At 68.5% G+C, this 112,853-nt stretch carries 104 protein-coding genes and 3 pseudogenes (2 of these 107 cut by a window edge); 58 read left to right on the forward strand and 49 right to left on the reverse strand.

Translation table 11 applies throughout. The features are described 5' to 3' along the window. A protein-coding gene (gene gstA / locus R0D99_RS00280; protein WP_317749438.1) for a glutathione transferase GstA crosses the window boundary here: on the forward strand, positions 1–497 show its 3' portion. 109 nt of this gene lie to the left of the window's left edge; only the last 497 of its 606 coding nucleotides appear in the window; the start codon falls outside the window, past its left edge; the stop codon is at positions 495–497. Between the two features lie 39 nt (positions 498–536). Here gstA and R0D99_RS00285 read toward each other — a convergent pair whose 3' ends face one another. Continuing rightward, the gene (locus R0D99_RS00285) at positions 537–1,565 is read right to left on the reverse strand and encodes a TRAP transporter substrate-binding protein (protein WP_317749439.1); all 1,029 of its coding nucleotides are present in this window, start codon (positions 1,563–1,565) and stop codon (positions 537–539) included. Between the two features lie 116 nt (positions 1,566–1,681). Further along, positions 1,682–2,908, reverse strand: coding sequence for a YbfB/YjiJ family MFS transporter (locus tag R0D99_RS00290; RefSeq protein ID WP_317749440.1), 1,227 nt, complete (start codon positions 2,906–2,908; stop codon positions 1,682–1,684). A 537-nt stretch (positions 2,909–3,445) separates the two neighbouring features. Between R0D99_RS00290 and R0D99_RS00295 the strand changes: the two genes are divergently transcribed. The 3 genes from R0D99_RS00295 (at position 3,446) to R0D99_RS00305 (ending at position 7,364) form a co-directional block, all read left to right on the forward strand. Beyond that, positions 3,446–4,945, forward strand: coding sequence for a hypothetical protein (locus R0D99_RS00295; RefSeq protein ID WP_317749441.1), 1,500 nt, complete (start codon positions 3,446–3,448; stop codon positions 4,943–4,945). 110 nt (positions 4,946–5,055) lie between these two features. Next, positions 5,056–6,180, forward strand: coding sequence for an alkene reductase (locus R0D99_RS00300; RefSeq protein ID WP_317749442.1), 1,125 nt, complete (start codon positions 5,056–5,058; stop codon positions 6,178–6,180). A 311-nt stretch (positions 6,181–6,491) separates the two neighbouring features. Beyond that, positions 6,492–7,364 carry an alpha/beta hydrolase gene (locus R0D99_RS00305; RefSeq protein ID WP_317749443.1) on the forward strand — a complete coding sequence of 291 codons (873 nt, stop codon included), beginning with the start codon at positions 6,492–6,494 and terminating at the stop codon, positions 7,362–7,364. Positions 7,365–7,368: 4 nt separating this feature from the next. Here the strand turns inward: R0D99_RS00305 and fghA are convergent, their stop codons facing one another. From fghA to R0D99_RS00325, 4 genes are all read right to left on the reverse strand, one after another. Then, on the reverse strand, positions 7,369–8,199 hold the full coding sequence (gene fghA, locus R0D99_RS00310) for an S-formylglutathione hydrolase (RefSeq protein ID WP_317749444.1): 831 nt from the start codon (positions 8,197–8,199) through the stop codon (positions 7,369–7,371). 85 nt (positions 8,200–8,284) lie between these two features. Next, positions 8,285–8,857 carry an S-(hydroxymethyl)glutathione synthase gene (gene gfa / locus R0D99_RS00315; RefSeq protein WP_317749445.1) on the reverse strand — a complete coding sequence of 191 codons (573 nt, stop codon included), beginning with the start codon at positions 8,855–8,857 and terminating at the stop codon, positions 8,285–8,287. Positions 8,858–9,021: 164 nt separating this feature from the next. Then, the gene (locus R0D99_RS00320) at positions 9,022–10,131 is read right to left on the reverse strand and encodes an S-(hydroxymethyl)glutathione dehydrogenase/class III alcohol dehydrogenase (RefSeq protein ID WP_317749446.1); all 1,110 of its coding nucleotides are present in this window, start codon (positions 10,129–10,131) and stop codon (positions 9,022–9,024) included. An 18-nt stretch (positions 10,132–10,149) separates the two neighbouring features. After that, positions 10,150–10,449, reverse strand: a complete 300-nt coding sequence (locus R0D99_RS00325; protein ID WP_317749447.1) for a metal-sensing transcriptional repressor — start codon at positions 10,447–10,449, stop codon at positions 10,150–10,152. Positions 10,450–10,653: 204 nt separating this feature from the next. On the opposite strand from R0D99_RS00325, the gene R0D99_RS00330 reads away from it, so the two are divergent. Beyond that, complete coding sequence (locus R0D99_RS00330; RefSeq protein WP_317749448.1) at positions 10,654–11,865, forward strand: IPTL-CTERM sorting domain-containing protein; 1,212 nt, start codon at positions 10,654–10,656, stop codon at positions 11,863–11,865. Between the two features lie 570 nt (positions 11,866–12,435). Further along, positions 12,436–13,464 carry a carbohydrate porin gene (locus tag R0D99_RS00335; RefSeq protein ID WP_317749449.1) on the forward strand — a complete coding sequence of 343 codons (1,029 nt, stop codon included), beginning with the start codon at positions 12,436–12,438 and terminating at the stop codon, positions 13,462–13,464. A 50-nt stretch (positions 13,465–13,514) separates the two neighbouring features. Here R0D99_RS00335 and R0D99_RS00340 read toward each other — a convergent pair whose 3' ends face one another. The 4 genes from R0D99_RS00340 to R0D99_RS00355 are packed head-to-tail and all read right to left on the reverse strand — an operon-like array spanning position 13,515 to position 19,794. Further along, positions 13,515–14,219, reverse strand: a complete 705-nt coding sequence (locus R0D99_RS00340) for a hypothetical protein (RefSeq protein ID WP_317749450.1) — start codon at positions 14,217–14,219, stop codon at positions 13,515–13,517. 30 nt (positions 14,220–14,249) lie between these two features. Beyond that, the gene (locus R0D99_RS00345) at positions 14,250–17,333 is read right to left on the reverse strand and encodes a CusA/CzcA family heavy metal efflux RND transporter (RefSeq protein WP_317749451.1); all 3,084 of its coding nucleotides are present in this window, start codon (positions 17,331–17,333) and stop codon (positions 14,250–14,252) included. Beyond that, the gene (locus R0D99_RS00350) at positions 17,330–18,562 is read right to left on the reverse strand and encodes an efflux RND transporter periplasmic adaptor subunit (protein ID WP_317749452.1); all 1,233 of its coding nucleotides are present in this window, start codon (positions 18,560–18,562) and stop codon (positions 17,330–17,332) included. The genes R0D99_RS00345 and R0D99_RS00350 overlap by 4 nt, the downstream gene beginning before the upstream one ends. 5 nt (positions 18,563–18,567) lie before the next feature. Further along, positions 18,568–19,794 carry a TolC family protein gene (locus R0D99_RS00355; protein WP_317749453.1) on the reverse strand — a complete coding sequence of 409 codons (1,227 nt, stop codon included), beginning with the start codon at positions 19,792–19,794 and terminating at the stop codon, positions 18,568–18,570. A 121-nt stretch (positions 19,795–19,915) separates the two neighbouring features. Here R0D99_RS00355 and R0D99_RS00360 point away from each other — a divergent pair, with 121 nt between their 5' ends. After that, positions 19,916–20,635, forward strand: a complete 720-nt coding sequence (locus R0D99_RS00360) for a response regulator transcription factor (RefSeq protein ID WP_317749454.1) — start codon at positions 19,916–19,918, stop codon at positions 20,633–20,635. 5 nt (positions 20,636–20,640) lie between these two features. Next, positions 20,641–22,047: a sensor histidine kinase gene (locus R0D99_RS00365; RefSeq protein ID WP_317749455.1), complete on the forward strand. Its 1,407-nt coding sequence runs from the start codon at positions 20,641–20,643 to the stop codon at positions 22,045–22,047. On the opposite strand, the gene R0D99_RS00370 is transcribed toward R0D99_RS00365, so the two are convergent. Then, positions 22,048–22,632, reverse strand: a complete 585-nt coding sequence (locus R0D99_RS00370) for a hemerythrin domain-containing protein (protein ID WP_317749456.1) — start codon at positions 22,630–22,632, stop codon at positions 22,048–22,050. Positions 22,633–22,701: 69 nt separating this feature from the next. Then, positions 22,702–25,047 (reverse strand): heavy metal translocating P-type ATPase, encoded by a 2,346-nt coding sequence (locus tag R0D99_RS00375; protein WP_317749457.1) that lies wholly within the window; start codon positions 25,045–25,047, stop codon positions 22,702–22,704. Positions 25,048–25,283: 236 nt separating this feature from the next. Between R0D99_RS00375 and R0D99_RS00380 the strand changes: the two genes are divergently transcribed. From R0D99_RS00380 to R0D99_RS00425, 10 genes are all read left to right on the forward strand, one after another. Next, entirely contained in the window at positions 25,284–25,811 is a 528-nt protein-coding gene (locus R0D99_RS00380) for a hypothetical protein (protein WP_317749458.1), read from the forward strand. 190 nt (positions 25,812–26,001) lie between these two features. After that, the gene (locus R0D99_RS00385) at positions 26,002–26,172 is read left to right on the forward strand and encodes a heavy-metal-associated domain-containing protein (protein ID WP_317749459.1); all 171 of its coding nucleotides are present in this window, start codon (positions 26,002–26,004) and stop codon (positions 26,170–26,172) included. 8 nt (positions 26,173–26,180) lie between these two features. After that, a complete protein-coding gene (cueR, locus tag R0D99_RS00390) occupies positions 26,181–26,603 on the forward strand; it encodes a Cu(I)-responsive transcriptional regulator (RefSeq protein ID WP_317749460.1) in 423 nt (140 codons plus the stop codon). A 175-nt stretch (positions 26,604–26,778) separates the two neighbouring features. Beyond that, complete coding sequence (locus R0D99_RS00395) at positions 26,779–27,333, forward strand: Spy/CpxP family protein refolding chaperone (protein ID WP_317749461.1); 555 nt, start codon at positions 26,779–26,781, stop codon at positions 27,331–27,333. A 207-nt stretch (positions 27,334–27,540) separates the two neighbouring features. After that, positions 27,541–28,407 carry a DUF2189 domain-containing protein gene (locus tag R0D99_RS00400; RefSeq protein ID WP_317749462.1) on the forward strand — a complete coding sequence of 289 codons (867 nt, stop codon included), beginning with the start codon at positions 27,541–27,543 and terminating at the stop codon, positions 28,405–28,407. Further along, positions 28,407–28,616 (forward strand): DUF2788 domain-containing protein, encoded by a 210-nt coding sequence (locus tag R0D99_RS00405; protein ID WP_317749463.1) that lies wholly within the window; start codon positions 28,407–28,409, stop codon positions 28,614–28,616. The genes R0D99_RS00400 and R0D99_RS00405 overlap by 1 nt, the downstream gene beginning before the upstream one ends. 408 nt (positions 28,617–29,024) lie before the next feature. Further along, the gene (gene minC, locus R0D99_RS00410; RefSeq protein WP_317749464.1) at positions 29,025–29,798 is read left to right on the forward strand and encodes a septum site-determining protein MinC; all 774 of its coding nucleotides are present in this window, start codon (positions 29,025–29,027) and stop codon (positions 29,796–29,798) included. 62 nt (positions 29,799–29,860) lie between these two features. Beyond that, positions 29,861–30,673 carry a septum site-determining protein MinD gene (minD, locus tag R0D99_RS00415; protein ID WP_317749465.1) on the forward strand — a complete coding sequence of 271 codons (813 nt, stop codon included), beginning with the start codon at positions 29,861–29,863 and terminating at the stop codon, positions 30,671–30,673. Between the two features lie 5 nt (positions 30,674–30,678). Continuing rightward, positions 30,679–30,948 (forward strand): cell division topological specificity factor MinE, encoded by a 270-nt coding sequence (gene minE, locus R0D99_RS00420; RefSeq protein WP_317749466.1) that lies wholly within the window; start codon positions 30,679–30,681, stop codon positions 30,946–30,948. A gap of 103 nt (positions 30,949–31,051) precedes the next feature. Then, the gene (locus tag R0D99_RS00425; RefSeq protein WP_317749467.1) at positions 31,052–31,807 is read left to right on the forward strand and encodes a DUF4124 domain-containing protein; all 756 of its coding nucleotides are present in this window, start codon (positions 31,052–31,054) and stop codon (positions 31,805–31,807) included. A 301-nt stretch (positions 31,808–32,108) separates the two neighbouring features. On the opposite strand, the gene R0D99_RS00430 is transcribed toward R0D99_RS00425, so the two are convergent. Continuing rightward, positions 32,109–32,447 (reverse strand): hypothetical protein, encoded by a 339-nt coding sequence (locus R0D99_RS00430; RefSeq protein ID WP_317749468.1) that lies wholly within the window; start codon positions 32,445–32,447, stop codon positions 32,109–32,111. Between the two features lie 527 nt (positions 32,448–32,974). Between R0D99_RS00430 and infA the strand changes: the two genes are divergently transcribed. Both infA and R0D99_RS00440 read left to right on the forward strand, forming a co-directional pair. Continuing rightward, positions 32,975–33,241, forward strand: coding sequence for a translation initiation factor IF-1 (gene infA / locus R0D99_RS00435; RefSeq protein WP_317749469.1), 267 nt, complete (start codon positions 32,975–32,977; stop codon positions 33,239–33,241). Positions 33,242–33,306: 65 nt separating this feature from the next. Further along, complete coding sequence (locus tag R0D99_RS00440) at positions 33,307–33,969, forward strand: hypothetical protein (RefSeq protein ID WP_317749470.1); 663 nt, start codon at positions 33,307–33,309, stop codon at positions 33,967–33,969. A 217-nt stretch (positions 33,970–34,186) separates the two neighbouring features. On the opposite strand, the gene R0D99_RS00445 is transcribed toward R0D99_RS00440, so the two are convergent. From R0D99_RS00445 to R0D99_RS00455, 3 genes are all read right to left on the reverse strand, one after another. Further along, positions 34,187–35,278 carry a 3-deoxy-7-phosphoheptulonate synthase gene (locus R0D99_RS00445; protein ID WP_317749471.1) on the reverse strand — a complete coding sequence of 364 codons (1,092 nt, stop codon included), beginning with the start codon at positions 35,276–35,278 and terminating at the stop codon, positions 34,187–34,189. Between the two features lie 69 nt (positions 35,279–35,347). After that, a complete protein-coding gene (locus R0D99_RS00450) occupies positions 35,348–35,581 on the reverse strand; it encodes an ATP-binding protein (protein WP_317749472.1) in 234 nt (77 codons plus the stop codon). 27 nt (positions 35,582–35,608) lie between these two features. Beyond that, the gene (locus R0D99_RS00455; protein ID WP_317749473.1) at positions 35,609–36,196 is read right to left on the reverse strand and encodes an NnrU family protein; all 588 of its coding nucleotides are present in this window, start codon (positions 36,194–36,196) and stop codon (positions 35,609–35,611) included. Between the two features lie 74 nt (positions 36,197–36,270). Between R0D99_RS00455 and rocF the strand changes: the two genes are divergently transcribed. Together rocF and R0D99_RS00465 are read left to right on the forward strand one after the other, a co-directional pair. Then, positions 36,271–37,215 (forward strand): arginase, encoded by a 945-nt coding sequence (rocF, locus tag R0D99_RS00460; protein WP_317749474.1) that lies wholly within the window; start codon positions 36,271–36,273, stop codon positions 37,213–37,215. Positions 37,216–37,236: 21 nt separating this feature from the next. Continuing rightward, entirely contained in the window at positions 37,237–37,893 is a 657-nt protein-coding gene (locus R0D99_RS00465; RefSeq protein ID WP_317749475.1) for a hypothetical protein, read from the forward strand. A 15-nt stretch (positions 37,894–37,908) separates the two neighbouring features. Here the strand turns inward: R0D99_RS00465 and R0D99_RS00470 are convergent, their stop codons facing one another. Next, entirely contained in the window at positions 37,909–38,385 is a 477-nt protein-coding gene (locus R0D99_RS00470) for a winged helix-turn-helix transcriptional regulator (protein ID WP_317749476.1), read from the reverse strand. 121 nt (positions 38,386–38,506) lie between these two features. Here R0D99_RS00470 and putA point away from each other — a divergent pair, with 121 nt between their 5' ends. Continuing rightward, positions 38,507–42,451 carry a trifunctional transcriptional regulator/proline dehydrogenase/L-glutamate gamma-semialdehyde dehydrogenase gene (gene putA / locus R0D99_RS00475; RefSeq protein WP_317749477.1) on the forward strand — a complete coding sequence of 1,315 codons (3,945 nt, stop codon included), beginning with the start codon at positions 38,507–38,509 and terminating at the stop codon, positions 42,449–42,451. A 223-nt stretch (positions 42,452–42,674) separates the two neighbouring features. On the opposite strand, the gene R0D99_RS00480 is transcribed toward putA, so the two are convergent. Then, positions 42,675–43,361 (reverse strand): MarC family protein, encoded by a 687-nt coding sequence (locus R0D99_RS00480; protein ID WP_317749478.1) that lies wholly within the window; start codon positions 43,359–43,361, stop codon positions 42,675–42,677. A gap of 87 nt (positions 43,362–43,448) precedes the next feature. On the opposite strand from R0D99_RS00480, the pseudogene R0D99_RS00485 reads away from it, so the two are divergent. Continuing rightward, a pseudogene (locus R0D99_RS00485) lies at positions 43,449–44,616 on the forward strand (aminotransferase class V-fold PLP-dependent enzyme). A 22-nt stretch (positions 44,617–44,638) separates the two neighbouring features. After that, complete coding sequence (gene cutA / locus R0D99_RS00490) at positions 44,639–44,962, forward strand: divalent-cation tolerance protein CutA (RefSeq protein WP_317749479.1); 324 nt, start codon at positions 44,639–44,641, stop codon at positions 44,960–44,962. Between the two features lie 22 nt (positions 44,963–44,984). Here the strand turns inward: cutA and R0D99_RS00495 are convergent, their stop codons facing one another. From R0D99_RS00495 to R0D99_RS00505, 3 genes are read right to left on the reverse strand one after another with little or no spacing between them, the layout of a single operon-like run. After that, the gene (locus R0D99_RS00495) at positions 44,985–45,710 is read right to left on the reverse strand and encodes an LrgB family protein (RefSeq protein ID WP_317749480.1); all 726 of its coding nucleotides are present in this window, start codon (positions 45,708–45,710) and stop codon (positions 44,985–44,987) included. Then, the gene (locus R0D99_RS00500) at positions 45,703–46,071 is read right to left on the reverse strand and encodes a CidA/LrgA family protein (protein ID WP_317749481.1); all 369 of its coding nucleotides are present in this window, start codon (positions 46,069–46,071) and stop codon (positions 45,703–45,705) included. The genes R0D99_RS00495 and R0D99_RS00500 overlap by 8 nt, the downstream gene beginning before the upstream one ends. 9 nt (positions 46,072–46,080) lie before the next feature. Next, positions 46,081–47,583 (reverse strand): FAD-linked oxidase C-terminal domain-containing protein, encoded by a 1,503-nt coding sequence (locus R0D99_RS00505; RefSeq protein ID WP_317749482.1) that lies wholly within the window; start codon positions 47,581–47,583, stop codon positions 46,081–46,083. A gap of 155 nt (positions 47,584–47,738) precedes the next feature. On the opposite strand from R0D99_RS00505, the gene R0D99_RS00510 reads away from it, so the two are divergent. After that, positions 47,739–48,176, forward strand: a complete 438-nt coding sequence (locus tag R0D99_RS00510) for a hypothetical protein (RefSeq protein ID WP_317749483.1) — start codon at positions 47,739–47,741, stop codon at positions 48,174–48,176. Between the two features lie 262 nt (positions 48,177–48,438). Here the strand turns inward: R0D99_RS00510 and R0D99_RS00515 are convergent, their stop codons facing one another. The 3 genes from R0D99_RS00515 to R0D99_RS00525 all read right to left on the reverse strand — a co-directional run bounded on the left by R0D99_RS00515 (position 48,439) and on the right by R0D99_RS00525 (position 51,837). Then, entirely contained in the window at positions 48,439–48,864 is a 426-nt protein-coding gene (locus R0D99_RS00515) for a barstar family protein (RefSeq protein WP_317751159.1), read from the reverse strand. Positions 48,865–48,944: 80 nt separating this feature from the next. Next, on the reverse strand, positions 48,945–49,373 hold the full coding sequence (locus R0D99_RS00520; protein ID WP_317751160.1) for a ribonuclease domain-containing protein: 429 nt from the start codon (positions 49,371–49,373) through the stop codon (positions 48,945–48,947). Positions 49,374–49,530: 157 nt separating this feature from the next. Continuing rightward, entirely contained in the window at positions 49,531–51,837 is a 2,307-nt protein-coding gene (locus tag R0D99_RS00525) for an NADP-dependent malic enzyme (RefSeq protein ID WP_317749484.1), read from the reverse strand. Between the two features lie 176 nt (positions 51,838–52,013). Here R0D99_RS00525 and R0D99_RS00530 point away from each other — a divergent pair, with 176 nt between their 5' ends. Both R0D99_RS00530 and R0D99_RS00535 read left to right on the forward strand, forming a co-directional pair. Then, on the forward strand, positions 52,014–52,511 hold the full coding sequence (locus tag R0D99_RS00530) for a hypothetical protein (RefSeq protein WP_317749485.1): 498 nt from the start codon (positions 52,014–52,016) through the stop codon (positions 52,509–52,511). 266 nt (positions 52,512–52,777) lie between these two features. After that, positions 52,778–53,329, forward strand: a complete 552-nt coding sequence (locus tag R0D99_RS00535) for a ferritin-like domain-containing protein (RefSeq protein WP_317749486.1) — start codon at positions 52,778–52,780, stop codon at positions 53,327–53,329. Between the two features lie 307 nt (positions 53,330–53,636). Here the strand turns inward: R0D99_RS00535 and R0D99_RS00540 are convergent, their stop codons facing one another. Next, positions 53,637–54,260: a glutathione S-transferase N-terminal domain-containing protein gene (locus tag R0D99_RS00540; protein ID WP_317751161.1), complete on the reverse strand. Its 624-nt coding sequence runs from the start codon at positions 54,258–54,260 to the stop codon at positions 53,637–53,639. 102 nt (positions 54,261–54,362) lie between these two features. Here R0D99_RS00540 and purB point away from each other — a divergent pair, with 102 nt between their 5' ends. From purB to R0D99_RS00560, 4 genes are all read left to right on the forward strand, one after another. Next, entirely contained in the window at positions 54,363–55,766 is a 1,404-nt protein-coding gene (gene purB / locus R0D99_RS00545) for an adenylosuccinate lyase (RefSeq protein ID WP_317749487.1), read from the forward strand. A gap of 144 nt (positions 55,767–55,910) precedes the next feature. Continuing rightward, positions 55,911–56,678, forward strand: coding sequence for an MBL fold metallo-hydrolase (locus R0D99_RS00550; RefSeq protein WP_317749488.1), 768 nt, complete (start codon positions 55,911–55,913; stop codon positions 56,676–56,678). Positions 56,679–56,809: 131 nt separating this feature from the next. Further along, the gene (locus R0D99_RS00555) at positions 56,810–57,322 is read left to right on the forward strand and encodes a TIGR00645 family protein (protein ID WP_317749489.1); all 513 of its coding nucleotides are present in this window, start codon (positions 56,810–56,812) and stop codon (positions 57,320–57,322) included. A gap of 36 nt (positions 57,323–57,358) precedes the next feature. Beyond that, positions 57,359–57,922, forward strand: a complete 564-nt coding sequence (locus tag R0D99_RS00560) for a YaeQ family protein (RefSeq protein ID WP_317749490.1) — start codon at positions 57,359–57,361, stop codon at positions 57,920–57,922. 129 nt (positions 57,923–58,051) lie between these two features. Here the strand turns inward: R0D99_RS00560 and R0D99_RS00565 are convergent, their stop codons facing one another. From R0D99_RS00565 to R0D99_RS00605, 9 genes are all read right to left on the reverse strand, one after another. Then, entirely contained in the window at positions 58,052–58,729 is a 678-nt protein-coding gene (locus tag R0D99_RS00565; protein WP_317749491.1) for an N-acetyltransferase, read from the reverse strand. 493 nt (positions 58,730–59,222) lie between these two features. Further along, positions 59,223–59,528, reverse strand: coding sequence for a DUF2007 domain-containing protein (locus tag R0D99_RS00570; protein WP_317749492.1), 306 nt, complete (start codon positions 59,526–59,528; stop codon positions 59,223–59,225). 102 nt (positions 59,529–59,630) lie between these two features. Next, entirely contained in the window at positions 59,631–59,792 is a 162-nt protein-coding gene (locus R0D99_RS00575) for a hypothetical protein (protein WP_317749493.1), read from the reverse strand. Between the two features lie 93 nt (positions 59,793–59,885). Further along, a complete protein-coding gene (locus R0D99_RS00580; RefSeq protein WP_416366011.1) occupies positions 59,886–61,166 on the reverse strand; it encodes an MFS transporter in 1,281 nt (426 codons plus the stop codon). A 70-nt stretch (positions 61,167–61,236) separates the two neighbouring features. Further along, on the reverse strand, positions 61,237–62,172 hold the full coding sequence (locus tag R0D99_RS00585) for a tripartite tricarboxylate transporter substrate binding protein (protein WP_317751164.1): 936 nt from the start codon (positions 62,170–62,172) through the stop codon (positions 61,237–61,239). 113 nt (positions 62,173–62,285) lie between these two features. Further along, entirely contained in the window at positions 62,286–62,762 is a 477-nt protein-coding gene (locus tag R0D99_RS00590) for a peptidylprolyl isomerase (protein ID WP_317749494.1), read from the reverse strand. Between the two features lie 7 nt (positions 62,763–62,769). Continuing rightward, positions 62,770–63,198, reverse strand: coding sequence for a type II toxin-antitoxin system VapC family toxin (locus tag R0D99_RS00595; protein WP_317749495.1), 429 nt, complete (start codon positions 63,196–63,198; stop codon positions 62,770–62,772). 6 nt (positions 63,199–63,204) lie between these two features. Beyond that, on the reverse strand, positions 63,205–63,501 hold the full coding sequence (locus R0D99_RS00600) for a prevent-host-death protein (RefSeq protein ID WP_317749496.1): 297 nt from the start codon (positions 63,499–63,501) through the stop codon (positions 63,205–63,207). A 36-nt stretch (positions 63,502–63,537) separates the two neighbouring features. Next, positions 63,538–66,513: a DNA topoisomerase III gene (locus R0D99_RS00605; protein WP_317749497.1), complete on the reverse strand. Its 2,976-nt coding sequence runs from the start codon at positions 66,511–66,513 to the stop codon at positions 63,538–63,540. A gap of 80 nt (positions 66,514–66,593) precedes the next feature. On the opposite strand from R0D99_RS00605, the gene R0D99_RS00610 reads away from it, so the two are divergent. From R0D99_RS00610 to R0D99_RS00620, 3 genes are all read left to right on the forward strand, one after another. Continuing rightward, positions 66,594–67,130 (forward strand): SET domain-containing protein, encoded by a 537-nt coding sequence (locus R0D99_RS00610; RefSeq protein WP_317749498.1) that lies wholly within the window; start codon positions 66,594–66,596, stop codon positions 67,128–67,130. Between the two features lie 10 nt (positions 67,131–67,140). Further along, the gene (locus tag R0D99_RS00615; protein ID WP_317749499.1) at positions 67,141–68,670 is read left to right on the forward strand and encodes a biotin--[acetyl-CoA-carboxylase] ligase; all 1,530 of its coding nucleotides are present in this window, start codon (positions 67,141–67,143) and stop codon (positions 68,668–68,670) included. 62 nt (positions 68,671–68,732) lie between these two features. Further along, positions 68,733–69,392, forward strand: coding sequence for a glutathione S-transferase family protein (locus R0D99_RS00620; protein WP_317749500.1), 660 nt, complete (start codon positions 68,733–68,735; stop codon positions 69,390–69,392). A 39-nt stretch (positions 69,393–69,431) separates the two neighbouring features. On the opposite strand, the gene R0D99_RS00625 is transcribed toward R0D99_RS00620, so the two are convergent. From R0D99_RS00625 to R0D99_RS00635, 3 genes are all read right to left on the reverse strand, one after another. Continuing rightward, positions 69,432–70,883 (reverse strand): sensor histidine kinase, encoded by a 1,452-nt coding sequence (locus R0D99_RS00625; protein WP_317749501.1) that lies wholly within the window; start codon positions 70,881–70,883, stop codon positions 69,432–69,434. Positions 70,884–71,101: 218 nt separating this feature from the next. Beyond that, positions 71,102–71,779, reverse strand: coding sequence for a response regulator transcription factor (locus R0D99_RS00630; protein ID WP_317749502.1), 678 nt, complete (start codon positions 71,777–71,779; stop codon positions 71,102–71,104). Between the two features lie 168 nt (positions 71,780–71,947). Continuing rightward, the gene (locus R0D99_RS00635) at positions 71,948–72,430 is read right to left on the reverse strand and encodes a MarR family winged helix-turn-helix transcriptional regulator (RefSeq protein ID WP_317749503.1); all 483 of its coding nucleotides are present in this window, start codon (positions 72,428–72,430) and stop codon (positions 71,948–71,950) included. Positions 72,431–72,576: 146 nt separating this feature from the next. Here R0D99_RS00635 and recA point away from each other — a divergent pair, with 146 nt between their 5' ends. From recA to R0D99_RS00650, 3 genes are all read left to right on the forward strand, one after another. Continuing rightward, positions 72,577–73,626, forward strand: coding sequence for a recombinase RecA (gene recA / locus R0D99_RS00640; protein WP_317749504.1), 1,050 nt, complete (start codon positions 72,577–72,579; stop codon positions 73,624–73,626). 554 nt (positions 73,627–74,180) lie between these two features. Next, positions 74,181–74,654 (forward strand): recombination regulator RecX, encoded by a 474-nt coding sequence (gene recX / locus R0D99_RS00645; RefSeq protein WP_317749505.1) that lies wholly within the window; start codon positions 74,181–74,183, stop codon positions 74,652–74,654. Beyond that, positions 74,617–74,841, forward strand: coding sequence for a hypothetical protein (locus R0D99_RS00650; RefSeq protein ID WP_317749506.1), 225 nt, complete (start codon positions 74,617–74,619; stop codon positions 74,839–74,841). Before recX ends, R0D99_RS00650 begins: the two co-directional genes overlap by 38 nt. Positions 74,842–74,883: 42 nt before the next feature. On the opposite strand, the gene argC is transcribed toward R0D99_RS00650, so the two are convergent. Next, a complete protein-coding gene (argC, locus tag R0D99_RS00655) occupies positions 74,884–75,795 on the reverse strand; it encodes an N-acetyl-gamma-glutamyl-phosphate reductase (RefSeq protein WP_317749507.1) in 912 nt (303 codons plus the stop codon). A gap of 182 nt (positions 75,796–75,977) precedes the next feature. On the opposite strand from argC, the gene sucC reads away from it, so the two are divergent. The 10 genes and pseudogenes from sucC to R0D99_RS00710 all read left to right on the forward strand — a co-directional run bounded on the left by sucC (position 75,978) and on the right by R0D99_RS00710 (position 86,083). Continuing rightward, complete coding sequence (gene sucC / locus R0D99_RS00660; protein ID WP_317749508.1) at positions 75,978–77,138, forward strand: ADP-forming succinate--CoA ligase subunit beta; 1,161 nt, start codon at positions 75,978–75,980, stop codon at positions 77,136–77,138. Positions 77,139–77,150: 12 nt separating this feature from the next. After that, complete coding sequence (gene sucD / locus R0D99_RS00665) at positions 77,151–78,044, forward strand: succinate--CoA ligase subunit alpha (RefSeq protein WP_317749509.1); 894 nt, start codon at positions 77,151–77,153, stop codon at positions 78,042–78,044. 124 nt (positions 78,045–78,168) lie between these two features. Next, entirely contained in the window at positions 78,169–78,855 is a 687-nt protein-coding gene (locus tag R0D99_RS00670; RefSeq protein ID WP_317749510.1) for a TerC family protein, read from the forward strand. A gap of 29 nt (positions 78,856–78,884) precedes the next feature. Beyond that, complete coding sequence (locus tag R0D99_RS00675; protein WP_317749511.1) at positions 78,885–79,646, forward strand: Stp1/IreP family PP2C-type Ser/Thr phosphatase; 762 nt, start codon at positions 78,885–78,887, stop codon at positions 79,644–79,646. Between the two features lie 112 nt (positions 79,647–79,758). Continuing rightward, positions 79,759–80,408: pseudogene (locus R0D99_RS00680) on the forward strand (FHA domain-containing protein). 12 nt (positions 80,409–80,420) lie between these two features. After that, positions 80,421–82,700 carry an adenylate/guanylate cyclase domain-containing protein gene (locus R0D99_RS00690; RefSeq protein ID WP_317749514.1) on the forward strand — a complete coding sequence of 760 codons (2,280 nt, stop codon included), beginning with the start codon at positions 80,421–80,423 and terminating at the stop codon, positions 82,698–82,700. Between the two features lie 310 nt (positions 82,701–83,010). After that, entirely contained in the window at positions 83,011–83,583 is a 573-nt protein-coding gene (locus R0D99_RS00695) for a pilin (protein WP_317749515.1), read from the forward strand. An 89-nt stretch (positions 83,584–83,672) separates the two neighbouring features. After that, a complete protein-coding gene (locus R0D99_RS00700) occupies positions 83,673–84,431 on the forward strand; it encodes a hypothetical protein (protein WP_317749516.1) in 759 nt (252 codons plus the stop codon). An 88-nt stretch (positions 84,432–84,519) separates the two neighbouring features. Continuing rightward, positions 84,520–85,587: an O-antigen ligase family protein gene (locus R0D99_RS00705; RefSeq protein WP_317749517.1), complete on the forward strand. Its 1,068-nt coding sequence runs from the start codon at positions 84,520–84,522 to the stop codon at positions 85,585–85,587. A gap of 7 nt (positions 85,588–85,594) precedes the next feature. Then, positions 85,595–86,083: a Wzy polymerase domain-containing protein gene (locus tag R0D99_RS00710; RefSeq protein ID WP_317749518.1), complete on the forward strand. Its 489-nt coding sequence runs from the start codon at positions 85,595–85,597 to the stop codon at positions 86,081–86,083. Positions 86,084–86,333: 250 nt separating this feature from the next. Here R0D99_RS00710 and moaC read toward each other — a convergent pair whose 3' ends face one another. Next, positions 86,334–86,843 (reverse strand): cyclic pyranopterin monophosphate synthase MoaC, encoded by a 510-nt coding sequence (gene moaC, locus R0D99_RS00715; RefSeq protein ID WP_317749519.1) that lies wholly within the window; start codon positions 86,841–86,843, stop codon positions 86,334–86,336. Between the two features lie 180 nt (positions 86,844–87,023). Here moaC and R0D99_RS00720 point away from each other — a divergent pair, with 180 nt between their 5' ends. Beyond that, on the forward strand, positions 87,024–88,595 hold the full coding sequence (locus R0D99_RS00720; RefSeq protein WP_317749520.1) for a M48 family metalloprotease: 1,572 nt from the start codon (positions 87,024–87,026) through the stop codon (positions 88,593–88,595). 24 nt (positions 88,596–88,619) lie between these two features. On the opposite strand, the gene R0D99_RS00725 is transcribed toward R0D99_RS00720, so the two are convergent. From R0D99_RS00725 to gap, 6 genes and pseudogenes are all read right to left on the reverse strand, one after another. Beyond that, the gene (locus R0D99_RS00725) at positions 88,620–88,958 is read right to left on the reverse strand and encodes a phage holin family protein (RefSeq protein ID WP_317749521.1); all 339 of its coding nucleotides are present in this window, start codon (positions 88,956–88,958) and stop codon (positions 88,620–88,622) included. 1,016 nt (positions 88,959–89,974) lie between these two features. After that, positions 89,975–90,536: pseudogene (locus R0D99_RS00730) on the reverse strand (TerC family protein); the annotation flags it as partial. A gap of 453 nt (positions 90,537–90,989) precedes the next feature. Continuing rightward, entirely contained in the window at positions 90,990–91,445 is a 456-nt protein-coding gene (locus tag R0D99_RS00735) for a DUF3717 domain-containing protein (protein WP_317749522.1), read from the reverse strand. Between the two features lie 161 nt (positions 91,446–91,606). Continuing rightward, positions 91,607–92,149 (reverse strand): M23 family metallopeptidase, encoded by a 543-nt coding sequence (locus R0D99_RS00740; RefSeq protein WP_317749523.1) that lies wholly within the window; start codon positions 92,147–92,149, stop codon positions 91,607–91,609. 278 nt (positions 92,150–92,427) lie between these two features. Beyond that, complete coding sequence (locus R0D99_RS00745) at positions 92,428–93,465, reverse strand: L,D-transpeptidase (RefSeq protein WP_317749524.1); 1,038 nt, start codon at positions 93,463–93,465, stop codon at positions 92,428–92,430. Between the two features lie 169 nt (positions 93,466–93,634). Continuing rightward, complete coding sequence (gene gap, locus R0D99_RS00750) at positions 93,635–94,636, reverse strand: type I glyceraldehyde-3-phosphate dehydrogenase (protein ID WP_317749525.1); 1,002 nt, start codon at positions 94,634–94,636, stop codon at positions 93,635–93,637. Between the two features lie 94 nt (positions 94,637–94,730). Between gap and R0D99_RS00755 the strand changes: the two genes are divergently transcribed. Beyond that, entirely contained in the window at positions 94,731–95,138 is a 408-nt protein-coding gene (locus R0D99_RS00755) for a PIN domain-containing protein (RefSeq protein WP_317749526.1), read from the forward strand. Further along, on the forward strand, positions 95,131–95,397 hold the full coding sequence (locus R0D99_RS00760) for a hypothetical protein (RefSeq protein ID WP_317749527.1): 267 nt from the start codon (positions 95,131–95,133) through the stop codon (positions 95,395–95,397). Before R0D99_RS00755 ends, R0D99_RS00760 begins: the two co-directional genes overlap by 8 nt. Before the next feature lie 25 nt (positions 95,398–95,422). On the opposite strand, the gene R0D99_RS00765 is transcribed toward R0D99_RS00760, so the two are convergent. Next, the gene (locus tag R0D99_RS00765) at positions 95,423–97,573 is read right to left on the reverse strand and encodes a transketolase (RefSeq protein WP_317749528.1); all 2,151 of its coding nucleotides are present in this window, start codon (positions 97,571–97,573) and stop codon (positions 95,423–95,425) included. Positions 97,574–97,723: 150 nt separating this feature from the next. Between R0D99_RS00765 and R0D99_RS00770 the strand changes: the two genes are divergently transcribed. Next, positions 97,724–98,524, forward strand: coding sequence for a nucleotidyltransferase family protein (locus tag R0D99_RS00770; protein WP_317749529.1), 801 nt, complete (start codon positions 97,724–97,726; stop codon positions 98,522–98,524). A 31-nt stretch (positions 98,525–98,555) separates the two neighbouring features. Here R0D99_RS00770 and R0D99_RS00775 read toward each other — a convergent pair whose 3' ends face one another. After that, a complete protein-coding gene (locus tag R0D99_RS00775) occupies positions 98,556–99,404 on the reverse strand; it encodes a phosphate/phosphite/phosphonate ABC transporter substrate-binding protein (RefSeq protein ID WP_317749530.1) in 849 nt (282 codons plus the stop codon). A gap of 200 nt (positions 99,405–99,604) precedes the next feature. Between R0D99_RS00775 and R0D99_RS00780 the strand changes: the two genes are divergently transcribed. The 5 genes from R0D99_RS00780 (at position 99,605) to R0D99_RS00800 (ending at position 107,671) form a co-directional block, all read left to right on the forward strand. Continuing rightward, positions 99,605–101,020, forward strand: coding sequence for an aminopeptidase P N-terminal domain-containing protein (locus tag R0D99_RS00780; RefSeq protein WP_317749531.1), 1,416 nt, complete (start codon positions 99,605–99,607; stop codon positions 101,018–101,020). A gap of 126 nt (positions 101,021–101,146) precedes the next feature. After that, positions 101,147–102,178 carry a c-type cytochrome gene (locus R0D99_RS00785; protein ID WP_317749532.1) on the forward strand — a complete coding sequence of 344 codons (1,032 nt, stop codon included), beginning with the start codon at positions 101,147–101,149 and terminating at the stop codon, positions 102,176–102,178. Positions 102,179–102,201: 23 nt separating this feature from the next. Beyond that, a complete protein-coding gene (locus R0D99_RS00790) occupies positions 102,202–102,783 on the forward strand; it encodes an MOSC domain-containing protein (RefSeq protein ID WP_317749533.1) in 582 nt (193 codons plus the stop codon). 278 nt (positions 102,784–103,061) lie between these two features. Next, positions 103,062–104,021, forward strand: coding sequence for an IS5 family transposase (locus R0D99_RS00795; RefSeq protein WP_317749534.1), 960 nt, complete (start codon positions 103,062–103,064; stop codon positions 104,019–104,021). A gap of 287 nt (positions 104,022–104,308) precedes the next feature. After that, positions 104,309–107,671, forward strand: a complete 3,363-nt coding sequence (locus R0D99_RS00800) for a DUF11 domain-containing protein (protein WP_317749535.1) — start codon at positions 104,309–104,311, stop codon at positions 107,669–107,671. 116 nt (positions 107,672–107,787) lie between these two features. On the opposite strand, the gene R0D99_RS00805 is transcribed toward R0D99_RS00800, so the two are convergent. Both R0D99_RS00805 and glnE read right to left on the reverse strand, forming a co-directional pair. Then, positions 107,788–108,468, reverse strand: coding sequence for a hypothetical protein (locus R0D99_RS00805; protein ID WP_317749536.1), 681 nt, complete (start codon positions 108,466–108,468; stop codon positions 107,788–107,790). A 60-nt stretch (positions 108,469–108,528) separates the two neighbouring features. Further along, a complete protein-coding gene (glnE, locus tag R0D99_RS00810; protein WP_317749537.1) occupies positions 108,529–111,333 on the reverse strand; it encodes a bifunctional [glutamate--ammonia ligase]-adenylyl-L-tyrosine phosphorylase/[glutamate--ammonia-ligase] adenylyltransferase in 2,805 nt (934 codons plus the stop codon). 133 nt (positions 111,334–111,466) lie between these two features. On the opposite strand from glnE, the gene R0D99_RS00815 reads away from it, so the two are divergent. Beyond that, a protein-coding gene (locus R0D99_RS00815) for a YhdP family protein (RefSeq protein ID WP_317749538.1) crosses the window boundary here: on the forward strand, positions 111,467–112,853 show its 5' end (the start). It continues 2,705 nt past the right edge of the window; 1,387 of the gene's 4,092 nt are visible here — the first part of the coding sequence; it begins with the start codon at positions 111,467–111,469; its stop codon lies off the right edge, out of view.

Here is a 112,853-nt window from a genome sequence, read left to right on the forward strand (position 1 = left end):
TGCCCGACGGCTCGGACTACTACCAGGTCAACCCGCTGGGCTACGTGCCCTATCTGGTGCTGGACGACGGCACCGCGCTGCGCGAAGGCCCGGCCATCGTGCAGTACATCGCCGACCAGGTGCCCGACAAGAAGCTGGCCCCGCCCAACGGCACCCTGGCGCGCTATCAGTTGCAGAGCTGGCTGAACTTCATCGGCACCGAATTGCACAAGGGCTTTTCGCCGCTGTTCAACCCCGCCATGCCCGACGAGGCCAAGGCGCTCAGCAAGGAACGCCTGCTGGGCCGCCTGAAGTGGCTGGAAGGCGAGCTGGCCGGCAAGACCTACCTGATGGGCGACGACTTCACGGTGGCCGACGGCTACCTGTTTGTCGTCACCAACTGGGCCAAGCCGATGGGCATCGACCTGTCGCCCTACCCCAACCTGGTGGCCTACCGCGGCCGCGTGGCGGCCCGCCCGGCGGTGCAGGCGGCGATCAAGCACGAGGGCCTGCTGTAAAGCCGCGTGCCCGGTGGCCGGCGCCGGCCACCGGGCGTTTTATTGACCCGCGTAGTAAGGGATGAACAGCCGGTTGGCCTGGTGGCCGACGGTGCCGATCCATTCGCGCGTGAAGCGCTCGCCAAAGCGCTTCAGGTACGGCGCCAGGTGCAGCGGCGTCGGGTTGACCTGGATCTGGTTGCGCTGCAGTTCGGCCATGGCGTCGGCCGACACCTTCTCGCTCAACTGCCAGCCGCTGTCTTCGGCGGCCTGCGCGGCGCCCAGCACGGCCTTTTTCGTTGCCTCGTCCAGCGCGTTGAAGGCCTTGGTGCTGACGAAGGTCAGGTTCTTGGGGAACCACGCGCGCACTTCATAAAAGTACTTGAAGCGCTGCCACACCTTCATGTCCACGCCGGTGGCGCTGGAGGTGATCATCGAATCGATGTTGCCGTCGGCCAGCGCCTTCACCAGCGGCGGGCCCACCGGCAGGTCGACCGGCGTGGCGCCCATCAGTTCGGCAATGCGCACGGTGGTGGGGTTGTAGGTGCGCATCTTCATGCCGCGCATGTCCTCGATGCCGCGGATCGGCTGCACCGAATACAGCCCCTGCGCCGGCCACGGCACGGCAAACAGCAGCTTCAGGCCTTTTTCGGCCATCTGCTCGTCCAGCATCGCGCGTTGGTGCTTCCACAGCCGCCGCGCGTCGGCGTGCGAGCCGACCATGAACGGCACGCTGTCCACGCCCGCCACCGGAAACTCCTTTGACAGCGCGCTGCCCAGCACGTTGCCGCCTTCGACCTTGCCGTCGCCCACCGCCTTTCGGATGTCGGCCATGGCGAACGGCTGGCCCAGCTCGCCCACCTTCACCGCCAGCTTGCCCTGGCTGGCCTTGGTCAGGTCGGCGGCAAACTGCGCCAGATGCTGCGTCATGAACACGTTGGCCGCGTAGCCAGGCGCCAGCGTCCAGGCGGTCTGGGCCTGCGCCGCCGGCAGGGCGGACAGCGACAGCAGCGCGCCGGCCAGCCCCAGGCGCAAGGCGCGCCGCCGGTTGACCTGTGGACACAGAGCAGATGAAGTGGGCGCGGACATGAAGCTTTGGGTACGTAGTTTGTTGCATATGCTACAGCCAGTTGCACGCTTTTCGGTGCACCGCCGTCAAACGCTACTACGCAAGTACGCTGCCGCGCGGGTGCCCAGGCGCCCCTTCAATCGTCGCCGCCCGCCAGCGGCCGCTGCCGCCACGCCAGCAATGCGCCCAGCCACAGCGCCGCCGCCGAATACAGCAGCCCGCGCGCCAGCCCGCCCGGGCCGTCGGCGATCCAGCCGACCACGGTGGGGCCGACGATCTGCCCCGCCGCAAACACGATGGTGAACGCGCTGATGCCCGCCGCCCACTGCACCGGCGGCAGGTTGTGCCGCACGAAGGCGGTGGTCGACGCCACCACCGACAGGAACACCGCGCCAAACAGCAGGCCCGACGCCAGCACCAGCGGCCAGGCGCCCGTCAGCGCCGGCACCAGCGTGGCCACGCCCAGCAGCGCGTTCAGCAGCGCCAGCGCGCCGCCGCCGCGCGCGCGGTCCAGCAGGCGCGACCAGATGCGCGCCGACGCCACCACCGCCAGCCCCAGCAGCGTGTAGAAGGTGGTGATGGCCGCCGCGCCCTCGCCCTGCTCGCGCAGCAGCGCAATCACGAACGTCATGTAGCCGATGTAGCCCACGCCAAACATCAGGTAACCCGCCAGCGCCCAGCCCATGCGCGCCAGCGGCACCCGTTGACGAACGTTTTGGGCTGCTGGCGCTTGCCCAGACTGCGCAGACAGCTCCTGTTTTTGCAGCGTCAGCGCCGGCCGCGCCAGCACCGCCGTCGCCGCAAGGCAGGCCAGGGCCAGCGCCCACCACGCCCAGGCCCAGCCGTGCGGCACGTTCGCCGCCGCCTGCAGCAGCGCCGGCACCGCCAGCGCCGACAGCACGATGCCCCAGCCCGTGCCGCCGTAGTACAGCCCCAGCAGCAGGCCCGCCTGCGCCGGCGACTGCGCGCCCAGCCGCGCCGCCAACAGCCCGCCCGCCACAAACACCCACGCGCTGGCCACCCCCGCCAGCAGCCGCTGCACCAGCAGCGCGCCAGCGTCGGTCAGAAAGCCGCACGCGCCCATGAACACGCTGGCCGCCAGCGCCCCGCCCAGCAACACGCGCGCCACGCCCAGGCGCCGCAGCAGCGCCGGCGTGCTCAGCGCGCCGATCAGGTAGCCGGCCGCGTTGGCCGTGTTCATGGCCCCGGCCAGCGTGTAGCTCCAGCCCAGGTCGTCCCGCATCACCGGCAGCAGCAGCCCATAGGCAAAGCGCGTGATGCCCAGCGACACGGCGGCGCCGAGCGACAAGGCCAGCGCCAGCCACAGCAGGCGTTTGGTCGAAAAGGGCGCGGTGGACGACATGGAAATTTCTGAGAAATCTTAAGCGTTTGGTATTCAATTCCCGCCAAAAAGCGGAAAATTAAGGCGACAGGGAAGCGAAAGCAGAACATGCGCTCGTTCATTCGAAAAGGTACGTTTAAGGTACGTTTAATTCGTGTGCCCACGTGCAACTGCAGTTTGGCAGATTCGCCGAACCGGGTCGCCCGCTGCATGGCATGGCGCACGCCTCGGCTCCGGGCTTGTCCTGTGCCAACCCCCGTGCGTTGCCCCTCCGCCGACGGATCGCCAACCCGCCATCGCGCGCGGTGTGGCTGCGGTCCGATGGCTCGATCGCCCACCCTTGGCATTGGCGGTCGCCTTGGCCACCTCCAGCAAGCCGCAGCGCCATCGCCTCAAGCGCGCTACCCACACATCCACCGACCGACCGATGAGGTCGCGCCAGTTGGCGCATCCGAAGGGTGGCTCGGTCATTTGTCCACCCAGCCCTGTTGCATTCGGCTGATCGGCACTCTGCGCCCCATTGGCCGGCCTCGTTGACCCAAAATGCACCGAAAGCCCATGAAAACGCACACCCTGCCCCATCAAACCCGCGCCATCGCCCTGGCCGTGACCCTTGGCCTGGCCACCCTCGGCACCGCCAACGCCGCCACGATTTCGCTGACCCAAAACGGCCAGTATTTCAACGGCTGGTCGCTCAGCAACATCCTGCCCGACCCGGGCTTGCTCAATATTGACCCCGCAGGTGGCGGCTACAACTGCTTCTCGGGTCCACAAGACCTGCCGACCGGCACCGTGATCAAAGGAACGCTCGGCCCATTGAACTATCAGGTGACGGCGCTGACCCCGGCCACGCCGCCCGCCGACAACCAGTGGCAGATCTGCAACTGGTACTGGGGCAGCTACATCCCCAGCGGCAACAACACCACCGGCCAGCCGGGGTCGGTCAACTACAACAAGGGCACCTACGACATCGTGGCCGACCGCCCGTTCGTGCCGGGCACGCTGATGGCGTTCCAGGACATGGACGCCGTGGAGAGCGCGCTGCTGACCTTCAAGGACTGCCAGGGCAATGTGGTGGATCCGGTGGCGTTCGACACGCTGGTGCTGTCGTCGCTCTACACCTCCACCACTGCGCCCATTGCCAGCTCGCAATACGTCGGCGGCAGCACACCCGCGTGGAAATTCCAGTCCCAGTCGCCGTCGGGCGTGCCCAACGTCAGCATCGGGCTGCTGATGAATGCGCCCCACATCTGCTCCATCCATCTGGTGGGCCCAACCATCGGCGGCAGCGGCGGCACCGCGTTCTTCTTCGCCGCGCCGCAGGCCACCACGCTGACCGTCAACACCACCATCACCGGCGGGCCGGCCGGCTTCAGCGCCGCAGTGCCCGTCGGCGCCACCTGCACCGTGGGCGATGCGAAGGTGGACATCAGCGGCATGCTCAGCCCGCAGCCGCCGCAGCCGACCACCGCCTCCGCCAGCACGCCTGGCCAGGTGGTGTTTTCCAACATCCCCATAGGCGCCCAATGCACCGTCAAGGCCGTCGGCTACCCCGACGCGCCCGCACCCTACGCCTGGGGCGCGGCGCCGGCCGATGCCGTGGTCACCCTCGGCGCCACGGCCGCCAGCAACACGGCCACGCTGACGCGCGCGCTGTCCTTCGCCGCCGTCTATCCCCAGCCGGACAAGGGCATATTCCAACCCAACCAGGCCAGCACACCGGTGGTCAACGTGACCGCCAACGACTTCGTCAACGGCGCGCCAGCCGCGCTCGGCACTGGCGGCAACGCCACGGTGAGCCCGGTCGGCAGTTGGCCGGCTGGCTTCACGCTCGATCCGCAGACCGGCGCGGTCAACGTCGCCCCATCCGCGCCCGCCACGCCGCAGGTGCTGAGCTACGAACTGTGCGATCGCCTCGTGCCCGCCCATTGCACGCGCACGACCGTGACCCTCACGCCCGCCGTCACCGCCGTGCCGGCACTCGGCCCCTGGAGCTTGCTGGGGCTGTTGGGCCTGCTGGCCGCCACCGGCGCGCTGCGGCGCCAGCGCCGCAGCTGATTGCCGTCAACAAGCGCTTTTTTTGCCGTCCTCCAGCACGGGTGCGACCGCACCCGCCGAGGACGCCTGGCGCACAATGTGTGGCATCTGCTTTAGCTTGTTTCTGCACCATGTCCACTCTGTTTTCATCCACCCGCGTCGGCGCCATCGAAGTCGCCAACCGCGTCGTCATGGCCCCGCTCACGCGCAACCGCGCGCCCGAAGGCATTCCCACCGCGCTGATGGCCGAGTACTACGCCCAGCGCGCCGACCCGGTGACGGGCGCCGGCCTGATCGTGAGCGAAGCCACCGCCATCAGCCCGCAGGCTCAGGGCTATGCGGACGTGCCGGGCCTGTACGGCACCGAGCAGCTCGACGGCTGGAAGAAAGTCACCCAGGCCGTGCACGCGCAGGGCGGCAAGATCGTCTGCCAGCTGTGGCACGTGGGCCGCGTGTCGCACCACCTGCTGCAGCCGCACAACGCCGACCCGGTGGCGCCGTCGCCCATCCGCGCCGAAACCAAGACCTACCTCATCGACAAGGACGGCAGCGGCCACTTCGTGCCCACCAGCCTGCCGCGCGCGCTGCACCGGCATGAGATTCCGCCCATCGTGCACGACTACGCCGCCGCCGCGCGCAACGCCGTCAAGTCGGCCGGCTTTGACGGCGTCGAAATCCACGGCGCCAACGGCTACCTGCTGGACCAGTTTCTGAAAACCGGCGCCAACCAGCGCACCGACGACTACGGCGGCAGCATCAGGAACCGCGCCCGGCTGATGCTGGAAGTCACGCGCGCCGTGGTCGACGCCGTGGGCCACGACCGCGTGGGCATCCGCCTGTCGCCCGTCACGCCCGCCAACGACATCGTCGACGCCGACCCGCAGCCGCTGTTCGACTACCTGCTGCGCCAGCTGGCGCCGCTGGGCCTGGCCTACGTGCACGTCATCGAAGGCGCCACCGGCGGCCCGCGCGAGGTCGAAGGCCGCCCGTTCGACTACGCCAAGGCCAAGCAGGCCTACCGCGACGCCGGCGGGCGCGGCGCGTGGATGGTGAACAACGGCTACGACCCGCGGCTGGCCGAAGACGCCATCGAAAGCGGCCGCGCCGACCTGGTCGCCTTCGGCAAGGCCTTCATCTGCATGCCCGACCTGACCGAACGCATCCGCCGCGGCGGCCCGTTCCAGGGGCTGGACAAGGCCACCATGTACGGCGGCGGCGCCAAGGGCTATACCGACTACCCGGCGCTGGCCGACTGAAGCTCCTGTTTTGATAGCTGCTTGCCCTTGTCCAGCAAGCGCTAGCAGCGTTTTTTGATAGACCCTGCATCACCTGTTTGCCAGGTACAGATTCAACAGCCGGACGCAGAGGACGCAAAAATTTCGCAGAGCACGCAGAAAAAACCAAAAAAATCTTTTGGCTGTTTCTTTTGCGTCCTCTGCGAATCCTTTGCGTCCTCTGCGTCCGGTATTGGGATTTCGGTTTCCGGCTGTCTCCGGGAATCTCCGACTGTCCACACTCCGCGCGTTGCGGTTTCATCGTCGCTTGCTGATTCCACCCAGGCCCGCCCATGACCCGCATCCTCCGCTTTGCCGCTTTCACCCTCGCGCCGCTGGCGCTGGCCGCCCTGGTGGCCGGCTGCGCCGCGCCGACGCCCGCACCGAAGGCCGCCGCCGCGCCGGTCGGTGAAATCAAGGGCACGGCCTGGGCGCACACGCCGCAGTCGCTGGCCGCCAGCGTGCAGAACGCCGCCGTGGTGCTGCCCGCGCAGGCCACGGGCGGCACCGTCTACTCCGGAAAGTGGAGCGCCATCCCCGCGTCCACCAAGGGGCCCGTGCCGGTGGTTCTATTCCTGCACGGCTCGTCGGGGCTGGGCTTGAAAGCGATTGGCGACTGGCAGCAGTGGCTGGCCGCGCAGGGCATCGCCAGCGTGGCGCCCGACTCGTTTGCGCTGCCCGACCACGTGACCTACAAGTCGCCCATCGACAAGGCCAGCTACGAGCGCATCCACGCCCTGCGTGCCAGCGAAATCGCGCCGGCGCTGGCGGCGATCCAGGCCGCGCCGTGGGCCGACCGCACGCGCCTGGTGCTGGCCGGCACCAGCGAAGGCGCGGTGCCTGTCGCCCGCTACACGGGCAAGGAATTCGCCGCGCGCCTGCTGTTTGCCTGGAGCTGCGAGCCGAACTACTTCGTCACCGAGCCGCGCAACGCCTTTGAGCCCGACAAGCCGGTGCTCAACGTCATCAGCAGCGTCGACCCGTTCTTCTCGCCCAGCAACACCTGGCTGGGCAACGCGCAGGCCAAGGGCTCGTGCGCCGACGCGCTGAAGGACCACAAGAACGCCGTGATCGCCCTCATCCCCGGCGCGCCGCACACGCTGCTGACGCTGCCGCCGGTGCAGGCGGTGACGGGCGGCTTTCTGCGCAGCGTGCTGGCGCGCTGAGGCGTCAGCGCAGCGCCTTCGCGTGGTGCGCGAAGTGGTCGCCGATGAAGCTGGCGATGAAGTAGTAGCTGTGATCGTAGCCCGGCTGCAGGCGCAGCGTGAGCGGGTGGCCGGCTTTTTCGCAGGCGGCCTTGAGCAGCTCGGGCTTGAGCTGGCCCGCCAGAAACTCGTCGCCCTCGCCCTGATCGACCAGCAGCGGCAAGCGCTCCTTGGCCGATGCGATCAGCTCCACGGTGTCGTGCGGCTTCCACGCCGCCACGTCGTCGCCCAGGTAGGCCTTGAACGCCTTCTGGCCCCAGGGCACCTGGGTGGGCGCGACGATGGGGGAGAACGCGCTCACGCTTTGATAGCGGCCGGGGTGGCGCAGCGCTAGCGTCAGTGCGCCGTGGCCGCCCATGCTGTGGCCAAAGATGCCGCGCGCCCGCGTGGCGGGAAAGTGCTGCTCGATCAGCGCGGGCAGTTCTTGCACCACATAGTCTTCCATGCGGAAATGCGGCGCCCAGGGCTGCTGCGTGGCGTTCAGGTAAAAGCCCGCGCCCTGGCCCAGGTCGTAGGCGTCGTCGTTGGCCACGCCTTCGCCGCGCGGGCTGGTGTCGGGCGCGACGATGATGAGGTTGTGCTCGGCGCCGAAGGGTTGCGCGCCGGCCTTGGTGATGAAGTTCTGCTCGGTGCAGGTCAGGCCCGACAGCCAGTACACCACCGGGCACTTTTCGCCCGCCAGCGCTTTCGGCGGCAGGTAGACGCCGACTTTCATGTCGGTGCCGGTGCTGCGGCTGGCGTGCTGCCACACTTCCTGGCGGCCGCCGAAACTGGCGTGGTGTTCGATGCGCTGCATGGATCGACTCCTTTCGATAGCTATAAAAAAAGAAGCTGCCGGCGCTTGCACATCAAGCGCTGGCAGCCGGTTTTTACCTGAACAATCAGGCGACGTAAGTGCCCTTGGCCTTGGCCGCGTGGGTGGCCAGGGCGTCCATCAGCGGCGGGTTCAGGCAGTCGTAGGTTTCCAGCCCCTTGGCCTTCAGGCCGGCGCGCACGTTGTCCATCTGGCTGGCGGGCGTGCCGCCTTCGATGCACGACGAGACGAACGCGGCAAAGCCGGCCGGCGCCCAGCCGTCATCGCTGGACAGTTCGGTGTGGATGAAGTCCAGCCCGTAGAACGGGTGGCCCGTATTTTCGATGCGGCCGAACATGTGCGTGCCGCAGGCGCTGCAGGCGTGGCGCTGGATGGCGGCGGACGCGTCGACCACCTTCAGCTTCTCGCCGTGCGCCGTCACCGTGACCTTGTCGCGCGGCACCACACCGACCACCGACAGGTGGGCGCCGGCGGGCTTCCAGCACTTGGTGCAGCCGCAGGCGTGGTTGTGCGCCACCTGGCTGTCCACGCGCACTTCGACCTGATCGCTGGCGCAGCGGCACTTGAGCGTGCCGCCGGCAAAGCCGTCCTTGGCGGGCTTGAGGCCGTTGTCGATGCTGGGATGAAGCGAAACGCCCATTTTTTGTCTCCTCGTCGAACCGCGCGGATCGGCCGCGCACCGTAATTCCGTTCGTGTCTTCAAAAGGCCGCGGAGCAGGCCACGCGCGGCAGCCGCGGAAGGGCTTGGCCCGCCCGCTGGCTGCGTCCCCCTTCAGGGGGAAGGCGCGCCAGCGCCACAGGGGGTCAGTAATGAACTACGCTGCGAATCGACTTGCCCGCGTGCATCAGGTCGAACGCTTCGTTGATGTCGGTCAGCGGCATGGTGTGGGTGACGAAGGGCTCCAGCTGAATCTTGCCCGCCATCGCGTCCTCGACCATGCCCGGCAGTTCGCTGCGCCCCTTCACGCCGCCAAAGGCCGTGCCCAGCCAGCGGCGGCCGGTCACCAACTGGAACGGACGCGTGCTGATTTCCTGCCCCGCGCCGGCCACGCCGATGATCACGCTCTGGCCCCAGCCGCGGTGCGCGCATTCCAGCGCGGCGCGCATGACCTGCACGTTGCCGATGCACTCGAAGCTGTGGTCCACGCCCCAGCCCGTCATGTCGACGATGACCTGCTGGATCGGCTTGTCGTGGTCCTTGGGGTTGACGCAGTCGGTGGCGCCAAAGGTCTTGGCCAGATCGAACTTGCCCGGGTTGGTGTCGATGGCGATGATGCGGCCCGCTTGCGCCATCTTGGCGCCCTGGATCACGGCCAGGCCGATACCCCCCAGGCCAAACACCGCCACGCTGTCGCCCGGCTGCACCTTGGCGGTGTTCTTGACCGCACCCAGGCCCGTGGTCACGCCGCAGCCCAGCAGGCACACCTGCTCGGGGTTGGCCTGGGGGTTGACCTTGGCCAGCGACACCTCGGCCACCACCGTGTATTCGCTGAACGTGCTGCAGCCCATGTAGTGGTAGATCGGCTGCCCGTTGTACGAAAAGCGCGTGGTGCCGTCGGGCATGACGCCCTTGCCCTGCGTGGCGCGCACCGCCGTGCACAGGTTGGTCTTGCCGCTCTTGCAGAACAGGCACTGGCCGCATTCGGCGGTGTAGAGCGGAATGACGTGGTCGCCCGGCTTGACGCTGGTCACGCCTTCGCCCACTTCGACCACGATGCCAGCGCCTTCGTGGCCCAGCACGGCAGGGAAGATGCCCTCGGGATCGTCGCCCGACAGGGTGAAGGCGTCGGTGTGGCAGACGCCGGTGTGGGTGATGCGGACCAGCACCTCGCCGGCCTTGGGCGGTGCCACGTCGATCTCGACGATCTGCAGGGGTTTGCCGGCTTCAAAGGCCACGGCGGCGCGGGATTTCATGGGGTCTCCTTTCGAGGCTTATTTCAGGTAGGTCTTGACGATGGACACCGTCTCGTCGATGGCGGCGTGCACGCGCGCATGCTCGGAATCGGGCGCGTCCGAGCCATCGCAATCCGCGTGGCCGAAGCTTTCGTACAGATGCCCTTCCAGCACGTCGGCCATCAGCCCGTTGACCGCGCCACGCATGGCCGCCAGTTGCTGCAGCACCGGGCCGCAGTCGGCGCCTTCCGCAATGGTGCGCTCCAGCGCCTCGGCCTGGCCACGGATGCGGCGCAGACGGGTGATGGCGCGTTTCTTGTCTTCGGGGGAATGGGGCATGGTGCTAGAGCCTTGATACTAAGGGGGAGTTTAAATCGCCCGGCGTTTGCTGGTCAATCCGTGTAAATCAACTCGCCACCCACAACCTAAACGAGCCTGCCACCGCGCGCAAGGATCACAGCCAGCACGCGACGGGTTAACCCTTGGCAACACCCCTACCACTTTCGGCTACATTTTGGCCAACATACTTATAGGGGTTACAGCATGACACGAGGCCGCGATATGAAGTGGGCGGGATGGGCTCTGGCGTTGGTGTGGGGCATGGGACACGGGTTTCACGCATCTGCAGCGACCGTGACGACGCCAGCGGGCACGATCACGGGCGCCAACGATGCTGCCGTGACGGATGCCTGGTATCGCACCAACGTTCGCAGCGGTGGCACCACCGGCATCACGGCTGACTACCCGCGCAGCGGAAACGGTTCGGCCTATCTGTACGGCATCGGCACGGGCAGTCCGAGCCCGGACAAGGCGGACTGGAAATACGTCAGCTCGGCCCCCACCGGCTTCGGCCCGCTCAGCCAGCTGACGGCCCTGAGCTACGACTGGTACCGCGACGGCAGCAGCACCGTACCGGACCACTTCCATCCTTCCGTGCGCATCACCCTGCAGGACGCGACAGATCCCGCCATCCGTCGCCGGTTGATTTTCGAACTGGCCTACAACCCGGCCGTCGCGCCTGTCGCCACCAACGCCTGGGTGACCCAGCCCGTGACCGACGCGTCCGTGGTCTGGAACACGGGCAACTCGTACCCCACCTTGGGCGCGTGCAAGGCCGCCACCGCGGCCACCGATTGCGATGGCGTGCTCGGCAGCGACCTGGTCATCGGACTGGAGTTCGGCATCGGATCAGGTTGGGCAAGAACGGCCACCGAGTTCTTCAAAGGCGCGGTCGACAACGTCGTGCTGACCATGAACGGCCAGGAAGTGCTCAACGCCAATTTCGAGCTGCCGCCGCAGGCCACGGTAGCCTGCGCGCCGCCCACGCTGTCCGACGCCACGGCCGAAGTGTCCACGTGCACGGTGACGTTGACGGCTGCGGCGTCCGCGGGCGGCCTGCCGGTCACCCTCACGCCTCCCACCGCTGACGCACGCTTCACGACGACCTGTGCATCGCCGATCACCATCGCCGAAGGCCAGACCACCGCCACATGCACCATCACATCTGTCGCCAATACCGCCGTGGGCGACGGCGACGCCGTGGTGACCCTGGCCCTGGCGGAAGGGACTGGGTACGTGCTGGGCACACCCTCGTCGGCCACCGTGACAATCCAGGACAAGTCGGTGGCAACGCCGACGCCGACCGAACCTCGCACGCCGGTTTCAGTGCCGACGCTGTCTGAATTCGGTCTGGCTGCCCTCGCCGCAGCACTGGGCGCAAGTGCCATGGTGCGCCGTCGCCGCCGCAAGGCCTGACGCTGCGTTGCCTCCACGACAGCCTGGCAGGCCGTCCTGCCAGGCTGTTTTGTTTGCACCGCTTGCAGGTGCAACGCACTGACCGCAGTCGCCCCGCGCGACCAAAGACCGCTCACAAGCCTGCGGCGGCAGATGACACGGCGATGTCATTCGCGTGGCGTATAAACGCCATCTGCTGAATCACCCCCCGGCAAGCTTGGCGCTTTTTTGTTGCCGGGCGCTGTTGTGCATCACCCGTCATGCCGCCCCGTTTTTCCCTGCGTGCTCGCCGGATGACCGCTTTCTTCGCGGCCGCATGGCTCGTGGGCGGCTCGGCACTCGCCGCCGACGCCGGCACCGATGTTGCGCCCGACGAAGAATCGAACCTGCACGGCCAGGCCACCTATATCCGCCAGTTCAAGCCGTCATTCCCATCGCCTTACGCGGGGCCGCACAGCCTGAAGGGCGAGCGCGAGGCCAGTTATTCGGTCACCGCCAGCGTCTTCGCCGGCTGGCGGCCGTGGGCGGGCGGCGAGGTGTACTTCAACCCCGAGCTCGCCCGCGGACAGCCGCTGTCGGGGTTGAACGGCCGTGGGGGGCTTTACCAACGGCGAGATGGCGCGCTCGTCGGGGCCGCACCTGCGGCTGTACCGGGCGCGGCTGTTCGTGCGCCAGACCTGGGGCACGGGTGGCGGGCGCGAGGTGCGCGAATCCGGCCCCAACCAGTTGGGCGGCGCGGTGGACAAGGACCGTTGGGTGCTGACCGCCGGCAACCTGTCGGTGACCGACATCTTCGACAACAACGCCTACAACCACGACCCACGCACGCAGTTCCTCAACTGGTCGCTGCTGACGCACGGCGCCTACGACTTCGCCGCCGACGCGCGCGGCTACAGCTGGGGCGTGGCGCTGGAGCGCTACTGGGGCGACTGGGCGCTGCGCGCGGGCCGCTTCATCCAGCCGGTGCAGCCCAACCAGCAATCGCTGGACCTGCGCGTGCTGCAGCACTATGGCGACCAGATCGAGCTGGAGCGCGGCCACACGCTGCTGGGCGACGAGCGCCCGGGCCGCGTGCGCCTGCTGGCGTTTCGCAACCGCGCGGTGATGACGCGCTACGACGACGCGCTGGCGCTGGCCGCGCGCACCGGCGGCGTGCCCAGCCTGGACGCGGCGCGCGGCGGGGCGCAGGTCAAGTACGGCTTCGGCCTCAACGTCGAGCAGGCGGTGAGCGCCCACGTGGGCCTGTTTGCGCGCGCCAGCTGGGCCGACGGCGGCACAGAGACCTATGCCTTCACCGAAATCGACCGCTCCGTCTCGGCCGGCGCACTGGTGCAGGGCGGCGCGTGGCAGCGCCCCAGCGACACGCTGGGCATCGGCTGGGCGCGCAACAGCCTGTCGCGCGCGCACCGGCAGTACCTGGCCGCGGGCGGCATGGGCTTCTTCCTGGGCGACGGCAAACTCAACTACCGGCCCGAGCAGGTGCTGGAACTGTTCTACCACCTGCGCCTGCACAAGCACCTGGACATGGCGCTGAACTGGCAGCACATCCGCCACCCCGGCTACAACGCCGACCGCGGGCCGGTCAATTTCTACGCGCTGCGGTTGCATGCGAGTTTTTGAAGATCTTTCTGGCCCACGCGCTTGATAGACGAGCGCAGGTCGCTATCAATTCAAAAGCGCACACCGACGCTCAATCGCCACTGGTCGTCGGCCGTGAAGTTGGTCTTCGGGTCGTAGGCCAGGCGCGCAAACCAGCGTGGCCAGTCGTGCGTGGCGGTGAAGCCGGCGCGCGTGATCATCTGGCCGTCCACCCGGCCGCGCTTGAGCAATGCATCGAGCGTCAGCCGGTGGCCTTCCGCCAGCGGCTGGCGCCAGGTCAGGTGAAGGTGGCGCTGGTCGGGGTTCTGCCGGTTGTCGCGGATGAAGCTGGCCGTCAGGCTGCGGCCGTCGTCGGCGCGCCAGGCGGCCATCAGCGTCCACGCGTCGTTGGGGTCGAAGTTGAGGTTGTAGTACGGCCGCAGGTTGGTGCGCCCCAGCCCCGCGCCCAGCACCCAGGTCTGGCCGGCCTCGACGTTGACGCTGCCGCCCACGAAGCCGCCGCTGGCGTACTGGATGGACGGCTGCACGCGCACCACGCTGCCAAAGCTGTGGTCCCAGCCCAGCCGCGTCTGCGCCACGTCCAGCCCCGCCGCGCGAAAGTGGCCGATCCACGCGTTGCCCCAATCACCGCTGGCGCGCAGGTTGGTGTCCACGCCCCAGCCGGCGGTGCTGAAGCGGTAGGCGCCCAGCGTCAGCTTGAAGGCCGGTTCGTCGGCCGCACGGGCCGGGGTGGCGATGCCTGCGGCGCTCCACGCGAGCAGCAGGCAGGCCCTCATTACTCCTGATTTCATAGCTGCGTGCACTGATCAGGCCAGCGCTGCCTGCTCTTTTGGCTTCTTTTCGCCAAACCACGCCACGTACAGCGCCGGCAACACCACCAGCGTCAGCAGGCAGGCCGTGACCAGCCCGCCGATGATGACGATGGCCAGCGGGCGCTGCGTCTCGGCGCCGATGTCGCGCGACAGCGCCATCGGCAGCATGCCCAGCGCGGCCAGCATCGCCGTCATCAGCACGGTGCGCAGGCGCTGCATGCTGCCCAGCCGCGCCGCGTCCTCGGCCGAGTTGCCGGCTTCGCGCAGCTGCTGGAACACCGACAGCATCACCACCCCGTTCAGCACCGCCTGCCCCGACAGCGCGATGAAGCCGATGGCCGCCGACACCGACAGCGGAATCGACAGCGCCCACAGCGCCACGAAGCCGCCGATCAGCGCCAGCGGCACGTTCAGCAGGATCAGCGCCGCCATCTTGAACGACTTGAAGGCGTCGAACAGCAGCACAAAGATCAGCAGCAGCGAGATCGGCACCACCACCGACAGCCGCTTCATGGCGCGTTCCTGGTTTTCGAACTCGCCCGACCACGTCACCGCATAGCCGCGCGGCAGCTTGACGTTCTGCTCCACGCGCGCCTGCATGTCGTGCACCACCGACCCCATGTCGCGGTCCTTGATGAAGATGCCGATGGCCATGGTGCGGCGGCCGTTCTCGCGCGCGATGTTCATGGCGCCGCTGGTTTCCTTCAGCCGCGCCACGTTGCCCAGCGGCACCGATCCGCCGTCGGGCGTGGGCACCAGCGTCTGCGGCAGGCGCGCGATGCCGCGCCGGTCTTCCGGCAGCCGCACCGCCACGGCAAACTTGCGCTCGCCCTCCCAGATCTGCGTGGCGGCCTTGCCGGCCAGCGCGGTCTCGATCACGTCCTGCACGTCCTGGATGTTCAGGCCCAGACGTCCCGCCGCCTCGCGGTCGATCTCGATCTGCAGTTGCGGCAGCTCGCCCAGGCGGTCAATTTCGGCGCGGTACACACCGGGCACGCGGCGAATCTGGGTCTCGATCTCTTCCGTGACGTGACGCAGCTCGGTCAGGTCGTCGCCCGACACCTTGATGACGATCTGGCCGTCGATCTGCGAAATCGATTCGAGCACGTTGTCGCGGATCGGTTGCGAGAAGGTGGGCTCCATGCCCGGAATGGCCGACACCGCGCGGTCCATCTCCTCGATGAGCCGCTCCTTGGTCAGGCCCTTGCGCCATTCCTCGGCGGGTTTCACGTCGACAAACACCTCGGCCATGCTGATCGTCTTGGGGTCGGTGCCGTCTTCTGGCTGGCCCGCCTTGGACACCGCCGTGCGCACCTCGGGCACCGTGAGCAGGGCCTTGCGCACCGTGTGCAGCGTGTTGGCCGCCTCGGCGTTGGAGATGCTGGAGGGCAGGCGCACGTTGACCCAGATGGTGCCCTCGTTCAGCTCGGGCAAAAACTCCGACCCCAGCCGCGCCGCCACGCCCATCGACAGCGCAAACGCCACCACCGCGCCAATCATCACCTTGCGCCGGTTGTCCAGCGCCCACAGCAGCACCGGGCGATACACGCGCTTGCACCAGTCCACCAGGCGGTTGTCGTGGTGCGGCAGCTTGCGGCGCAGCATCCAGTACGCCAGCAGCGGCACCAGCGTCAGCGAAAAGATCAGCGAGCCGACCAGCGCCGTGGTGACCGACAGCGCCATCGGCTGGAAGATGCGGCCTTCATGCCGCTGCAGCGCAAAGATGGGAATGTGCGCGGCGATGATGATGAGCATGGAAAAAAGCGTGGGACGGCCCACCTCGGTCGCGGCTTCCGTGATGACTTCGCGCCGCTCCTCGTCGCGCATGCCTTCGCCCTTTTCGGCCAGGCGGTGCATGATGTTCTCGATCACGATCACCGCGCCGTCCACGATGATGCCGAAGTCCATCGCTCCCAGGCTCAGCAGGTTGGCCGGCACGCCCATGATCTTCAGGCCCAGAAACGTGGCCAGCAGCGACAGCGGAATGATCACCACCACCGCCAGGCTGGCGCGGAAGTTGGACAGGAACAGGTACAGCACCAGCGACACCAGCAGCGCGCCTTCCACCAGGTTGCGGAACACGGTGGACAGCGTCTTGCCCATCAGCCAGGTGCGGTCGTAGTAAGGCACGATCTGCACGCCGCGCGGCAGGCCGCGGTCGTTCAGGCGCTCGATGGTGGCCTTCACGCCCTTGAGCACCACGCTCGGGTTCTCGCCCTTGCGCATGACCACGATGCCGGTCACCACGTCGTCGATGTCGTCCTGGCCCACCGTGCCCAGGCGCGGCACGGCGCCGACCCTGACGTCCGCCACATCGCGCACCAGCACCGCCGTGCCGTTCTGCGCCTTGATGGCGATGCGGCCAATGTCGTCGGGCGACTGCAAAAAGCCGATGCCGCGGATGGCGTACTGCTGCGCGCCCTGCGCCACGTAGCTGCCGCCCGCGTTGGCGTTGCCGCGCCCCAGCGCGTCCAGCAGGTTCTGCAGCGTCAGCTTGTGCGCGCGCAGCTTTTCCAGATCGGGCTGCACCTCGTACTGCTTGATGAAGCCGCCCATCGCCACCACGTCGGCCACGCCCGGCACCTGGCGCAGGGCGCGCTCGACCACCCAGTCCTCGATGGTGCGCAGCTCGGTCGTGGTCTTGCCGTCGCCCACCAGGCGGTAACGCATGATCTCGCCCACCGGCGTGGCGTTGGGGGCGATGTTGGCCTCCACGCCCGGCGGCAGGTCGACGCCGCGCAGGCGCTCGTTCACCTGCGCGCGTACCTGCAGCACGTCGGCCTTGTCGTCGTACGTGACCACGGTGAACGACAGGCCGAACTGCGTGTGCGAGAACACGCGGATGGAACTGGGCAGGCCCGACAGCGCCACCTCGATCGGCAGCGTGACCTGCTTTTCCACTTCTTCGGCCGCGTGGCCGGGGTAAAGCGCGATCACCGTCACCTGCGTGTCGGTGACGTCGGGAAACGCCTCCACCGACAGGTTCTGGAACGCGATGATGCCCGCCATGGCGAACAGCAGCGTGCCCAGCACGATGAACAGCGGCTGGTGCAGCGCGTAGTGGATCAGCTTTCTCATGACGCGGACCGCTCGCTGGCAGCGCTGGCCGGGGGCTGGGCGGCGGGCGTGGCGCCCGACGCACCGGGTGCGGGCGCGCTGGCCTCCTGCTCGGCCAGGCGGAACTGGCGCAGCAGCAGCAGCGCGTTCTCGCTCACCACCTTTTCACCGGGGCGGATGCCGCTGGTCACGATGACGTCGCGCGCGCCTTCCTCGCTGGTGTCCACCAGCCGCCGCTCGAACACGCCGGGGCTGGTCTGCACCACCACCCAGTGCTCGGCGCCGCGCAGCGTCACCGCGCTGGCCGGCACCGACACGCCGCGCTGGTGCGCGCGCTCGATCAGCGCCGTGCCCAGCATCTCGGCCTTCAGGCGCCGCTCGGGGTTGTCGACCACGCCGCGGATCTTGATGGTGCGCGTGCCGGGGTCGATCACGTCGGCCGCCGCCGTCACGCGCGCCTCGAACGGAATGTCGGGCAGCGCCGCCAGCCGCAGCACAAAGGTCTGGCCGGGGCGCAGCGCCTCCACGTCCATGTCGCGCGCGTCCACCTGCACCCACAGCGTGGTCGGGTCGGTCAGGGTGAACAGCGGCGGCGTGGCCGGGCCGTACTGGTCGGGGCGCAGTTCCTGGCCGGGGTTGATGTTGCGCTCGACCACCACGCCGCCGATGCCGGCGCGGATGGCCAGTTGCTGGTTCACCGCCGCGCCGCCGCCGTACATGCGGGTGCGCGCACTGGCGCGGGCCACCTCGGCGCGGGCGCGCGCGGCGTCGCCTTCGGCCTGTTCCACGTCCTTGCGCGCGGCAATGCCCAGTTGGTACAGCTCGCGCTGGCGCGCCAGCGCCTTGGCGGCCACGCTGGCGTCGGCCTCGGCCTTGGCGGTGTCGGCCTGCGCCACGGCGAAATCGGGCGAGGCCAGGTCGGCCAGCACCGCACCCGCCGCCACGCGCTGGCCGACGTCGACGCGAATCGCGCCCACGCGGCCGGCAAACGGCGGGTAGATGCGCTGCGTGCGCGACTCGTCCCACACCAGGCGCGCCGGCAGCTGCGCGGGCACGCTGGTCACCTGCTCGGCGGCGGCGGTCTCGATCAGCTTGAGCTGCGGGTGATCGGGCGGGTAGCGCAGTTGCTTGCCCTGCAGGATGGGGGCCGGCGGCTCAGGCGGCAGCGGCGGCGCTTCTCGGCCGCACCCGGCCAGCAGGCAGGCGGCGGCCAGCACCGAAAGAAGGGGGGAGGGCAGAGGCAGGCGCATGAACGTCAGGGCAGTCGTTGGGCGATGAATTCGGGTGGCAGCGGCTGGGCGCGCAGCTGCCAGGCGGCCGCCGCCTTGGCCGCGTCGACGCGCGTGCCCAGCGCGTCCAGCAGCGTCGCGCGCAGCGTGCGGCGCGCGTCCAGCAGGTCGGTCAGGGGCAGGGCGCCCTTCTGGTAGGCGATTTCGGCCGACTGGGCCACTTCGCGCGCACGCGGCAGCACGTCGGTTTCGTAGTGGCGCGCGCGGGCCAGCGCGGTGGCCGCTTCCAGCTGCAGGCGGCGCAGGTCGGCGGCGGCGCCGCGGCGGGTTTTTTCCAGCTGGTCCTCGGCCTGGCGCAGCTGGGCCAGCGCGCGGCCGATCTCGCCCTGGTAGTCGTAGCCCCAGGTCAGCGGCATCTGCGCGCGCAGCTCCACCAGCCGGTTGCTGGTGCCGGGGTAATGGTCGAACGAGGCGCCGACCGTGACGTCGGACCGGCGCAGCGCACGCGCGCTGTCGACCGCCGCCTGCGCCGCGCGCACGCGGGCCTGGGCGGCGCGCACGTCGGCGCGGCCTTCCAGCAGCAGCGCCAGGTCGGCGTCGCCCGGCGCGGGCGGCGTGGGCCAGCCGCCCTCCACGGCCAGGCGCTCGGCCTGCGGCATGCGGCCCACCAGCTGCGCCAGCACCAGGGCGGCGCGCTGTCGGTCCAGCTCGGCGGCCAGGGCGTCGGCGCGCACGCGCTCGGCCTCGATCTCGATGCGGTTGGCGTCCTGGCGCGCCAGGTCGCCGGCGCGCACGCGGCGCCCGGCGGTGTCGGCCAGCTGGCGCGCATCGCCCACCAGCGCCTGCATCAATTCCAGCTTCTGCTGCGCGGCCAGCAGGTCGTAGAAGCCACCCTGCGTGGCCAGCAGCTGCTGCACCACCACGTCCTGCAGGTCTTCCTGCGCGGCGCCCACCGCCTCGTGGGCGGCGCGGGTGCGCAGGGCGCGCTTGTCGCCGCGCTCCCAGGTCCAGTCCAGGCCGACGCCCTTGTCGAGCCGCTTGCGCGTCAGCAGCGGGCCGGCGCCAATGCCGTGCTGCAAATCGATCGACGACACCTTGGCCGACAGCACCGGCAGCGGCGCGTGGTTGGCCGCCAAAATGTCGGCGCGCGCCGCCTCCAGCCCGCCGCGGGCGATGGCCACGTCGAGGTTGGCGCGCGCCTCCTGCAGCGCCTGCGGCAGCGTGAGCGACTGCGCAGCCGCCGGCAGGGCCACGGCCAGCCAGGCGCACGCGCACAATAGCGATCTGGTGAATCTGCTTTCCAACATGCGGCTGTTTGTCGCACCGCACCACTGACCGCGACCTGACCAGCGCCCACCGCAAAATCACGTAGCCATGCGCATCCTCCTCGTCGAAGACGACCCGGTGCTGGCCGACATCGTCCAGCGCAGCCTGCGCGCGCACGGCCACCGCGTGGACGCCGCCGCCGACATGGACACCGCGCGCCTGTGGTGGCGCACGCAGCCGTTCGACGCCGTGCTGCTGGACCTGAACCTGCCCGCCAGCGCGCACCCGCGCAGCGGCCTGGGCAATGGGCTCGACCTGCTGCGCGAGGCGCGCGCGCGCGGCGACCGCACCCCGGTCATCGTGCTGACGGCGCGCGACCGCACCGAACAGCGCATCGCCGGCCTGGACGCCGGCGCCGACGACTATCTGGGCAAGCCTTTCGAGCTGGCCGAGGTCGAGGCCCGCCTGCGCGCGCTGCTGCGCCGCGCCCACGCCACCGACGACCGGGTGGTGCTGGGCCGCCTGGTGCTGGACCGCCGCGCGCGCCGCCTGGCGCTGCACGACGCGCCGTGGGAGTTGCCGGCGCGCGAGTTCGAGGTGCTGTGGGAGCTGCTGACCCCGCCCGGCCGCGTGGTCAGCAAGCGCATGCTGTCCGACAAGCTGTCCGACAACGACGACCCGCTGGGCGACAACGCGCTGGAAGCCTTCATCTCGCGCCTGCGCAAGAAGCTGGCCGGCAGCGGCGCGCAGATCCGCACCCTGCGCGGGCTGGGCTACCTGATCGAGGCCGACGACGACGACGCCCGCGCCCCGGCGCGGGACGACTGAGCGCCATGGGCCGGCCGGCATCGCTGCGCACGCGCCTGGTGTGGGGCGTGGCGCTGCCGCTGGTGCTGACCTGGAGCGTCGGCACCGGCGTCGCGCTGTGGATCGCCAGCCGCTACGTGCACCAGGCCTACGACCGCGCGCTGCTGGACGACGCCTACGCCGTGGCCGCGCAGGTCGAATCCGGCCCCGAAGGCCCGCAGCTGGCGCTGAGCCAGGCCGAAATGGCGGCGCTGCTGTTTGACCAGACCGAGCAGGAATTCTTCGTCGTGCGCTCGCTCGGCGGCCGGTTCCTGGCGGGGCACGGCTCGGTGCCGCAGGCGCCGCTGCCGGCGCTGGGCCACGTCTTCCACGACGACAGCATCCACGGCCGCGCGGTGCGCATGGTCAGCCTGCGGCGCAAGGCCAGCGACACCTTCGTCGTCGTGATGGCGCAGACCATCGGCGGCCGGCGCGCGCTGCTGCGCGAGCTGGTGCTGTATTCGGCCGCCGCCCAGGCCGTGCTGCTGGCCCTGCTGGTGGTGTGGCTGCGCAGCGGCATCGGGCGCCAGTTGCGGCCGCTGGCCCGGCTGGAAGACGCGGTGGACCAGCGCGACGCCGACGACCTGTCGCCCCTGCCCGCGCCGCTGGCCGCCGCCGCGCCCACGCGCGACATCGCGCGATTGGGCCATTCGATCAATTCGCTGCTGGCGCGGCTGCGCGACAGCCTGGCGGCGCAGCGCGAATTCAGCGGCAACGTGGCGCACGAGCTGCGCACGCCGCTGGCCGGCATCCGCGCGCAGGCCGAATACGCGCTGTCGCAGGACGACCCGGCGCAGTGGCGCGCGCAGCTGCAGGGCATCCTGCGCAGCCAGGCGCGCGCCAGCCACTGCGTCGACCAGCTGCTGGCGCTGGCGCGCGCCGACGAGGCCCGCGCCGCCCTGCAGCTGAAGGCCGTGCCGCTGCATGATCTGGCGCGCGAGGTGCTGCTGCGCTGGCTGCCGCGCGCCGACGCCGCCGGCGCCGACCTGGGCGCCAGCGGGCTCGACACGCCGGTGTGGGTGCGCGCCGACGCCCTGCTGCTGGAGGGCGTGCTCGACAACCTGATCGACAACGCGCTGCGCTACGCCACCACCGGCGCCGCGCCGCGCATCACGCTGCTGCTGTCGGCGCAGGGCGACGCCGCCACGCTGGAAGTGCAGGACAACGGCCCCGGCATGCCGCCCGACGAGCGTACGCTGGCGCTGGCGCGCGGCGTGCAGGGCGCCGACGGGTGCGCGCTGGGGCAGGGGGCGGGGCTGGGGCTGGCGATCGTGCAGCGCTACGCCCAGCTGCTGGACGCGCACTTCGAACTGGACGCCACGCCCGGCGGCGGGCTGGCGGCGCGCTTCACGCTGCCGCTGACGCAGCCCGCGGGCGCAGGCGCGATGAGCTGATCAGCCGCCGCCCAGGCCGATGGGCGCCGGGGCGTTCATCACGATGCGGGTGAACAGCTGCTCGTACACCGGGTCGGGCTTGTACTTGCCGGTCAGCGGGTCGCAGTTCTTCTCGAACTCGGCGTCCAGCTCTTTCCAGTCGGCTTCGGTCAGCGTGCGCTCGGCCTCGGGCAGGATCACCGATTCTTCGAGCCGCATGTGCTCCAGGTACTGGCTGACGTACTTGGTGAATTCGTGCAGGAAGACCTGCTTGCGCGACTCGCCCATCAGTTCCCAGCCCAGCAGCAGGTGCTGGATGTCGCGCACGGCGATTTCGGTGTACTGGTGGTCGCGGTCCAGCCGGGCAATGGCGTCGGCCGTGTGGGGCGACGCCTTCTTGACGCGGGGAAACAGCAGCTCGGTCTCTTTCGGGTGGTGCAACCGCTCGGGAAACTCGTCGATGTAGAACAGCATCGCCCGCAGCACGTCGAAGAAGTTCTTCGGGTTGTCCTGCGGCCCGCGGTCGACCATCATGCGCATCGATTGCAGCATGGCTGCCAGCGACGAATGCTCGTCGCGGATGATCTCCAGACTCCGGTGCCTCATGATGCGTCTCTCCAGTATTCGGTCAGCCCAAAGTGTAAGTGTCGCGTGCGGCGCCCGGCATGATGTGAGTCAAGGCTCCGGCGTGTCCGATCCGCGCTGTGGCGCGCGCTCGTCGGGCTTCCAGCGCTTGAGCAGCAGCGCGTTGGTCGTCACGCTGACCGACGACAGCGCCATCGCCGCGCCGGCCAGCACCGGGCTCAGGTAGCCCAGCGCCGCCAGCGGAATGCCGGCCGCGTTGTAGACGAAGGCCCAGAACAGGTTCTGCCGGATCTTGGCCACCGTGCGGCGCGAAATGTCCAGCGCCGCCGGCACCAGCGCCACGTCGCCGCGCATCAGCGTGATGCCCGCCGCGTGCATGGCCACGTCGGTGCCGCTGCCCATGGCCATGCCCACGTCGGCCGCCGCCAGCGCGGGCGCGTCGTTGACGCCATCGCCGACCATGGCGACCACATGGTGGCCGCCGTGCGGCTTCTTGCCCCTTCCCCCGCTGGGGGAAGGTGGGGATGGGGGCTGCGCCGCATCGGCCGGCGCGGCGCTGCCTTCGGCGGGGGCGGCCCCCGCCCAGCGGGGGAGGGCGTTGGATTGAAGCGCCTGCACCGCCGCCGCCTTGTCCCCCGGCAGCACGTCGGCCAGCACCTCGCCGTCTTCCGGCTTCAGGCCCAGCCGCCGCGCCATGGCTTCGGCGGCGCCGCGGTTGTCGCCCGAAATCATCACGCAGCGGATGCCGCGCGCGTGCAGCGCGTCGATGGCGGCGCGCGCGCCGGGCTTGGGCTCGTCGCCAAACGCCAGCAGCGCTACCGCCTGCGGGGTGCCGCCGTCGGCCGTGCGCACCGCTACTATGGAAACCGTAGCGCCCTGCGCTTGCTGGTCGTGCGCTGTCGCCTCAAAAGGCTGCAGATTCACGCCCAGTTCGCCCATCCAGCGCTGGCTGCCGATCAGCACCTCGTGCCCCGCCACGCGCCCCTGCGTGCCGCGTCCGGGCACGGCCTGCACGTCCTGCGGCGCGTCGGCGGCCAGGCCGCTCTCGCGCGCGGCCGCCAGCACGGCGCGCGCCAGCGGGTGTTCGCTGCCCGACTGCAGGCTGGCCGCGGTCTTCAGCGCCGCCGCCTCGTCCACGCCCGGCGCCGCCACCAGCGCCAGCAGGCGCGGCTGGCCCACCGTCAGCGTGCCGGTCTTGTCAAACGCCACCGTATCGACCTGGTGCGCCACTTCCAGCGCCTCGGCGTCCTTGATCAGGATGCCGAACTTCGCCGCCACCCCCGTGCCCGCCATGATGGCCGTCGGCGTGGCCAGCCCCAGCGCGCACGGGCAGGCGATGACCAGCACCGCCACCGCGCGGATCAGGGCCGTCTCCAGCCCCAGGCCGCCCAGCAGCCACCCGCCCAGAAAGGTGCCCAGCGCGATCAGCAGCACCACCGGCACAAAAACCGCCGCTACCTTGTCCACCAGCCGCTGCACCGGCGCCTTGACGGCCTGCGCGTCCTGCACCAGGCGGATGATGTGCGCCAGCACGCTCTCGGCGCCGGCCGCCGTCACGGTCATCAGCACGCGGCCGTCGCCGTTGATGGCGCCGCCCGTGAGCTTGTCGCCCACCGCCTTGGCCACCGGCAGCGGCTCGCCCGTGAGCATGGATTCGTCCACCTGCGTGGCGCCTTCCGTCACCGTGCCGTCGGCGGGAATGCGCTCGCCGGGGCGCACGGCGAGTTGGTCGCCCGCGCGCAGTTCATCGACCGGGATGTCTTTTTCGGCGCCGTCCCAGTCGATCAGGTGCGCCACCTCGGGCCGCAGCGCGTGCAGCGCGCGGATGGCGGACGTGGTCTGCCGCTTGGCGCGCTCTTCCAGCCACTTGCCCAGGCGCACCAGCGTCACCACCACGGCGGCGCTCTCGAAATACAGGTGCGGCACATGGCCATCGGCGTGCGGCTTGCCCAGCCACAGCCACATCGACAGCAGCCACGCCGCCGTGGTGCCGATCGACACCAGCAGCTCCATGTTGCCGCTGCCGCTTTTCAGCGCGCCCCACGCCGCCTTGTAAAAGCGCGCGCCCAGCCAGAACTGCACCGGTGTGGCCAGCACAAACTGCACCCACGGCGGCGGCATCCAGTGCCAGCCAAGGGGCATGCCCAGCATCGGCAGCACCAGCGGCGCGCACAGCAGCAGGCCCACGCCCACGGGCCAGAAGCCCGCCCACGGGCCCACGTCGGCAGCGTCGATGGCGGCATCGGCCGCGCGCGGCTCGTAGCCGGCGTCGCGCACGGCGCGGCGCAGTACAGGCTCCATGGCAGCAGCGCCGCCCGCGTCCGACGCCAGGGTGACGCGCGCACTCTCGGTCGCCAGGTTCACCGCCGCGTCCTGCACGCCCGGCACCTTCTTCAAGGCCTTCTCGACCCGCGCCACGCAACTGGCGCAGGTCATGCCGCCGATGCCAAGGTCGAGGGGGGGTGATGGTTTCGTTCATGGGGGCGAGTGTGGGGCTTGACATGATGGGAGGGTCAAGACCCCGATGGGGCGCGGAATGCTTTACGTCCCCGTCGCCTGATGTTTCTTCGCCCGGCAGCTTAGAAGGCCAAACACTGTAGCGATGTGAGTTGACGCATAGTATGCGAAGTAACAATCGAATAAAATTCTGCCCAAAATTAATACTAACCATCATGAATCAAAACAATCTAATCGATCAAACAGACTCGCTATTTCGAGCCATAGGTCAGACTGTAGTCAGATTCCAACAAGTTGAGCAATGGTTGGCTGAGGAATTGGCTTTGCTTCTCCGCATGCACGAAAAAGACGATCAGTATCTCGTCTCTGCAGCAATGAGCTTTAAACAGAAAGTCGATCTTCTCGTAGAAATCTTTCCTCGTCGATTAGAACGGCACCCAAAACTGTCAAAAATAGAAGCTGCTGACGTGCGAAAAGCGCTCTATGCAGCTGAGGACTATCGCAATCGGGTGGTTCATTCTTTTTATGCTGTGGAATCTAGCGATTCACATCGATGGATTAGGACAAAGGGCTCACTCCGAGGCAGGAAGGGTTTTTCGCTAAATTCAGTAGAAGCTAATATCCATATTTTTAGAGAGTGCAATGATGCCCTTCGCGTTATACGGGAATGGAGCTTGGAAGAACCAGAAGCCATACACGAAGCTACAGCCGTTCTTCTGAAATATATGAAGGGTGACGCATAAAACTATATGTCTTATCCTCTAAGGTTCTTAGGCTCTTCCGATTTTCCCGTCAAAAACCAACGAACACTGCAGTGCGACGTCGATCATTGCCCACTTGACACTCCCCTCATGTCAAGGTTCATGATCCCCTGATCGATCACGCTGAAAGGAGCACCCATGACCACCCCCCCAGCAATTCACCGTCACCGGCATGACCTGCGGCCACTGCGAGATGGCCGTGAAGCGGGCGATCAAGACGCTCGATCCGCAGGCCGAGGTGAAGATTGACCGCGCCGAGAATCGGGTGGAAGTGCAGTCCACCCAGCCGTACGACGCGATTGCCGCCGCCATCCGCGAGGAAGGCTACGCGGTGGCGGCGTGAGCGCGCCCATGCCCGCAGCGTCGGCACCGTCCACGCTGCCGGTGACCATCGGCGAGGCCGCGCGCGCCTCCGGCGTGTCGGCCAAGATGGTGCGGCATTACGAATCGCTCGGGCTGCTGGGCGACATCACGCGCACCGATGGCGGCTACCGGCTGTACGCGCCGGCCGACGTGCACACGCTGCGCTTTATCAAGCGGGCGCGCGACCTGGGTTTTTCGATGGCCGAGATCGCCGAGCTGGTGAGCCTGTGGCACGACCGCCAGCGCGCCAGCGCCGACGTCAAGCGCGTGGCGCAGGCGCACCTGGACGACCTCAAAAAACGCATCGCCGCCTTGCAGGACATGCGCAGCACGCTACAAAATCTGTTGCAATGCTGCCATGGCGACGAGCGGCCCGAGTGCCCCATCCTCGACCAGCTGGCGGGCACGTGACGGCGCACGCCGCGCACGCGGCCATGTCATCCAACTTTACAAACCGACATGCGCCACTGAAGTTCGCGATACACGCGCCGCGCACACTGCATGCCAAGCCGGTGCCGTGCCTTGCTTCCCGCAGGCCTGCCGGCCAGGCTCGTATCCCGAGCGCATGACTGAAAGGACATGGATCATGACTCTGACCCCGAAACGCCTGTTGATCGCCGCTGTGCTGGCCGCCAGTGGCGCCCTTGCCATCGCCCAGGCGCCCGCGCCGGCCAACCAGCCCGCGGCGGGCGAAGCCTCGGCCGCACGCCCCGGCCCCGGCGGCAAACGCATGGACCCGGCGCAGATGCAGCAGCGCATGGCCGAACGCCGCGCCCAGCGGCTGGCCGCGCTCAAAAGCGACCTGAAGCTGACCCCGGCGCAGGAAGGCGCGTGGAACCAGTTCGTCGCCGCCAGCCAGCCGCCCGCCATGGGCCAGCGCGGCCCGATGATGGACCGCGCGCAGATGGCGCAGCTGACCACGCCGCAGCGCCTGGACCTGATGGACAAGCGCATGGCCGAGCGCCAGGCGCACATGAAGCAGCGCAGCGACGCGGTGAAGACCTTCTACGCCCAGCTGACGCCCGAGCAGCAGAAGACCTTCGACAGCCGCCCGATGCGCGGCGGGCGCGGCGAAGGTCGCATGCACGGTGGCGGCATGCACGGCCACATGCATGGCGGCCCGGGCATGATGGGCCGCTGACCGGCCATCATGGGCTGACCCCACCCTGGCGCGGCGCAGACTCCTAGGGCCCACGGCGTCCTGCACCGTCAGGGCGCCGTTTTTTTATGCCGATTCGGGCACATTGCGCTGGCGGGTGTTACGCAAGCAGCTATACTTTTTGCAGTCCTGCGGCCCCGGCGCCACACCGCTCTGGGCGCGCGGGCCGATTGGACGTAAGCTGCGCACGTGCCCTACACCGCCCCACCCCCCCCTCCTTTGCCGCCGCGCCCGCCGCGCGGCACCCTGAAGCTGCCCGACGTGCGCACCGTTGCGCTGACGGCGCCCCTGAACTGGCTGGCGCTGGGCTGGCGCGACCTGTGGCGCATCGGCATGCCCAGCCTGTTGCACGGCATGCTGCTGACCACCTTCGGCCTGCTGCTGCTGATGCTGGCGCGCGACCAGTTCTGGCTGCTGGCGGGCGCGTTCTCGGGCTTTCTGGTGGTGGCGCCGGTGCTGGCCACCAGCCTGTACGCGCTGTCGCGCGCGCTGGAGCGCGGCGAGCCGGCCAACCTGCGCACCATCGGCAAGACGTGGACGCGCTGGCAGTTTTCGCGCTATGCGGTGCACGGCGGCTACTGGAGCCTGGTGCGCTTCGGCCTGCTGCTGTCGCTGGCCGGCACCGGCTGGGTGCTGACCTCGGCCGCGCTCATCACCGTGCTGGCGCCCGCGCCGGTCAACACGCCGACCGACTTTCTGCGCCATGTCGTGCTGACGCACCGGGGCTACCTGTTCGAGCTGTGGCTGACCATGGGCGCGCTGATGGCGGCGCCGCTGTTCGCGTCCAGCGTGGTCAGCATGCCGATGCTGCTGGACCGGCGGGTCGACGTGCTGCAGGCCGTGCTGACCAGCTGGCAGACGGTGATGACCAACCCCGGCGCCATGGCGCTGTGGGCCGCGCTCATCATGGGGCTGACGCTGCTGGGCATGGCCACCATGGTGCTGGGCCTGATCGTGATCCTGCCGTGGCTGGGCCACGCCAGCTGGCACGCCTACCGCGCGCTGGTCGACACCAGCAACCTGCCGGAGCGCCTGCCGCCCGAAGGAAAAGCCTGATGTTCGGTTTCAACGAAGAGCAGATCGCCTGGTTCGGCCTCACGATTGGCGTGGGCGCGTTCATGCTCTACATGGTCTTCATCATCGGGCACCTGGCCTGGGAAGCCAAGGCCGGCAAGTTCGGCACCTTCGTGCTGTTTCTGGCGCTGGGCTTCGGCATGGTGGGCTTCGTGGCCAAGATGCTGATCGAGTGGTTCATCGGCCAGTAGGGCTGCCCCCGCCCGCCGCAAGACCCCCGGGACAAACCTGTGGATGACGCTGGCACAAGCCGCGGGTTGTCCACAGCGCGGCCGCCGGGCCGGCAGTTGTCCCCACTCGCGCGGCGCGGCGCCGGCGGCTTCTCCACATCCGGCGGCCTGCGCCAAGTGCGCGTCGCGCCTGGGCTTTTGCCTTCTGTCCACAAAACGGCAGGGCACCTACTACGACTACTATCTATTCTTTAAAGAAAAAGAAACAAGTCAGCGCAGCGCCTCAAGGCAACGCCGGGCAGCCTGCCGCGCTGTTACAGCCGCGCACCGAAAGCCGTCTGGCCGCGCGCGGGCGACTGTTAAGATCGACCCGCTTTCTTCGCCCCCCGTTCCGCCCGTGCGGACTTCACCCGAGACGCCTTCGCGCCCATGTCCGTCGCCCTCGCCGGTCGCAGCCCCCGCACTTTCGACATCAAGAGCGCCAGCCTGCCCTTGCTGGCGTTGCGCCTGAAGTCGCCCGACATCGACCTGCTGGCCGACGAGCTGCTGGCGCAATACGGCGAGATGCCCGACTTCTTCGAAGACGACGGCGTGGTGCTCGACTTGTCCACATTGGCCAACGACCAGGGCGACGCCGAGATCGACTTCCAGCGCGTGGGCGAACTGCTGCACGAGCGCCGCCTGCGCCTGCTGGCCGTGCGCGGCGGCAGCCCCGCCCAGCAGGACGCGGCGCGCGCCATCGGCCTGCTGCTGGCGCCCGACACGCGCGTGCAGACGGCGGCGCGTGTCGACGAACCGGCCGACCCGACGTCGGGCAAACCCGCGGCGCCGGTGGCGGCGCCCGACCTGCCTGCGCCCGGCGCGCTGGTCATCGACCGGCCGCTGCGCTCGGGCCAGCAGGTGTATGCGCGCGGGCGCGACCTGGTGGTGCTGGCCATGGTCAACCATGGTGCCGAGGTCGTCGCCGACGGCCACATCCACATCTACGCGCCGCTGCGCGGCCGTGCCCTGGCCGGCGCGCGCGGCTGGAGCGAGGCCTGCATCTTCGCGCGCGAAATGCGGCCCGACCTGGTGTCCATCGCCGGTGTCTATCGCACCAGCGAAGAGCCGCTGCCCGACACCGTGTGGGGCCAAGCCGCCATGGTGCGGCTGGCCAGCACCGACGCGGGCGACAAGCTCATCTTCGACCCCATCGCCGGCTGAGATGCCGCGCGTGGGCCTGTTCCTGAACCCTCTTTCTTCGGCACGACCCAAGGTGCGCTGACATGGCAAAAATCATTGTGGTGACTTCCGGCAAGGGTGGCGTGGGCAAGACCACCACCAGTGCCGCCTTTGCTTCCGGGCTGGCGCTCAAGGGCCACAAGGTGGCGGTGATCGACTTCGACGTCGGCCTGCGCAACCTGGACCTCATCATGGGCTGCGAGCGCCGCGTGGTGTACGACTTCGTCAACGTGATCCACGGCGAGGCCAACCTGACGCAGGCCCTCATCAAGGACAAGCAGTGCGACAACCTGTTCGTGCTGGCCGCCAGCCAGACGCGCGACAAGGAAGCGCTGACGCGCGAAGGCGTCAAGAAGGTGCTGGACGACCTGGCCGCCATGGACTTCGACTACATCATCTGCGACTCGCCCGCCGGCATCGAAACCGGCGCGCTGATGGCCATGCACTACGCCGACGAGGCGCTGGTGGTGACCAACCCGGAAGTGAGCAGCGTGCGCGATTCCGACCGCATCCTGGGCATGCTGGGCAGCAAGACGCAGCGCGCCATCGACGGCGCCGAGCCGATCAAGGAGCACCTGCTCATCACCCGCTACAACCCCAACCGCGTGGCCGACGGCCAGATGCTGAGCCTGGAAGACATCCAGGACATCCTGCGCATCAAGCTGATCGGCGTCATCCCCGAAAGCGAGGCCGTGCTGCAGGCGTCCAACCAGGGCCTGCCGGCGGTGCACTTGAAGGGCACCGACGTGGCGGGCGCGTATTCCGACGTGGTCGAGCGCTTTCTGGGCCAGGACGTGCCGCTGCGCTACATCGAGGCCGAGAAGCCCGGCTTCTTCAAGCGCCTGTTCGGGAGGTAAGCGGCATGTCCTTCCTCTCATTTTTTCTCGGCGAGAAGAAGAAGACCGCCAACGTCGCCAAGGAGCGGCTGCAGATCATCCTGGCGCACGAACGCGCCGGCCGCCCCGCGTTTGCGCCCGATTACCTGCCGGACCTGCAGCGCGAGCTGATCGAGGTCATCAGCAAGTACGTCAAGATCGACCCGAAGGACATCAAGGTCAACCTGGAACGCCAGGACGACCTGGAAGTGCTGGAAGTGAAGATCGAGCTGCCCGAAAAAGCCAACGCGGGCTAGGAGTCTGCGCGCCGGGCGACGCCTCACGCGCGTCCGGTAGCGCTCCCGTATTATTCGGTCCTTTCCTCTTCACCCAGGCGCGCCCCGCCCGCGCCCCGCGGCCATGCCCCAGGACATCCACCCCGCTGCCGAACCGACGTTGCGCCCGCCGGAGAATGACGCTGCGTCGGGCGTGTGGCGCTGGCTGCTGGCGGCCGTCGTGGTGGCGGTCATCCTGGTGGGCGCGTACCAGGCCTACCGCTGGCTGGTGAGCGACGTCGAGCGCCGCCGCGCCGTGGCCGTGGAGCCGGCGCCCGCGCCTGCCTCCACACCCGTGGCCATGGCGCCGCCGGCCGAACGCACGCCCCCGCCCGTGGCCCGCGCGCCTGCTCCTGCACCGCCGCCTGCCGCGGCGCCCAACGAAGGCCCGGCGCCCGCCGTCACCGGCCAGTCCATCCACAAGTGCGTGGTGGACGGCCAGGTGACCTACAGCAACCAACCCTGCCCCGATGGCGCCATCAGCACCACCCTGCAGGCCGACACGCCGGGCACCGACCCCAATGGCGTGGCCGGTTCGGCCGGTGACAGCGTGCCCGCCGTGCTGGTCGCGCGCCCCGCCAGCCTGAGCGTGGGCGACCCCGGCTCGCAAACCGCCGTCTGCGGCTACCTCAAGGCCGAGATCGAACGGCTCGACTTCGAGTTCAAGCAACCGCTGCCGCCCGCCGTGTTGGACCACATCTCGTCGCAACTGGCCAGCCTGCGCGCGCGCCACGGCGAAGCCAAGTGCGCCCCGCTGACCAAGCCCGTCGACAAAAAGCCCGCCGCTGCCGCCCCCAAGCGCCCGCCGCCCAAGGTCGTCGAGGAAAAGCGCGGCGACTGAATAGCTACGAAATAGATAGCTGAAACCGCGCATCCTGCTTGCGCAAGGCAGCGAAAAGACCGAGGCACTTCGCATCGGAGCCTTGTCTGGCGCAGACAAAACAGCCGGACGCAGAGGACGCAGAGATTTCGCAGAGGACGCAAAAAAAACCAACAAACATGCTTTTTGGCTGTTCTTTTGCGTCCTTCGCGGATCCTTTGCGTCCTTCGCGTACGGCTTTCGATCTTGACGCCGCCGCACCCGGGCGCCCCCCCGTAAAAAACCCCAGCACGCAGGCCGGGGTTTTTTGTTCATGCCGCGGTCAAGCCGCGGCCCAGGATGTCATCAAGGTTTCGTCGCCGGTGCCTTCGGCAGGCCACCGCGCGGGGCCGCGGCCGACGCGGCGCTGGCCGGCAGGGCGGGCCTCAGGTCGGACGGCAACGCCGGTGCGCCGCCAAACGAAGCGGGCGGTGGCGTGCTGCCCGCCCCGTCGGCTGGCGTGCGCGGGGGGGCCGGGTGGGGGCAGCCTCTGCGCACTGCCGGCCGGCGGGTGGGCGGACGAGCCGGTCGTGCCCTGGGCCCCAGCGGGCAGGTTCCAGGCCAGTGCCGTGGTCATCAGCAGCGCGGCGGGGACGGTGCGCAGGATGCGTCGTTGAGACATGTGCGAATACCTTTCGGTGGTTGAACACGACGCCAGTCTGCCTGCCCGCGGCGTTACATGGCGGGCACAAACGTTGGCGATGTAACGATGTGAATGCACACTGACATTACATTCGGGCGGCCGCATCGGCGGGAACTTTCCGTGCCTCGGCAGCGGTGTGCGCATCGTCCGAAAGCGCCCGCCGGCGCGCCGTTGCCGCACGCCGCGGCTGGAAAAAAACCCGGTGGCGCACTGGAAAATGCGCCTTTACCCTCACGACCATCGGGCGCGGGGGCGCCGCGACTTCAGGCGCCGGGAGCGCCCTGGCCCCACCCCCACCTTTGGTCGCCCAGCGCCTCGCCAGCAGGGTGCGGCGCGTTCGCAGCGCGGCACGCTGACCGCCGGCAGGCGGGCAAGTCGGCCCGCGTCGAGCCGTGCCCGCCCATGGTCTGGGTCTGTTTTGTTTTTTGTTTTTGCGTCCACCCGCGTGCCGCAGGGGCCGTTGGGTGGGTGAACGCGATTCGCACATTCATGTTGCAGGAGAACGCATGGCGAAGGAAGAGCTGATCGAGATGCAAGGCATCGTCAACGAAGTGCTGCCGGACACGCGCTTTCGCGTGACGCTGGACAACGGCCACGAGCTGGTGGCCTATTCGGCTGGCAAGATGAAGAAGAACCACATCCGCATCCTGGCGGGTGACCGCGTGTCGCTGGAGCTGTCGCCCTACGACCTGACCAAGGGCCGCATCAACTTCCGCCACCTCGAGCGCCGCGGCCCGCCCCCGACCGGTGGCGGTGGCCAGCGTCGGCGCTGACCGCCCGGGTTCGCGCAGTGCCCCGGGCCGCAGGCCTTCGCCGCCTGTGTCTGCACTGCCTTGTCGTGGCCGGCGCCCTCGGCGCCATGGGGTTGGCCACATCGGCGCCGCCCGCCGCGCCCGCCACGTCCCTGGCGTCATCCGGCGCCGCTGCCATGCCCACCGCTTCGACTGACGCCGTGGCGGCCGCCTTCGCCGCCCACCCGCGCACCGGCTTTCTACCGCCCGAGCTGCGCGCGCAGGCCGCCCACGATGGCCCCCTGCCCATCGGCCACGGACAAACCAATTCGCAACCGCGCACCGTGGCCAGCATGCTGCGCCTGCTGCAGGTCGAGCCCGGCATGCGCGTGCTCGATGTCGGCGCCGGCTCGGGCTGGAGCACCGCACTGCTGGCGCATCTGGTCGGCGCGCAGGGCGAGGTGCGCGGCGTCGAGCTGGTGCCCGAACTGGCGCGCTTCGGCGCCGCCAACCTGGCCGCCACAAGGCAGCCGTGGGCCAGCATCGCGGTCGCCACGCCCGGCGTGCTGGGCCTGCCCGATCAGGCGCCATTCGACCGCATCCTGGTGTCGGCCGAGCCGAAAACGCTGCCGCAGTCGCTGGTTGACCAGCTGCGCGACGGCGGCGTGATGGTGATTCCGGTGGCGGGCGAGATGCTGCGCGTGGTGCGGCGCGGCGCGCAGACCGAGGTCACGCGCCATGGCGGCTACCGTTTTGTGCCGCTCAAGTAGCTGAAAGCAAATACCGAATACCGGACGCAGAGGACGCAAAGGATTCGCAGAGGACGCAAAAGAAACAGCCAAAAGAAATTTTTTGGTTTTTTTCTGCGTCCTCTGCGGAATCTCTGCGTCCGGCTGTTGGATGGGTGCTGTCAAAGACACACAGTCCAAGCCATTTGCAGGCCCAGCGCTTGCCCCTCCAGCGCAGGCAGCTACTGAACCTATAGCATCAACCGCGCGTCGCCCGGCGCGCCCGCACCGCCTCCGCCAGGCCTTCAAGCACCGGCACGGTCTGCGCGAAGCTGATGCAGGCGTCCGTCACCGACACGCCGGGCTTGAGCGGCTGGCCGGGCACGATGTCCTGGCGGCCTTCTTCCAGGTGGCTTTCGATCATCACGCCCATGACGCGGCCATCGCCCGCGGCCACCTGGGCGGCCACGTCCTTCGCCACCTCGATCTGCCGGGCGTGCTGCTTGCTGGAATTGGCGTGCGACAGGTCGATCATGACCTGCTCGCGCAGCCCGTTTGACTTCAGCAGCGCGCAGGCCGCGTCGACGTCGGCCTTGGAATAATTGGGCGCCTTCCCGCCGCGCAGGATCACGTGGCAGTCGTCGTTGCCGCGCGTTTCAAAGATGGCGCTCTGCCCCATCTTGGTCAGGCCCAGAAAGGCGTGCGGCGACTGCGCGGCGACGATGGCGTCGGCGGCCACCTTCACGCCGCCGTCGGTACCGTTCTTGAAGCCGACCGGGCAGCTCAGGCCGCTGGCCAGCTGGCGGTGGCTCTGGCTCTCGGTGGTGCGCGCGCCGATGGCGCCCCAGCTCACCAGGTCGCTGATGAACTGCGGGCTGAGCAGGTCGAGGAATTCGGTGCCCACCGGCAGGCCCAGCGCCAGCACGTCCAGCAGCAGGCGGCGCGCCATCTGCAGGCCTTCGTTGATGGCGTAGCTGCCGTCCAGGTGCGGGTCGTTGATGTAGCCCTTCCAGCCCACGGTGGTGCGCGGCTTTTCGAAGTACACGCGCATCACCACCAGCAGCTCGGCCGCGTGGCGCTCGCTTTCAGCCTTCAGGCGGCGCGCGTAGTCCAGCGCCTGGGCGTGGTCGTGGATGGAACACGGGCCGACCACCACCACCAGCCGGTCGTCGTGCCCCTGCAGCACGCGCGAGATCGCGCTGCGGCTGTGTTCGACCAGCGCCTGCGCCGCGTCGGGCGCGGGCAGCCATTCCTGGATCAGCGCGGGTGTGAGCAGCGGGCGCACCGCGCGGATGCGCAAATCGTCGATGCGGGTGGTGTCGTGGGTGGACGGGTTGTCGATGTCTTGCATGCCCCGATTATCGGTACTTTGTGCCGCCAGCGCTGGCGGGTACAGCGAAAGCAGCTATGAAAATGGGAGTCACACGGGCGCCGGCGCCGCGTCCGCGCGCTGCCGCAGCATGCCGATGGCCCCGAACGGGCAGCGCACCGCGCACAGCGCGCAGCCGGTGCAGCCGGCTGCGTCATCCAGCGTCGAGGTCTTGCGCCTGCCCGCCGCGTGCAGCGACAGCACATGCGGCGCGCACACCGCCACGCACCAGCCGCAACCCGTGCAGCGCGCGGGGTGGATGACCGGCAGGGCGCGGGCTTTCATCGCTTGCGCCGCCGCGCCGTCCCCGTGTCAGGCGCCGCGGCCCAGCGGCGCCACGCCGATCCACGCCGCGTGCGCCCAGAACGCGAACGCCGCCCAGGCCACCACGCCCAGCACCACGGCGATCAACGTGCCGCCCAGCGTGCCCGGCGCGTACACCGTGCCCAGCGCCCGGTCGCGCTGGCGCGCGGCGCGAAAGTCGAGGACGGCCCACAGCAAAAAGGCGCCGAACAGCACCACATCGGCCAGCTTGGCCGTCGCCAGCAGGTGGCCAAAGGCCCACAGCTTGACGGCCAGCACCATCGGGTGGTGCAGCCGCGCCTTGATCTGGTTGCGCGGCACGTAGGCGGCGGCCAGAAAGATGAAGGCCAGCAGCGTGAACAGCGAGTTCAGGTGCTTCATCATCACCGGCGGCTGCCACAGCACCACCGGTTGCTGCCGCGCCAGGCTGTAGCCCCAGATGATCAGCGCAAAACCGAGCAGCGACACCAGCGTGTACAGCCCCTTCCACGGCTTTTCGCCCAGCCGCCCGATGGTCTGCGCGCGCCAGCCCTCGGCAAAAATGCGCATCGAATGCGCGCCCAGAAAGATCAGCAGACCAATGACGAGAACCAGCATGGCGTGTGTACCGCAAGGGTGAAGATGCGAACCATTATGGGACGCGGGGGTGACTGCCGTGCGAAGATCGCCCCATGCCCCTGGATCGCCCCCGCATTGCCCTGATCGGCGCGCCCACCGACGTCGGCGCCGGTGAGCGCGGCGCCAGCATGGGGCCCGAGGCGTTGCGCGTGGCCGGGCTGGTCGAGGCGCTGCGTGGCCAGGGCGCCGAGGTGCTTGACACCGGCAACCTGGCCGGCCCGCCCAACCCCATGCAGCCGCCCGTCGGCGGCTTTCGCCACCTGCCCGAAGTCGCCGCCTGGAACCGCGCCGTGCACGACGCGGTGCATGGCGCGCTGCAAGCGGGCCAATTGCCGATTCTGCTGGGCGGCGACCACTGCCTGGCCATCGGCTCCATCAGCGCCGTGGCGCGCCACGTGCAGGCGCGCGGCCAAAAGCTGCGCGTGCTGTGGTTCGACGCGCATGCCGACTTCAACACCGCCGCGCTCACGCCCAGCGGCAACATCCACGGCATGCCCGTGGCCAGCCTGTTTGGCGACGGCCCGCCCGAGCTGGTGGGCATTGGCGGCTTTTCGTCCGAGCGGCCCGCGCTGCGCGCGCCCGAGCTGCGCCAGATCGGCATCCGCAGCGTCGATGCGGGCGAAAAGCGCCTGGTGCACGAGGCCGGCATTGAGGTGTTCGACATGCGCTTCATCGACGAGCACGGCATGCGCGCCGCCATGGAGCGCGCGCTGGCGGGCGTCGATGCCGACACGCACCTGCACGTCAGCCTGGACGTGGACTTTCTCGACCCCTCGATCGCCCCCGGCGTGGCCACCACCGTGCCCGGCGGCCCGACGTACCGCGAGGCGCAGCTATGCATGGAGATGGTGGCCGACACCGGGCGGCTGGCGTCGCTCGACATCGTTGAGATCAACCCCGCCTACGACACCCACAACAACACCGCCGAGCTGGCGGTGGACCTGGTCGAAAGCCTGTTCGGCAAGAGCACGCTGATGCGCCGGCGCGGCGCTGCCTGACGATTTCGGAGGAGGAAGAACGTGCACCTGTTTTACCCGCGCTTTCACGCGCAGAGCTTTTACCGCAACACCTTCCTGGTCGACCGGCCGCAGCAGATCGCCCGCGCCGAAAAGTCCGACCGCGAATGGAACAACCTGGCCGAATCGGGCTGCCACTTCACCTGCATGGCCATGATCGCCGGCGTCGACCCGGCCACGCTGGCCGACGCTGCCATCAAGCAGGGGTATTACCGGCCCGACAAGGACTTGCCCGCCCGCGCGCTGAACGGCGACCGCGGCCCGCTGGTGTGGGACCAGAACGTGCCGGCCAAGAAGGGCCAATCCTTCACCTTCCCCAAGGTGTGGCACGCCGGCCAGGGCCGCCTGGTGGACCTCGAATTCACCTGCCGGCGCTGGGACGATTACGTGTCGCTGAAAGAGGCCACGCGGCTCATCCACGAGGCCGTCGTGCAGGGGCGCCACGTCGTCAGCGGCTCGTTCGAGCACAGCGTGCTGATCGCCGGCCTGTCCGCCGACGGCCCGCTGGTGTGGGACCCGGATGTCGAACGCGACAGCGGCGCGGCGCGGCGCCGGCTGCAAGAAATGGTCGAAGGTGGCCTGTCGCTGCGCGCGTGGGGCCAGCAAGAGAAGGTGCGCAAGTTCAGCGTGGTGGAGTACGAATTGAACGTGAAGGGCTGATGTCGCCCCGTCTGTTCACGTCGCCGGCAGCGGCAGCGCCGTGCCGCTCTTGACCTCCTCCATCACCGCATAGGTGCGCGTCTCGCGCACGCCGGGCAACTGCCACAGCACGCGGCCGGCAAAGGCGCGGTAGGCGGCCATGTCGGCCATGCGGGTCTTCAGCAGGTAGTCGAAGCCGCCGGCCACCATGTGGCATTCCAGGATGTCGCCCTGCACCTGCACGGCGGCCTTGAAGGCGTCGAACACATTGGGCGTGGTGCGGTCCAGCAGCACTTCGACGAACACCACCAGGCCGCGGCCCAGCTTGTCGGGGTTCAGCTCGGCGTGGTAGCCGCGGATGAAGCCTTCACGCGTGAGGCGCTGCACGCGCGCCAGCACGGCGGTGGGCGACAGGGCCACGGCTTCGGCCAGCTTGAGGTTGCTGATGCGGCCATCGGCTTGCAGGGCGGCGAGGATGCGCAGATCGGTGCGATCGAGCGTGGTGGATTCCATGGCCGAACATTGTGCGGCAAAGCCATGGAATTTCAGTTAAACATTCGATGACATCGCCTGAACAATGGCGGTTTGTTGTGAAGGCGGCCCAGGCCGCTCCGATCCACTTTGCGCTGCCGCCATGACACTGCACCCTCCCTTCGACGCCCTGCACGCCGAACTGGCGCCCCAAAGCCCCTTGCGCGACGCCATCACCGCCGCCACGCGCCGGCCGGAGGCCCAAGCGCTGGCGCCGCTGCTGGATCAGGCGCGGCTGGCGCCCGATCAGGCCCGCGCCGCGCACGACCTGGCCCATCGCCTGGCCGACACGCTGCGCCAGCGCAAGCGCGCTGCCGGCCGCGCGGGCATCGTGCAGGGCTTGTTGCAGGAGTTCGCCCTGTCGTCGCAAGAGGGCGTGGCGCTGATGTGCCTGGCCGAGGCGCTGCTGCGCATCCCCGACGCGGCCACGCGCGATGCGCTGATCCGCGACAAGGTGGGGCGCGGCGACTGGCAGGCGCATCTGGGACAAAGCCCCTCGCTGTTCGTCAACGCCGCCGCCTGGGGCCTGCTGCTGACGGGCAAGCTGGTGGCCACGCACAGCGAGGCGGGCTTGGGGCAGTCGCTCAAGCGCCTGACGGCCAAGGGCGGCGAGCCGCTGATCCGCAAGGGCGTCGACATGGCGATGCGCATGATGGGCGAGCAGTTCGTGACAGGCGAGACCATTGAAGAAGCGCTGAAGCACGCGCGCGGGCCTGAATCGCAAGGCTTTCGCTATTCGTATGACATGCTGGGCGAGGCGGCGCTGACCGCCGATGACGCGGCGCGCTATCTGGCCAGCTACGAAGCCGCCATCCACGCCATCGGCCGCGCGGCCGAGGGGCGCGGCGTGATCGGCGGGCCGGGCATCTCGATCAAGCTGTCGGCCCTGCACCCGCGCTACAGCCGCGCGCAACGGGCGCGCGTGCTGGCCGAGCTGTACCCGCGCGTGCTGCAGCTGGCGCAGCTGGCGCGGCAGTACGACATCGGCCTGAACATCGACGCCGAAGAGGCGGATCGGCTGGAGCTGTCGCTCGATCTGCTCGAAAAGCTGTGCCACGAGCCGTCGCTGGCCGGCTGGGACGGCATCGGCTTCGTGATCCAGGCGTACCAGAAGCGCTGCCCGTTCGTGATCGACTGGCTGGTCGAGCTGGCGCGGCGCACGCAGCACCGCCTGATGGTGCGGCTGGTGAAAGGCGCGTACTGGGACAGCGAAATCAAGCGTGCGCAGGTCGATGGCCAAAGCGACTACCCCGTCTACACCCGCAAGCCGCACACCGACGTCAGCTACCTGGCCTGCGCGCGCAAGCTGCTGGCCGCGCCCGAGGCCATTTACCCGCAGTTCGCCACCCACAACGCGCACAGCGTGGCGGCCATCGTGCAGATGGCGGGGCCAGAAGGCTGGCAGCCGGGGCAGTACGAATTCCAGTGCCTGCACGGCATGGGCGAGCCGCTGTATGAGCAGATCGTGAGCGGGCAACTCGGCGTGCAGCGCCCGTGCCGCATCTATGCGCCGGTGGGCACGCACGAGACGCTGCTGGCCTACTTGGTGCGGCGCCTGCTGGAGAACGGCGCCAACACCTCCTTCGTCAACCGCATTGCCGATGCGGACGTGCGGATTGAAGAGTTGATCGAAGACCCGGTGGTGCTGGTTGAAGGCGAGCAGCCCGTGGGCGCCCCGCACCCGCGCATCCCGCTGCCGCAGGCGCTTTACGGCGCCGAGCGCGACAACTCGCGCGGCATGGACCTGAGCGACGAGCACACCTTGCGATCGCTATCAAAATCATTGCAAACTGTTGTGGAAACACGTCGACAAACGGGCGATTTGACTGAAAAAACCGCGCCGGACGCGTTTGCAGGTGCCATTGGGGGTGGCGAAGGCTCCTTTCAGCCCGTGCACAACCCCGCCGACCGGCGCGACATCGTGGGCCACGTGCGCAACGCCGGTGCCGCCGACGTGGAGCGCGCGCTGGCGCAAGCCACCGCCTTCGCCCCCAATTGGGCCGCCACGCCGCCGGCCGACCGCGCCGCCGCCCTGCAACGCGCCGCCGACGCGCTGCAAGCCGACATGCCGCGCCTGATGGGCCTGCTGGTGCGCGAAGCCGGCAAGACCTGGGCCAACGCCATCGCCGAAGTGCGCGAGGCGGTGGACTTTTTGCGCTTCTACGCCGCCCAAGTGGCCGCGCAATTCGACAACGCCACGCACGTGCCGCTGGGCCCCGTGGTCTGCATCAGCCCATGGAATTTTCCGCTCGCCATCTTCACCGGCCAGGTCGCCGCCGCGCTGGCCGCCGGCAACGTGGTGGTGGCCAAGCCGGCGGAGCAGACGCCGTTGATTGCCGCCGAGGCCGTGCGCCACCTGCACCAAGCCGGCGTGCCGCCCGCCGCGCTGCAACTGCTGCCGGGCGATGGCGCTGCCGTGGGCGCCGCGCTGGTTGCCGACCCGCGCACGCGCGGCGTGCTGTTCACCGGCTCGACCGAGGTCGCGCGCCTGATCCAGGCCACGCTGGCCGAGCGCCTCAACCCCGATGGCCAACCCGTGCCACTGATCGCCGAAACCGGCGGCCAGAACGCGCTCATCGTCGATTCCTCCGCCCTGCCCGAGCAGGTGGTGCAGGACGTGATGCAGTCCGCCTTCGACTCCGCCGGCCAGCGCTGCTCGGCCCTGCGCGTGCTGTGCGTGCAGGACGACGTGGCCGCGCGCGTCGTCACCATGCTCAAGGGCGCGATGGATGAGGCGCGCATCGGTAACCCCGCCGCGCTGTCGGTCGACGTCGGCCCAGTGATCGACGCCGAAGCACACGCCGGCATCCAGCGCCACCTCGACGCCATGCGCGCCCAGGGCCACGCCGTGCACCAGGCCACGCGCGGCCTGGCCGAGGCGGCGGCGCACGGCACGTTCATCCCGCCGACGCTGATCGAGATCGACCGGCTGGATCAGCTGCAGCGCGAAGTCTTCGGCCCCGTGCTGCACGTGCTGCGCTGGCGCCGCGCCGATCTGGACGGCCTGATCGAGCAGATCAACGCCACCGGCTACGGCCTCACGGGCGGCGTGCACACGCGCATCGACGAGACCATCGCCCGCGTGGCGGCGCGCCTCGCCGTGGGCAACCTGTACGTCAACCGCAACCTGGTCGGCGCCGTGGTCGGCGTGCAGCCGTTTGGCGGCGAAGGGCTGTCGGGCACCGGCCCCAAGGCGGGCGGCCCGCTGTACCTGCTGCGCCTGCTGGCGCGCCAGCCTGCCGATGCGGCGCAGCGCGCGGTGCAGGCGCTGGGCGAAACCGAAGATGCGAGTCAAAACGGCCCGCAGCGCTTGCCAGAGGAGCGCGAGCAGCTACAAAAACTATTGCACACACAGATGCAATCACAAGGCCACCCGGCGTTGGCCGATGTCGTCGCCCCCTTGTTCGACAGCGCCCCATCGCCCGCGCCGCGCGGGCTGCCCGGCCCCACGGGCGAGCGCAACAGCTACCACCTGCACCCGCGCCGCCGCGTGCTGTGCCTGGTGTCGCGTCAAGCTCCAACTGTCGGCGTCCGCACCGCCCTCGACGCCCGTGGCGGCGTTGCTGATCTGGCCCATACGTCCAGTATGGGCGGCGATCAGCGCCTTGCCACAGGCGCCGATGACGGCACGGCCATCCCACACTTGAGACTTGACGCGACACTGGCCGGGCGCAGCGAAGACCGGCTGCTGCAACTGGCGGCGGTACTGGCCGTGGGCGCGCAAGCCGTGTGGCCGGCTGACGCCCAACACGACTGGGCGCGCCTGCCGGTGGAGTTGCTGGCGCACATCGCCATCACGCCCGACTGGCGCGCGCCGGGCGCTGATTTCGACGCCGTGCTGCTGCATGGCGATGCCGTCGATGCGCTGGCCGTGCAGCGCGCGCTGGCCGCGCGCCCCGGCCCCATCGTCGGCCTGACGGTGCGCCCGCCCGGCGCCACCGACCTGCCGCTGGCACCGCTGCTCACCGAGCGCAGCACCAGCGTCAACACTGCGGCGGCGGGGGGCAATGCGAGCTTGATGACGCTGGACGATGACGGGCGCACTTGAAGTCGGATACCGAATACCGAATACCGGACGCAGAGGACGCAAAGGATTCGCAGAGGACGCAAAAAATACAAAAGTGAATTCAGTATTGAGCACCCTGCCACTTGCCACGACTCGCGCATTTCCGCCTTTGGCCCCAGAAAAATTTTTGGTTTTCCTTTCGCGTCCTCTGCGAATCTTCTGCGTCCTCTGCGTCCGGCTGTTTGGATGTTTCGGTGGAATGCCCTCACAACCCCCGCAGCAGCTCGCTCGCCCCATCCCAGAAAATCTGCACGCCCACGCACAGCAGGATGAAGGCCGTCAGGCGCAGAAACACCACCAAGCCCACCTCGCCCAATGGCCGCAGAAGACGCCCGGCGTAGCGGTAAGTCAGCAGCACCAGCAGCCCGATGACGACCATCGCCGCCAGCCCGCCGGCAAAGTTGGCGGCGGTGACCGGCCACTGCCGGCTGTGCAGCGCCGCGCCCACCGTGATGGCCGCCGAGATCGAGCCCGGCCCGCAGGTCAGCGGAAAGGTCATCGGGTAGAAGGCCTGGATGCGCACGTGGTTGTCGTCCACCAGCTTGCGCGCCATCTCGGCGTTGTCGGCGCTGTCGGCGCTCACCGCGTGCGGCGCATACAGCATGTTCCACGCGGTGAAGGCGACGATCAGCCCGCCCGCCACGCGCACGATGGGGATCGAGACGCCAAAAAAATCCAGCACATAGGTGCCGATCACCATCGCGCTGGCCAGCATCAGCACCACGTTGCGGCCGATGCGCGTGGCCAGCGCGCGGCGCCGGGCGGGGTCGAGCTCGCGCGTCAGGTTGACGAACACCGGCGCCGACGCCGGCGGGTTGAGGATGGGCAGCACGCCCGCCAGCGCGAGCAAGAAGCTCTTGCCGAAGGCCAGGGCCAAAGCAGGGATTTCCATGATGGGGGCAGCGGTGCGTGGGTGGGTGTACAGTGAATTGTTTCAGGTCGGCGCTTGGCCGGCCGCGCCCATTTTCAGGAGAACCCCATGCCCGGACTGCTGCCGAACATCGATCCCGATGGCTTGCTTGAATTCTCGGTGGTCTACACCGACCGCGCCTTGAACCACATGTCGAAGAAGTTCCAGGGCGTGATGAAAGACATCTCGGCGATGCTGAAAGAGGTGTACCACGCCGACGCGGCCGTGCTGGTGCCCGGCAGCGGCACCTTCGGCATGGAGGCGGTGGCGCGGCAATTTGCCAACGACCAGCGCGTGGTCATCATCCGCAACGGCTTCTTCAGCTTTCGCTGGAGCCAGATTCTGGAGACGGGCAAGATCACCGCGCCCGAGAACATCACGGTGCTGAAAGCGCGCCGCACCGGCAGCGCCGCGCAATCGCCCTGGGCGCCCGCGCCGATTGACGAGGTGGTGTCCACCATCGCCAGCGTCAAGCCCGCCGTCGTTTTCGCCCCCCCACGTCGAAACCGCCAGCGGCATGATGCTGCCCGATGACTACATGAAGAAGATCGCCGACGCCGTGCACGCGGTGGGTGGCCTGTTCGTGCTGGACTGCATCGCGTCGGGCGCCATGTGGGTCGACATGCAGACCATCGGCGTCGATGTGCTCGTCAGCGCGCCGCAGAAGGGCTGGAGCTCATCGCCCGCCTGCGCCATGGTGTGCCTGTCGGCGCGTGCCCTGCAGACCATGGAAGGCACCACCAGCACCAGCTACGCCTGCGACCTGAAGAAGTGGCACCAGATCATGCAGGCGTATGAAACCGGCAGCCACGCCTACCACGCCACCATGCCGACCATGGCGCTGCTGAAATTGCGCGACACCATGGCCGAGACGCGCGAACGCGGCTTTGCGAAGGTGCGCGAACAGCAGATCGAGCTGGGCCGCAAGGTGCGCGCGCTGTTTGAGTCGCGCGGCCTGCCCAGCGTGGCGGCTGAGGGCTTCAAGGCGCCGGGCGTGGTGGTCAGCTACACGACCGACCCGGAGATCCAGAGCGCCAAGAAATTCATTGCCGAAGGACTGCAAACCGCCAGCGGCGTGCCGCTGATGTGCGACGAGCCGGCCGATTTCCGCACCTTCCGCATCGGCCTGTTTGGCCTGGACAAGTGGGCCAACGTGGATCGCAGTGTGGGGCATTTGCGCGATGCGCTGGATCGGCTGGGCGTGATCGCTCCTGAAAAAGAAGCAACCAGCGCTTGATGGGCGGGCGCCAGAGGCCGATTTGACCCAAAACCTGCTGCTGGTGCTGACCACCGTCGCCACGCGCGCCGACGCCGACGCGCTGGCCCGCGCCATGGTTGAGCAGCGCCTGGCCGCGTGCGCACAGATCAGCGCCATCGACAGCGTGTACTGGTGGCAGGGCGCGGTGCAGGCCGAGGGCGAATTCCGTGTGCTGTTCAAGACCACGGCGGAGCGCTATCCGGCGCTCGAATCCGCGCTGCGCGCCAGCCACCCGTACGAACTGCCCGCCATCGTCGCCCTGCCGGTGGCGCAAGCGTTGCCTGAGTTTGCGAATTGGGTCGGCACCGAGACGCGCACTGCGTGAATCTGGCGTTGGGCAAAAGGCCTTAAAACCACCGCGCCACCAGCGGCATCAGCACCGACGCCAGCAGCACTTGCAGACCGAGCGCCAACCCGGCGTAGGCGCCGGCGTCCAGGTTGACCTGCAGCGAACGCGCCGCGCCAATGCCGTGCGCCGCCGTGCCCATGGCAAAGCCGCGCGCCATCCAGCCGACGCGGTCGGTGCCCACGCCGAGCAGCGCGAACAGGTACTTGCCCGACAGCGCGCCGATCAGCCCCGTGAGCACCGCGAACACCGCCGCCAGCGCCGGCACGCCGCCGATCTTTTCGGCCACGCCCATGGCCACCGGCGCCGTGACCGACTTCGGGGCCAGCGAGCGCAGCACGTCTTCCGGCAGTCCCAAGGCCCAGCCGAGTGCTACAGCACTGATAGCTGCCGCCGCGCCACCCGCCAGCGCTGCGGCCACAAAACGCCCCCAATCGCGGCGCAGTTGCGCGCGCCGCTCCCACAGCGGAAAGCCCAGCGCCACCACCGCCGGGCCGAGCAGAAAATGGATGAACTGCGCGCCCGCGAAGTAGCTCGGGTAGGGCACGCCAGTCGCCAGCAGCGCGGCGCCCAGCGTCAGCACCGACCACAGCACCGGGTTGGCCCAGGGCGCCTGGTCCATGGCGGCGTAAAAGCGCTGCGCCAGCAGGTAGACGACCAGCGTCGCCGTCAGCCCGAACAGCGGGGCCGACGACAGGTAGACCCACAGCTGCACGAAGTCAGGCATCGGGCGCCTCCGCGGCGTGCGCGCGGCCGCGCATCAGCGCACGCAGGGTGAGCGCGCTCACGGCCAGGCCGATCCAGGTCGACAGCGCGATCACTGCCAGCAGCCGGAAGCCGTGTTGCTGCAGCACGCCCAGGTGCGTGATGACGCCCACGCCCACCGGCACGAACAGCAGCGACAGGTGCGCCAGCAGAAACCGCGCCACCTCCGTCACCGGCTCGCGCAGCGGGCGCCAGCCAAGCGCCGGCATCAGCAGCAGCATGCCGATCACCGGGCCGGGCAGCGGCAGGCTGAAGGCGCGGGACAGCACTTCGCCCACCAGTTGCAGCAACAACAGCCAGGCCAGCCCGCGCAGCGCTTGCATGGCGTGCGATTAAAAACGTTCCAGTTCAGGGAAGGGCAGGCGTCCGCTGCGCACCAGCATCTTGCCGTATTCGGCGCAGCGGTTGAGCGTGGGAATGACCTTGCCGGGGTTCAGCAGCCCCTGCGGATCGAAGGCGCGCTTGATGCCGAACATCTGCTCGTTCTCGTCGGCGCTGAACTGCACGCACATGCTGTTGAGCTTTTCGATGCCCACGCCGTGCTCGCCGGTGATGGTGCCGCCCATGGCGACACTGGTCTCCAGGATGTCGGCGCCGAACAGCTCGGCCCGGTGCAACTGGTCGGGGTCGTTGGCGTCAAACAGGATCAGCGGGTGCAGGTTGCCGTCGCCGGCGTGAAACACGTTGCAGCAGCGCAGGCCGTACTTCACCTCCATCTGCTGGATCGCCAGCAGGATGTCGGCCAGCCGCTTGCGCGGGATGGTCGAATCCATGCACATGTAGTCGGGGCTGATGCGGCCGCTGGCCGGGAAGGCGTTCTTGCGCCCGCTCCAGAAGCGCAGGCGCTCGGCCTCGGACTCGCTTACTGCAATTTTGGTAGCGCCCGCCGCCGTCAGCACCTGCGTCATGCGGCCAATTTCTTCCTCCACCTCTTCCGGCGTGCCGTCGGATTCGCACAGCAGGATGGCGGCGGCCTCCAGGTCGTAGCCGGCGTGCACGAAGTCCTCGACGGCGGCCGTCATGGGCTTGTCCATCATCTCCAGCCCGGCGGGGATGATGCCGGCCGCGATCACCGCCGCCACCGCATCGCCCGCGTGGCGCACGTCGGCAAAGCTGGCCATGATGCAGCGCGCCAGGCGCGGCTTGGGCAAAAGCTTGACGGTGACCTCAGTCGTCACGGCCAGCATGCCTTCGCTGCCGGTGATCAGCGCCAGCAGGTCGTAGCCGGGCGCGTCCAGCGCCTCGCCGCCGAATTCGACCGGCTCGCCTTCGGCGGTGAAGCCTTTCACCTTGAGCACGTTGTGCAGCGTCAGCCCGTACTTCAGGCAGTGCACGCCGCCCGAGTTTTCGGCCACGTTGCCGCCGATGGTGCAGGCAATCTGGCTGCTCGGGTCGGGCGCGTAATACAGGTCGTGCGCGGCGGCGGCTTCGCTGATCGCCAGGTTGCGCACGCCGCACTGCACCTGCGCCGTGCGCGCCAGCGGGTCGATCTTGAGGATGCGGTTGAACTTGGCCAGCGACAGCGTCACGCCGCGCTCGTGCGGCATCGCCCCGCCCGACAGGCCCGTGCCCGCGCCGCGCGCCACCACCGGCACGCCCAGGCTGTGGCAGGTTTTCAACACCTGTTGAATCTGTTCGTAACTCTCGGGCAGTGCCACCGCCAGCGGCCGCTGGCGATATGCGGTCAGGCCGTCACATTCGTACGGGGTCGTCAGCTCGTCCGTCCACAACAGCGCCTGCGGCGGCAGTTGGCGGGACAGCGCAGCAACCACCTGCGCCTGCAGCTCTGATTTTTGTAGTGCGGGGGCTGGCTGACCAGCGATGGCGGCGTCCATGGCAAGGCAATAAGGGGCAATCGGGTCACTATAGAGCATCGCGCCGCGCCGTCAGCGCGCCGCCGGGCGTGGCAAGGCACAATCGGCGCATGGATATTGGGCGGATCGGCCCCGCGCTACGGCGCGGCGCCGTATGGACAAAGAAGAACCAGCACATGAAACGATGGACGGCCTGCAGCCTGATCTGGGCCTGCGGATGGACAGCGGCCTATGCCGCGCCCGCGCAGCAGTCACCGGCGCCCGCGCCCGTGCTGGTGCATGCGGACGAGGTGCTGCCCACGCGCATGGTGCTGTGCCAGCGCGAGGTCGGTGCGGCTGCGCGCGACCGCAAGGGCAAGATCCGCGCCTGCCTGGCGCGCCGCCTGGAGGGCGAGCGCATCGTCGAGCGCAACTGCAAGCGGCAGGCCAGCGCGGTCAGCGGCGCCGCCGCGCGCACCCTGGCCCAGCGCGACTGCGAACGCACGGCGCTGGCCGTGCCCGCCGGTGAATTGCCCAAGCGCGCGCCGCCCAAGCCCAAGGCGCCTGCCGACAGCGCGTCGCCCAACAAGGCCGCCGCGCCCACCCCGACCCAGCCGGCGGCCGGCGAAAACTGACGCGCCGACGCCCCATGCGCAAGAAAAAAGCCCGCTGCAACAGCGGGCTTTTTTGCATGGCGTGCGGCCGTCGGATCAATCAGGCCGCGCTCAACCAGTAGCCCGCGTTGAACGGGCTGCTCATGCGCAGCGCCAGCGGGGAGATGTCGACCAGCTTGTCGGTCGGCATTTTTTCGCCGGCATCGACTTCGATGTCAGCGGGGGGCGGTTTCGCCCTGAGCCTCGTTCGCCCGTTCTGCTTGGCCAGCTTGTGCAGAACGGGCTACAGAAAAGAATAGAAGCACCTGAACGGTATCTTCCGGTCGTTCCAGTAGTCGGCGGCATCGCGGAAGATGTCGAGCAGCTGCTCGCGCGCTTCCTTGTCGAACTTGGCGGTGGCCGGGATCGATTCCAGCACCACGATGAAGCCCGGCTGCGGGCCCGACTTGTGCAGCGGGTCCGTCATGCAGTCGTACAGCGCGTCGAAATTCTTGCCGAAGTGCGCCGGAAAGGTGAATTGCTGGGCAATCATGTCCAGCACGTCCTGCTTGGTCTGGGCCTGGGCCAGGTTGGCGTACAGGAAGTGCTGGCCAAGCTGCGCCGCCGCTTCCTGCAGGTCGTGCACGCGGAAGGCGCGGATCGACTGCACGATGTTGGTGCGCACGCCCTTGAGCGGCGTTTCCTGGGGTTGACGAAGTGGCTGATCCATCTCCGCTGCTTTCTCTGGAGTCAAAAACCGGTGGGTGCCCGTGGCGACAGACGATACGGGCTGAAACTGTTCAAACGCTTTCATGGCACGATCTTCCTGAAACTCGAATAGTGATCGTTGGTGTACCAGCACGCTTCGGGCGCGGTCAGCTGCCGGCCGCCGCAAATGATGCGGCGCGCACCTCGGTCGCGACTGCGCGGAGTTTCCACGGTGTATTCGCGGTAGTGGCCGCGCCGCTCGCGCGGCAGCAGTCGCTCCCGGTTGCCGAACACCGAACCATCCTTTTCGTACGGAAACGGGCCGCCTTGCAGGATCAGCGCCATCGTGCGCTGGCCCTGGGCGGGCAGGTCCGCCACCGAGATGGTGGATTCGTCACTGCCCGAAGAGCCCCACGACAGCAGGCCACGCGCATCGGCGGTGCCCGCCAAGGGGAGCACCACCGCCAGCACCGAAGCTGCCACCGACAAGCGGGAAAACCGGACAGCACGCGATGCCGCTGTTCGCAACATGAAAAACACCTTTCGGAAACCTCCGGGTTTACCCGAAAATTTCAAGGCGGTAGTGTGACTCAGACGCTCCAAAAAAGCAAGGGCGTGCCTAATTTGCAGGCACGTGCCCTGCCCGCGGCCAAATCGGAGTAGTCAGTGCTCGCTTACTGAGCAGCCTTCATTGCGGCACGTTGGCGTCGGCGACCGTCAGGGCGGTCATGTTGACGATGCGGCGCACCGTGGCGCTGGCGGTGAGGATGTGCACCGGCTTTGCCGCGCCCAGCAGCACCGGGCCGATGGCGATGTTGCCGCCGGCCGCGGTCTTGAGCAGGTTGTAGGCGATGTTGGCGGCGTCGATGCCGGGCAGCACCAGCAGGTTGGCGTCGCCGCGCAGGGGGCTGTCGGGCATGATGTCGGCGCGCTGGGCGGCGTCGAGCGCCACGTCGCCGTGCATCTCGCCGTCCACTTCCAGCCAGGGCGCCTGTTCCTGCACCAGCGCCAGCGCCTGCCGCATCTTGACCGCGCTGGGCTGGTTGGACGAGCCGAAGTTGGAGTGCGACAGCAGCGCCGCCTTGGGCTTGAAGCCGAAGCGCATCATCTCCTCGGCCGCCATGACGGTGATGTCGGCTAGCTGCTCGGCGGTGGGGTCGTAGTTGATGTGGGTGTCGACCAGGAACACCTGCCGGCCCGGCAGCAGCAGGCCGTTCATGGCGGCGTAGGTGCGCGCGCCCGGCTTCTTGCCGATGACCTGGTCGATGTAGGTCAGGTGCATCTGGTTGGTGCCCCAGGTGCCGCAGATCAGCCCGTCCACGTCGCCGCGGCGCAGCAGCATGGCGCCGATGAGCGACAGGCGCCGCCGCATCTCGATCTTGGCGATCGGCACCGTGATGCCCTTGCGCTTGGTGAGCTGGTGGTAGCTCTGCCACAGCTCCTTGTAGCGGTCGTCGGCCTCGACGTTCACCACGTCGTAGTCGGCGCCCTCGACCAGCCGCAGGCCGAACTTCTGGATGCGCTGGGCAATGATGGCCGGGCGGCCGATCAGCGTCGGGCGGGCGATGTGGTCGTCCACCACGATCTGCGCGGCGCGCAGCACACGCTCTTCCTCGCCCTCGGCGTAGGCCACGCGCTTGCGGGCCGCGTTGCGCGCCACGTCGATGATCGGCTTCATCGTGGTGCCGGAGGCATAGACGAAGGTCTGCAGCTTGTCTCGGTAGGCCTCCAGGTCGGCGATGGGGCGGGTGGCCACGCCGCTCTGGGCCGCCGCTTCGGCCACGGCCGGGGCAACGATCATCATCAGCCGCGGGTCGAAGGGCTTGGGGATCAGGTATTCGGGGCCGAAGCTCAGCTGCTCGCCCACGTAGGCGCGGGCCACCACCTCGCTCTGCTCGGCCTGCGCCAGGTCGGCGATGGCGTGCACGGCGGCGATGCCCATGGCGTCGTTGATCGTCGTGGCGCCGCAATCCAGCGCGCCGCGGAAGATATACGGGAAGCACAGGACGTTGTTGACCTGGTTCGGGTAGTCGGTGCGGCCGGTGGCCATCACGGCGTCGTCGCGCACCGCCTTCACGTCCTCGGGCAGGATTTCGGGGTGCGGGTTGGCCAGCGCCAGGATCAGCGGGCGCGCCGCCATGCGCGCCACCATGTCGCCTTTGAGCACGCCGCCGGCCGACAGGCCCAGGAAGACGTCGGCGCCGTCGATCACTTCGCCCAGCGTGCGCTTGTCCGTCTTCTGCGCGTAGACGGCCTTGTCCGGGTCCATCAGCTCGGTGCGGCCCTCGTAGACCACGCCCTTGATGTCGGTCACCCACACGTTTTCGCGCCGCACGCCCAGCTTGACCAGCAGGCCCGTGCAGGCCAGCGCCGCGGCGCCGGCGCCGCTGACCACCAGCTTCACATCCTCGATCTTCTTGCCCACCACCTTCAGGCCGTTGACCACCGCCGCGCCTACCACGATGGCGGTGCCGTGCTGGTCGTCGTGGAAGACGGGGATCTTCATGCGCTCGCGCAGCTTGCGCTCGACGATGAAGCACTCGGGCGCCTTGATGTCTTCCAGGTTGATGCCGCCAAAGGTCGGCTCCAGCGCGGCGATGATCTCGACCAGCTTGTCCGGGTCCTTCTCGTTGATCTCGATGTCGAACACGTCGATGCCCGAGAACTTCTTGAACAGGACGCCCTTGCCTTCCATCACCGGCTTGCCCGCCAGCGCGCCGATGTCGCCCAGGCCCAGCACCGCGGTGCCGTTGGTGATGACGCCCACCAGGTTGCCGCGCGCGGTGTACTTGAAGGCGGCGGCCGGGTCCTTGACGATTTCCTCGCACGGAAACGCCACGCCCGGCGAATAGGCCAGCGACAGGTCGTGCTGGTTGACCAGCTGCTTGGTCGCGGCAATGGCAATCTTGCCGGGCACCGGGTGCTCGTGGTAGTCGAGCGCGGCGCGGCGCAGGTCGGTGCGCTTTTCTTCGCTGGCGGGGGGCGGCGTGGGCATGGTGTCTCCTCAGTCTCGGTGCGCGGTCATTCTAGGGTCGGCGAACATGTCCCCGGCCTACGCACAAACCGCAGTGTCGGACAAGGCCGCGTCCTGCGCTCCGGCAGTGGGCGCGGCCGCCGGGGCGCGCTAGCATGGGGGGGCTGTCCTTCCCCACTTTCAGAAAGGAATATCCCATGGCCCTCTTTGACGTTCTGCAACAGGTTCTGAACAACGCCCGCGCCCCCGAGCCGCACCAGATCGACCAGATCACGCGCGAAGCCTCGCGCGACGACCTCAAGGTCAGCGTCGGCGAGGCCCTGCGCTCCAAGGAAACGCCGCAGCTGTCCCAGATCGTGGCCGACATGTTCGACAAGGCTTCGCCCGAGCAGCGCGCCGCCATCCTGAACTCGCTGACCGAACACCTCGGCCCCGGCGCGCTGGCCGGTGTGGCCGGCGGCGCACTGGCCGGCCACGAAGGCCGCGACACGCCGCTGGTGCCGGTCGACAAGGCCACGAAGATCACGCCCGACCAGGTGCGCGACGTGGTCACCACCGCGCGCACGGCCGACGAGCCGGGCGTGTTTGACCGCATGAGCAGCTTCTACGCCGAGCACCCCGAGCTGGTGAAGACGCTGGGCGCCGGCGCGCTGATGATCGCCCTGGCGCGCATGAAGCAGAGCATCGTTCGCTGACCTGCACCCCCGCTGGCGGTTTGCATGTCAAACAGGCCGCCAGCGCAGGCTGAATCAGCGCAATCAGCTATCTAATTGGTAGCTGATTGCCTGGCTTGGTCAGGCCTGGATACGGTGTGCGCCGCCGCGTAGGCGCACGCTGACAGCGCAAATGCCTGATGGCTGCTAACGCCTCGGTGGCCTGGGACTTAAGGTTGGATGCTCGCTTCTTCGCCGTGCAGGAAGCGCCCATTCAACCCTTCCAAGACACCCAAAACGAGGACACCATGGCTACCAAATCCGCCAAGTCATCCAGCGGCCACCTGGCGCTGAACGAAGAAGCACTGAAAAAGGCCAAGACCAGCCTGGACGACGGCGCCGTCACGCCGCACAACGACGGCCCCTGGGTGAAGGACATCATCAAGCTGCTGAACGATTCGCTGGCCACCGAGCTGGTGTGCGTGTTGCGCTACAAGCGCCACCACTACATGGCCGACGGTCTGGCATCGCCCGCCATCGCCGAGGAATTCCTGGTTCACGCGCAGGAAGAGCAGGCCCACGCCGACCGCATCGCCACGCGCATCGTGCAACTGGGCGGCGAGCCCGACTTCAACCCCGCCACGCTGATCGAGCGCAGCCACGCCGACTACAACGCGTCGAACGACCTGAAGGAAATGATCCGCGCCAACCTGATCGCCGAGCGCGTGGCCATCGAGGCCTACAGCCAGATGGTCGATCTGGTCGGCGACAAGGACCCGACCACGCGCCGCCTGCTCGAGGAAATCCTGAACGACGAGCAGGAACACGCCGAAGAGCTCAAGACCTGGCTGGCGCTGTAAGCGCGCGAACGGACACAAATCTTTACGCCATCACGCCGCGCGGGCACGGAACTCAAGCCACCCCGGCGTGTCATATCCAGCGTGATGGAGAAGATGGTTCCGAATTTGCATTGACGCTGCCGAGCCTTTGAAGGCTTCGCGCCCAACACCTGAAGCGCACTTCCTCCTCCCTCCCTCCTCCTCCTTCGTTTCAGGTCGCTTCGGCAGCTTTTTTATTCATGACGCGCCGCCCGGGTTCACCACCCCGGCGGCGCTTCTTTTTGGGCGCGCCAGCGTCATGCCACGGCCGGGCCGAAGCGGTGGCGCGTCAGGCGCTGGGCACCGTGTCCTTGAAACTGGGGCGCTGCATCAGCCGCTCGTCCAGCAGCCGGGCCAGATTGGCGTGACGGGCACGCCAATCCACTTCCGGAAAGCGGAAGTCCAGATAGCCCAGCGCGCAGCCGACGGCGATGTCGGCCAGCGTCAGGTGCACGCCCGCCGAGCACCAGGTCTTGTCGCCCAGGCCGGCGCTCATCGCGACCAGCGCGTCGTCCACCTTCTGCAGCTGGCGCGCGATCCAGGCGGGGCTGCGCTCGGCGTCGGTGCGGCCGGGCCAGGTGCGTTCCAGCCGAGCCAGTACGGCGGCGTCCATCAGGCCGTCGGACAGCGCTTCCCAGGTCTTGACTTCCACGCGCTGGCGGCCCGACGCCGGAATCAGCCGCCCCACGGGCGACAGCGCGTCCAGGTATTCGACGATCACGCGCGAATCGAACACCGCATCCTGGCCGTCCATGACGAGGCACGGCACCTTGCCGAGCGGATTGGCCGCGCCGATGCGCGTGTCGTCGGCCCAGACGTTTTCCAGGATGAACTGGTGGTCGAGCTTCTTTTCCGCCAGCACCACACGCACCTTGCGCACGTAGGGGCTGCTCACGGCGCCGATCAGTCGGATGGGCATGGGGTGTCCGTTCAAAAGTGCGCAAAGGGGGTCGAATCCATTCTACGGTCGGGCGCGCGCAGGGTCCGCGCGACCGGCGCCTTCTACAATTTGCCCATGCAACTCACCGCCCTGACCGCTGTATCTCCCCTTGACGGCCGCTACGTGGCCAAGCTGGCCGCCCTGCGGCCCATCATGAGCGAGCTGGGTTACATGCAGCGCCGCGTGCAGGTCGAACTGGCCTGGTTCATCGCGCTGTCCGACGCGGGGTTTGACGAATTCAAGCCACTTTCGGTGCAAGCGCGCGCTTACCTCGCCGGCCTGCTGCACGATTTTTCCGAAGCCGACGGCCAGGCCATCAAGGACATCGAGAAGACCACCAACCACGACGTCAAGGCGGTGGAGTACTGGATCAAATCCAGGTTCGAAGGCCACCCTGAGCTGCTGGCCGCCGCCGAGTTCGTGCACTTTGCCTGCACCAGCGAAGACATCAACAACACCAGCCACGCGCTGCAATTGAAGGCCGGCCGCGCCGTGCTGCTGCAGGGGCTGGACGCCGTCATCGCCCGCCTGCGCGAGCTGGCCCACGCGCACGCCGCCGTGCCCATGCTCAGCCGCACGCACGGCCAGACGGCCAGCCCCACCACCGTGGGCAAGGAAATCGGCAACGTGGTGGTGCGCCTGGCCGCCGCGCGCGAGCGCATCGCCCAAGTCAAGCTGCTGGCCAAGATGAACGGCGCCGTGGGCAACTACAACGCGCACCTCAGCGCCTGGCCCGATTTCGATTGGGAAGCCTTCAGCCGCCGCGTGGTCGAATCGCCCGCCGCCGGCGAGCCGGGCGCCGACGCCGGCAAGCCGGGCCTGGGCCTCACGTTTCAGCCCTACAGCATCCAGATCGAGCCGCACGACTACATGGCCGAGCTGTTCGACGCCACCGCGCGCGCCAACACCATCTGCATCGACCTGGCGCGCGACATCTGGGGCTACATCAGCCTGGGCTATTTCAAGCAGAAGACCAAGGCGGGCGAGATCGGCTCGTCCACCATGCCGCACAAGGTCAACCCCATCGACTTCGAGAACGCCGAAGGCAACCTGGGCCTGGCCAACGCCGTGCTGCGGCATTTGAGCGAAAAGCTGCCCATCAGCCGCTGGCAGCGCGACCTGACCGACAGCACCGTGCTGCGCAACATGGGCGTGGCGCTGGGTTATGCCGTGCTGGCCTACCAGTCGCTGCTGACCGGCCTGAACAAACTGGAGTTGAACGAAGCCGCGCTGGCCGCCGACCTGGACGGCGCGTGGGAAGTGCTGGCCGAGCCGATCCAGACCGTGATGCGCCGCTTTGGCGTGCCCGGCGCGTATGAAAAGCTGAAAGACGCCACGCGCGGCCAGGCGGTCACGCGCGAAGCGCTGCACGGCCTGATCCGCGCGCTGGACATCCCGCCCGCCGAGAAAGACCGCCTGCTGGCGCTCACGCCCGCCACCTACGTCGGCCAGGCCGAGGCGCTGGCGCGGCGGGTGTAGCCGCGGCGCGCCATCCCTGTGGCGCCCAGCCCACGCGGGTGCCAGTCTGGCATCAGCGCCAGGGTGGCGGCTACCGGCCTGCGCTATATTGCCCGTTCGAACCATATTCCTAGGCACGTGGCATTGGCTGGAGGGGGTGCTGCCATGGCGATCGAGCTCTACAACCAGGGTGGTCATGTCTGCCTGATGATCAGCCACCTCGGCGACGACGGCGGCGAGGCGGTGCAGGCCAACCAGTTCGTCATCGTGCACGACGACCACGGCGCGATCATCGATCCGGGCGGCAACGTGGCCTACAACGAGCTGATCCTGGCCATCAGCCGCTTTTTCCCGTCACACCGGCTGACGCAGATCCTCGCTTCGCACGCCGACCCGGACATCATTGCCTCGCTCGACCGCTGGATGACAGGTACCGAGGCCACGCTGTACATCTCGAAGCTGTGGGAGCGCTTTGCGCCGCACTTCTGCAAGCCGGGCAAGACGCACGGGCGCATCGTCGGCCTGCCCGACAGCGGCGCACGCATCCGCCTGGGCAACACCGAGATCGTGGCTTTGCCCGCGCACTTCATGCATTCCGAGGGCAACTTCCAGTTCTGGGATCCGGTCAGCAGAATACTTTTTTCGGGCGATCTCGGCGTGTCGCTCGGCTCCGCCGCCGACGCCGCCCAGCCCATCACGTCGTTGCGGCCGCACCTGGGCCGCATGCAGCCGTTTCACCAGCGCTACATGGTGTCGTCAAAGATCCTGCGCATGTGGGCACGGATGGTGCGTCCCTTGCCGATCCGCATGATCGTTCCGCAGCACGGCGCCCCGCTGGCGGGAGCGGCGGTACAGGAGTTCATCGACTGGATCGAGCAACTCGAATGTGGCATTGACCTGATGACACAGGACAATTACCGGTTGCCGGCGTGAGCGGCCTGCCGCCAGCCAGCAGCCCTGATAATGGCCCCGCACACGGTCGTGGTTGACCAGACCGGTCGTGACTGAGGTGCCATCGGCGCTGCGCAGCCCCGCGGTCATTCGATCTTGCAGAACCCCATCCCATGAAATCTTTTGAACACCGTCTAGAACGATTCATGTTCGCCAGCCGCTGGCTGCTGGCGCCGTTTTATGTCGGCCTGGTGGGCGCCATTGCCATCCTGCTGTTCAAGTTCATCAAGGAATTCGTCATGCTGCTGCCCCAGGTGGCAACGCTCGATGGCGGCCAGATCATGGTGAGCGTGTTGACGCTGGTCGATGTGGCGCTGGTGGCCAACCTGCTGCTGATCATCGTGTTCGCCGGCTACGAGAACTTCGTGTCAAAAATCAACACGGAAGACAGCGAAGACCGACCCGAATGGATGGGGCACGTCACCTTCTCCGACCTGAAGATCAAGCTGATCGGCTCCATCGTCGCCATTTCCGGTATCGAGCTGCTCAAGGCGTTTGTCAACGTCGACAGCTACACCGACAAGCAGCTGGGCTGGAAAGTCGGATTGCACCTGACCTTCGTGCTGTCCGGCGTGCTGTTTGCCTTCATGGACCGGCTGACCGCTGGAAAGCCCAACGGGCATTGAGTCGCGCCCGGCATTCCCTACCCACAGTCGCCCCGCATGGCCCTGAAATCCACCGTCTTCAAGGCCGACCTGGCGCTGGCCGACATCGACCACGGCTGCTACACCGACCTGCAGCTGACGCTGGCGCGCCACCCCAGCGAGACCGACGAGCGCATGATGGTGCGGCTGGCCGCGCTGGCGCTCAACGCGCACCAGGTGCAGGACTTGTGCGGCGGCGACGCGCGCATCGGCTTTGGCGCCGGCCTGTCCAGCCCCGACGAGCCTGACGTGCAACTCGTTGACTTCACCGGCCGCACGCGGCTGTGGATCGAAGTCGGCCAGCCGGACGACAAGGCCCTGGCCAAGGCGTGTTCGAAGGCGGACGCGGTGATCGTCTACGCCTATGGCCCGGCCGCCGACGTATGGTGGCGCGGTATCGAGGGCAAGCTGTCGCGCCTGGACAGGCTGGCCGTGTGGCGCCTGCCGGCCGCCGACGCGCAGGCGCTGGCCCAGCTGGCGGCGCGCGGCATGCGCCTGTCGGCCACGCTGCAGGAAGGGCAACTCACCCTGGCGTCGGAGGACGGCAACAGCGTGACGACGGAGCCGGTGCGCTGGAAATAGGGCGCCGCTAGGAGTCTGCGCGGCAGAAGGCGTCGAAGCGAAACGTGCGAAAAACGAGGACAGCGTGGTGGTGCCGACCAGCCCATAGCCGAGCTATGGGCGCCGGAGGTAGCGCCGCGATGGACCGTTTTATCGCGCGTTGCAGCCGACGCATCTTCTGGCATGCGTCCGCAACGCCGCGCAGGCCGGTGGCCTGGGCCAGCCGCGCCCCAGCATGACCAGCCGGGTGTGGAGCGCGTCCTGCACCGCTTCGGGCACCGAGGTGCCCAGCCAGCGCAGCGATTTATCCGGCTCGATGGTGACGTAGCCCCACGCGTAGTGCTGGCCCAGCGAGCGCCACAGCGCGTGCGCGCCGGGCGACTGGCGCGCGCCGCTGATGAGGCACTGGCCGGCATCCAGCTGCCAGCGGTAGACCGCGCTGGCCAGGCCGCGCCGCTGGTACGTCGCCATAGCGCGAATGGGGCGAGCGCAGGTGGCGGTCGGCGCGCGGTTCAGCTCCACCAGGCGGTTGAACACGGTGGTGCCAGCCAGGCGCCGCGCGGCCACGTCCATCACGTAGACGAACAGCTCGCCATCGACTTCGCGCCAGCGCAGTTCGAAGCGCCCGTCGCCGAGCGGCGTGCGCGGCAGCCCGTGCAGCGCGTCGCCCGGCGTGCGCAGGCGCTCGTTCAGCCGCGCCAGCTCGTCGGCGACCGGGCGGCCGGGCATCTGGAAGTCGACGTCGATGCGCAGCTCGGTCAGCAGCGACGCCAGGCGCCGCCGCCACGGGCGACCGCGCGCCGATGCGCTGCGGCGCACGCCCATCATTGACTCTCGGGCAATGCCAGCTCCATGGCGGCCTCTCCTTTCACAACCCGCCGCGCGCCCATGCGGCGCGGCATCGAATACAGCAACAACACGACGTGCGGAAGCGGCGGGCCGAAGGGTTGCCTGGAAGGCGGGCTGCCACGAGGGGTGTGGCAGGTGTGCTGCCGCGCTCTGCCGCTCGGCGCTGGGGTGGTCAGCCGACCGATGTGCTGCGCCCGCCGGTTCCGCGCCGGTAGGCGCCCCGCACCCGTGCGGCCTGACGCGGGGCGAGGTGGCGCGCCATGGCGGCGCGCCCGCAAGGCCAGGGACGGCCACGCCGCACCGCTGCGCGGTGGGCGCGCAGGGGGCGTAGGGCAATGGCGGAAATCGGGAGGGACATGAGGAAGTCTTGCGCCGGCCGCGCCGGAAGGGGCTGGGTCAGCGTGGTCTGAAGCCGCGCGATGCTAGGCAACAACGCCTACCGCACTGCGACGGTGCGATATCGCGCGGCGCGTCAGCGCGGCATCCAGGCGCCGCAAGCCCAGCACTGCTCGAAGCCGCCTTCGATCTGTTCGCCGCAGGACGGGCATTGCCATTGGTGCTGCGGCAGACGGGCCAGTTCGTCCAGCAACTGGCGCGCCGCGGCGTCGTGCTCGTCATGGCGCAGCCACAGCTCGGGCAGGCACTGGTCGGGCGGCAACTCGCCCGCCACGCTGGACAGAAAGCGCCGCTCGACAGTCGTCGGGTAACCCGCCTGGCACAGCAGGTCGGCCCACAGCTGGGCGATGGCGGCGTTGGGGGCGCGGGTCAGGCGACGCATGGCGGCATGATGCCATGCCGGGGTCGATGGTGAATCAGGGCGCCAGCGCTTGCCCCTTCAGCGCAAACAGCTATCAAATAAATAGCAAAACGGCGTCGCGGCTCACTGGCGCACGCGCCCCACGCCCGCGTCGACGGTGCCGTAGACGGTGACGCCGGACGCACCCGCGGTGTCGGGGTTGCGCGGCGTGGCGCCGCAACCGGTGAGTGCCAACGCGGCAGCCCACAGGCCGGCGCAGGCGATGAGCGGGCGGACAAAGCGCATAGAAACCAAGCTCCTGGCAAAGTGATGCGGCCAGTATGCCCCGCCCGGCCGCGCGGCGTGTAACCGGGGGTGTGGCGCAGGCACGGCCGCGCCTCAGCCGTGCGCCACCACGGCGCGCGGCAGCTTCCAGAAGGCCAGCGCGCCCGCCAGCAGCAGCGCGCTCATGGTCAGCAGCGCGGCGGTGAAGGGCTCCATGCCCCAACGCGGCGCCAGGCTGGCGGCCAGGCCGCTCACCCATTGCATCAGCGAGATGCCCAGGAACATCGCCATGGTGAACAGCGACAGCGCGCGCCCGCGCACGGCTTCGGGGTAGGCCTCGCGCACGTAGCCGTACTGCAGCACGCCGTAGCCCGACAGCAGCCCGTAGCCGATGGCCAGCGCCACATCCACCCACGCCACCTGCACCAGGCCCATCACGCCCACCATGCCCGCCGCCAGCACGGCAAAGCCCAGCAGCCAGGCGATGCGCCGCGCGCCGCCCGGGTCCAGCCGGCCGAACAGCGCCGGGCTGGCCATGCTGGCCAGCGTCATGGCCAGCGCCACGTTGCCGCTTTGCACCAGCGTGAAGCCGTGGCGCTCGACCAGCAGCGGCCCCAGCCACAGCCCGCGCAGCGTAATGAAGCCGGCGTACGCCACCGCGGCGTAGGCCACCAGCCCCAGCGTGTGCGGCAGCTTGAACAGGGCCAGCAGTCCCTTCAGCGCCGTCCACGGCGTGGCACGCGCGCCGTCGCCCTGCGGGTGGTGCGGCGCGGGCGTGGCGGGTTCGTGCACCAGCCACCAGATGGCCAGCCACGCCAGCATCGAGCCGGCACCCAGCACACCGAAGCCCCAGCGCCAGGAGCTGGCCTCGATCAGCCAGGCCAGCGGCGTGGCCGTGGCCAGCACGCCGATGCTGCTGACGCTCATCACCAGGCCCGACAGCGCCGTGAAGCGCTGGGCGCTGAAATGCCGGCTGATGAACAGCGTGCACACCAGAAACGCCGGCGCGCAGCCGGTGCCGATCAGCATCTGCCCCACCATCAACGTGCCGTAGCTGCTGGCCTGCGACGACAGCAGCGCGCCCGCCACCGCGATGGGAAACGCCGTCAGGATGGTGCGGCGCACGCCAAACAGATCGAGCGACACGCCCATCACGATCTGCATCAACCCGAAGGCGAAGTGAAATGCCGCCGCCCACAGCCCCAGTTGCTGCGGCGACAGGTGCAACTCGCCCGCCAGCGGCGGCCCCATGATGGCGGCCACGGTGCGAAACGACTGGCTGAGCGTGAAGCCGCTGGTCAGCGCCAGCAGCATGGCCCAGGCGGCGCGTTCGTTCAGCGGCGCGCGCGCCGGGGCGATGTCGGGGGCAGCTTCAGTGGCAGTGGAGGGCGGCAAGGCGGGCACGCCGGCAGTTTACGCAGTCGCCTGCGCGCGCAGGGCTACCAAGGTGACTGGCGCCGCGGCCCTAGTCGGCGCTGGCGCCCGACTGGCGCACCGCCGCGCCCCACTTCGTGATCTCGCTGGCCACGAAGCGGTCGAAATCGGCCGCCGTGCTGGGCGCGGGCTCGGAGCCGCGGTCGCGGATGAAGCGCGCCAGCGCGTCGCCCTTGAGCAGGTCCGTCACCTCGGTGTTCAGGCGCTGCACCACCTCGGGCGGCGTGCCCTTGGGCGCCATCAGGCCCAGCCAGCCCACGGCCTCGAAGCCGCGCAGCTCTTTCGGGCCGCTCTCGGCCACCGTCGGCACCTGCGGCAACTGCGACGAGCGCGTGGCCGAGGTGACGGCCAGCGGCATCGCCTTGGCGGCCTGGATGTGCGGCAGCGCGGCGGTGACCGAATCCACCATCAACGGCACCTGCCCGCCCAGGAAATCCGCCTGCGCCGGGCCGCTGCCGCGGTACGGGATGTGGGTGATGAAGACCTTGGCCTGCGATTTCAGCATCTCGGCCGACAGGTGCTGCGTGCCGCCGATGCCAGCGCTGGCGTAACTGAGCGCGCCCGGCCTGGCGCGCGCCGCGGCCAGCAAATCAGCAATCGTCTTGATGCCCGAACCCGGATGCGCCAGGAACACCAGCGGCACCTTGGCGATGCCGGTGATGCCCACCAGGTCCTTCGTGGGGTCGAAGCTGACCTTCTTGTACAGCGTCTGGTTCACCGCCATCGCGCTGCCCGCCACCAGCAGCGTGTATCCATCAGGCGCCGCGCGCGCCACGAATTCGCTGCCGATGTTGCTGCCGGCGCCGGCCTTGTTTTCGACGATGACGGTCTGGCCGAGGCGCTTGCCCAGCGGCTCGGCCAGCGCACGGGCAAAGATGTCCGTCGCCTGCCCGGGCGGAAACGGCACGATGAGGCGGATCGGCTTGTCCGCCGGCCACGCGGCGTGCGCCACCGTCGCCACGGCCATGCCGCTGGCCGCGGCCAGGCCGATCAGCACGCGTCGGCGGAGCAAGTTCAAAGGCATCTTGGGCATGCAGCGCTTTCTGGACAAAGGCGAACAGCTATCAAAAAAGAAGCAAATCAGTGCTGGTGCCCATGCGCACCGTGCACGTGGCCGTGCGCAATTTCTTCCGCCGTAGCGGGGCGAATCGCCTTCACCGTGGCGGCAAAGCGGATCGCCTGCCCTGCCAGCGCGTGGTTGCCGTCCAGATACACCTCGGGGCCCTTGATCTTGACCACGTTGTAGACCACCGCGCCACCGGTCGGCCCCGCGCCCTGCACCTGGCCGCCGACCTTGACGCCGGGTGGAAATTCGGCCTTCGGGATGGTCCGCATCAGCGACTCGTCGCGCTCGCCAAACGCCTCGGTTGGCGTCAGATCGACCGTGATGCTGTGGCCAACCGCCTGCCCGTCCAGCGCCGCCTCAGCCTTGTCGAACAGGTTGCCGTAGCCGCCGTGCAGATAGGCCGTGGTGCCGCTGTCGAGCGGCTTGCCGGTCTTGGGGTCGGTCATCTTGTAGGCGATGGTGACGGCGGCGTCTTTGGTGATGGTGGTCATGGGGTTTTCAGACGGTTCGGGGATCGAAGTCCCAGGGGTTGACGAGGCGCACGCCGGTGCCGGCAAAGTCGCCCACGTTGCGGGTGACGATGGTGAAGCCGTGCTCGAGGGCGGTGGCGGCGATCATGGCGTCGCGGAACGACCGCGGATCGGGCACGTGCAGCGCCGCACAGAAGGGCGTGGTGAGTTCGGTGAAGGGCAGGATGCGGCCGGTGAATTGGGCCAGCACATTGCCGCGCCACCTGCGCAGCACCGTCGCTTGCGCGGGATCCCTGCGTGCGATGCGCAATTCGCCCATCTCCAGCTCGAACTTGGTCACCACGGACAGGAACAGGCTCTCGGGCGGAACGGTGCCTGCCCAGGCCATCACGGCGGGGCTCGGCCTCGGTTTGCCATCGCGCAGTTCAGAAACGACGTTGGTGTCCAGCAGGTACACGCGTGCTCACTCGTCGAAGTCGAACGGCTTGACGATGTCGTTCAGCTTCGGGGGCTCCCAGTCGAAATCGCCACCGGGAATCGACTGCATCACCTCCAGCAAGGTGCGCGGTTTGCTGCCCGCCTTGAGGCGGTGGTATTCCTCGATTGTCAGCAGGGCATAGGCCGGCGCGCCGCGGTCGGTGATGAACACCGGCCCGTTGGCCGCCGCGCGCTTGGCGGCCGCCACGTCGCGCGTGAATTCGCGGCTGGAGTAGGTGGTGATGGGGGCAGCCAGGCTGCCGGGGGAGATGGGGGCATTCATGGCGCACCTCCTGGGTCGGACACAGATGCTTGTATGTTAGAGCATTTGCGTCCAGCCTGCATCGCTCACCCCAAATGCCCCCCCCACAATCCCCGCCAGCTTGAACATGCCCACGCTGTCTTCGCCGCCGAACACGGGCTTGAGCTTGGCGTCGGCGAGGATGGTGCGCTTGTCTTTGGGGTCTTGCAGGTTGTGGGCCTTGATGTAGTCCCACAGCAGCTTCATCACTTCGCCGCGGCCGAAGGGGCCGTCGCCGATGACGGCGGCCAGCGCAGGGCTGGGCTTCAGGTTGCCGGCGCGCGGGGTTTTCTCGGCCTTGGCGGTGGTCTTCTTGGCGGGCGCTTTCTTGGCGGCTTTTTTGGCCGTGGCGCTTGCCCCGCCTGTGCCAGTTGCTCCTGATTTTGAAGCGGCCTTGGCGGGCGCGGCAGCCGTCTTGCGCGGCGGGTATTTGCGCGCACCTTCGCGCGGCTCGAACTCGAAGATCACCTTGCCTTCGTCGGGGCTCCAGGCCAGCCGCGCCTTGAAGGGGCGGCGCGTGCGCATGCTGACGAACTTGTCGAGCACGTCGGTCTTGCCTTCGGCCAGCAGCCTGGCCATCTGCGCGGGCTCCACGGGCTGCTGCAGGATGACCTGGCCGCTCTTGAAGTCGCAGTGGGGCACGGGGTGCGCGGCGGTGGGCACCGAGCGGGTGCAGACGTAGCTCTTGCCGAAGGCCTTCACCTCGGCGCCGCACTTGGGGCAGGGGCCGACGGCGGGCTCGTGCGACAGGTCGACGATCTCGCCGGTCTGTTCGGCCTTGGCGTCGTCACCAAAGTCGAATTCGAGCTTGTAGTTGCCGCTTTCCTCGTCGCGCACCAGCGCCAGCTCGGCCACAAAGGGCCAGCCGGCCTTGCTGCGAAAGCCTTCCAGCGGGCCGATCTTGTGGTCGCGCAAAAAGGTCTCCGCTTCCTCGACGCCAAAGGTGCGGCCGGCGGGCGTCTTGGTGAACGAGAAGCCGCAGCCTTCGCCCGCGCCTTCCGCACCGGTACAGGCGAATCGGCGGTAGTTCTCTTTCACCACCCCGCCGCAGTTGGGGCAGGCCGTGGCCAGTGTGGCGTAGTCGCCGGGCACGGTGTCGCGGTCGTATTCCTTCGCCTTCTTGACGATGCGCTCCGTCATCTCGGCGATCTGCGCCATGAAGGTGTCGCGCGCCAGCTGGCCTTTTTCCATCTGCGCCAGCTTGTATTCCCAGTCGCCGGTCAGCTCGGGTTTGGACAGTTCCTTGATCTCCAGCCCGCGCAGCAGCGTCATCAGCTGGAAGGCCTTGGCGGTGGGGATCAGCTCGCGCCCTTCGCGCAGGATGTATTTTTCGGTCAGCAGCCCTTCGATGATGGCCGCGCGCGTGGCGGGCGTGCCCAGGCCTTTTTCCTGCATGGCCTCGCGCAGCTCGTCGTCCTCAATCCACTTGCCTGCCCCTTCCATGGCGCCCAGCAGCGTGGCTTCAGAGTAGCGCGCGGGCGGCTTGGTGCGCAGCGCCTTGGGCTCGACCGACTCGTTGCGCACCATCTCGCCGGGCTTGACGGGCACGAGCGACTTGCCGTCCTTGTCGTCACCTTGCTCGTCCGCCGCTTCCTTGCCATAGATGGCCAGCCAGCCCGGGCGCACCAGCACCTTGCCGTTGCTCTGGAAGTTGTAGCTCTTGCCTTCGTGGCTGGCCGTCGTCACGCGCGTGGTCACCATGAATTCGGCGCTGGGGTAGAACACCGCCATGAAGCGGCGCACCACCAGGTCGTACAGCTTTTGCTCTGCTTCGGATAGCGCTCCCGGCGCTTCCAGTGTGGGGATGATGGCAAAGTGGTCCGACACCTTGCTGTTGTCAAAGATGCGTTTGGTGGGCTTGATGTAGCCGTCGGCCAGCGCCTTGGCGGCGTGCGGCGCCAGATGGCGCTGGTTGCTGTGCGCCAGCATCTCGAAGGTCTTGCGCGCCACGGGCACGTAGTCTTCGGGCAGGTAGCGCGCGTCGGTTCGCGGGTAGGTCAGCGCCTTGTGGCGCTCGTACAGCGATTGCGCCAGCGCCAGCGTGGTCTTGGCGCTGAAGCCGAACTTGCCGTTGGCCTCACGCTGCAGACTCGTCAGATCAAACAGCAGGGGCGACGCCTGCGTCGTCGGTTTGCTTTCTTCCTTGACGCTGCACGCCTTGCCGCGCGCCGCGTCAGCAATGGCCAGCGCCTCGCGCTCGCTCCACACGCGGTCGGCGCGCTGGTCGGCGTCGTCGGGGTTTTTCTTCCACGCCGGGTCGAACCACTTGCCGGCGTATTCGCCCGCCTCGGCCAGAAAGGTGGCGTGCACTTCCCAGTAGTCGCGCGCGATGTGCTTGCGGATCTGCTCCTCGCGCTCCACCACCACGGCCAGCGTGGGCGTCTGCACGCGGCCGACCGTGGTCAAGAAGAAGCCGCCGTCGCGCGAGTTGAAGGCCGTCATGGCGCGCGTGCCGTTGATGCCGACCAGCCAATCGGCCTCGCTGCGGCTGCGCGCGGCATCGGCCAGGCCCTGCATTTGTGCGTCGCTGCGCAGATTGTCGAAGCCGTCGCGAATCGCCTGCGGCGTCATGCTTTGCAGCCACAGGCGCTGCACGGGCTTTTTGGCGTGCTTGCCGTCCAGCGCGTACTGCTCGATCAGGCGAAAGATCAGCTCGCCCTCGCGCCCTGCGTCGCAGGCGTTGATGAGCGTGCCCACGTCCTTGCGCCGCGCCTGCTTGACCACGGCGTTCAGCCGCGTCTTGGTCTTGTCGACGGGCTTCAGGTCGAAGTGCGGCGGAATCACCGGCAGATGGGCGAAGCTCCACTTGCCGCGTTTCACGTCGTACTGCTCGGGCGCCTGGATCTCGACCAGGTGGCCGACGGCGCTGGTGACGACGTAGCGTTCGTTCTCGAAGTGCTCGTCGTGCTTGTCGAACTTGCCGACGACGGGCGTGAGGGCGCGCACGATGTCTTGCGCAACCGACGGTTTTTCAGCGATGACCAGGGTCTTCATGGGCGGTCTTTAGAATCTGCAGTCCTCGCGCGCGCACATGCGCACGCATACGTACGAATTCAACATAGCAAATTTTTTCCGTGGCCAGCAAAACCCCCGCCCAACCAACGGCCACCGGCCGCCGCATCCAGGTGCGCCGCAGCGGCGTGCACGGCAAGGGCGTGTTCGCCCTGGTCGACATCGCCAAGGGCGAACGCATCATCGAATACGTGGGCGAGGTCATCAGCTGGGACGAGGCACAGCGCCGCCACCCGCACGACCCGAACGATCCCAACCACACCTTCTACTTCCACGTCGACGAGGACCACGTGATTGACGCGCTGTACGGCGGCAACGCCTCGCGCTGGATCAACCACAGCTGCAGCCCCAACTGCATCGCCGACGAGGACGGGGGCCGTATTTTCATCACCGCGCGGCGCGCCATCAAGGCCGGCGACGAGTTGAACTACGACTATGGCCTGGTGATCGACGAGCCGCTGACGCCCGAGCTGACGGCCGAATACCCGTGCTGGTGCGGCAGCCGCAACTGCCGCGGCACCCTGCTGTCGTCCGACCTGGATACGGCCGAAGGCCGCACGCCGCCAACGAAGAAAAAGCGCAAGAAGGCCTCGGCCTGACACACCGAGCATGTCTGCCCCGGTGCTGCCCTGGCCTGTCGAGGCGCTGCGCGCGCAGCTGGCGCCGCTGCTGCCGGGGGTGCGGGTCCAGGTGGCGGCCGAAATCGATTCGACCAACAGCGAGCTGATGCGCCGCGCGCGCGCGGGCGACGACGCGCCCACGCTGCTGGTGGCCGAAACCCAGACCGCCGGGCGCGGCCGCCTGGGGCGCGACTGGCACCGCAGCGGCGCGCAGCCGGGCGGCGCGCTGGCCTTCTCGCTCGGCCTGCCGCTGGCGCCGCGCGACTGGTCGGGCCTGTCGCTGGCGGTCGGGGTGGCGGTGGCCGAAAGCCTGCACGACGAGATCGGCCTGAAGTGGCCCAACGACCTGTGGTGGCGCGGCCGCAAGCTGGCCGGCATCCTGGTGGAAACCGCGGGCGCCGGCGCGGCCGGTGCGCCGCGCTATGTCGTGATCGGCATTGGCATCAACATCGCACCGGTGGCGGGCGAAGGCTTTTCCACCCCGCCCTGCTGGCTGGACGAACTGCTGCCGGGCATCGACGCGCCCGGCGCGCTGTCGCGCGTGGCCGCGCCGCTGGTGCGCACGGTGCGCGCCTTCGAGCAACAGGGCTTCGCGCCGCTGGCCGCGCGCTTTGCCGCGCGCGACGTGCTGGCGGGCCGGGTGGTGCGCTTGTCCGACGGGGACGAGGGCGTGGCGCGCGGCGTCGGCCCCGGGGGGGGAACTGCAGGTGCAGACCGACGGCGGCCTGCGCAGCGTGCACAGCGCCGAAGTCAGCGTGCGGCCCGTGCCCGCTGGCGGGGCGCCGCAGGGGGCGTCGTCGTGATCGGCCGGCTGGTCGTGCTGCTGCTGGCGGCCAACCTCGGCTGGCTGGCGTGGTCGCAGGGCTGGCTGCGCGTGCTGGGCCTGGCGCCGCAGGCGCAGACCGAGCCCGAGCGGCTGCAGCGCCAGTTGCGGCCCGATCTGGTGACGCTGGCCCCGGCACCGGCCACCGGCGCGCGCCGGCCCGCCGCCACCGAAGCGCCGACGGCGGCGCCCGATGCGGTGGCCGTGCGCGAGGCCCCGGCCGAGGCACCGTCCGCGCCCGCATCGGCCCCCGGCCGCTGCCTGCAGGCCGGCCCGTTCGACGAGCGGCAGATCGAGCCGGTGCGCCGCGCGGCCGCGGCGCTGCCGCCGGACAGCTGGCGCATCGACCCCGTGCAGCTGCCGGGGCGCTGGATGATCTACATCGGCAAGCTGGCCGATGGCGGCGCCGTGGCCGCCAAGCGGGCCGAACTGCGCGCGCTGGGCGTCGACACCGACCGCCCCGGCCCCGGCATGGAGCCAGGCCTGTCGCTGGGTCGTTTTTCGTCCGAAGAAGCCGCCGACCGCGGCCTGGACGGCCTGACGCGCAAGGGCGTGCGCACCGCGCGCGTGGTGCAGGAGCGGCGCGACACGCCCGGCTATGTGCTGCGCCTGCCCCACGCCGATGCCGAACTGACCCGCCGCACCCGCACGCTGCGCGGCGCGCTGGCCGGGCGCGAGCTGCGCGACTGCGACTGAGCGCACCCCATCGGCTGGCGGTATGCTTGCCGCCACGTTGATCGAACCCTAGGAGACACACCATGACCCTGAAGCTCTACTACGCCTCCGGCGCCTGCTCGTTCGTGCCGCACAGCATGCTGGAAATGGCCGGCGCCACCTTCGAGCCGGTGGCCATCAAGCTGCACAAGGCCGAGCAGAAAGGCCCCGAATACCTGGCCATCAACCCGCGCGGGCAGGTGCCGGTGCTGGCGGACGAAGGCGAGGTGATCACGCAGATCATGGCCATCATTGCCTACATCGACAGCAAGTTTCCCGAAAACACCTTCATCCCCAAGGACCCGCTGGCGCGCGCGCGCTTTGTCGAGACACTGGCGTGGATGAACAACACGGTGCACCCGACCTTCACCCACATCTTCATGCCGGACAAGTTCACCGGCGACGCGGCGGCGCAGCAGGCTATCAAGGCGCACGCGGTGGCGCAGTACCGCACGCTGATGGGCGAGCTGCAGGCGCTGGTCAAGAAGGCCCACGCCGCCGGCAACGACTGGTTGGGCGGCGTGCACGTCGGCCCGCTGGACACCTACGCGCTGACGCTGCTGCGCTGGGGCACCATTGCCGGCATCAACCCCGAGGACTTCCCCGAACTGTGGGCGCACGTGCAGCGCACCGCCCAGGTGCCCGCCGTGGCGCGCGCCATGGAGCGCGAGCGCCTGCAGCTGAGCCTGTACCGCCCCGCCTGACGCGGCCGCGGCGCAGCACGGCCAGCGCGGGCGCGCCCGTCAGCCCGCAAAGCGCACGGTGAAGCGTGCGCCGGGCGGCTGTTCGTGCGGGTGGGCGTCTTCCACGCTGACTTCGGCGCCATGCTGGCGTGCGATCTCGCGCACGATGGGCAGGCCCAGGCCGGTGCCGTCGACGTTGTTGCCCAGCACGCGGTAGAACGGCTGGAACACGGCGTCGCGCTCGCTGGGCGGGATGCCCGGGCCGTTGTCCTCGACTTCGATGGCGATGCCGCCGCCGGGTGGCGCCACGCGCACGCGCGCCGTCACCACCGGCTGGCGGCCGGCGCCGGCGGTGGGGGCGTAGTACAGCGCGTTCTCCACCAGGTTGCGCACCATTTCCTTCAGCAGCACCGGGTTGCCGGGGCGCACCAGGTGCGGCGCGCCGGGCTCGGGGCCGTCGTAGCCCATGTCCACGCCGCGGTCAAAGGCCTGCGGCACGGCCTCGCGCACCACGTCGATGGTGATCTGTGCCATGTCGCACGGCTGCTGCGCCTGCAGCGCGCCGCTGGCTTCGGCGCGCGCCAGCGCCAGCAGCTGGTTGACGGTGTGCGTGGCGCGCACGCTGGCGTGGCCGATCTGCTGCAGCGACTGCTTCAGTTCTTCCTCGCTGGCGCCTTCGCGCTGCGCCAGGTCGGCCTGCATGCGCAGCCCGGCCAGCGGCGTCTTGAGCTGGTGCGCCGCATCGGCCAGAAAGCGCTTTTGCGTGGCGATGGATTCGGTCAGCCGCGTCAGCAGGTCGTTGACCGAACCGACCAGCGGCCCGACTTCCTGCGGCACGGCGCCTTCGTCCAGCGGGCTCAGGTCGTCGGGGCGGCGCGCGCGGATGCGCGATTCCAGCTCGGACAGCGGCTTGATGCCGCGCACCAGCGCCAGCCACACCAGCAGCACCGCCAGCGGCAGGATGACAAACTGCGGCAGCATCACGCCCTTGATGATCTCGGCCGCCAGCACGCTGCGCTTTTCGCGCGTTTCGGCCACCTGCACCAGCGCCTGCGTCGGCGCGCCGTCCACCGTCACCCACAGGTAGGCCACGCGCACCGGCAGGCCACGAAACTCGGCATCGCGCAGGCGCGGCTCGTCGATGCCGCCCGGCTCGGGCGTGGCCGGGGTGCGCGGCGGCGCGGGCAGGTCGCGCTCGCCCGACAAAAATTCGCCGCGCGCGCCGAGCACCTGGTAATAGACCATGTCGGCGTCGTCGGCGCGCAGCAATTCGCTGGCGGGCTGTGGCAGGTTGAAGCGCATCTGCCCGCGCGGCGCGGTCTGGATCAGCTGGGCCAGCGCCTGCACGTTGTAGACCAGCGCGCGGTCGAACGGCTTGTTGGCCAGGTTCTGCGCCACCAGCCACGTCAACGCCAGGCTGATCGGCCACAGCAACAGCAGCGGCGTCAGCATCCAGTCCAGGATTTCGCCGAACAGCGACCGCTGCGTGCGTTGAAACAGCTTGACTGCCATGCTATTGTGTTAATAGCTGCTTGCGCTTGACCATCAAGCGCAAGCAGCCCATTTCATCCAAAAACCGCGCGCAACACGAAGAGGGCTGCGCAGCAAGCCCGCCCCCTCCGATGGCCGCGGAGCAGGCCACCCGGGAAACGCCGCGGCCGGGGTCCCCCCCGGCCGCCAGCGTTGTCCCCCCGGGGGGAAGGCGCGCCAGCGCCTCAGGGGGGAGCCAGTTACGGGGGAGCAATTTTCTCCAGGCAGTAACCCAACCCCCGCACCGTCGCGATGCGGATCGGCCCCTTCTCGATCTTCTTGCGCAGGCGGTGGATATAGACCTCGATGGCGTTGTTGCTGACTTCCTCGCCCCATTCGCACAGGCGCTCGACCAGCTGCTCCTTGCTCACCAGCCGGCCGCTGCGCTGCAGCAGCACTTCCAGCAGGCCCAGCTCGCGCGCCGACAGGTCGATCATGCGGCCGTCGATGCTGGCCACGCGGCCGGTTTGGTCGTATTCGAGCGGGCCGTGCTTGATGGTGGAGGTGGCCGCGCCCATGCCGCGCCGCGTCAGGGCGCGCACGCGCGCTTCCAGCTCGCTCAGCGCGAACGGCTTGGCCATGTAGTCGTCGGCGCCGTAGTCCAGCCCCTTGACGCGCTCTTCCACGCTGTCGGCGGCGGTCAGGATCAGCACCGGCAGCGTCTGCCCGCGCGCGCGCAGGCGCTTGAGCACCTCCAGCCCGTGCAGGCGCGGCAGCCCCAGGTCAAGGATCAGCAGGTCGAATTCGGTGTTGGTGAGCAGCGCGGTATCGGCTTCGCTGCCACTGGCCACGTGGTCGACCGCGGCGCCGGCATTGCGCAGGCTGCGCATCAGGCCATCGGCCAGCACCTGGTCGTCTTCGGCGATCAGAATGCGCATGACTTTTGTCTCCTCAGGGTCGTTGTGGTTGCGCCAGCAGGGAAATTCTAGGCGGGATGGACGCGGCGCGCCCCGCCAGTGTGGCATGGACGGCCGGGCGGGCGCTGGGCGCCATCCGTGGACGCGGGTTTCGGGGCTGAATCGGCGCACGCGCCCGCGGGGCGGACCTCAACGCGCATAGGCCTCCAGCCCCAGCGCCACCACCGTTGCCACCTCGTCGCCCACAGCGGCGCGGAATTCGGCTTCAGCCTGCGTCAGCGCCGTGCGGAACGCCGCCAGCCAGTCCAGCCCGGCGGGGGTGAACACGATTCGCCGCGCCCGCGCGTCCAGCGGGTCGGGCTGGCGCGCCACCAGGCCCCAGGCCTCGCACTGGTCCACCAGGTCGCCCATCGCCTGCTTGGTCATGCCGGCCCGCTGCGCCAGCTCAGTCAGCCGCGCGCCCGCCAGCGGCAGGTGGCGCGTGATGTGGATGTGCGCCGCGCCCACCTTGTCGCGCGCCGCCAGATGGGCCAGCGCCAGCGGCGCCTGCTCGCTCACCGTCATCAACTGCAGCACGCGCGCGTCAAAGCGCCGCATGGCCTCGCCCAGCAGGCGCCCCAGGTGGCTCTGGCGCCAGCGGTCGTCGGTCATGTCAAGGGGCGCAGCAGGCATGGCCGATATGATAAGGTAAACTGACTTAAATTTCAGTTTACTCGATCCAATGTATTGATATACAGTCCTGTTCAAGCATCCAGTTCAAACCGGCTGCCACCCCCGCTCCATGCGGGTAACCCATTGATTCACCGGAGGATTTCATCATGGACATGGCCGTCGCCGACAAGACCGAAAAAGCCAAGGCCCTGCAGGCCGCGCTGGCCCAGATCGAAAAGCAGTTTGGCAAGGGCACCATCATGCGCCTGGGCGAGGGCGAAGCGATCGAGGACATCCAGGTCGTCTCCACCGGCTCGCTGGGGCTGGACGTGGCGCTGGGCGTGGGCGGCCTGCCGCGCGGCCGTGTGATCGAGATCTACGGGCCGGAAAGCTCGGGCAAGACCACGCTCACGCTGCAGGTCATTGCCGAAATGCAGAAGCTCGGCGGCACCTGCGCCTTCATCGACGCCGAACACGCGCTGGACACCGCCTACGCGCAAAAGCTGGGCGTCAACCTGTCCGACATGCTGATCAGCCAGCCCGACACCGGCGAGCAGGCGCTGGAAATCGTCGATTCGCTGGTGCGCTCGGGCGCCGTCGACCTGGTCGTGATCGACTCGGTGGCCGCGCTCACGCCCAAGGCCGAGATCGAAGGCGACATGGGCGACAGCCTGCCCGGCCTGCAGGCGCGCCTGATGAGCCAGGCGCTGCGCAAGCTCACCGCCACCATCAAGAAGACCAACTGCACGGTGATCTTCATCAACCAGATCCGCATGAAGATCGGCGTCATGTTCGGCAGCCCCGAGACCACCACGGGCGGCAACGCGCTCAAGTTCTACGCCTCGGTGCGCCTGGACATCCGCCGCATCGGCACCCTCAAGAAGGGCGACGAGGCCATCGGCAACGAAACCCGCGTCAAGGTGGTGAAGAACAAGGTCAGCCCGCCCTTCAAGCAGGCCGAGTTCGACATCCTGTTCGGCGAAGGCATCAGCCGCGAGGGCGAGATCATCGACATGGGCGTCACCGCCAAGGTGGTCGACAAATCCGGCGCCTGGTACGCCTACCAGGGCGAAAAAATCGGCCAGGGCCGCGACAACGCCCGCGAGTTCCTGCGCGAGAACCCCGAACTGGCCAGGGAGATTGAAAACAAGGTGCGAGAGTCGCTCGGCATCGCCGGGCGACCGGCGGCGGCGCAAGCCGACGCGCCGGAGGCGTGAGCCGAGGTGCGCGATTTCAGCACAGGCGTCATGTCGACGCAGCCGACGTGAAGGCCGCGTCAGCGGCCGGGCCGAAGCTACAACCGTGTTCGCATTCGCGCGGCATCGCCGGGCGACCCGCGGTGAAGCAAGACGACGTGACTGAGGCGCAAGCCGAGGTGGACGCAATTTCACCTCACGCTGACACCCGCGAAGCGCAAGTTATTGCGTCGACGTAAACGACAGGACCAATTTCGTCATTCCCGCGAAGGCGGGAATCCATGCATCAACCCGCCGCGATGCCTGCAAATGCCCCTTGGACTCGCGCCTTCGCGGGAGTGACGCTGTGAGCGGAGTTGTTCAAGTGGATAGCTATGGGATCAATCAGCCGGAGCGCGGTGTACCGGCGCCAACAAGTTCCGCGAGTCGTCCGGCATTGCCGGGCGACCTGCGGCGGCGCAGTCCGGGGCGCACTTGCCGTGCGACGCTCCTCGCCAAAGGCCCAGTGCAGCATCCAATCGGCCCCCAGCGCTTGCTCAGTAACGTATTAAGCTATTGAAATCATAGTAATCGCCATGCCATCCCTCCCGTCGCGCATCTCGCTCAAAGGCCGGGCGCTGCGCTATCTGGCGGCGCGCGAGCACTCGCGCACCGAGTTGGCGGCCAAGCTGGCCCGCCATATGGCCGATGACGATGCGCCAGACGCCATTGAAAAGGTGCTGGACGAACTGACGGCCAAGGGCTTCATCGACGAGGGGCGCGTGGCCGAATCGGTGCTGCACCGCCGTGCCAACAGACTGGGCGGCGCCCGCGTGATGCAGGAATTGCGCGCCAAGGGCCTGTCCGCCCCGGTGATGGCCGAGGCCGCCGAACAACTGCGCGCCACCGAACTGGCGCGGGCGAAAGAGGTCTGGCGCCGTAAGTTCGGCCAGTTGCCCTCCGATGCCGCCGAACGCGCCCGTCAATGGCGTTTCCTGGCCGGGCGAGGCTTTTCCGGCGACATCGCGCGCCGTGTGTTGGGCGGAGCGGGCGAAGACGACTCCGCCTGAAGCTTTAGCGCGCCGCCACCTGGGCGAAGGTGGAATCGCTTACAGCCGCAAGATCGAACGCGCCCTCACGCTCGACGAACTGCTGCCGCACCTCAACCCGCTGGTCGACGCCATTGCCGAGCAAGTGGGCAGCGAACTCGCCGCCGAGTTTGCCGATACCGCCGCATTCATCCTCAGTCCGCGGTGACCGCGCTGGCCGCGCGGGCCGTTGTGCGGCGCGGTCGCCGGGTCAGACGCCCAGCATCAGTTTCAGGTTCTGCACCGCGGCGCCGCTGGCGCCCTTGCCCAGGTTGTCGAGCCGCGCCACGCACAGGGCCTGGCGTGCCTCGGGGTTGCCGAAGACGCGGATTTCCAGCTGATTGGTGCCCTTGAGCGCCACCGCGTCCAGCTTGCCCGATTCGGGCGCGTCTTCCACGCTCACAGCCTCGGCGCCGCGGTAGTGCGCCCGGTAGGCGTCCAGCAGGCGCGCCGCGTCGGGCTGGCCGGGCAGCAGGTCCAGGTGCAGCGGCAACTCGACCAGCATGCCCTGGTCGAAATTGCCGACCGCCGGCACGAAGATCGGCCGGCGCGTGACGCGGCCGTATTCCATGATTTCGGGCACGTGCTTGTGCTTCAGGCCCAGCCCGTACAGCTCGTAGGCGGGCGCGCCACCGGCTTCGTAGGCCTCGATCATCTGCCGGCCGCCGCCGGAATAACCGCTGACCGACGGCAGCGCGATCGGGTGATCGGGCGGCAGCAGGCCGGCATCGACCAGCGGGCGCAGCAGCGCGATGGCGCCGGTGGCGTAGCAGCCGGGGTTGGCCACGCGCTCGGCCTGTTGCACGGCGGCGCGCTGGTCGCGCGACAGTTCCGGAAAGCCGTAGACCCAGCCGGGCGCCACGCGGTGGGCGGTGCTGGCGTCGATGATGCGCGGCTTCTTGCCCGTCAGGCTGTCGATCATGGCGACCGATTCGCGCGCGGCGTCGTCGTGCAGGCACAGGATGACCAGGTCGACCTCGGCCATGATGGCGCGCTTGGCCTCCGGGTCCTTGCGGCGCGCGGGGTCGATGCTGACCACGTCCACGCCCGGCATGCCCTGCAGGCGCTCGCGAATCTGCAGTCCGGTGGTGCCTGCCTCGCCGTCGATGAAAACCTTTGCCATTTCAGTCCTTCCTGTCAGCGCTGCTGCGTCATGGGTGCGTAAGCCCCAGGCGCACAATTGGTGCATCGCACCATGATACATTCGCGCGCAGCAGCTTGCATTCGGCCTTCGGGGTCGAGCCAGCGACCTGCCATGCGGCCCGGCCCGCTCAATCCTTCACTCAATCACCCCCAGAGGCCTTCATGAAGATCCACGAATACCAGGGCAAGGAGATCCTGCGTCAATTCGGCGTACCCGTGCCACGCGGCATCCCGGCGTTCACCGTGCAGGAGGCCGTCGAGGCAGCGCAGAAGCTGGGCGGCCCGGTCTGGGTGGTCAAGGCGCAGATCCACGCCGGCGGCCGCGGCAAGGGCGGCGGCGTCAAGGTCGCCAAATCGATCGAACAGGTCAAGGAACTGGCCACGCAGATCCTGGGCATGCAGCTCAAGACGCACCAGACCGGCCCCGAGGGCCAGAAAGTGCGCCGCCTGTACATCGAAGACGGCGCGGACATCCAGAAAGAATATTACGTCTCGGTCGTCACCGACCGCGCGACGCAGAAGATCGCCTTCATCGCGTCCAGCGAAGGCGGCATGGACATCGAGGAAGTGGCGCACAGCCAGCCCGAGAAGATCATCAAGGTCTTCGTCGACCCGCTGGCCGGCATGACCGACGCGCAGGCCAAGGAACTGGCCGACGGCATCGGCATCCCCGCCGACAGCACGGCGCAGGCCGTCGACGTGTTCAAGAAGCTCTACACCTGCTACATGGACACCGACGCCAGCCTGGTCGAGATCAACCCGCTCAACCGCGACAGCAAGGGCAACATCATCGCGCTCGACTCGAAGTTCAACTTCGACAGCAACGCGCTGTTCCGCCACCCCGAGATCGTGGCCCTGCGCGACCTGGACGAGGAAGACCCGGCCGAGATCGAAGCCAGCAAGTTCGACCTGGCCTACATCAGCCTCGACGGCAACATCGGTTGCCTGGTCAATGGCGCGGGCCTGGCCATGGCGACCATGGACACCATCAAGCTGTTCGGCGCCGAGCCGGCCAACTTCCTGGACGTCGGCGGTGGCGCCACGCCCGAGAAGGTGACCGAGGCCTTCAAGATCATGCTGAAGAATCCCAAGGTCAAGGCGATCCTGGTCAACATCTTCGGCGGCATCATGAAGTGCGACACCATCGCCACGGGCGTCATCACCGCCAGCCGCGCGGTCGACCTGAAGGTGCCGCTGGTGGTGCGCATGAAGGGCACCAACGAAGACCTGGGCAAGAAGATGCTGGCCGAGTCGGGCCTGCCCATCATCAGCGCCGACACCATGGCCGAAGCCGCGCAAAAAGTCGTCGCCGCCGTCAAGTAAGGAGCCCTGAACATGTCCATCTTTGTCAACAAGAACACCAAGGTCATCACCCAGGGCATCACCGGCAAGACCGGTCAGTTCCACACCGAGAAGTGCCAGGAATACGCCAACGGCAAGAACTGCTTCGTTGCCGGCGTGAACCCCAAGAAGGCCGGCGAAAAGATCTTCGACATCCCGATCTTCGCCACCGTCAAGGACGCCGCCAAGGAAACCGGCGCTACCTGCTCGGTCATCTACGTGCCGCCCGCAGGCGCCGCTGCCGCCATCTGGGAAGCCGTCGAGGCCGACCTCGACTTCGTGGTCTGCATCACCGAGGGCATCCCCATCCGCGACATGCTCGACGTGCGCAACAAGATGAAGGAGAAGGAAGCCAAGGGCGGCAAGAAGACGCTGCTGCTCGGGCCCAACTGCCCCGGCATCATCACGCCCGACGAGATCAAGATCGGCATCATGCCCGGCCACATCCACAAGGCCGGCCGCGTGGGCGTGGTCAGCCGCTCGGGCACGCTGACGTATGAAGCCGTGGCGCAGCTGACCGAGCTGGGCATCGGCCAGTCCACCGCCGTGGGCATTGGCGGCGACCCGATCAACGGCCTGAAGCACATCGACGTCATGAAGGCCTTCAATGACGACCCGGACACCGATGCCGTGATCATGATCGGCGAGATCGGCGGCCCCGACGAGGCCGATGCCGCGCGCTGGTGCAAGGACCACATGAAGAAGCCCATCGTCGGCTTCATCGCCGGCGTCACCGCCCCTCCCGGCAAGCGCATGGGCCACGCCGGCGCGCTGATCTCTGGCGGCGCCGACACCGCGGACGCCAAGCTGGCCATCATGGAAGAGTGTGGCTTCAAGGTCACACGCAACCCGTCGGAAATGGGCAAATTGTTGAAGGCGATGCTGTAAGCTTCGCCTCCGGCAGCGCGCCTGCACGCACAGGCGCCGCCGACGCCCTTCAAAACAAAGCCAAGCGCTCCGGGCGATCCGCCCAGGAGCGCTTTGTCGTCATCAGCAAGCGCAGGAGACATCGATGGAAATGACATTCGGCCCCGACTTCTGGATCGGCCTGGTCAAGATCATCTGGATCAACATCATTCTGTCGGGCGACAACGCCGTCGTCATTGCGCTGGCGGCGCGCTCGCTGCCCCCTGACCAGCAGAAAAAGGCGGTGCTGTTCGGCTCGGGCGCCGCGGTGGTGCTGCGCGTGATCCTGACGGTGGTGGCGGCCAAGCTGCTGGCCCTGCCTTATCTGCAGGTCATCGGCGGCCTGCTGCTGCTGTGGATCGGCGTGCAATTGCTGGGCGAAGACGACGAAGGCGAAGGCGGTCACGACAAGGAACAGGGCAACCTGATGACGGCCATCCGCACCATCCTGATCGCCGACCTGGTGATGAGCCTGGACAACGTCATCGCCGTCGCGGCGGCCGCACAGGGCAATACCACGCTGCTGATTCTGGGCCTGGCCATCAGCATTCCGCTGGTCATCTTCGGCAGCACCATGATGATCAAGCTGATGGAGCGGTTTCCCATCATCGTCGTGCTGGGCGCCGCGCTCATTGGCTGGGTCGGCGGTGAAACCATGATCAACGACACGGCGCTGCATGGCGTCGTCGAAGCGTATCCGTGGATGCATTACGCCGCCGCCGTGGCGGGCGCCGTGGTGGTGGTGTTTCTGGGGCGCTGGCTGCAGCGGCGCGCGTCCCGGGCCAGCGCGTGAGCGTGGGGCCGCAAACGCCCTGTCCCTGCGTGTCGTCTGACTACCGCTTTGCGGCGCTGACCGACGTCGGCCGCCTGCGCGCCAACAACGAAGACGCCGTGCGGGTCGATCCGGCCCACGGCGTGGCGGTGCTGGCCGACGGCATGGGCGGCTACAACGCGGGCGAGGTCGCCAGCGCCATGGCGGTTGACCTCATCGCGTCCGATCTGGCGCGCTGGCTGGCGCAGGCCGACGGCGGGGCGCGCGACGTGCGGCGCGCCATGGAAATCTGTGTCGACCAGGCCAACCGGGCCATCTACGAGGCAGCGCACGCCAACGACGCCTACACCGGCATGGGCACGACGCTCGTCATGGCGGTGTTGCGCGATGGCGTGGCCGTGATCGGGCACGTCGGTGATTCGCGCGCCTATCGCTGGCGCGAGGGTCGCCTGGTACAGCTCACGCGCGACCATTCGCTGCTGCAGGAGCAGCTCGACATCGGACTCATCACCGCCGCCGAAGCGGCGGTTTCGAGCAACCGCAACCTGGTGACCCGCGCGCTCGGCGTCGAAGACACGGTACTGCTTGAGCTGACGGACGCGCCCATGGCGCCGGGCGACGTGTTGCTTCTGTGCTCCGACGGCCTGAACGACATGCTGGGCGACGACGACATTGCCGCCCTGCTGGACAGCGATGAACCCTTGGCAGACCGATGCCAGCGCCTGGTGGACGGCGCCAACGCGTGCGGCGGACGCGACAATGTGTCGGTGGTGCTGATCGGGGTGCCCGGTCTGCCCGAGCAGACGGCCTGACGGTCGCAATGGCGCGGCCATAAGGCTGCTGGGCGCTTTCGGTGGGCTCGGCCGTGACTGGCACGGACTTTTCGTACTTACAATCAGTTGCCAAAAGTCAGGGGATCCGTTCATGCCCAAGTTGATCGTTTCGATCGACGGTATCGTCGTCAAGGAAGTGCAGCTCACCAAGGACCGCTCGACCCTGGGCCGGCGGCCTTACAACGACATCGTCATAGACAACCTCGCCGTCAGCGGCGAGCATGCGCTGCTGCAGATGTCCGACGGCCGGGTGACGCTGGAAGACCTGGGCAGCACCAATGGCACGCACGTCAACGGCAAGCCCGTCGCCAGCCAGCTGCTGGCCAACGACGACCTCATCGAAATTGGCAAGTACAAGATCAGGTTCCTCGACAGCGACGCGGCGCGGGCCGCCGTCCAGCCCGCCGCTTCGGCGCCCGCAGCGGGCGGCGCGTCGGCGCTGGACTCGGACTTGGCACCCTGGCCGGATCGCCTGATGCCACCGGCCCCCGCGTGCGGGTCATCAACGGCACGTCCGCCGGACGCGAGATGGCCTTGACCAAGGTGGTCACCACGCTGGGCAAGCCCGGCGTGGCCGTGGCGTCCATCACGCGCAGGCCGCACGGCTTCGACCTGGCCCACGTCAAGGGCCAGTACGTGGCATCGGTCAACGGTGTCGGCACCGACGCCGGGCCCATCACCCTCAAGAACCGCGACCAGATCGACCTCGGCGGCGTCCGGCTCGAGTTCATCGACCGCTGACGTCACGCGCGCATGGCCTGGACGACCCTCCGGCGCCACCGCAAGCGTGTGCTGGCCACGGCGCTGCTGGCGCTGCTGGCTCTGGCGCACGCCGCCGGCCTGTTCAGCCTGCCCCTGCTGCACCGGCTGGACAGCGCCTTGTACGACACGCGCCTGCGCCTGACCATGCCGCGCGGCCTGGACGAGCGCGTGGTCATCGTCGACGTCGATGAGCCGAGTTTGGCGCGCCTGGGCCAGTGGCCCTGGAACCGCGCGCGCGTGGCCGCCCTGGTGCGCGAACTGGCCGAGCGCCAGCAGGTGGCCGCGCTGGGCCTGGACGTGGTGTTCGCCGAGCCCGACGGCAGCTCGGGCCTGGCCCACCTGCAGGGCCTGGCGCGCGGCGAGCTGCAGGGCGACGCCGGTTTCGTCGACTGGCTGCGGCGCGCCGAGCCGGGCCTCGATCACGACCGCGTGCTGGCCGACACGCTGCGCCGCGCCCCGGCCGTGCTGGGCTACTACTTCAGCAGCGACCGCGATGGCCGCCGCTCCGGCACGCTGCCGCCGCCCGTGGCGCCGCTCGCACCGGCGCCGCCCGGCATGCTGCAATGGAATGGCTACGGCAGCAACATCGCCGCGCTGACCCAGGCCGCCCGCGGCGCCGGCTTCTTCAACGCCGTGACCGACGCCGACGGCCTGCTGCGCGCCGCGCCGCTGGTCGCCGCGTTCGACGGCGGCCTGTATGAATCCCTGTCGCTGGCCATGCTGCGCGTCGGCCGCGGCGACCCGCCCCTGCGCACCCAACGCGTCGGCGGCCAGCCGGGCGGCCCCCTGGCGACCATCGTGCTGGGCGAAGGCGCGCGCCCACTGCGCGTGCGCGTCGACGCGCGCGGCACCGCGCTGGTGCCCTTCCGGGGGCCGGGCGGTCCGCGCGGCGGCTCGTTTCGCTACGTCTCGGCCATCGACGTGCTGGAAGGCCGGCTCGCGCCCGGCGCACTGAAAGGCCGCTACGTCCTGCTGGGCTTCACCGCCCCGGCGCTGATGGACTTGCGCGCCACGCCGGTTGGCGAGGTCTATCCCGGCGTCGAAGTACACGCCAACCTCATCTCCGGCATGCTCGACGGCCGCATCGCCGTGCGGCCCGACTATGCGGTGGGCTACGAAGTGGTGTTGCTGGCGCTGCTGGGCGTCTTGCTGGCCTTCGGGCTGCCAATGCTGCCGGTGTCGGGCGCGCTGGCGCTGGGCATCGCCGTGCTGGGCGGCCTGCTGGCGCTGGACGCCGGCCTGTATATGGGCGCTGGGCTGGTGCTGCCGCTGGCCAGCGCGCTGGCGCTCACGCTCACGGCCCTGGCCGTCAACATGGCACTGGGCTATTTCGTCGAAAGCCGGGCCAAGCGCGAGCTGGCGCAGCAGTTCGCCACCTACGTCCCGCCCGAGCTGGTGCGCCAGATGGTGCGCAACCCCGAGCGCTACAGCATGCAGGCGCGCGCCGAAGAGCTGACGGTGATGTTCTGCGACCTGCACGGCTTCACCACCCTGTCCGAAACCATGGAGCCGCTGGCGCTGCAGGCGCTGCTGAACGACGTGCTGACCCGCCTCAGCCACGTCATCCGCGCGCACCATGGCACCATCGACAAGTACATGGGCGACTGCGTCATGGCCTTCTGGGGCGCCCCCGTGCCCATGCCCGACCACGCCCGCCGCGCCGTCGACGCCGCGCTGGCCATGATCGACGCCCTGCGCCAGCTCAACGCCGAACGCCTGGCGCGCGGCGAGCCGCCCGTGGCCGTCGGCATCGGCATCAACACCGGTGTCGTCTCGGTCGGCAACATGGGCTCGGACCTGCGCCGCGCCTACACCGTCGTCGGCGACGCCGTCAACCTGGCCGCCCGCCTGCAGGACCTCACGCGTCTGTACGGCGTTGACCTGGTCGCTACCCAGGCCACCGTGGAGCACAGCGCCGCCGGCGGCCACGTCTGGCAGGAGCTGGACCGCGTGCGCGTCCGAGGCCGCCACCAGGCCGTGGCCATCTACACCGCCCGCGCCGCTGAAGGCGCCGCCGACGCTGCGCTGCAAGCCGAACTGGCCGAGTGGCAGCAAACCCTGTCGCTGTGGCGCGCCGGGCGCTTTGGCGAATTCCGGTCACGGCTTGCCACGCTGCAGCAGCGCCACCCCGACAGTCGTCTGCTGGACTTGTATGCTGAACGGCTGGCGGCCCGGCAAGACAGCGCTTCAGAAGCCGACTGGGACGGAACGACGGTATTCGGCGCCAAGCAAACGCCAGTGGCCACGTCTCAGCGCCAAGATACCCAATAAATCGCCCCTTCATGCTCATGTGCAAAGCACATGCTGCTATCAAAATGGTTGTATTCGAAGCGCTGCTTCCGTACGCAAAAAGCTGACAAAAATTGTCGTCCCCCTCACCACTGGGCGGCGGTGAGCCAACTTTGTCGCCGGTGAGCCCGTGACAGGGCGTCGCAAATTGTCGCAAATCGCCTCAAGCCGTGAAAACGGATACGAAATAGAGCGCATTCCGACCTTGGCACGCCGTATGCAATGCACAAGGTGTGCGACGGACGCACTTGCAACGTCTCCCAATGTCCATTTTTTCTTGAAGGAATCGGAAATGAAAGCCATCCAAAAAGGTTTCACCCTGATCGAGTTGATGATCGTCGTGGCGATCATTGGTATCCTGGCCGCCATTGCGCTGCCGGCTTATCAGGACTACACGGTGCGTGCAAAGGTCAGCGAAGCCGTCATCGCGGCGTCCAGCGCCAAGAGCGCGCTGAGCGAAGGTTTTCAGTCCGATGGCTTGACCGGCCTGAGTTCGGTGGCAACGTCCATCAATGCGACCCCGTTTGCTCAGAAAGCGTCAAAGTACGTCGTCAACTATTGCGTCGGCGCTACAGTTTTAACCCCCACCGCTGCCGATTGTGCCGCTACAGATAACACGCTGGCCAACTGGGTGGTTTCGGTAGCAGTGGCTGCAACCGCTGGTAACGGTATTCCGACGGGCTTGAACGGAAATACCGTGGTGTTTTCGCCCAATGTCAATGGGATTACGCCGGTCGCCACGTCCCAAGGCGCTATTGATTGGGCATGCGCCAGCGTCACCAACCAGGCCGCAACGGGCCGCGGGCTGGCGAACAGGGTCACAGGCACGCTCCCTGCCAAGTATGCGCCGGCCGAATGCCGTTGAGATGAACGGCTGAGCCTTACGGCTTAAGGCATGATGAACAACAAGGCGCCTTCGGGCGCCTTGTTGTTTGTGTTTCGACAGATTTCCCCATGACGCGCTTTCGCTTTGCTGGCCGGTATGCCCTGCGGCATCTTGTTATCTCGTCCTTCGTGGCGGCGATGTCGGCCTTCGTGGTGTTCGGCCTCTGGTATCCCATGCCGTACCGGCAAATGCTCGGGGTGACAGGTATCTATCTGCTTGTTCTTGCCGTCGATGTGGTGTGTGGGCCGCTGCTCACGCTCATTGTGGCCAGCCCCAAAAAGTCACTGCGCGAGCGCATGCTGGACTTCGGCCTGATAGGACTGGTGCAAATCCTGGCACTGGCCTATGGCATGCACAGCGTCTGGGTGGCCCGGCCGGCAGTCCTTGGGTTTGAGGTGGATCGTCTGGTGGTGGTGACCGCCAACGAAATTGACGGTGATTCGCTTCCCAAGGCACCGAAGGGTTTTCAAGCGTTGCCAGCGTGGGGTGTGATGGAAGTCGCCACGCGACGTGCGGCCAGCAACGCTGATTTTTTTCAGAACGTGGAGTTGGGGTTGGCAGGTATCTCGCCAGCGATGCGCCCGAACCTTTGGGTGCCCATGTCCGAGCAAGCCCATGAAATGGCGCAGCGCACCAAACCGCTTGCAGAACTGATTGCGCGGCGCCCGGAAGCCGCAGAACTGCTGCGCGAAGCGGCAAAAAAGACGGGGCACGACATGGACAATTTGACCTATCTGCCCCTGACGTCCAGCAAAAACAAGGACTGGGTCGCGCTGCTGGATCGTGGCGTCAGGATGGTTGGTTACGCCCCAGTCGACGGGTTTTAGCGGTGTGATCCAGTGGGGCTGGTGTGTGGCCGCCATGAAGCGCACCGGCCCTGCTCAGTACTGAAAGGCGGTTCGGCACAATTCCCCCATGCCCTTCGTTCCCCTCTGCGCCTTGCTGGTGGCGCTGCCCTGGCTCTGGCCATTCACCTTGGGCCCGTTGTCGTCGATGCTGCCGTACCTGGTGTCGGCCGGCGTGGCGGCGGTGCTGCTGGCCCTGTGGCCGCGCCAGCCTGAGCGGGCGGCGCTGGCGGCGGCCACGGGGTGGGCGGCGGCGGCGGGGGTGAGCGCGTTGATCGCGCTGCTGCAGTACTTCAACCGCGAGGCGCCGTTTTACCCCTGGGTGAACATCGCAGAGCCGGGGCAGGCGTTTGGCAATCTGCGCCAGCCGAATCAGCTGGCGACGTTGCTGGCGATCGGACTGCTGGCCTTGCGCTGGCTGCGTGCGCGGGGCGTCTTGCCTTGGGGTGCGGCAGCGGGCGTGGGGGCGCTGTTGCTGGTGGCGCTGGCGGCGACGGCGTCGCGCGTGGGGTTGGTGGAGCTGCTGGCCGTGGTGGCGCTGGCGTTGTGGTGGGGCTGGCGCGGCGGCCGCTCAGCGCGCCGTGCGGCGCTGGCGGCGGTGGGGGCGCTGACCATGTTTGCGCTGGCGGCGCTGGCGCTGCCGTGGCTGCTGCAGGACAGCGAGGGGCTGGCCGGCCGCGCGCTGGTGGACCGCCTGCAGCATGCCGAATCGACCTGCGGCAGCCGGCTGATCCTGTACCGCAACGTGCTGCACCTGATCGCGCTGAAGCCGTGGCTCGGTTGGGGTTGGGGCGAGCTGGCCTACGCGCACTACACCACGCTGTACGACGGCCCGCGCTTTTGCCACATCCTGGACAACGCGCACAACCTGCCGCTGCACCTGGCGGTGGAGCTGGGCGTGCCGGCGGCGCTGCTGGCCTGCGCCGCGCTGGTTTGGGCGGTGTGGCGCGGCCGCCCGTGGGCCGAAGCGAATGCGACGCGGCAGCTGGCCTGGGGCGTGCTGGCGGTGATCGGCATCCACAGCGGGGTGGAATATCCGCTGTGGTACGCGCCGTTCCAGATCGCGGCGCTGATCCTGTGTGTGGCTGCTTTGGGCCAATCGCGCGCGCCAGGTCGGCGCAGACAGCTATCAAAATGATGGCAACTTGGCCGCCGGGTCGGGCGTCGCGCGCGGGGCGCTGGCCGCGGGGCTGCTGGCCGCAGTGGCCTACGCCGGTTGGGACTACCACCGCATCAGCCAGATCTACCTGCCGGCCGACGAGCGCGCCGCGCCCTACCGCGCAGACGCCATGGGCCACGCGCGCCGCTCGTGGCTGTATGCCGACGCGGTGCGCTTTGCCGACGTCACCACGCGCCCGGCGGTGCGCGACAACGCCGCCTGGATGCTGCCGGCGGCGCTGAAGTCGCTGCACTTTTCGCCAGAGCCGCGGGTGATCACTCGCGTGATCGAAAGCGCCACGTTGCTGGGCCGCGACGACGTGGCGCTGGCGCATCTGGCCCGGTTTCGCGCTGCGTTTGCCCAGGAGCACGAACGATGGGTGCAGGACAACGCGCGACGGCTGGAAGTTGCGCGCGATCAGCTCAAGGGCGCGAGCGAGGCGGCGGACGCAGAGCTTTCTGCGGGCGAGCGCTGACGGGGATTGCGCCGCCAGCTATCGAAACAGGAGCTTCCAGCGTGGGCGAGTGCTGCGCAACTCCCGTCATTCCCGCGAAGGCGGGAATCCAGACGGCCTATGCGGCAGCGGTGTCGTCTGGAAAGCCCCTGGATTCCCGCCCCCGCCTTCGCGAGGGCAGGCTCTGCGCGGGAATGACGGCGCCAGATAGGTCTGAAGGCTTTCGATGCATTCGTGAGCAGATTTGGAAACCACACGCCGCGCCGACCGCTCAACCGCCCTGATCGCCGCCCACCCAGCTGCCCGACTTGCCGCCATGCTTTTCCAGCAGGCGCACGCCGGTGATCGTCATGCCGCGGTCGGCCGCCTTGCACATGTCGTAGACGGTGAGCAGCGCCACCTGCACGGCGGTCAGCGCTTCCATCTCAACGCCGGTAGGGCCGGTGGTTTCCACTGTGGCGGTGCAAAAAACGGCTGCAGCGCTGGTCCCATCTGCGTCGACAGCTTCCAGATCAATAGCAACGCGCGACAGCGCCAGCGGGTGGCACAGCGGGATCAAGTCGCTCGTCTTCTTGGCCGCCATGATGCCGGCGATGCGGGCGATGCCCAGCACGTCGCCCTTCTTCGCGGTGCCCGACCGGATCAGCGCCAGCGTGGCGGGCAGCATCTCGATGCGACCGGTGGCCACCGCCACGCGGTGCGTGGCCGGCTTGGCGCCAACGTCCACCATGTGCGCCTGGCCCTGGGCGTCGAAGTGGGTCAAGGGAGAAGAAGTCGGCATGGCAGATCGCGGTGACAAATCAGGGGGAACGCAGTGGTTCGATGCGGCATCATACGGGCACCTGCCATACGCACGCGGCGGCCGGGCCGCTGCCTTTGAATCACCTTGAATTACAAGCCTGACCGGGCTGCAGCGCCCTGCAGAAAAGCGGTGACAGCTATTGTGTTGATAGCTGCAGGCATGGCCTTGCCGGCCGGCGCCCAACTGCCCGGCACCAGCCCCCCGCCCGCCACGCGCGGCCTGCCGTCGCTGGGCGATGCGGGCGACATGACGCCGCTGGAAGAGCGCAAGCTGGGCGACACCATCATCCGCGAGCTGTATCGCGACCCGGACTACATCGACGACCCGGTGGTGGGCGAGTACGTGGACGGCATCTGGCGTGCGCTGCTGGCCGGCGCGCGGGCGCGTGGCGAGCTGCCGCCCGAGCTGGACGAGCGCTACGCCTGGACGGTGCTGCTGGGCCGCGACCGCACCATCAACGCCTTTGCGCTGCCGGGCGGCTATTTCGGGCTGCACCTGGGGCTGGTGGGCACGGTGGCGTCGCGCGACGAACTGGCGTCGGTGCTGGCGCATGAGATGTCGCACATCACGCAGCGCCACATTCCGCGCCTGCTGGGGCAGGAAAAGCGCCAGACGCCGCTGATGCTGGCCGCCATGGTGGTGGGCATGATCGCCGCCAGCAAGAACCCGCAGGCTGGCGCCGCGCTGGCGGTGGGCGGACAGGCGGCGGTGCTGCAGCAGCAGCTGAATTTCTCGCGCGACATGGAGCGCGAGGCCGACCGCATCGGCTACGGCGTGATGACCGAAGCCGGCTTTGCCGGGCGCGGCTTCGTCACCATGTTCGAAAAGCTGCAGGCCGCCTCGCGCATCAACGACAACGGCGACTGGCCCTACCTGCGCAGCCACCCGCTGACGACGCAGCGCATCGCTGACATGCAGCAGCGCCAGCAGGCGCTGGGCCGCGGCGCGCCGCAGGCGGACGGCGCCGGCCCCGAGCGCGCCGCGGCGCCGGCCGCACTGCCGCCCGACCTGGAAGCGCTGATGGTGGCCGCGCGCGCCCGCGTGCTGGGTCGCCCCGGCGTCGACGTGCTGCGCACCTGGGCTGCCGAGCCCGAACACGCCGGCTTTGCCAGCCAGCCGCTGGCGCGCCGCGCCGGCCCGCTGTATGCCGCCGCCTTGTCGCACGCGCAGCTGCGCGACCTGCCGCGGGCGCAGGCGCTGGCCACGCAACTGGCGCTGGCCGTGGCGGGCGACGCGCGTGCCGCCCGCCAGGCGCGCCTGCTGCAGGCCGAACTGGCCCTGCAGGCCGGCCAGCCCGCGCGCGTGCTGGAGCTGTTGCCCGCCGCCGAACGCCCGCCCGCGCGCAGCGACGTGTCGGCCCAGGCCGGCCGCGCCACGCTGCTGCTGCGCGCCCAGGCACAGACGCGGCTGGGCCAGGGCGCCGACGCCGCCAGCGTGCTGCAGCCGTGGGTCAGCAACCACCCGCGCGATGCGGGCGCCTGGCAGGCGCTGGCGCAGGCGTACGCCGCGCAGGGGCAGACGCTGCGCGCCCTGCGCGCCGAAGGCGAAGTGCCCATGGCACAGATGGATTACGCCGGCGCGGTGGACCGCTGGCGCGCCGCGCAGGACTTCGTGCGCCAGTCGCCCGGGGGCGCGGCCGACCTGATCGAAGCCAGCATCGTCGACACCCGCCTGCGGCAGGGGCAGGAGCTGCTCAGGCAGCAGCAGCTGGACGAACGCAAGCGCCGCTGACGGGGCGGCCTGCGCGGGGTGCTTTCAGCGCTCCAGCACGGCGTCGATCAGCACGCCCAGCGCCGAGTAGATCAGCGAGCCGATCAGCGCGGCCCAGAAGCCGGCGACGTGAAAGCCGCCCACCAGCCCCGACGCCGCCCAGAACATCAGCGCGTTGATGACGAACAGGAACAGGCCCAGCGTGATCAGCGTGACCGGAATCGTCAGCACCACCAGTACCGGCCGCACCAGCATGTTCAGCAGGCCGATCAGCAGCGCGGCGATCATGGCGGTGCCGAAGCTCGCCACCGTGACGCCCGAATAAATGTAGGCCACGCCCAGCAGCGCGGCGGCAGACAGCAACCACTTCAGGATCAGCTTCATGCCGGTCAGCATAGCATGCAGCCGGTGCGCCAAATGGGGGTTTGAGGCGCCGCTGTGAGGGGCTCGGACGCTCTCTGCTGCACCCCGGCCCGCTCCATCGTCATTCCCGCGATGGCGGGAATCCACGGGGTTTCAGACGATACGGCCGCCTGCTTGGGCAGGCTGGATTGCCGCCCCCGCCTTTGCGAGGGCAGGCTCTTCGCGGGACTGACGGTTTTTTACGACGTGCGGGGCAAGGCCACGGCCACCCGCGCCGGCATGGCGGGGTGGCCGATGCGGGCCGCCGGCTTACTCGGTCAGCTCAGTCAGCAGCACCAGCAGCGTGCCCATGCCCGCCACCGCGCCGGGCACCGCCCAGCCCGAGCGGGCGGGTGTCTGCTCGGGGGCAATCGGCTCCAGATCGACGCCCAGCTTGGGCCGGCGCGCGTCCAGCGCCAGGCCGGCGCCGTGCGCCATGCGCAGTTCACGGGTCTGGTCGAGCAGCGGGCGCTCGGCCATCAGCGGGGTGACGCTGCCGCCATCCTGCTGCAGCAGCGGGCGCAGTACGGCGGTGGTGTCGTCCAGCCACTGCTGGCGGCGCTCCTGCAGCGCTTCTTCGCTCACCCACTGGCTGGCGTGGCGCGTCAGCGGCGGCACGCAACCCACCAGCAGCCAGCGGCGCGGCCCGGCGATTTCGGCGCCGGCATCACTGGCTCGCTGGCGCGACAGGAAGTCGACCGCGTATTCGGCATCGTCGACGTAGAGGATCACGGTGTCCATGCTCAGCTCCTTTTTCGCGGGTTGGGAAGTCGGGACGGTGGCCACGGCCGGCTCGGGCGTCAGCGCGGCGGCCGGGGCCATCGGGGCGATCGGGTCAGCGGCGGCGGCCGGCGTGTGGTGGACCACGGCCGGCGACGAGCCGCGGCCGCGCGTGCGCAGCCAGGCGGTGCCCAGCACGCCCACGATGGCCAGCGCGATCACGGCCCAGCGCAGCAGGCTGACCGGGTTCTCGCGGGTGCCGAAGATGTTCGACAGGATCGGCTCGCTGACGATCATGGTGCCGGCGGTAAAGGCCAGCACGCCCGCGCCGATGTACATGATGGACGGGAAGCGGTCCACCAGCTTCAGCACCAGCGTGCTGCCAAACACCATGATCGGCACGCTGATCAGCAGGCCGATCACCACCAGGTCAAACGCGCCGTGCGCCGCGCCGGCCACGCCCAGCACGTTGTCGATGCCCATCAGCGCGTCGGCCACCACGATGGTCTTCATGGCGCCCCAGAAGGTGTTGGCGCCGGGGCCGTGCTCGCCGTCCTCGCCGCCCTGGTCGGCGATCAGCTTGTAGGCGATCCACAGCAGGCCCAGACCGCCGGCCAGCATCAGGCCAGGGATCTTCAGCAGCCACACCACCACCAGCGTCATCACCGTGCGCACGGCAATGGCGCCGACCGTGCCCCAGACGATGGCCTTCTTCTGCAAATGCTTGGGCAGGTTGCGCGCGGCCAGCGCGATGACGATGGCGTTGTCGCCGGCCAGCACCAGGTCGATCAGGATGATGGCCATCAGCGCGGACCACCAGGCGGTCGAAAACAGTTCCATGAAAAGCAGCTCCGAAAAAATGACGAAAGACGTCGTACGAACTTCGATGCAGAACCGCGGCGGGTTGAAGGCGGCGAAGGCGGGGCCGGTATGCGTGGGTGTGCGCCAGCGGCGGCATGGCCGCACAAGGCACTGAAAACGGGACAACGCAAGACCGATGCTTCGACCGCCCACGCGCCACGGCGGGGCTTGATCGAAGGTCTTGCTCGGTGGCGGCAGCGCGCTGCGCGGCGCTGCCTGAACCACCCGCGGGGCCGGAAGCCTGCGGGGCTGAACCCCAGAAGCTTCGTGTTGACGACCCGGCGAAGCCGCGCTGCAAGCAGCGGCGGCGGGGAGCTACTCCCCTTCGGACAGCCGGATTAAAACAAAACCGGCGTGGCGGCGCAACTGGGTGAAAGCCCTAGGGTTTCAAGCAAAATCGGCCGCCATCGCTTGTCCAGAAAGCGCAGAAAGCTATAAAAACAGAAGCAAAACCGGGCCGTGCGCCGTCGCTCGTTCGCCGCGCGCGGCCTGCGCGCGCTCGGCGTAGCGGTTGAAGCGCCAGGCGCTGTGCTCCGACGTGATGCGCCGCCACACGGCGCGCTTGGCAAAGGGGCTCATGCCGGGCCAGTGCTGCACTTCGTCCTCGGTGCGGCCGCAGCCCTTGCACACCGCATCGCCCTGGCTGGTGGAGCAGATGGCAATGCAGGGCGTGTCGGGCGTCGTGGCGTACCAGGCCAGCCAGGCGTCGCGCGCGGGCGCGGGCATGCCGCGCGCGTCGGCCTCGTCCTGGCGGTGGAACACCATCTGCGCATACACCTCGGCCAGCGCCGCGACCGCCGGGGTCAGCGCCGCGCCGTCCACCGCCGGCTGGCGGGCGCGCCAGTGGTTGATGGCGGCTTCGATGTCGATGAGGTGGATGGTGTCCATGGCAGCGGCCCATGATACGGGCCGCGGCTTGATCAGGCCACGCGCCGGCGCCGCAGCGCCGACAGCGCCAGCGCCCACAGGCCCACGCCCCACAGCGCGCCCGTGGCGCCACCGACGACGGGGTGCGCAGGCGGCACCTGCCAAGGTACCGTGCGCGGCGCTCAGCGCGCGGTGAGCACGGGGTAGGGATTGAGCGCCTCGCCCTTCCACCACTGCTTTTGCGGGCCCAGCCGGGTGATCGCAAAGTGCAGGTGCGGCGCGTCGGCGCGGGCGTTGCCGCTGCTGCCGACGTAGCCGATGACCTGGCCGCGCCGCACCGCCTGCCCTTCCTGCAGGCCATCGGCATAGCGGTCGAGGTGGGCGTAGTAATAGGCGTACTGCTCGCCCGCGTCGAACTGGTAGACCGTGATGCCGCCCCCGCCCTGGCTGAAGAACAGCTTGGCGATGCGGCCGTCTTCCACCGCCAGCACGGGCGTGCCGGTGGGCGCCATGATGTCGATGGCGTCGTGGCGGCGCTTGCCGTCGGCGCGCGCGTCGGAGAAGGTGTCAGCCAGCTGCGCAGCGCGCACGCCCTGCACGGGCAGCGTCAGGCGACGCGCGGCGAGCCGCGCCGTATCGTCGGGCAGCGGCGTGATGGGCGAGGCGGCACTGGCGGATGGGGCGCGGCCAACGTCGGCGCTCGACGCGGGGGCCCGCTGCGCCACGCGGGTGGTGAGCGCTTCCGGCGCCGCATCGTTTCGCGGTGCCGGCTCAGGCGGCGCAGAAGCGCTCGTTGTCCCTTCGCTCGAGGCTGTCACGCGACCGGTGGCCGCGGGGGGTTGATTCGACCTGGCCCCGCTGCACCCCCGAGGGTGGCGCGTCCGCGTGCCGCAGCGCCCACGCCGAGATGCCGACGAGTGTGCCCAGCACCACCAGCCACCCCAGCGCCTGGGGCAGCGAAGAAAGGGGTCTGCGCCGCGCCACGCGACCGCGCTCCGCCCGTTCAGGCCTTCACGTCGACCCGAGCGCCGACCTTCACGATCTTTGCCAGGCGCTCGGCGTCCCAGTTGGTCAGGTGGATGCAGCCGTTGGTTTCGGAATGGCCCACCTTGGCCGGATCGGGCGTGCCGTGGATACCCCAGTGCGGCTTGGTCAGGCCGAGCCAGACGGTGCCGACCGGGTTGTTGGGGCCGGGGGCGATGTCGACCTTCTGCGCGTCCTTGGGCGCGTTCTTCAGAATGGCCGGGTTGTAGGTGAAGCTGGGCATGTCGACGGCGTTCTTGATCGCCATTTCGCCCAGCGGCAGCGGGTCGTTGCGCTCGTTGCCGATGCTGATCGGAAAACCCGCGGCCGGCTTGCCGTCCTTGTCCAGCACGAACAGCACGCGCTCGCTCTTGTCGATCTCGATGCGCTGGCTGGCGCGGGTGGGCGCCTTGCTGTCCAGCACGTTCGGCACCACGATCTCGGTGCCGGCGGCCAGCTTCTTGCCGGAGTTCAGGCGCTGCAGGTACGCGGGGTTGATGTGAAAACGCTCGGCGATGGCTTCCTGCAGCGATTCGTACGGCAGCGCCTTCAACTTGGCGCGCTCGGCCATGTCGGCCGGCGTTTTCTCGAACGGGCCGGCGGCGTCCTTGTCGGTGAGGCTGTAGCGCGTCAGCAGCGGCTCGGCGCTGTTTTCGCGCAGCGACTTCCAGGTGTCGGCGTCGACGGTGCCGCTTTCCTTCAGCCCGTTGGACCGTTGGTAGGCACTGACCATGCGCTGCATGTTCTTGCCGAACGCGCCGTCGATCTCGCCCGGCGAGAACCAAGCGCGATCCAGCAGAATCTGCGCCCTCGCCACCGCCGCACCGCGGCTGCCGGTTCTCAGCAGGGGCGTGTCAGCGGCGCTGTTGAAAGCTTCAAAGTCCAGCGCGTCGGCCGCGGGCGCCTTGGCGGCCCGCTTCTGCGCCCACGCGGGCCATGCGGCCACGCCCAGGCTGGCGACGAACCCGCGCCGTGTGAGGGCACGAAACGGAATCGGAGGGTGGGCATGCAAAGACATGCCTGCAGTGTGCGGCGCGCGCGGGCCGCCGCCTGTAGGAAAGCGCCCGATGCGCGTGGCAGCGGGCGCCTATTGCTTCTATTTTAATAGCTAAAAGCGCAAGCCAAATCAGCGCTGGCGGCGCGAAAGGCTTGCGGACGCCGGCGCCCACGCTGCGCCGGCGCGCCGCTTACTTCTTGGTGACCACGCGCACCATGTCCAGGCAGCGGTTGGAATAGCCCCACTCGTTGTCGTACCAGCTCACCAGCTTGACGAAGGTGCTGTCCAGCGCGATGCCGGCTTCGGCGTCGAAGATGCTGCTGCGCGCGTCGCCGCGGAAGTCGGTGGCCACCACCTTGTCCTCGGTGTAGCCCAGGATGCCCTTCATCTTGCCTTCGCTCTGGGCCTTCATCTCGGCGCAGATTTCCTTGTAGGTGGCAGGCTTTTCCAGTTCCACCGTCAGGTCGACCACCGACACGTCGGACGTCGGCACGCGGAACGACATGCCCGTCAGCTTGCCGTTCAGGTCGGGCAGCACCACGCCCACGGCCTTGGCGGCGCCGGTGGACGACGGGATGATGTTCTCGAGGATGCCGCGGCCGCCGCGCCAGTCCTTGTTGCTGGGGCCGTCGACGGTCTTCTGCGTGGCGGTCGCCGCATGCACGGTGGTCATCAGGCCGCGCTTGATGCCCCATTTGTCGTTCAGCACCTTGGCCAGCGGGGCCAGGCAGTTGGTGGTGCACGACGCGTTGCTGATGATCGGCTCGCCCGCGTACTTGGCGCAGTTCACGCCGTGCACGAACATGGGCGTGTCGTCCTTCGACGGCGCCGACATGATGACCTTCTTGGCGCCGGCGTCGATGTGCTTCTGCGCGGTTTCCTTGGTCAGGAACAGGCCGGTCGATTCGATCACCACTTCGGCACCCACATCGCCCCACTTCAGCGCGGCCGGGTCTTTTTCGGCCGTCAGGCGGATCTTCTTGCCATTGACCACCAGCGTGTTGCCCTCGACGGCGATGTCGCCCTTGAAGGGGCCGTGCACGCTGTCGTACTTGAGCATGTAGGCCAGGTAATCCGGCTCCAGCAGATCGTTGATGCCGACGACCTCGATGTCCTTGTAGTTCGCGACAGCGGCGCGAAACACCATGCGCCCGATGCGGCCGAAGCCGTTGATGCCGATTTTGATGGTCATTGCTTTCTCCTAGGTTTGCAAAAACTCGCTTCACTCAATATTATGGGTGATATGAAACTTTCGCCGTCGCCCCGAGTTCGTACTCGACACCAACGTGTTGGTGGCCGCCGCGCGCAGTGCAGGCGGTGCGTCGGCGATGATTTTGCGCGCCTTCCGCGCGCGCCAGTTTCAACTGCTGGTCTCGGTGCCTCTGATGCTGGAGTACGAAGCCGTGCTGAAGCGGCCCGAACACATGGCAGGTCGCAGCATGCGAGATGTAGAGGCGGTGCTGGCCTTGCTGAACCGCTGGGCCAAGCCCGTGATTTTGCACACGCTGTGGCGACCGCAGACGCGCGACCCGGCCGACGAGATGGTGCTGGAAACCGCGCTCAACGGTCGCGCTCATGCGCTGGTGACGTTCAATCAACGCGATCTGGCACCGCCAGCGCGTATGTTCAACTTGCCCGTCTACACGCCGGGCGCATTTTGGCAAGCGCTTGAAACGGAGGACCCTCATGGCTAATTACGCACTGCGCCTACCCGACTCGCTGCTCGAACACGCGCGCGAGGTGGCCGAGCAGGAGAAAGTGTCGATGAACCAATTGTTCGCCACGGCCATCGCCGAGAAACTGTCGGCCTTCAAGACCGAAGCCTTCTTCCGGGAACGTGCGAACCGAATGTCCGAAGCCGAGGCACTGGCAGGCTTTGACGCCTGGCTTGCCGCCAGCCCCGACGCGCCGCCGATGCCGGGTGACGAGTTGCCTGACGGTGTCAAGTCTTGAGCGGTGAGCACCATCGCATGCTGGCTCAGCGCCCAAGCACCTTGCGCACCGTATTGGCCACGTTCTCCGGCGTAAAGCCAAAGAACTCGAACAGCTTGGGCGCGGGCGCCGACTCGCCGTAGCGGTCGATGCCGACCACCGCCGCGCAGCCGTATTTCCACCAGCCGTCGGTCACGCCCATTTCGACGGCGATGCGCGGCAGGCCGGCGGGCAGCACGCTTTGCTTGTAGGCCACGGTCTGGCGGTCAAACGTGCCGTTGCTGGGCATGGACACGACGCGGACAGCGATCTTTTGTGAAGCCAGCAGCTCTTGCGCCTTCAGCGCCAGCTGCACTTCGGAGCCGGTGGCAATCAGCACGGCCTGCGCCTTGGACTTCAGGCCGACGTCGCGCGGCTCGCTCAGCACATAGGCGCCGCGGCTGATGTCGCCCAGGTCGCGCTTGGGTGCGTAGGGCAGGTTCTGGCGCGACAGCAGCAGCGCCGTGGGGCGGTCCTTGTTTTCCAGCGCGACGGCCCAGGCGATGGCGGTTTCGGCGGTGTCGGCGGGGCGCCAGACGTCCAGGCCGGGGATCAGGCGCAGGCTGGCGGCGTGCTCAATCGACTGGTGCGTCGGGCCGTCCTCGCCCAGGCCAATGGAGTCGTGCGTGAACACGTGCACCACGCGCTGCTTCATGAGCGCGGCCATGCGGATGGCGTTGCGGCTGTAGTCGCTGAAGGTCAGGAAGGTGCCGCCGTAGGGGATGTAGCCGCCATGCAGGGCGATGCCGTTCATGATGGCGGCCATGCCGAATTCGCGCACGCCGTAGTTGATGTGAAAGCGCGCGCTGATGGCGGGCGCGGCGGCTTTCAGGTCAACCTCGGGCAGCGGCGCGGCGGCGGCGTTGCTGGTCTCGTCTTCCTTGCCGACGCCGTTGTTGCCGCGCTCCAGTTGCACCGCGCGGTCGGGCTTGGCTTCGGGCAGCACCACCGAACCGTCGTCGTTGAAGCGCAGCGGCGTGGTGAACGAGGTGTTGGTGAGGTTGGAGCCGGTCAGGTCGGCGCTACCGCCAATCAACTCGGGCAGCGCGGCGGTGAAGGCTTCCAGCGCGATCTGGCTGGCTTTGCGGCTGGCCACGGTCTCGGCCTTCTTGTGCGCCTCGACGGCCGCGTCGACGGCGACCTGGGCAAAGTTCTTGGGCAACTCGCCCGCCATGCGGCGCTTGAAGTCGGCGGCCAGGCGCGGAAAGGCTTTCTCGTAGGCGGCAAAGCGCTCGTCCCAGCGCTGCTCGGCCTTGGCGCCGGCGGCCTTGGCGTCCCATGCGGCGTACACGTCGGCGGGAATCTCGAACGGCGCATGCGGCCAGCCCAGCGCCTCGCGCGTCAGGGCGATTTCGCTGGCGCCCAGGGGCTCGCCGTGCGCCTTGGCGGTGTCCTGCCGGTTGGGCGAGCCCTTGCCGATGTGGGTGCGGCAGATGATCAGCGTGGGGCGCTCGGCGCTTTGCCGGGCCTCGCCAATCGCGCGGTCCACGGCGTCCACGTCGTGGCCGTCGATGGGGCCGATCACGTTCCACTGGTAGGCCTCGAAGCGCTCGGCCGTGTTGTCGACGAACCAGGGCGCGACCTTGCCGTCGATGCTGATGCCGTTGTCGTCGTACAGGGCGATCAGCTTGTTGAGTTTCCACGCCCCGGCCAGCGCGCAGGCCTCGTGGCTGATGCCCTCCATCAGGCAGCCGTCGCCGATGAAGGCATAGGTGTGGTGGTCGACCAGCGTGTGCCGGGGCCGGTTGAACTCGGCGGCCAGCAGTTTTTCGGCCAGCGCCATGCCCACGGCGTTGGTGATGCCCTGGCCGAGCGGGCCGGTGGTGGTCTCCACGCCCGGCGTCAGGCCCCATTCGGGGTGACCGGCGGTCTTGCTGTGCAGCTGGCGGAAGTCCTTCAGCTCCTGCAGCGGCAGGTCGTAGCCGGTCAGGTGCAGCAGCGCATAGATCAGCATCGAGCCATGGCCGTTCGACAGCACGAAGCGGTCGCGGTCGGCCCAGTGCGGGTTGACCGGGTTGTGCTTGAGGTGGCGGCTCCACAGCGCGACCGCCATGTCGGCCATGCCCATGGGGGCGCCGGGGTGACCGGAATTGGCCTGCTGAACCGCGTCCATCGCAAGGGCGCGAATCGCGTTGGCCATGTTTTTTTGATCTGCCATTCGATGGCGCTCCAAGGATGTGTGCCGACGGTCGGAAACCGCTGATTTTACCCGTGCACATGCTCTACAGTGCGGTGGCATGAGCCTTGCCGCCCCGCCCCGATTGGCCGCTGCCGCCCCCATCGCCCGCCACGCGCTGCGGAGGCACGCATGAGGCTCGCCGCCGCCCCGCGGCCCGACCCCACCGCGCGCGCGCTGATCCTGGCCGCGGGCCGGGGCGAACGCATGCGCCCGCTCACCGACCATTGCCCCAAGCCCCTGCTGCCGGTGCGCGGCCAGCCGCTGCTGCAGTGGTGGGTCGACGCCCTGCAGCGCGGCGGCGTGCGCGACATCGTCGTCAACACGGCCTGGCTCGAAGACAAGATTGAGGATTATTTCGGCCGACAGCGCGCGGTAGATCAGCGCGAGCAGCTATCGAATCAAGAGCAGTCGGCCATCCGCCTGTCCACCGAAGGCCGCGACTTCGGCTACGCGCTGGAAACCGCCGGCGGCATCGCCCGCGCGCTGCCGCTGCTGGCGCCGTCGGCCGACGACGTGTTCTGGGTGGTGGCGGGCGACATCTTCGCGCCCGATTTCGAGGTGTCGCCCGAAGCGGTGCAGCGCTTTGCCGCGTCCGGCCGGCTGGCCCACCTGTGGCTGGTGCCCAACCCGGCGCACAAGCCGGACGGCGACTTCGGCATCGGCGATGGCGGCCAGGCGCTGAACGACGCGCCGCCCGGCGGCACGCGCCACACCTTCAGCACCATCGCGCTGTATCGGCGTGCGCTGTTCGAGCCGCCGTGGTGCGACATCCTGCCCGGCAACCCGCAAGGCACGGCCGCGCCGCTGGCGCCGCTGCTGCGCCGGGCCATCGACGCCGGCCAGGTCAGCGCCGAGCTGTACCGGGGCGCCTGGACCGATGTGGGCACGCCCGATCGGCTGGCGGGGCTGAACGCGGCCGCGCCCGGCTGAAACACCTACAGCCCCAGCCAAGCGGCGCTGTTCAGCGGCTGTCGGGCACCGGCGTCTTCGATTCCAGCCAGTCCAGCAGGGCCAGCAGGCGCGGCTGCGGATTGGGGTCGAAGCGGGCGATGCCGAGGGCGGCCAGATCCTTGGCGCCCTGCTCGGTCTGCGCTAGGCCCACCACCTCGTCGCGCAGGCGGGCGATCTGGTCGGGGCTGAAGCGCTTGCCGGCGATCAGCGGCAGGTACGGCTGCGGGCGGCTCTTGTGCAGCACGCGCAGGCCGTCCTTGTCCAGCCGCCTGGCAGCGCCCGAATAAGAGGCAATGCCGCCGATCTGCGCCAGCTTGTGGTTCAGCGCAAACGGGATCGCCGCCTGCTCGCGCACATAGTGCGTCTTGGCCGGGTCCACGGGCAGGCCGCGGTCGCGCAGCTCGGCGGTGCAGAACGTCGTCATGTAGGCAATGCGCTCAGGCAGGATCAGGCGCTGGTGCTGCACGCTCTTGACGTCGGCAATCGTCTGGTAGGGCGAGTCCTTGGGTACGACCAGCAGGCAATGCCCATCGGGTTGCGTGGCGGTCACGGCGGTGTAGCCCTGGTCACGCACGCCGCGCGCCGGGTAATCGCTGGGGCGCGCCAGCACCAGGTCGAATTCGCCCGACGCCATGCCGGCGGCCAGCATGCGGAAGTCGCGCATGTACTTCACACGGATGGGCTGCCCCAGCGCGCGCTTCATGGCCTCGGTCAGGACCTTGTACTTGGTCTCCATCTGCTCGTCCGTGACGGCCGCGCCGCCGCCCGACGTGCCTTCGCTGACGGCGAACAGCAGCGGCGCCGGCGTCTGCGCCCAGCCTGGCCCCGCGCTCCACCATCCCGCCAGCAGTAAGGCCACGCGAGCGGCCGCGCGTCTGCCGGCCGTGCGTGGGAAGCGCCATTGAAATACCATGATGGACAACCTGTTCTTCAATGAAACAGCGGGCGAGAAGCGGCTGCGTGCCGGTCGAACCCGGATCATAGGACGGCCGCTATCGGCCGAATATTGTTGAATCGCAAGTCTTTGGCGAGCCTGATTCACAAAATGAATATAAAAGTATGACTTCAATCCCCGTGTCCCCATCACCTGCAGAGGCGGCCCCTTACGCCCAGCGCCGCGCCCGCGTCGCCGCCCAGCTGGGCGCGGGCGGCATCGCCATCGTGCCCACCGCGCCGGCGCAGGCGCGCAACCGCGACAGCGATTTCCTGTACCGCCACGACAGCTACTTTTACTACCTGACCGGCTTCAGCGAGCCGAATGCGTGGCTGGTCATCACCGCCGACGGGCGCAGCCGGCTGTTCTGCCAGCCGAAGGACCTGGAACGCGAGATCTGGGACGGCATCCGCCTCGGCCCCGACGCCGCGCCGCACACCCTGGGCGTGGACGAGGCCGCGCCCGTGGACGCGCTGGACGCGCAAATGCCCCGCCTGCTGGAGAACAAGACCACCGTCTGGTACCCGTTCGCCACCCACGCCGGCCTGCACGAACGCATCGACGGCTGGCTGCACCAAGTGCGTGCCCGCGTGCGCTACGGCGCGCTGGCGCCCGAAAGCCAGCGCGACCTGTGCGCCATCCTGGACGAGATGCGCCTGATCAAGGACGCGCACGAACTGGACATCATGCGCCGCGCCGCGCGCATCAGCGCCGGCGCCCACGTGCGCGCCATGCAGCGCTCGGCCGCCATGCTGCGCGCCGGGCTGGATGTGCGCGAATACCACCTCGACGCCGAGCTGCTGCACGAATTCCGCCAGCACGGCTCGCAATACCCGGCCTACGGCAGCATCGTCGCCGCCGGCGCCAACGCCTGCGTGCTGCACTACCGCGCCGATAACGCGCCCATCCGCGACGGCGAGCTGGTGCTGATCGACGCCGGCTGCGAACTCGACGGCTACGCCAGCGACATCACGCGCACCTTCCCCGCCAACGGCCGCTTCACCGGCCCGCAGCGCGCGTTGTACGAGCTGGTGCTGGCCAGCCAGCAGGCGGCCATCGACGCCACCCGCCCTGGCGCGCGCTTCACCGATCCGCACGAGGCCACGGTGAAGGTGCTGACGCAGGGCATGCTCGACCTCGGCCTGCTCGACAAGAACCAGCACGGCACGCTGGACGACGCCATCGCCAACCGCCACTACTTCGCCCACTACATGCACCGCACCGGCCACTGGCTGGGCATGGACGTGCACGATTGCGGCAGCTACGTGGAGCCGTCCGAAATCGGCCAGGTCAGCGAGCGGCGCGACCCGCTTTCGGGCGAAGTCATCAAGGACCGCCCCAGCCGCATCCTGCGCCCCGGCATGGTGCTGACCATCGAGCCCGGCCTGTACGTGCGCCCGAGCGAGAAGGTGCCCAGGGAGTTCTGGAACATCGGCATCCGCATCGAAGACGACGCCATCGTCACCGACGCTGGCTGCGAGCTGATCACGCGCGACGTGCCGGTGGCGGCGGAGGCGATCGAAGCGCTGATGCGCGCCTGAGGCGGGTGCGCGGCCGTGACACGTCGCGCAGGTGACCTGGCCGGCCAAGCACCGTTGATGCCTGTCAATCCATACACGCTTATGGAGGTCTATGCTGGCTGCATTGTGTTTCGCAAGGAGTGATGGATGTCTGCCTTTCGTCGTGCGCTTCCCCTGATGACCGCCGCTGGCCTGCTGTTGTGTGCGTGGCCGCTTTCCGGCGTTGCACAGGAGGCGGCCGCTGCCGTCAAGCTGGCCGGCCGCGCCGTGCCCGAGATCGACAAGCTGCCTGCCGGCCCGCAGCGCGACCTGGTGCAGTACGGGCACGACCTGACGGTGCGCACCTTCGCGCTCATCGGCCCAGAAGTCGCCAACAAGAACATGCGCTACGCCGGCAACAACCTGGCCTGCGCGTCTTGCCACCAGCAGGCGGCCAGCAAGCCGTTTGCCATGCCGTGGACGGGCGTCACGGCCACCTTTCCGCAATACCGCGCGCGCGAAGACGACATCAGCACGGTGGAAGAACGCGTCAACGGCTGCATGGAGCGCAGCATGAACGGCAAGGCGCTGCCGCTCGGCTCACGCGAGATGAAGGCCTTCGTCGCCTACGCGGCGTTTTTGTCACAAGGCATTCCGGTCGGCGCCAGCATCGACGGCGCCGGCATGATGGCCAGCAAGATGCCCAACCGTCGCGCCAACCCGGAAGCGGGCGCGCAGGTCTACGCGGCCAAGTGCGCCGTCTGCCACGGGCCGGACGGCCAGGGCCAGCGCGCCGGCAAGCCCGGCGACGCGAACGGCTACACATTCCCGCCGCTGTGGGGCACGGACACCTTCAACAACGGCGCCGGCATGAACCGGCTCATCATGGCCACGCGTTTCGTCAAGCACAACATGCCGCTGGGCGCCACGTTCGACGCCACGCAACTGAGCGACGACGAGGCGTATGACGTGGCGGCGTTCATGCTGTCCAAGCCGCGCCCCGTCAAGGCCCATCTCGACCGCGACTTTCCCGCGCGCTGGAACAAGCCCGTCGATTCGGCCTTCCCGCCTTACATGCTGGGCGCGACCGCCGACCAGCACCGCTTCGGCCCCTACCCGCCGCTGGTCGAAAAGCAGAAGCAGATGGCCGACGAACTGAAGGCCAAGGCCGCGGCCGCACGCGCCGCTGCGGCCAAGTAAGGCGGCGTGGCCAACGTCATGCCATGAATGGCCGCGTGCGCTCGGTCAACACCGGCCGCGCCGAACGCCTACGCGTAGGCGGAGGCCGTACGGTGTGGAGCGGCATCCGCAAGACGCCGGTCGACGGCGCCGTCCCGGTCGGCGCACTGGGTCTGGCCGGCGACGAACAGGTCGACCTGAACGTGCATGGCGGCATGCAGAAGGCGGTGTATGCCTACCCGGCCGAACACTTGCCGTTTTGGGAGGCCGCGCGCCGCACGCACGGCGTGAGCCTGTTCGACGAGGCGCTGCCGCCCGGTTTCATGGGCGAGAACCTGCTGATCGAGGGGTTGCTGGAGCACGAGGTGTGGGTCGGTGACACGCTGCGGTTTGACGACTGCGCGCTGCGCGTGACGGCCCCGCGCGAGCCCTGCGGCAAGTTCACCGCCGTCATGGGGTTTGCCAGCGCCGGGCGGCTCATGGTGCAAAGCGCGCGCTGCGGCTTTTATCTGGCGGTCGACCAGCCAGGGTCGATCCAGGCCGGGCAGCCGTTCACGGTGGTGCCGGGCCGGCGCGAAATGCGCATCGACGACACGATTCGCGCGCGGTGGCTTAAGCACCGCTGAGCGACCGCATCCGGCGAATCGGGCGCCCCGCCCGCGTCGGAAGCGCAGGCCTGTGCCAAACGCGGCGGCCTCAGTAACCTTATTCGTCCTAGCCATTGCTGCCAACGGTGCCGTGTGCTTTTTTGAATGTTGGTGTCGCGGTGACTTCAGCGATAGCGTTTTCAAGAAAATGCATACGAAACGTTTAGATACAATTAAGCACTTTTGAGCTAGGGAAGGTCTGCGTAATTCGTCCTGCGATGTGCTGAGCGTTGCGATTTCGAGCCACAATCGCCGCCATGAAGCAAGCCGAGCTGGGTCTGAACCTGACCACCAAGCGCACGCGCAAGCGCGAGTTCCTGGCGCAGATGGAACGCGTGGTGCCGTGGGCGGCGTTGGTGGAACTGATCGCGCCCTACGCACCTGAAGGCAGACGGGGTCGCCCGCCCTTTGCCGTGCAGACGATGCTGCGCATTCACTTCATGCAGCAATGGTTCGGCTTGAGTGATCCAGCCATGGAAGAAGCGCTGCACGACGTGCCGCTGTTTCGCGAGTTCGCGGGCCTGAACTGGGATACGGCCGTACCCGACGAAACCACGATCCTTCGATTCCGCCGCCTGCTCGAAGACCACAAGCTCAGCGCCCAGATCCTGGCGCTGGTCAATGAACTGCTGGGCGCCAAGGGCCTGCTGCTGCGCGCCGGCACCGTGGTGGACGCCACGCTGATCGCCGCCCCGAGTTCGACCAAGAACGCCTCGGGCCAGCGCGACCCGCAGATGAAGCAAAGCAAGAAGGGCAACCAGTGGTATTTCGGCATGAAGGCCCACATCGGTGTGGACGCCGACTCAGGCCTTGTGCACACCGTGCGCGGCACGGCGGGCAGCGTCAATGATGTGGTTGAGGCCAATACCTTGCTGCACGGCGAGGAAGTCCAAGCCTGGGGTGATACCGGCTACCTGGGCGCCGACAAGCGGCCCGATGCCAAGGCCGGCGTGCGCTGGAACATCGCCATGCGCCCGGGCAAGCGCAAATTGCTGGATCACGGCCGCCTGAAAGACGAGTTGACCGAGCAACTCGAACGCATCAAGGCCAGCATCCGGGCCAAGGTCGAACACCCGTTTCGGGTGATCAAACGCCAGTTCGGCTATGTGAAGGTGCGCTATCGGGGCCTGGCCAAGAACACGGCGCAACTGCACACGCTGTTTGCGCTGTCCAATCTGTGGATGGCGCGCAAAGCCTTGATGGGCCTGCAGGCATGAGTCCGCCTGCAGGTGGCCGAAAGGCCTCAAAACCGGCCCGCGAAGGCAACGATGTCACTGCGCAGCGGCTCGAAGCAGCATCTCAGATCGATTGGACGCCATCAGCACATCTCAATGTGCATTGCGCAGAGCTTCCCTAGACTTGAAGCTCCAATCTAAAGGTCTGGGGTCTGGCGATGGCAAGCGCATCAATGGCAACGGCTGCTTCGGCAAGCAAAGCATGTTTCGGGGCAATTCGGGGCGCGGCGCGTGCCTTGTCGGCTTCCCGGCGACAGTGGTGGCGCGGGGTGCTGTGCCTGGCCGTGCTGGGGGCCAGTGGGCAGGTGTTGGCGCAATCGGCCGATCTGCTGGTGAACCAGGTGCCGCAGCCGGCGTCCGTTCCTGCTGGCGGCACGGTGGTCTTCAACATTACCGTTACCAACAACGGTCCTAACACTGCTGTGGGCGTCTCGCTGAGCGATACCTTGCCTGCTGGGGCGGTGTTCGTGTCGGTGGCGCCGCCGGCCGGCGGCAGTTGTTCGCCAGCGTCCCCGACAACGACGTTCAGTTGTTCGCTCGGCGACCTCGCCTTCAATGCATCTGCCGTCGTGGCGCTGACGGTGCGCCTGCCGGCGGCCGGCGTCTACGAAAACGCCGTGAACGTGAGCAGCAGTACCACCGATCCGCTGACCGACAACAACACCAACACACGCAGCGCGACGGCCATAGCGGCTGCCGATTTGGTGATGAATGCCGCCACGTCCGTGCCTGCGGCCGGCGTCGCGGCGGGCGCCCCCTACACCTACACGCTGACGATCAACAACGCTGGCCCTAGCGCCTTGCCCCCGGGCGAGGCCGCGACCGTGTCGTTCGACGTGCCCGTGGGTGCGGCCATCACGGCGCTCCCCGGCGGCTCGGGTTGGACCTGCACGCCCGCCAGCGGCTACCCGCTGACCAGCGGCACCGTCAGTTGCACGCGTTCGGACGGCTTGGCCTCCGGCGCGTCCTTCCCCGACGTCACGGTACCGGCGGTCGCCAACGTTTCTGGTACGGTGACGGCCACGTTCAAGGTGGCATCGGCCTTCCCGGATGCCATCACCACCAACAACAACGGTATCGTGACCATCAACACGCTGCCCGGCACCGACATGAGCGTCACCAAGACCGTGAGCCCGAGCGGCACGGTGCCCATCAACCAGCCGCTGACCTACACCATCACCCCGCGTTTCGAAGGCGGTTCGGCACCCGCCAGCGGCACCGGTGAAGTCATCAAGGTGACCGACACGCTGCCGTCGTCGATGGCCAGCATCAGCGTCAGCGCGTCAACGCCATGGCAATGCGCCGTGTCAGGGCTCACCGTGACCTGCACCTACCCCGGACCTTACGCAGGCGGCAACTTCACGAATCTTCCGCCAATCACCGTGACCGCCACGCCGACAGTGGAAGCCAACGCCGTTGCCAATACCGCCACGGTGACGGCGCCGAACGACACCAACACGACCAACGACACTTCCACCGTCGCGGTCGACGTCAGCAACAAGGCGGATCTGACGATCAGCAAGTGGCCGTCGCTCAATCCGGTGAGCGTCGGACAGGGCTACACCTACACCGTGCGCGCGTCCAACAACGGGCCGCTGCCGGTGGCCGCGGGGCAGACCATCACCGTGACCGAAAGCCTGCCTGCCGGCATGTCCCTGGCCGCCGACCCTTCCGGTAACGGGTGGACGTGCGATGCGGGCAGTAGCTTTCCCCGGGCAGGGGCCTTCACACTGACGTGCACGCACAGCGGCCCGCTCGGGGTCGGTGGCAGCTTCGACCTGTACCTGCCGGTCGTCAACTCGACCGCAGCGACGCCGGCCAACAGTGCCTGCGTCGCCCTGAGCGGCACCGGCCCCACGGACGGCATTTCGCACAACGATTGCACCAGCGTCGGCACCATCACCTCCACCACCCGGGCCGACCTGAGCATCAGCAAAGTGGCGTCGGGTCCTGTGTATGTCGGCGAAAACCTGACCTACACCATCAAGGTCACCAACGCTGGGCCTGACCCGTCCACCAACGTCACGGTGTCGGACATGCTCACCAATCTGCTGGCCACCGGCAGCGTGCAGAGCGTGACGGCCTCGCAAGGCAGTTGTACCCCCACGGCCTATCCCGTGGACGCCAGCACGGTCGACGTCAGTTGCAACCTGGGCACGCTGAACAAGGACGGCAGCGCCACCGTCACGCTGGTGGTCCGGCCGGCCAATATCACCTCCACCGACCTCGATCGCGCCAATACCGCCACCGTGCGTTCGCCTGACATCGGCGACCCGAACCAGGCCAACAACGCCGCCACGGCCAACAGCGTCGTGCGCCCGCGTGTGGATGTGACCACGGCCAAATCCGCGCCCGACAAGATCCATGTCGGCGAACCCTTGATCTACACGCTGAACGCCCGAAACGATGGCCCCTCGTCGGCCGCCAACGTCGAGATCATCGACGTCCTACCGTCCATGGCCTCGTTCCTGGCCATTGGCACCCCCACCGGCGGTGGCGCCTGCAACACTGTGCCAACTGTCGGCTCGACGGGCGCGACGCTGAAATGCCAGTGGGCAGAAATCGCACCCAACACGCAGTACCAGGTGACGGTGACGCTGCGGCCTTTGCCTTCAGCAGAGGGCAAGACTATCGTCAACAGTGTCGACATCACCACGACCACCGACGAGCCGGTCAAGACCAACAACACCGCTTCGGCCACTACCGCTGTCACCGCGTCGCTCGCAGATGTCACCGTCACCAAGGTCGACACGCTCGACCCAATTCCGCTGGGTACCGACACCGAATACGTGATCACTGTCACCAACCTCGGTCCGTCGTACGCCAACAACGTGGTGGTGACCGACACCTTCCCCAGCGGCGGCACGTCGGGCGCCACCTTTGCCTATCGCGGTGGTCTGGTCCTGGCGCCTGCGGGCGGCAGCTGCAACGAGCCGGCCGTGGGCGCCACCACCGGCTCGTTGACCTGCAACTTCCCCTCCATCGACATCAACGAGAAGATCACCATCCGCTATCGCATGCAGGCATCGGCCATCGCCGATGCGGCGGCCTATTCGGCCGTCCACTTCAACAGCGTGACGGTCAAGACACAGGAAACCGACCCGGAGCCCAAGAACAACACCGCGGTGGAAAACACCACCACGCGGCGCGATCCAGTGTTGAACGACCTGTCCGTGTCGCTTGTTGCGGACAAGACGCAGGTCGTGCCCGGCACGCCGATCACCTACAACATGACGGTGAAGAATGAGGGCCTCAACGCCATGACGGGCCAAGTGGTGTTCACCGTGCCAGCCGGCCTGAGCTTGCCCGCCTCCGCCGTGCCGGCGAACTGCACGCTGGCGGGCGATCAGCTGACATGCGCCGTCACCAACTTGGCGCCCGGCGCGAGCCTGCTGTTCACCCTGAAGCTGGACGTGCCGGCGACCTACACAGATGGTCCGGCCGTGGCGTCGGCGGTGGTCAGCGCGCCCAATGACCAAGTCTCCAACAACAACAACGCCAGTGTGTCGACACCGTTCGCCAAGGCTGCCAACGTCCCGGTGCCGACGTTGGCGGAATGGGCGCTGTGCCTTCTGGGGCTGCTGGCAGCGGGCACGGGCATGCATCAGATTCGCCTGCGCCGGCCTGGATGAACCAGCACGATCGACATGCCCGAGCGGTCCGCGCTGCGCGCGCAGCGTCGGGTGGGTGGTGACGCAGAACTGTGGGGTTGACCCGTGCAGCGCTGCGACCGCTGCAGCCGGTGACCCTAATTCGACACACTGTTCCTATTTATCTGGCACTGCCAAGACAAATGACGCAGCCACGCCGCGCTTATCGCCACCGCCGCCCCCACCGCCGCGCCGCTGAAGTGCGCCGCATACACCACGTTGAAGCCCCAGCCGTGGTCGAAGCCGACTGGCATGGCCCAGCCGCGTTCCAGCGCCAGCTTGATCAGCAGGCCGCACGCCAGCAGCAGCCCCAGGGGGCGCGTGGCGGGTGTGCGCCACGCACGCAGCGCCAGAATCGCCGCCGCCGCGTGCACAGTCCCCGACAGGCCGTAATAGCCGCCGATGGCGGGCCACGCCAGCAGGGCCAGGGTGCCCAGCGGCCAGGCCAGCGCCAGTGCCAGCGCGTCGGCGCGCGTGGCGTGCAGCGCCACGCCCAGCACGGCCAGCGCGGCCAGCGCGAGCGCATTGCCCACCCAATGGGCGGCGACGGGGTGCAGCAGCGGGGCGGTCCACCACGTCCAGGGCGGCGACCCGGGCGGGCCGCGGCGCCACATCAGTGCGTCGGCCGTCACCCATCCCTGCGCGCACGCCACCCAGGCCAGCGCGGCCCCGGCGATCAGCAGCAGACACAGGGCAGGCCAGGCGCGTGAGAACGCGCGCCGCGCGTTGGCCAGGCGATGAGCCTGCTGCGACAGTCGAACCGGCGCTTGGCCCATCATTCAGTTTGCTTCAAAAATAATAGCTATTCGCGCTGATTTGGCCTGCGCAAGCGCGGGTTTTCATTCAAACACGGCGTGCCACAGCTGCTGGATGGCCTGGCACTCGCGCGCCAGTTGCGGCGGCTCGACCTGGGTCGGCTGCTCGTTCAGCCGCGCCTGGTGCTGCACGCGGCGCAGCGCGCGGTAGGCGTCGGCGGCGTTCTGCCCCACGCCGGCGGGCAGCAGGCCGGCCGCTTCGGCGCGCTGCAGCAGCGCGATGTTGCCCAGGTTGGGCTCCAGCGCCGGGTGCTCGCCGCTGTGCGCCAGCACCAGGTATTGCGTGACGAATTCGGCGTCGACCATGCCGCCAGGGCTGTGCTTGACGTCGAACAGCCCGGCCTTGATCGGGTGTGCCGAGCGCATCTTCTCGCGCATGCCGAAGATTTCGGCGCGCAGCGCGGCGCGGTCGCGCGGGGCGCTGATGACGGCGTGGCGCACGGCGTCGAATCGGGCCTGCAGCGCGGCGGCGTCTTGGGCAATGTCTGTGCCGGGCGCGGCCGGCGGCACCATCCGGGCCCGCGTCATGGCCTGGTGTTCCCAGGTCCAGGCGGTGTTGCTGCCGCGGTTTTCCTGGTAGTCGGCAAATGCCTCGAAGCTGGTGACCAGCAGGCCGCTGCTGCCATTGGGGCGCAGCGCGGTGTCGATCTCGAACAGGTCGCCCTCGCCGGTCTTGACGGTGAGCCAGGTGATCAGCTTGCGCACGAAGGCGGCGTAGATTTCCTGCGCGTTCTCGTGCTCGTCGTCGAACACGAACACGATGTCCAGGTCGCTGCCGTAGCCCAGTTCCTTGCCGCCCAGCTTGCCGTAGGCAATGATGCCGAAGGCCGGCGTGTCGCGGTGGCGCTGGCGCAGGCGCGGCCAGCACCAGCGGCTGGTCAGGCGCAGGATGGCGTCGGCCAGCGCCGACAGGTCGTCGGCCACCTGCTCGACGCTGATGCGCCCCTCGACGTCGCGCACCAAGGTGCGAAACACCTCGGCATGGTGCGCGCGGCGCAGCAGGTTGAGCAGGTTTTCCTCGTCGTCCTCGCCGGTGCGCGCCAGCGCCTCGCGGCGGCTTTCCAGCTCGCGCTCGAAGGCGGCGGCGTCAAAGCGGTCGGCCAGCAGGCTGGGGCTGGCCAGCTCGTCGATGACGCCGGGGTGCTGCATGACGTAGCGCGCCGGCCAGCGCGCCGCGCCCAGCACGCGCAGCAGGCGCTCGTGCACCGCGGGGCGCTCCAGCAGCAGCGCGATGTAGCTTTCGCGGCGCAGCAGCGGCTCGACCCAGTCGGCCAGGCGCAGCACGCCGTCTTCGTTGATGCTGCCGTCTTCCAGCCACTGCGCGGTGCGCTGCAGCAGCCGCGTCAGGCGGGCGCGCGCTTCGTCGCGCAGCGCCAGCACGCGCGGGTGCTGGGGCCAGTCGGCCATGCGTTCGCGCACGCGCTCGGGGAAGGCGGCCAGCGCGGCGCCGATGTCGGACGAGGCCACGCGCGCCTCGCCGTTGGCGTTTTTCTGGCAGCTCTTGCAGGGCGCGTCGCCGCCCAGCAGGCGGTCGAATTCCTGCGCCACGAATTCGCGGTGCGCGTCCAGCTCGTGCAGGAAAGGGCAGGCGCTGTCAAAGCCCAGCGTGCGCGCGATCCATTCCAGGTCGGCGTCCTGCGTCGGCAGCACGTGGGTCTGCTGGTCGTCCAGGTACTGGATGCGGTGCTCGACCCGGCGCAGGAACACGTAGGCGCGCGCCAGCGCGTCAGCGGTTTCGGGCGGCATCAGGCCGGCGCGGGCCACGCGTTCCAGCGCCTGCAGCGTCGGGCGCGTGCGCAGTTCGGGAAACTGCCCGCCGCGCACCACCTGCAGCAGCTGCACGGTGAATTCGATTTCGCGGATGCCGCCGCGCGACAGCTTGACGTCGTTGGCGCGCTCGGGCCGGCCCGCGCTGCGCTTGCTGGCGTGGCTGCGGATCTGGTCGTGCAGCGTGCGCAGCGACTCGAACACGTTGTAGTCGAGGTACTTGCGGAACACGAAGGGCAGCACCACGCCGCGCAGCGCCTGCGCCGAGCCGCCCGCGATGGCCGCGCGCGGGGCGATGGCGCGGCTTTTCATCCAGGCAAAGCGCTCCCATTCGCGGCCTTGCACCAGCATGTACTCTTCCAGCGCGTCCAGCGAACACACCGTGGGCCCCGAATTGCCGTTGGGCCGCAGCGCCAGGTCGACGCGGAACACGAAGCCGTGCTCGGTGGTGTCGCCGATCAGGCCGTAGATCAGCTTGACGGCGCGGGTGAAGTATTCCTGCACCGAAATCTGGCCGCGGCCGTCGTCGCGGCCGGTGGTCTCGCCGTCCTCGTCGTAGATGTAGATCAGGTCGATGTCGCTCGACACGTTGAGTTCGCGCGCGCCCAGCTTGCCCATGCCGATCACCCACAGCTGGGCGCGTTCGCCGCGCTCCGTCATGGGCGCGCCGTGGCGCTCGTCCAGCTGCGCGAAGGCGGCCTGGCAGGCGGTGTCTAGCGCCAGTTCGGCCAGCTCGGTCACGGCGCGCGTCACCTGCTCCAGCGGCGCGGCCTGTTCGCAGTCCAGCACCACCAGCCGCTCCATCACCAATTGCCGCAGGATGCGCAGCGCGGCGCCCGTGTCGTGCCCTTCGGCGGTGAGGCGCGCCAGGCACTCGGCCATGGTGTCGCGGGTCGGCGCGCCGGGCGCCAGCAGCGGCAGCTCGACCTCGTAGCGCCGGCGCAGCCGCTGCACCAGGCGGGAATGGGCGGCCTGGCCGGACGTGCCCTTGGCCACGGGCTCCGGGCGGGTTAACAAAGCGTCACCGTCGGGGTTCGAACCTTGTAGTTCGGCGCGGGTCATAATTTGTATCGCTCCTTCGAGGCCAGGTGCGCGGCCGAGGCTCCCATCGAGGGCGTTCGTCACCCGGGGTCAACACCTCGCACTTGCCTGTAAGCCGTTGATTCAGTCGTCCCTCAAGCTTGCTGCCATCGTCATGCGATGGGTGCTGCGCGGCCTGGCCGTGCTGCTCGTGGGACTGGCGCTCGCCACGGCCGTCCTCCATTGGGGCATTGTGCCGCGAATCGACGAGTTCCGCCCCCGGCTGGAACAACTGGCCTCGCGCGCCATCGCCGCGCCCGTCACCATCGAGGCCATCGAGGCCGAATCCAACGGCCTGGTGCCGTCGGTGTCGCTGCGCAACGTGCGCGTGCACGACCCGGCCGGGCGCGCCGGCCTGCACGTGCCGCGCGTGCTGGTGGCGTTTTCGGTGCTGTCGCTGGGCCAGGGCCGGCTGGAGCAGTTGGTCATCGACGAGCCCGAGCTGGAGCTGCGCCGCACCGCCGACGGCCGGCTGCTGGTGGGCGGCATCGACCTGTCGGGCGACGCCGAAGGCAATGCCGACGCGGCGGACTGGTTCTTTTCGCAGCCTGAATTTCTGGTGCGCGGCGGCCGCGTGCGCTGGGTCGACGAGCGGCGCGACGCCCCGCCGGTGCAGCTGACCGACGTGCAACTGGTGGTGCGCAACGGCTACGGCCGCCATCAGTTGCGGCTGGATGCCACGCCGGCCCCCGACTGGGGCGAGCGCTTCACGCTGATCGGGCAGTTTCGCCAGCGCGTGTTCTCGCGTCACCCCGGCTTCTGGCGCGAATGGGACGGCCAGGGCTACGCCGATTTCAAGCGCATCGACGTCTCGCGCCTGCGCGCCTACGTCGACCAGCAGGCCGACTGGGGCGTCGACCTGCAGAACGGCCATGGCGCGGTGCGCCTGTGGGTCGATACCCGCCAGGGCGCCCTCACGGCCGCCACCGCCGACGTGGCGCTGGGCGCGGTGGCCGCGCGCTTTGGCCCGCAGCTGGAGCCGCTCGCCTTTGCCTCGCTGACCGGCCGGCTCGGCTGGCGCGATCCGGGCGGCGGTGCCGAAGTCAGCACGCGCAACCTGCACTTCGTCGACGCCGACGGCCTGGCATGGCCCGGCGGCAACGTGCAGTTGAGCTACCGCAGCGGCGACGGCCAGGCCGCCGGGGGCGAGCTGACGGGCGACAAGCTTGACCTCGCCGCGCTGGCCAAGATCGCGCGCCGCCTGCCGCTGCCGCCCGCGGTGCACCAGCGCCTGGCCGACCACCCGGTGCAGGGGCTGGTCGAGCGCATCCACGCGCGCTGGGACGGCGCGCTGGACGCGCCCGCCCACTGGCGTGTGACCACGCGCGTCAGCGGGCTGAGCGTGGCGCCGCTGCCGGCCCCCGCGCGCGCCGATGGCGTGGCGGTCGAAGGCATTCCGGGCATCGAACGCGCCGTGCTCGACCTGGACGCGCAGCCCACCGGCGGGCAGGCCAGCCTGACGGTGCGCGACGGTGCGCTTACATTTCCGGGCGTGTTTGCCG

Origin of the sequence: Ottowia sp. SB7-C50 (assembly GCF_033110285.1) — a bacterium.
GTDB lineage: Bacteria > Pseudomonadota > Gammaproteobacteria > Burkholderiales > Burkholderiaceae_C > Ottowia.

Excerpts from the sequence above, each read along its gene's own strand:
- R0D99_RS00285 (WP_317749439.1), bottom strand. The coding sequence starts at position 1,565 with ATGTCCGCGCCCACTTCATCTGCTCTGTGTCCACAGGTCAACCGGCGG.
- R0D99_RS00290 (WP_317749440.1), bottom strand. The coding sequence starts at position 2,908 with ATGTCGTCCACCGCGCCCTTTTCGACCAAACGCCTGCTGTGGCTGGCG.
- R0D99_RS00295 (WP_317749441.1), top strand. The coding sequence starts at position 3,446 with ATGAAAACGCACACCCTGCCCCATCAAACCCGCGCCATCGCCCTGGCC.
- R0D99_RS00300 (WP_317749442.1), top strand. The coding sequence starts at position 5,056 with ATGTCCACTCTGTTTTCATCCACCCGCGTCGGCGCCATCGAAGTCGCC.
- R0D99_RS00305 (WP_317749443.1), top strand. The coding sequence starts at position 6,492 with ATGACCCGCATCCTCCGCTTTGCCGCTTTCACCCTCGCGCCGCTGGCG.
- fghA (WP_317749444.1), bottom strand. The coding sequence starts at position 8,199 with ATGCAGCGCATCGAACACCACGCCAGTTTCGGCGGCCGCCAGGAAGTG.
- gfa (WP_317749445.1), bottom strand. The coding sequence starts at position 8,857 with ATGGGCGTTTCGCTTCATCCCAGCATCGACAACGGCCTCAAGCCCGCC.
- R0D99_RS00320 (WP_317749446.1), bottom strand. The coding sequence starts at position 10,131 with ATGAAATCCCGCGCCGCCGTGGCCTTTGAAGCCGGCAAACCCCTGCAG.
- R0D99_RS00325 (WP_317749447.1), bottom strand. The coding sequence starts at position 10,449 with ATGCCCCATTCCCCCGAAGACAAGAAACGCGCCATCACCCGTCTGCGC.
- R0D99_RS00330 (WP_317749448.1), top strand. The coding sequence starts at position 10,654 with ATGACACGAGGCCGCGATATGAAGTGGGCGGGATGGGCTCTGGCGTTG.
- R0D99_RS00340 (WP_317749450.1), bottom strand. The coding sequence starts at position 14,219 with ATGAGGGCCTGCCTGCTGCTCGCGTGGAGCGCCGCAGGCATCGCCACC.
- R0D99_RS00345 (WP_317749451.1), bottom strand. The coding sequence starts at position 17,333 with ATGAGAAAGCTGATCCACTACGCGCTGCACCAGCCGCTGTTCATCGTG.
- R0D99_RS00350 (WP_317749452.1), bottom strand. The coding sequence starts at position 18,562 with ATGCGCCTGCCTCTGCCCTCCCCCCTTCTTTCGGTGCTGGCCGCCGCC.
- R0D99_RS00360 (WP_317749454.1), top strand. The coding sequence starts at position 19,916 with ATGCGCATCCTCCTCGTCGAAGACGACCCGGTGCTGGCCGACATCGTC.
- R0D99_RS00365 (WP_317749455.1), top strand. The coding sequence starts at position 20,641 with ATGGGCCGGCCGGCATCGCTGCGCACGCGCCTGGTGTGGGGCGTGGCG.
- R0D99_RS00370 (WP_317749456.1), bottom strand. The coding sequence starts at position 22,632 with ATGAGGCACCGGAGTCTGGAGATCATCCGCGACGAGCATTCGTCGCTG.
- R0D99_RS00375 (WP_317749457.1), bottom strand. The coding sequence starts at position 25,047 with ATGACCTGCGCCAGTTGCGTGGCGCGGGTCGAGAAGGCCTTGAAGAAG.
- R0D99_RS00380 (WP_317749458.1), top strand. The coding sequence starts at position 25,284 with ATGAATCAAAACAATCTAATCGATCAAACAGACTCGCTATTTCGAGCC.
- R0D99_RS00385 (WP_317749459.1), top strand. The coding sequence starts at position 26,002 with ATGACCTGCGGCCACTGCGAGATGGCCGTGAAGCGGGCGATCAAGACG.
- cueR (WP_317749460.1), top strand. The coding sequence starts at position 26,181 with ATGCCCGCAGCGTCGGCACCGTCCACGCTGCCGGTGACCATCGGCGAG.
- R0D99_RS00395 (WP_317749461.1), top strand. The coding sequence starts at position 26,779 with ATGACTCTGACCCCGAAACGCCTGTTGATCGCCGCTGTGCTGGCCGCC.
- R0D99_RS00405 (WP_317749463.1), top strand. The coding sequence starts at position 28,407 with ATGTTCGGTTTCAACGAAGAGCAGATCGCCTGGTTCGGCCTCACGATT.
- minC (WP_317749464.1), top strand. The coding sequence starts at position 29,025 with ATGTCCGTCGCCCTCGCCGGTCGCAGCCCCCGCACTTTCGACATCAAG.
- minD (WP_317749465.1), top strand. The coding sequence starts at position 29,861 with ATGGCAAAAATCATTGTGGTGACTTCCGGCAAGGGTGGCGTGGGCAAG.
- minE (WP_317749466.1), top strand. The coding sequence starts at position 30,679 with ATGTCCTTCCTCTCATTTTTTCTCGGCGAGAAGAAGAAGACCGCCAAC.
- R0D99_RS00425 (WP_317749467.1), top strand. The coding sequence starts at position 31,052 with ATGCCCCAGGACATCCACCCCGCTGCCGAACCGACGTTGCGCCCGCCG.
- R0D99_RS00430 (WP_317749468.1), bottom strand. The coding sequence starts at position 32,447 with ATGTCTCAACGACGCATCCTGCGCACCGTCCCCGCCGCGCTGCTGATG.
- infA (WP_317749469.1), top strand. The coding sequence starts at position 32,975 with ATGGCGAAGGAAGAGCTGATCGAGATGCAAGGCATCGTCAACGAAGTG.
- R0D99_RS00445 (WP_317749471.1), bottom strand. The coding sequence starts at position 35,278 with ATGCAAGACATCGACAACCCGTCCACCCACGACACCACCCGCATCGAC.
- R0D99_RS00450 (WP_317749472.1), bottom strand. The coding sequence starts at position 35,581 with ATGAAAGCCCGCGCCCTGCCGGTCATCCACCCCGCGCGCTGCACGGGT.
- R0D99_RS00455 (WP_317749473.1), bottom strand. The coding sequence starts at position 36,196 with ATGCTGGTTCTCGTCATTGGTCTGCTGATCTTTCTGGGCGCGCATTCG.
- rocF (WP_317749474.1), top strand. The coding sequence starts at position 36,271 with ATGCCCCTGGATCGCCCCCGCATTGCCCTGATCGGCGCGCCCACCGAC.
- R0D99_RS00470 (WP_317749476.1), bottom strand. The coding sequence starts at position 38,385 with ATGGAATCCACCACGCTCGATCGCACCGATCTGCGCATCCTCGCCGCC.
- putA (WP_317749477.1), top strand. The coding sequence starts at position 38,507 with ATGACACTGCACCCTCCCTTCGACGCCCTGCACGCCGAACTGGCGCCC.
- R0D99_RS00480 (WP_317749478.1), bottom strand. The coding sequence starts at position 43,361 with ATGGAAATCCCTGCTTTGGCCCTGGCCTTCGGCAAGAGCTTCTTGCTC.
- R0D99_RS00495 (WP_317749480.1), bottom strand. The coding sequence starts at position 45,710 with ATGCCTGACTTCGTGCAGCTGTGGGTCTACCTGTCGTCGGCCCCGCTG.
- R0D99_RS00500 (WP_317749481.1), bottom strand. The coding sequence starts at position 46,071 with ATGCAAGCGCTGCGCGGGCTGGCCTGGCTGTTGTTGCTGCAACTGGTG.
- R0D99_RS00505 (WP_317749482.1), bottom strand. The coding sequence starts at position 47,583 with ATGGACGCCGCCATCGCTGGTCAGCCAGCCCCCGCACTACAAAAATCA.
- R0D99_RS00510 (WP_317749483.1), top strand. The coding sequence starts at position 47,739 with ATGAAACGATGGACGGCCTGCAGCCTGATCTGGGCCTGCGGATGGACA.
- R0D99_RS00515 (WP_317751159.1), bottom strand. The coding sequence starts at position 48,864 with ATGGATCAGCCACTTCGTCAACCCCAGGAAACGCCGCTCAAGGGCGTG.
- R0D99_RS00520 (WP_317751160.1), bottom strand. The coding sequence starts at position 49,373 with ATGTTGCGAACAGCGGCATCGCGTGCTGTCCGGTTTTCCCGCTTGTCG.
- R0D99_RS00525 (WP_317749484.1), bottom strand. The coding sequence starts at position 51,837 with ATGCCCACGCCGCCCCCCGCCAGCGAAGAAAAGCGCACCGACCTGCGC.
- R0D99_RS00530 (WP_317749485.1), top strand. The coding sequence starts at position 52,014 with ATGGCCCTCTTTGACGTTCTGCAACAGGTTCTGAACAACGCCCGCGCC.
- R0D99_RS00535 (WP_317749486.1), top strand. The coding sequence starts at position 52,778 with ATGGCTACCAAATCCGCCAAGTCATCCAGCGGCCACCTGGCGCTGAAC.
- purB (WP_317749487.1), top strand. The coding sequence starts at position 54,363 with ATGCAACTCACCGCCCTGACCGCTGTATCTCCCCTTGACGGCCGCTAC.
- R0D99_RS00550 (WP_317749488.1), top strand. The coding sequence starts at position 55,911 with ATGGCGATCGAGCTCTACAACCAGGGTGGTCATGTCTGCCTGATGATC.
- R0D99_RS00555 (WP_317749489.1), top strand. The coding sequence starts at position 56,810 with ATGAAATCTTTTGAACACCGTCTAGAACGATTCATGTTCGCCAGCCGC.
- R0D99_RS00560 (WP_317749490.1), top strand. The coding sequence starts at position 57,359 with ATGGCCCTGAAATCCACCGTCTTCAAGGCCGACCTGGCGCTGGCCGAC.
- R0D99_RS00565 (WP_317749491.1), bottom strand. The coding sequence starts at position 58,729 with ATGATGGGCGTGCGCCGCAGCGCATCGGCGCGCGGTCGCCCGTGGCGG.
- R0D99_RS00570 (WP_317749492.1), bottom strand. The coding sequence starts at position 59,528 with ATGCGTCGCCTGACCCGCGCCCCCAACGCCGCCATCGCCCAGCTGTGG.
- R0D99_RS00575 (WP_317749493.1), bottom strand. The coding sequence starts at position 59,792 with ATGCGCTTTGTCCGCCCGCTCATCGCCTGCGCCGGCCTGTGGGCTGCC.
- R0D99_RS00585 (WP_317751164.1), bottom strand. The coding sequence starts at position 62,172 with ATGGCCGTGGCGACGGTGGCGCACGCCGCGTGGCCGGCGGACAAGCCG.
- R0D99_RS00590 (WP_317749494.1), bottom strand. The coding sequence starts at position 62,762 with ATGACCACCATCACCAAAGACGCCGCCGTCACCATCGCCTACAAGATG.
- R0D99_RS00600 (WP_317749496.1), bottom strand. The coding sequence starts at position 63,501 with ATGAATGCCCCCATCTCCCCCGGCAGCCTGGCTGCCCCCATCACCACC.
- R0D99_RS00605 (WP_317749497.1), bottom strand. The coding sequence starts at position 66,513 with ATGAAGACCCTGGTCATCGCTGAAAAACCGTCGGTTGCGCAAGACATC.
- R0D99_RS00615 (WP_317749499.1), top strand. The coding sequence starts at position 67,141 with ATGTCTGCCCCGGTGCTGCCCTGGCCTGTCGAGGCGCTGCGCGCGCAG.
- R0D99_RS00620 (WP_317749500.1), top strand. The coding sequence starts at position 68,733 with ATGACCCTGAAGCTCTACTACGCCTCCGGCGCCTGCTCGTTCGTGCCG.
- R0D99_RS00625 (WP_317749501.1), bottom strand. The coding sequence starts at position 70,883 with ATGGCAGTCAAGCTGTTTCAACGCACGCAGCGGTCGCTGTTCGGCGAA.
- R0D99_RS00630 (WP_317749502.1), bottom strand. The coding sequence starts at position 71,779 with ATGCGCATTCTGATCGCCGAAGACGACCAGGTGCTGGCCGATGGCCTG.
- R0D99_RS00635 (WP_317749503.1), bottom strand. The coding sequence starts at position 72,430 with ATGCCTGCTGCGCCCCTTGACATGACCGACGACCGCTGGCGCCAGAGC.
- recA (WP_317749504.1), top strand. The coding sequence starts at position 72,577 with ATGGACATGGCCGTCGCCGACAAGACCGAAAAAGCCAAGGCCCTGCAG.
- recX (WP_317749505.1), top strand. The coding sequence starts at position 74,181 with ATGCCATCCCTCCCGTCGCGCATCTCGCTCAAAGGCCGGGCGCTGCGC.
- argC (WP_317749507.1), bottom strand. The coding sequence starts at position 75,795 with ATGGCAAAGGTTTTCATCGACGGCGAGGCAGGCACCACCGGACTGCAG.
- sucC (WP_317749508.1), top strand. The coding sequence starts at position 75,978 with ATGAAGATCCACGAATACCAGGGCAAGGAGATCCTGCGTCAATTCGGC.
- sucD (WP_317749509.1), top strand. The coding sequence starts at position 77,151 with ATGTCCATCTTTGTCAACAAGAACACCAAGGTCATCACCCAGGGCATC.
- R0D99_RS00670 (WP_317749510.1), top strand. The coding sequence starts at position 78,169 with ATGGAAATGACATTCGGCCCCGACTTCTGGATCGGCCTGGTCAAGATC.
- R0D99_RS00690 (WP_317749514.1), top strand. The coding sequence starts at position 80,421 with ATGGCCTGGACGACCCTCCGGCGCCACCGCAAGCGTGTGCTGGCCACG.
- R0D99_RS00695 (WP_317749515.1), top strand. The coding sequence starts at position 83,011 with ATGAAAGCCATCCAAAAAGGTTTCACCCTGATCGAGTTGATGATCGTC.
- R0D99_RS00700 (WP_317749516.1), top strand. The coding sequence starts at position 83,673 with ATGACGCGCTTTCGCTTTGCTGGCCGGTATGCCCTGCGGCATCTTGTT.
- R0D99_RS00705 (WP_317749517.1), top strand. The coding sequence starts at position 84,520 with ATGCCCTTCGTTCCCCTCTGCGCCTTGCTGGTGGCGCTGCCCTGGCTC.
- moaC (WP_317749519.1), bottom strand. The coding sequence starts at position 86,843 with ATGCCGACTTCTTCTCCCTTGACCCACTTCGACGCCCAGGGCCAGGCG.
- R0D99_RS00720 (WP_317749520.1), top strand. The coding sequence starts at position 87,024 with ATGGCCTTGCCGGCCGGCGCCCAACTGCCCGGCACCAGCCCCCCGCCC.
- R0D99_RS00725 (WP_317749521.1), bottom strand. The coding sequence starts at position 88,958 with ATGAAGCTGATCCTGAAGTGGTTGCTGTCTGCCGCCGCGCTGCTGGGC.
- R0D99_RS00735 (WP_317749522.1), bottom strand. The coding sequence starts at position 91,445 with ATGGACACCATCCACCTCATCGACATCGAAGCCGCCATCAACCACTGG.
- R0D99_RS00745 (WP_317749524.1), bottom strand. The coding sequence starts at position 93,465 with ATGTCTTTGCATGCCCACCCTCCGATTCCGTTTCGTGCCCTCACACGG.
- gap (WP_317749525.1), bottom strand. The coding sequence starts at position 94,636 with ATGACCATCAAAATCGGCATCAACGGCTTCGGCCGCATCGGGCGCATG.
- R0D99_RS00760 (WP_317749527.1), top strand. The coding sequence starts at position 95,131 with ATGGCTAATTACGCACTGCGCCTACCCGACTCGCTGCTCGAACACGCG.
- R0D99_RS00765 (WP_317749528.1), bottom strand. The coding sequence starts at position 97,573 with ATGGCAGATCAAAAAAACATGGCCAACGCGATTCGCGCCCTTGCGATG.
- R0D99_RS00770 (WP_317749529.1), top strand. The coding sequence starts at position 97,724 with ATGAGGCTCGCCGCCGCCCCGCGGCCCGACCCCACCGCGCGCGCGCTG.
- R0D99_RS00780 (WP_317749531.1), top strand. The coding sequence starts at position 99,605 with ATGACTTCAATCCCCGTGTCCCCATCACCTGCAGAGGCGGCCCCTTAC.
- R0D99_RS00785 (WP_317749532.1), top strand. The coding sequence starts at position 101,147 with ATGTCTGCCTTTCGTCGTGCGCTTCCCCTGATGACCGCCGCTGGCCTG.
- R0D99_RS00790 (WP_317749533.1), top strand. The coding sequence starts at position 102,202 with ATGAATGGCCGCGTGCGCTCGGTCAACACCGGCCGCGCCGAACGCCTA.
- R0D99_RS00795 (WP_317749534.1), top strand. The coding sequence starts at position 103,062 with ATGAAGCAAGCCGAGCTGGGTCTGAACCTGACCACCAAGCGCACGCGC.
- R0D99_RS00805 (WP_317749536.1), bottom strand. The coding sequence starts at position 108,468 with ATGATGGGCCAAGCGCCGGTTCGACTGTCGCAGCAGGCTCATCGCCTG.
- glnE (WP_317749537.1), bottom strand. The coding sequence starts at position 111,333 with ATGACCCGCGCCGAACTACAAGGTTCGAACCCCGACGGTGACGCTTTG.